At 31.8% G+C, this 115343-nt stretch carries 92 protein-coding genes and 4 pseudogenes; 80 read left to right on the top strand and 16 right to left on the bottom strand.

Annotated features, from left to right (window positions below):
* Positions 1–381 precede the first annotated feature (381 nt).
* Entirely contained in the window at positions 382–1974 is a 1593-nt protein-coding gene (locus Q5Y73_RS18955; RefSeq protein WP_305993490.1) for a fibronectin type III domain-containing protein, read from the top strand.
* A gap of 102 nt (positions 1975–2076) precedes the next feature.
* On the opposite strand, the gene Q5Y73_RS18950 is transcribed toward Q5Y73_RS18955, so the two are convergent.
* Positions 2077–3219 carry a hypothetical protein gene (locus tag Q5Y73_RS18950; protein ID WP_305993489.1) on the bottom strand — a complete coding sequence of 381 codons (1143 nt, stop codon included), beginning with the start codon at positions 3217–3219 and terminating at the stop codon, positions 2077–2079.
* A 74-nt stretch (positions 3220–3293) separates the two neighbouring features.
* Between Q5Y73_RS18950 and Q5Y73_RS18945 the strand changes: the two genes are divergently transcribed.
* The 10 genes from Q5Y73_RS18945 (at position 3294) to Q5Y73_RS18900 (ending at position 14922) form a co-directional block, all read left to right on the top strand.
* Positions 3294–3455 carry a hypothetical protein gene (locus tag Q5Y73_RS18945; protein ID WP_305993488.1) on the top strand — a complete coding sequence of 54 codons (162 nt, stop codon included), beginning with the start codon at positions 3294–3296 and terminating at the stop codon, positions 3453–3455.
* 1025 nt (positions 3456–4480) lie between these two features.
* Positions 4481–4690 carry a hypothetical protein gene (locus tag Q5Y73_RS18940; protein ID WP_305993487.1) on the top strand — a complete coding sequence of 70 codons (210 nt, stop codon included), beginning with the start codon at positions 4481–4483 and terminating at the stop codon, positions 4688–4690.
* A gap of 712 nt (positions 4691–5402) precedes the next feature.
* Positions 5403–6407, top strand: coding sequence for a hypothetical protein (locus Q5Y73_RS18935; protein ID WP_305993486.1), 1005 nt, complete (start codon positions 5403–5405; stop codon positions 6405–6407).
* 444 nt (positions 6408–6851) lie between these two features.
* Entirely contained in the window at positions 6852–7289 is a 438-nt protein-coding gene (locus tag Q5Y73_RS18930) for a DUF4258 domain-containing protein (RefSeq protein ID WP_305993485.1), read from the top strand.
* A gap of 61 nt (positions 7290–7350) precedes the next feature.
* Positions 7351–7800 (top strand): hypothetical protein, encoded by a 450-nt coding sequence (locus tag Q5Y73_RS18925; RefSeq protein WP_305993484.1) that lies wholly within the window; start codon positions 7351–7353, stop codon positions 7798–7800.
* A 235-nt stretch (positions 7801–8035) separates the two neighbouring features.
* Positions 8036–9424, top strand: coding sequence for an MrcB family domain-containing protein (locus Q5Y73_RS18920; RefSeq protein WP_305993483.1), 1389 nt, complete (start codon positions 8036–8038; stop codon positions 9422–9424).
* Positions 9425–9576: 152 nt separating this feature from the next.
* Positions 9577–10335 carry a methylamine utilization protein MauJ gene (locus tag Q5Y73_RS18915; protein WP_305993482.1) on the top strand — a complete coding sequence of 253 codons (759 nt, stop codon included), beginning with the start codon at positions 9577–9579 and terminating at the stop codon, positions 10333–10335.
* Between the two features lie 365 nt (positions 10336–10700).
* Positions 10701–11687 carry a hypothetical protein gene (locus Q5Y73_RS18910; protein WP_305993481.1) on the top strand — a complete coding sequence of 329 codons (987 nt, stop codon included), beginning with the start codon at positions 10701–10703 and terminating at the stop codon, positions 11685–11687.
* Positions 11688–12083: 396 nt separating this feature from the next.
* A complete protein-coding gene (locus Q5Y73_RS18905) occupies positions 12084–12596 on the top strand; it encodes a hypothetical protein (RefSeq protein WP_305993480.1) in 513 nt (170 codons plus the stop codon).
* Between the two features lie 379 nt (positions 12597–12975).
* Positions 12976–14922 (top strand): phospholipase D-like domain-containing protein, encoded by a 1947-nt coding sequence (locus tag Q5Y73_RS18900; protein ID WP_305993479.1) that lies wholly within the window; start codon positions 12976–12978, stop codon positions 14920–14922.
* Between the two features lie 159 nt (positions 14923–15081).
* On the opposite strand, the pseudogene Q5Y73_RS24920 reads toward Q5Y73_RS18900, so the two are convergent.
* A pseudogene (locus Q5Y73_RS24920) lies at positions 15082–15315 on the bottom strand (Ig-like domain-containing protein); the annotation flags it as partial.
* 349 nt (positions 15316–15664) lie between these two features.
* Between Q5Y73_RS24920 and Q5Y73_RS18895 the strand changes: the two are divergent.
* From Q5Y73_RS18895 to Q5Y73_RS18875, 5 genes are all read left to right on the top strand, one after another.
* Entirely contained in the window at positions 15665–17857 is a 2193-nt protein-coding gene (locus Q5Y73_RS18895; RefSeq protein WP_305993478.1) for an S-layer homology domain-containing protein, read from the top strand.
* A gap of 49 nt (positions 17858–17906) precedes the next feature.
* Complete coding sequence (locus Q5Y73_RS18890; RefSeq protein WP_305993477.1) at positions 17907–18674, top strand: hypothetical protein; 768 nt, start codon at positions 17907–17909, stop codon at positions 18672–18674.
* A 369-nt stretch (positions 18675–19043) separates the two neighbouring features.
* Complete coding sequence (locus Q5Y73_RS18885; protein WP_305993476.1) at positions 19044–19373, top strand: nucleotide pyrophosphohydrolase; 330 nt, start codon at positions 19044–19046, stop codon at positions 19371–19373.
* Between the two features lie 80 nt (positions 19374–19453).
* Positions 19454–21136: a DUF2075 domain-containing protein gene (locus Q5Y73_RS18880; protein ID WP_305993475.1), complete on the top strand. Its 1683-nt coding sequence runs from the start codon at positions 19454–19456 to the stop codon at positions 21134–21136.
* A 1209-nt stretch (positions 21137–22345) separates the two neighbouring features.
* Entirely contained in the window at positions 22346–24121 is a 1776-nt protein-coding gene (locus tag Q5Y73_RS18875) for a hypothetical protein (RefSeq protein WP_305993474.1), read from the top strand.
* 671 nt (positions 24122–24792) lie between these two features.
* On the opposite strand, the gene Q5Y73_RS18870 is transcribed toward Q5Y73_RS18875, so the two are convergent.
* Positions 24793–24996 (bottom strand): tyrosine-type recombinase/integrase, encoded by a 204-nt coding sequence (locus Q5Y73_RS18870; protein WP_305993473.1) that lies wholly within the window; start codon positions 24994–24996, stop codon positions 24793–24795.
* A 413-nt stretch (positions 24997–25409) separates the two neighbouring features.
* Positions 25410–25517: pseudogene (locus tag Q5Y73_RS18865) on the bottom strand (recombinase family protein); the annotation flags it as partial.
* Positions 25518–25802: 285 nt separating this feature from the next.
* Between Q5Y73_RS18865 and Q5Y73_RS24915 the strand changes: the two are divergent.
* Positions 25803–26051, top strand: coding sequence for a recombinase family protein (locus tag Q5Y73_RS24915; protein ID WP_371320238.1), 249 nt, complete (start codon positions 25803–25805; stop codon positions 26049–26051).
* A gap of 109 nt (positions 26052–26160) precedes the next feature.
* Here Q5Y73_RS24915 and Q5Y73_RS18855 read toward each other — a convergent pair whose 3' ends face one another.
* The 3 genes and pseudogenes from Q5Y73_RS18855 to Q5Y73_RS18845 all read right to left on the bottom strand — a co-directional run bounded on the left by Q5Y73_RS18855 (position 26161) and on the right by Q5Y73_RS18845 (position 28789).
* Positions 26161–26970: an AAA family ATPase gene (locus Q5Y73_RS18855; RefSeq protein ID WP_305993472.1), complete on the bottom strand. Its 810-nt coding sequence runs from the start codon at positions 26968–26970 to the stop codon at positions 26161–26163.
* Positions 26963–28215 (bottom strand): annotated as a pseudogene (locus Q5Y73_RS18850) (TnsB C-terminal domain-containing protein). Before Q5Y73_RS18850 ends, Q5Y73_RS18855 begins: the two are co-directional and overlap by 8 nt.
* A 22-nt stretch (positions 28216–28237) precedes the next feature.
* Positions 28238–28789: a recombinase family protein gene (locus tag Q5Y73_RS18845; RefSeq protein WP_305993471.1), complete on the bottom strand. Its 552-nt coding sequence runs from the start codon at positions 28787–28789 to the stop codon at positions 28238–28240.
* Between the two features lie 396 nt (positions 28790–29185).
* On the opposite strand from Q5Y73_RS18845, the gene Q5Y73_RS18840 reads away from it, so the two are divergent.
* The 7 genes from Q5Y73_RS18840 (at position 29186) to Q5Y73_RS18810 (ending at position 39978) form a co-directional block, all read left to right on the top strand.
* Entirely contained in the window at positions 29186–29791 is a 606-nt protein-coding gene (locus Q5Y73_RS18840) for a hypothetical protein (RefSeq protein ID WP_305993470.1), read from the top strand.
* A gap of 60 nt (positions 29792–29851) precedes the next feature.
* A complete protein-coding gene (locus Q5Y73_RS18835; protein ID WP_305993469.1) occupies positions 29852–30193 on the top strand; it encodes a hypothetical protein in 342 nt (113 codons plus the stop codon).
* Between the two features lie 123 nt (positions 30194–30316).
* Positions 30317–30853, top strand: coding sequence for a hypothetical protein (locus Q5Y73_RS18830; RefSeq protein WP_305993468.1), 537 nt, complete (start codon positions 30317–30319; stop codon positions 30851–30853).
* Positions 30854–30999: 146 nt separating this feature from the next.
* Positions 31000–31503 carry a kinase gene (locus Q5Y73_RS18825; RefSeq protein ID WP_305993467.1) on the top strand — a complete coding sequence of 168 codons (504 nt, stop codon included), beginning with the start codon at positions 31000–31002 and terminating at the stop codon, positions 31501–31503.
* Between the two features lie 566 nt (positions 31504–32069).
* On the top strand, positions 32070–34283 hold the full coding sequence (locus Q5Y73_RS24910; RefSeq protein WP_371320237.1) for a hypothetical protein: 2214 nt from the start codon (positions 32070–32072) through the stop codon (positions 34281–34283).
* Between the two features lie 11 nt (positions 34284–34294).
* On the top strand, positions 34295–39013 hold the full coding sequence (locus Q5Y73_RS18815) for an RHS repeat-associated core domain-containing protein (RefSeq protein ID WP_305993466.1): 4719 nt from the start codon (positions 34295–34297) through the stop codon (positions 39011–39013).
* A 722-nt stretch (positions 39014–39735) separates the two neighbouring features.
* Positions 39736–39978, top strand: coding sequence for a hypothetical protein (locus Q5Y73_RS18810; protein ID WP_305993465.1), 243 nt, complete (start codon positions 39736–39738; stop codon positions 39976–39978).
* Positions 39979–40442: 464 nt separating this feature from the next.
* Here Q5Y73_RS18810 and Q5Y73_RS18805 read toward each other — a convergent pair whose 3' ends face one another.
* Positions 40443–41612 carry a tyrosine-type recombinase/integrase gene (locus Q5Y73_RS18805; protein ID WP_305993464.1) on the bottom strand — a complete coding sequence of 390 codons (1170 nt, stop codon included), beginning with the start codon at positions 41610–41612 and terminating at the stop codon, positions 40443–40445.
* 413 nt (positions 41613–42025) lie between these two features.
* On the opposite strand from Q5Y73_RS18805, the gene Q5Y73_RS18800 reads away from it, so the two are divergent.
* Together Q5Y73_RS18800 and Q5Y73_RS18795 are read left to right on the top strand one after the other, a co-directional pair.
* Positions 42026–43018, top strand: coding sequence for a helix-turn-helix domain-containing protein (locus Q5Y73_RS18800; protein ID WP_305993463.1), 993 nt, complete (start codon positions 42026–42028; stop codon positions 43016–43018).
* 46 nt (positions 43019–43064) lie between these two features.
* Positions 43065–43649 carry a hypothetical protein gene (locus Q5Y73_RS18795; RefSeq protein ID WP_305993462.1) on the top strand — a complete coding sequence of 195 codons (585 nt, stop codon included), beginning with the start codon at positions 43065–43067 and terminating at the stop codon, positions 43647–43649.
* 127 nt (positions 43650–43776) lie between these two features.
* Here the strand turns inward: Q5Y73_RS18795 and Q5Y73_RS18790 are convergent, their stop codons facing one another.
* Positions 43777–44346 carry a hypothetical protein gene (locus tag Q5Y73_RS18790; RefSeq protein WP_305993461.1) on the bottom strand — a complete coding sequence of 190 codons (570 nt, stop codon included), beginning with the start codon at positions 44344–44346 and terminating at the stop codon, positions 43777–43779.
* A 643-nt stretch (positions 44347–44989) separates the two neighbouring features.
* Here Q5Y73_RS18790 and Q5Y73_RS18785 point away from each other — a divergent pair.
* From Q5Y73_RS18785 to Q5Y73_RS18775, 3 genes are all read left to right on the top strand, one after another.
* Positions 44990–47209: a DUF4073 domain-containing protein gene (locus Q5Y73_RS18785; protein ID WP_305993460.1), complete on the top strand. Its 2220-nt coding sequence runs from the start codon at positions 44990–44992 to the stop codon at positions 47207–47209.
* 126 nt (positions 47210–47335) lie between these two features.
* On the top strand, positions 47336–52117 hold the full coding sequence (locus tag Q5Y73_RS18780) for a VWA domain-containing protein (protein WP_305993459.1): 4782 nt from the start codon (positions 47336–47338) through the stop codon (positions 52115–52117).
* The gene (locus Q5Y73_RS18775; RefSeq protein WP_305993458.1) at positions 52095–52700 is read left to right on the top strand and encodes an imm11 family protein; all 606 of its coding nucleotides are present in this window, start codon (positions 52095–52097) and stop codon (positions 52698–52700) included. The genes Q5Y73_RS18780 and Q5Y73_RS18775 overlap by 23 nt, the downstream gene beginning before the upstream one ends.
* A gap of 1005 nt (positions 52701–53705) precedes the next feature.
* Here the strand turns inward: Q5Y73_RS18775 and Q5Y73_RS18770 are convergent.
* Positions 53706–54083, bottom strand: coding sequence for a winged helix DNA-binding protein (locus Q5Y73_RS18770; protein WP_305993457.1), 378 nt, complete (start codon positions 54081–54083; stop codon positions 53706–53708).
* Between the two features lie 874 nt (positions 54084–54957).
* On the opposite strand from Q5Y73_RS18770, the gene Q5Y73_RS18765 reads away from it, so the two are divergent.
* The 43 genes from Q5Y73_RS18765 (at position 54958) to Q5Y73_RS18555 (ending at position 100165) form a co-directional block, all read left to right on the top strand.
* Positions 54958–55806, top strand: coding sequence for a stalk domain-containing protein (locus Q5Y73_RS18765; RefSeq protein ID WP_305993456.1), 849 nt, complete (start codon positions 54958–54960; stop codon positions 55804–55806).
* A gap of 568 nt (positions 55807–56374) precedes the next feature.
* Positions 56375–57097, top strand: a complete 723-nt coding sequence (locus Q5Y73_RS18760) for a restriction endonuclease (RefSeq protein ID WP_305993455.1) — start codon at positions 56375–56377, stop codon at positions 57095–57097.
* A 604-nt stretch (positions 57098–57701) separates the two neighbouring features.
* Complete coding sequence (locus Q5Y73_RS18755) at positions 57702–57908, top strand: helix-turn-helix domain-containing protein (protein WP_305993454.1); 207 nt, start codon at positions 57702–57704, stop codon at positions 57906–57908.
* A 4-nt stretch (positions 57909–57912) separates the two neighbouring features.
* Positions 57913–58515, top strand: coding sequence for a hypothetical protein (locus tag Q5Y73_RS18750; protein WP_305993453.1), 603 nt, complete (start codon positions 57913–57915; stop codon positions 58513–58515).
* Between the two features lie 353 nt (positions 58516–58868).
* Entirely contained in the window at positions 58869–59291 is a 423-nt protein-coding gene (locus tag Q5Y73_RS18745) for a transcription termination/antitermination NusG family protein (protein ID WP_305993452.1), read from the top strand.
* 1104 nt (positions 59292–60395) lie between these two features.
* Positions 60396–60854, top strand: a complete 459-nt coding sequence (locus Q5Y73_RS18740) for a metal-dependent hydrolase (protein ID WP_305993451.1) — start codon at positions 60396–60398, stop codon at positions 60852–60854.
* A 16-nt stretch (positions 60855–60870) separates the two neighbouring features.
* A complete protein-coding gene (locus Q5Y73_RS18735) occupies positions 60871–61275 on the top strand; it encodes a hypothetical protein (RefSeq protein ID WP_305993450.1) in 405 nt (134 codons plus the stop codon).
* Positions 61275–61604, top strand: coding sequence for a hypothetical protein (locus Q5Y73_RS18730; protein WP_305993449.1), 330 nt, complete (start codon positions 61275–61277; stop codon positions 61602–61604). The genes Q5Y73_RS18735 and Q5Y73_RS18730 overlap by 1 nt, the downstream gene beginning before the upstream one ends.
* A gap of 4 nt (positions 61605–61608) precedes the next feature.
* Positions 61609–62433 carry a hypothetical protein gene (locus Q5Y73_RS18725; protein WP_305993448.1) on the top strand — a complete coding sequence of 275 codons (825 nt, stop codon included), beginning with the start codon at positions 61609–61611 and terminating at the stop codon, positions 62431–62433.
* A 3-nt stretch (positions 62434–62436) separates the two neighbouring features.
* Complete coding sequence (locus Q5Y73_RS18720; RefSeq protein WP_305993447.1) at positions 62437–64443, top strand: VirB4 family type IV secretion system protein; 2007 nt, start codon at positions 62437–62439, stop codon at positions 64441–64443.
* A gap of 6 nt (positions 64444–64449) precedes the next feature.
* Positions 64450–66936: a hypothetical protein gene (locus Q5Y73_RS18715; RefSeq protein WP_305993446.1), complete on the top strand. Its 2487-nt coding sequence runs from the start codon at positions 64450–64452 to the stop codon at positions 66934–66936.
* A gap of 101 nt (positions 66937–67037) precedes the next feature.
* Positions 67038–68348 (top strand): M23 family metallopeptidase, encoded by a 1311-nt coding sequence (locus Q5Y73_RS18710; protein ID WP_305993445.1) that lies wholly within the window; start codon positions 67038–67040, stop codon positions 68346–68348.
* A gap of 11 nt (positions 68349–68359) precedes the next feature.
* Entirely contained in the window at positions 68360–68962 is a 603-nt protein-coding gene (locus tag Q5Y73_RS18705; protein ID WP_305993444.1) for an EAL domain-containing protein, read from the top strand.
* Between the two features lie 500 nt (positions 68963–69462).
* Complete coding sequence (locus Q5Y73_RS18700; RefSeq protein WP_305993443.1) at positions 69463–69693, top strand: hypothetical protein; 231 nt, start codon at positions 69463–69465, stop codon at positions 69691–69693.
* Positions 69694–69814: 121 nt separating this feature from the next.
* Positions 69815–70879, top strand: a complete 1065-nt coding sequence (locus tag Q5Y73_RS18695) for a hypothetical protein (protein ID WP_305993442.1) — start codon at positions 69815–69817, stop codon at positions 70877–70879.
* Between the two features lie 434 nt (positions 70880–71313).
* Positions 71314–71751: a hypothetical protein gene (locus tag Q5Y73_RS18690; RefSeq protein WP_305993441.1), complete on the top strand. Its 438-nt coding sequence runs from the start codon at positions 71314–71316 to the stop codon at positions 71749–71751.
* A 20-nt stretch (positions 71752–71771) separates the two neighbouring features.
* Positions 71772–73256, top strand: a complete 1485-nt coding sequence (locus Q5Y73_RS18685) for a CpaE/TadZ family protein (RefSeq protein ID WP_305993440.1) — start codon at positions 71772–71774, stop codon at positions 73254–73256.
* Between the two features lie 18 nt (positions 73257–73274).
* Positions 73275–74342: a CpaE/TadZ family protein gene (locus Q5Y73_RS18680; RefSeq protein ID WP_305993439.1), complete on the top strand. Its 1068-nt coding sequence runs from the start codon at positions 73275–73277 to the stop codon at positions 74340–74342.
* A 20-nt stretch (positions 74343–74362) separates the two neighbouring features.
* Positions 74363–75136, top strand: a complete 774-nt coding sequence (gene cpaB, locus Q5Y73_RS18675; protein ID WP_305993438.1) for a Flp pilus assembly protein CpaB — start codon at positions 74363–74365, stop codon at positions 75134–75136.
* Positions 75133–76419, top strand: coding sequence for a CpaE/TadZ family protein (locus Q5Y73_RS18670; protein ID WP_305993437.1), 1287 nt, complete (start codon positions 75133–75135; stop codon positions 76417–76419). The genes cpaB and Q5Y73_RS18670 overlap by 4 nt, the downstream gene beginning before the upstream one ends.
* Positions 76420–76569: 150 nt before the next feature.
* The gene (locus tag Q5Y73_RS18665) at positions 76570–77247 is read left to right on the top strand and encodes a type II secretion system F family protein (RefSeq protein WP_305993436.1); all 678 of its coding nucleotides are present in this window, start codon (positions 76570–76572) and stop codon (positions 77245–77247) included.
* Between the two features lie 38 nt (positions 77248–77285).
* Entirely contained in the window at positions 77286–78140 is an 855-nt protein-coding gene (locus Q5Y73_RS18660) for a type II secretion system F family protein (RefSeq protein WP_305993435.1), read from the top strand.
* Positions 78141–78208: 68 nt separating this feature from the next.
* Positions 78209–78424 carry a Flp family type IVb pilin gene (locus Q5Y73_RS18655; RefSeq protein ID WP_305993434.1) on the top strand — a complete coding sequence of 72 codons (216 nt, stop codon included), beginning with the start codon at positions 78209–78211 and terminating at the stop codon, positions 78422–78424.
* An 81-nt stretch (positions 78425–78505) separates the two neighbouring features.
* Entirely contained in the window at positions 78506–79771 is a 1266-nt protein-coding gene (locus Q5Y73_RS18650) for a TadA family conjugal transfer-associated ATPase (RefSeq protein ID WP_305993433.1), read from the top strand.
* A gap of 144 nt (positions 79772–79915) precedes the next feature.
* Complete coding sequence (locus Q5Y73_RS18645) at positions 79916–80275, top strand: hypothetical protein (protein WP_305993432.1); 360 nt, start codon at positions 79916–79918, stop codon at positions 80273–80275.
* Between the two features lie 14 nt (positions 80276–80289).
* On the top strand, positions 80290–81117 hold the full coding sequence (locus Q5Y73_RS18640) for a hypothetical protein (RefSeq protein ID WP_305993431.1): 828 nt from the start codon (positions 80290–80292) through the stop codon (positions 81115–81117).
* Between the two features lie 908 nt (positions 81118–82025).
* Positions 82026–83561, top strand: a complete 1536-nt coding sequence (locus Q5Y73_RS18635; RefSeq protein ID WP_305993430.1) for an S-layer homology domain-containing protein — start codon at positions 82026–82028, stop codon at positions 83559–83561.
* 77 nt (positions 83562–83638) lie between these two features.
* Positions 83639–86248: a hypothetical protein gene (locus tag Q5Y73_RS18630; RefSeq protein WP_305993429.1), complete on the top strand. Its 2610-nt coding sequence runs from the start codon at positions 83639–83641 to the stop codon at positions 86246–86248.
* Between the two features lie 11 nt (positions 86249–86259).
* Positions 86260–87585: a hypothetical protein gene (locus tag Q5Y73_RS18625; RefSeq protein ID WP_305993428.1), complete on the top strand. Its 1326-nt coding sequence runs from the start codon at positions 86260–86262 to the stop codon at positions 87583–87585.
* Positions 87586–87709: 124 nt separating this feature from the next.
* Positions 87710–88297, top strand: a complete 588-nt coding sequence (locus Q5Y73_RS18620) for a pilus assembly protein TadG-related protein (protein WP_305993427.1) — start codon at positions 87710–87712, stop codon at positions 88295–88297.
* A gap of 12 nt (positions 88298–88309) precedes the next feature.
* Entirely contained in the window at positions 88310–88732 is a 423-nt protein-coding gene (locus tag Q5Y73_RS18615) for a TadE/TadG family type IV pilus assembly protein (protein WP_305993426.1), read from the top strand.
* A gap of 14 nt (positions 88733–88746) precedes the next feature.
* Positions 88747–89148, top strand: a complete 402-nt coding sequence (locus Q5Y73_RS18610) for a prepilin peptidase (protein ID WP_305993425.1) — start codon at positions 88747–88749, stop codon at positions 89146–89148.
* On the top strand, positions 89129–89686 hold the full coding sequence (locus tag Q5Y73_RS18605; protein ID WP_305993424.1) for a TadE/TadG family type IV pilus assembly protein: 558 nt from the start codon (positions 89129–89131) through the stop codon (positions 89684–89686). Before Q5Y73_RS18610 ends, Q5Y73_RS18605 begins: the two co-directional genes overlap by 20 nt.
* A 19-nt stretch (positions 89687–89705) precedes the next feature.
* Positions 89706–92186 carry a glycine-rich protein gene (locus Q5Y73_RS18600; protein WP_305993423.1) on the top strand — a complete coding sequence of 827 codons (2481 nt, stop codon included), beginning with the start codon at positions 89706–89708 and terminating at the stop codon, positions 92184–92186.
* Positions 92187–92358: 172 nt separating this feature from the next.
* The gene (locus Q5Y73_RS18595) at positions 92359–93564 is read left to right on the top strand and encodes a ParM/StbA family protein (RefSeq protein ID WP_305993422.1); all 1206 of its coding nucleotides are present in this window, start codon (positions 92359–92361) and stop codon (positions 93562–93564) included.
* Between the two features lie 19 nt (positions 93565–93583).
* The gene (locus tag Q5Y73_RS18590; protein ID WP_305993421.1) at positions 93584–94111 is read left to right on the top strand and encodes a hypothetical protein; all 528 of its coding nucleotides are present in this window, start codon (positions 93584–93586) and stop codon (positions 94109–94111) included.
* 65 nt (positions 94112–94176) lie between these two features.
* Positions 94177–94563, top strand: coding sequence for a hypothetical protein (locus Q5Y73_RS18585; protein ID WP_305993420.1), 387 nt, complete (start codon positions 94177–94179; stop codon positions 94561–94563).
* A gap of 332 nt (positions 94564–94895) precedes the next feature.
* Complete coding sequence (locus Q5Y73_RS18580; protein ID WP_305993419.1) at positions 94896–95843, top strand: replication-relaxation family protein; 948 nt, start codon at positions 94896–94898, stop codon at positions 95841–95843.
* Between the two features lie 218 nt (positions 95844–96061).
* The gene (locus Q5Y73_RS18575; protein WP_305993418.1) at positions 96062–96598 is read left to right on the top strand and encodes a hypothetical protein; all 537 of its coding nucleotides are present in this window, start codon (positions 96062–96064) and stop codon (positions 96596–96598) included.
* The gene (locus tag Q5Y73_RS18570; protein ID WP_305993417.1) at positions 96591–98246 is read left to right on the top strand and encodes a type IV secretory system conjugative DNA transfer family protein; all 1656 of its coding nucleotides are present in this window, start codon (positions 96591–96593) and stop codon (positions 98244–98246) included. The genes Q5Y73_RS18575 and Q5Y73_RS18570 overlap by 8 nt, the downstream gene beginning before the upstream one ends.
* Positions 98247–98313: 67 nt before the next feature.
* Positions 98314–99162: a S1 RNA-binding domain-containing protein gene (locus tag Q5Y73_RS18565; protein WP_305993416.1), complete on the top strand. Its 849-nt coding sequence runs from the start codon at positions 98314–98316 to the stop codon at positions 99160–99162.
* A 133-nt stretch (positions 99163–99295) separates the two neighbouring features.
* The gene (locus Q5Y73_RS18560) at positions 99296–99928 is read left to right on the top strand and encodes a hypothetical protein (RefSeq protein ID WP_305993415.1); all 633 of its coding nucleotides are present in this window, start codon (positions 99296–99298) and stop codon (positions 99926–99928) included.
* A 15-nt stretch (positions 99929–99943) separates the two neighbouring features.
* Positions 99944–100165: a DUF5683 domain-containing protein gene (locus Q5Y73_RS18555; protein WP_305993414.1), complete on the top strand. Its 222-nt coding sequence runs from the start codon at positions 99944–99946 to the stop codon at positions 100163–100165.
* Between the two features lie 526 nt (positions 100166–100691).
* Here the strand turns inward: Q5Y73_RS18555 and Q5Y73_RS18550 are convergent.
* Complete coding sequence (locus Q5Y73_RS18550) at positions 100692–100844, bottom strand: hypothetical protein (protein ID WP_305993413.1); 153 nt, start codon at positions 100842–100844, stop codon at positions 100692–100694.
* A 111-nt stretch (positions 100845–100955) separates the two neighbouring features.
* On the opposite strand from Q5Y73_RS18550, the gene Q5Y73_RS18545 reads away from it, so the two are divergent.
* The 3 genes from Q5Y73_RS18545 (at position 100956) to Q5Y73_RS18535 (ending at position 102485) form a co-directional block, all read left to right on the top strand.
* Positions 100956–101450, top strand: coding sequence for a hypothetical protein (locus tag Q5Y73_RS18545; protein ID WP_305993412.1), 495 nt, complete (start codon positions 100956–100958; stop codon positions 101448–101450).
* Positions 101419–102024, top strand: coding sequence for a hypothetical protein (locus Q5Y73_RS18540; RefSeq protein WP_305993411.1), 606 nt, complete (start codon positions 101419–101421; stop codon positions 102022–102024). Before Q5Y73_RS18545 ends, Q5Y73_RS18540 begins: the two co-directional genes overlap by 32 nt.
* A gap of 98 nt (positions 102025–102122) precedes the next feature.
* The gene (locus Q5Y73_RS18535) at positions 102123–102485 is read left to right on the top strand and encodes a helix-turn-helix transcriptional regulator (RefSeq protein ID WP_305993410.1); all 363 of its coding nucleotides are present in this window, start codon (positions 102123–102125) and stop codon (positions 102483–102485) included.
* A 1151-nt stretch (positions 102486–103636) separates the two neighbouring features.
* Here the strand turns inward: Q5Y73_RS18535 and Q5Y73_RS18530 are convergent.
* The 4 genes and pseudogenes from Q5Y73_RS18530 to Q5Y73_RS24905 all read right to left on the bottom strand — a co-directional run bounded on the left by Q5Y73_RS18530 (position 103637) and on the right by Q5Y73_RS24905 (position 107659).
* On the bottom strand, positions 103637–103936 hold the full coding sequence (locus Q5Y73_RS18530) for a hypothetical protein (protein ID WP_305993409.1): 300 nt from the start codon (positions 103934–103936) through the stop codon (positions 103637–103639).
* Between the two features lie 713 nt (positions 103937–104649).
* On the bottom strand, positions 104650–105051 hold the full coding sequence (locus Q5Y73_RS18525; RefSeq protein ID WP_305993408.1) for a hypothetical protein: 402 nt from the start codon (positions 105049–105051) through the stop codon (positions 104650–104652).
* Positions 105041–105805 (bottom strand): ParA family protein, encoded by a 765-nt coding sequence (locus tag Q5Y73_RS18520; protein WP_305993407.1) that lies wholly within the window; start codon positions 105803–105805, stop codon positions 105041–105043. Before Q5Y73_RS18520 ends, Q5Y73_RS18525 begins: the two co-directional genes overlap by 11 nt.
* A gap of 656 nt (positions 105806–106461) precedes the next feature.
* A pseudogene (locus Q5Y73_RS24905) lies at positions 106462–107659 on the bottom strand (IS110 family RNA-guided transposase).
* 482 nt (positions 107660–108141) lie between these two features.
* Here Q5Y73_RS24905 and Q5Y73_RS18505 point away from each other — a divergent pair.
* Entirely contained in the window at positions 108142–108360 is a 219-nt protein-coding gene (locus Q5Y73_RS18505) for a hypothetical protein (RefSeq protein WP_305993406.1), read from the top strand.
* A 104-nt stretch (positions 108361–108464) separates the two neighbouring features.
* Complete coding sequence (locus tag Q5Y73_RS18500; protein ID WP_305993405.1) at positions 108465–108713, top strand: DUF1871 family protein; 249 nt, start codon at positions 108465–108467, stop codon at positions 108711–108713.
* 317 nt (positions 108714–109030) lie between these two features.
* On the opposite strand, the gene Q5Y73_RS18495 is transcribed toward Q5Y73_RS18500, so the two are convergent.
* Positions 109031–109513: a hypothetical protein gene (locus Q5Y73_RS18495; protein ID WP_305993404.1), complete on the bottom strand. Its 483-nt coding sequence runs from the start codon at positions 109511–109513 to the stop codon at positions 109031–109033.
* 269 nt (positions 109514–109782) lie between these two features.
* Between Q5Y73_RS18495 and Q5Y73_RS18490 the strand changes: the two genes are divergently transcribed.
* The 3 genes from Q5Y73_RS18490 (at position 109783) to Q5Y73_RS18480 (ending at position 114431) form a co-directional block, all read left to right on the top strand.
* Entirely contained in the window at positions 109783–110286 is a 504-nt protein-coding gene (locus tag Q5Y73_RS18490) for a hypothetical protein (protein WP_305993403.1), read from the top strand.
* Between the two features lie 238 nt (positions 110287–110524).
* On the top strand, positions 110525–111973 hold the full coding sequence (locus Q5Y73_RS18485) for a hypothetical protein (protein ID WP_305993402.1): 1449 nt from the start codon (positions 110525–110527) through the stop codon (positions 111971–111973).
* A gap of 910 nt (positions 111974–112883) precedes the next feature.
* Positions 112884–114431 (top strand): hypothetical protein, encoded by a 1548-nt coding sequence (locus tag Q5Y73_RS18480; RefSeq protein WP_305993401.1) that lies wholly within the window; start codon positions 112884–112886, stop codon positions 114429–114431.
* Positions 114432–115343 lie beyond the last annotated feature (912 nt).

Genomic DNA, 115343 nt, shown 5'->3' with positions numbered 1-115343 from the left:
TTCTTTTAGTTATTGTATTGCTTTCGAAAGAGGATATATATACAGAAAATTAGAAAATATTTTGATACAAAGTAGTAGTGGTGTTGGTTTGAATAAGAATATGTTTAAAGAATACTATTAAGATAATGTATTGACAGTGACTAAAACCTTAACTACAGCAATATTAAAATATTGCTGACAAAAAAATAAAAGATTTTAAATCTAACAGCCTATTCCTTGTGAGATAGGCTGTTTTTTTACTGAAGTGAGTTAAAGAAAAAAGGCAATATTGCATAGAGTAACATGATTAGACATATTATGCATTAATTTCATGGACATTACAGTTATACTATATTATTCTATCAAAGGTTATTACATAATTTACTATAAGGTGGTAGAAAGATGAAGAAGTCATTTAAGGTTTTATTGTCAGTTGTTTTAGCTATGGTGATGTTGTTATCTGCTGTTCCTGTTTTTGCAGCAGAAGAAGGAGTTTGGATAGAGGTTGCTAGTATGAATCATGCGAGAACAGAGCATCAAACAGAGGTCTTAGATAGTAAAATATATGCAATAGGTGGTCGGGGTGATGAAATATTATCAAGTGTTGAGGTGTTTGATCCCCAAACAAACGTATGGACAGAAGTATCTAGTATGAGAATGGGAAGACAATATCATCAAACTGAAGTCTTAGATGGTAAAATATACGCAATAGGTGGACGGGATGATATTACTGGTAATCGTCTTTCAAGTGTAGAGGTGTACGATCCCCAAACAAACATTTGGACTGAATTGGCTAATATGAATCAAACAAGAGAAATTTTTCAAACGATAGTCTTGAATGGTAAAATATACTCAATAGGCGGGAATGATAATGCTGGTAATCGTCTTTCAAGTGTAGAGGTGTACGATCCCCAAACAAACATTTGGACTGAATTAGCTAATATGAATCAAACAAGAAAAAATCATCAAACACAGGTTATAGATGGTAAAATATATGCAATAGGTGGTTCAAGTTCAAGTGTAGAGGTGTACGATCCCCAAACAAACATTTGGACTGAATTGGCTAATATGAATCAAACAAGACAAAGTTATCTTCAAACAGAAGTAATTAATGGTAAAATTTATGCTATAGGTGGACGGGATGATGCTGAATTATTTCTTTCAAATGTAGAGGTGTACGATCCCCAAACAAACATTTGGATTGAATTGGCTAATATGAATCAAGTAAGGGGTATTCATCAAACAGAAGTAATTAATGGTGAAATTTATGCAATAGGTGGGCGAGATGATGCTGGTGTTCGTTTTTCAAGTGTAGAAGTATATGATTCACAAATAAATACATGGACAGAAGTTGCAAGTATGAATCAAACCATAAACGGTCATCAAACAGAAGTGGTCAATGGTAGTATTTATTCAGTAGGTGGATCTGATGGTGTTACCCGTTTACCAATTGTAGAAGTTTACATTCCTATATCTACTCCGATACCTAACGTTCCTCTAAACCTAACAGCTACAGCAGGAGATTCACAAGTAACACTTTTATGGGATGAGGTAGAAGTAGCAGAATATTATATTTTAAAAAGATCAACCACACCTGGAGGACCATATGAGGTGATAGATAACGAGATCTATGGTTCTTCGCTTGTAGATTCAAGAGTAGAAAATGGAACAACTTATTACTATGTACTATCAGCAGTTAACTCAGAAGGTGAAAGTGAAAACTCAAACGAAGCATCGGCAACACCAAAAGCATCAGTAGTCGTGAATAATAATAGAGCAATTTTAGTGATTGTACTAGAAAATGGACAAGAAAAAGAATATGATTTAACAATGACTGATGTTGAGAGCTTTGTTAACTGGTATCAAGGAAGCTTAAGCGTAGTATATGCCATTGAAAAGACAGGTAATGTTGGGCCATTTTTAAATAGAACAGATTTTATCATTCATGATAATATATTAACGTTTGAAGTGAATGAATACGAAGTAACTCAATAATAGAAATTTACTTAAGGGAGTCCCGAAAGGGGCTCTCTTTTTTATACGTTTGCCACTATATAGTGAGATAGAAAAAGGGCTACAAATAGTAGCCCATTATACTTAATCTTCATTATTAATTTGATTGTAGAGAGTTTTCCAAAACATCACTTTAAGTTTAAGTTCTTTTTCGTCATCATCGACATCTAATTCATGTAGTCTACCAAAGAATTGTAATAAATTATAGGTGTTGTTCCTAGCTATTTCAAGATACTGTTTTTCGAATTTTTTAAATTTGGTTTTCCCGACAATATTGGTTATTTCTTGACTGAGCGTATAAGCTAATTTGTCAGTAACTTTCTCTGTTTTTGCTACTTCTATAGTACTGATAACAGTTCTTAGGTGTTCATTTAAATTTTCGACTTCTTCTAATTTTTCAATAATTGGTTCTATAGATGTCCCTCTATGATAAATAGATATCGGTTTATCCAAAATTAATGTTGTGTGAGATGCGTCGTCGTTAGTTAATTCAAATGTTGGATGGAAACCAACAGCTTTCTCTTTGGTTTCACTATTAAATACAGTAAATCCATAAGTAAGTATACCAACATTAGGAATAGATATTTTATCTTCTGAGAGAATATTAAGTTTCATTTCAGAATGCTTTAGTGAGAAACTTTGAAGATTGAATTGTAAATCAAGTTTATTTAATGCGTGACAGGTAATATAAAGTAAAGCATGATTGTCAATCGGTCTATATTTAGTAGATGCGAAACATCGTGCTATATACTTTCCTTCTTCTTGTACAGTACGAATTAATAATTCACGTTCAGCATCATGGATTCTAAACCAGTATTCAAAATTATGTAAAATATGTTCGAAGTGATCAGTTGTATCATCTAGTAAGTATGCAATGTATTTATTTAACTTCATAGGGTCAAATAATTGAGAGATAGCATCAGATGTTGTTTCATATGTTTGAGGAATATCATCTAATTCAATCAATAATTGTTTCTTATCATCCTTATCTTTGGTTATACCAACAATGGAAATTTGAGAGCGAGTTCTAGTGAAGTCCTCTTTAGTCCAGTAGGTTTTTGGAATCAACAATTCAAATGGTTTCTCTAAACCAGTTATATTTAATGGAGTGTCATCAAAAGCAAACTCTTCTCCATCAAATGAATCAAATACCAACTGATCGAATTCTAGCCCTCGATCAAGCAACTGAATTAACTTTTTTTTGGTTATAAAATTGTCTTTATCCATAAAATAAAAAAAATCCTCCTTTGTATAGAAAGTTGGTGAAAATTATGAAAATTCAAAAAGGTGACTTTATTGAAATGCAAAATCAAAAATCATATGAAGTATTAGAGGGTGATTCTTGTTGTGGTTCAGAAGGTGAGTTAATCTTAGTGGAAGTTGATGATGATAACAGACACGTTGGTGAAGCTTTTGATTATAACCTAACAGATTGTTCACCAATTTTCGATGTAATAAGATAATTATTTATAAATTCTACATAAAATTGTAATTACCTTTAAATTATATTATTAAAGTAAGGTATTTTCTTTATTGAAAGGACGCACACAGCGTTCTTTTTTGTGGGGAAAAACAATCATCCGTTTTAATGATTGATCAAACGTATTTTGCAAGGCTCTTTGGGTGCGTAGCTAAGGATGATAAAAATTTGATGAACGATGGTAATGCCCCTTTAAAAACTTTGGCATTAATTAAAATTCTAAGATTAAAATATAGAAAGATATGTTACTATTAAAAAACAAGATTGAAATATTAAATGAAATAATATACAATTTAGTTATAATATTCATTTCATTCTCTTCCTTTATTTGGAGTGAGTGAGAAGTGTACGTACAACATATATGGAAACTATTATTTGAAAAGTGAACCCAAGTGTCAAGTTGATAACGGGTCCAGTTTAAAATAGAAATATTTTAGACTAAGCTACGTTTCTCGAGTATCAAGTTAAGATGATACTAGCTGATAAAATAAGAGAAATAAAAATTATACTTGTCAGATTCTGATAAACAGAGATCTGATCAAAAAGAAACAAAGTGTGTATGAAATCTAAGCATGCTTTTTTTGTGTTTTAATACTATGGTTGATTGATCCCAATCTAGAATAAATATTAAAAATCTAGGTAAAGGTTAAGACAAAAAGATCGTGTAAACTCGGTAGAGTTTTTGCGGTCTTTTTTTATTTTTTAAGTTAAGAAGTAGAAATAAATAGAGGTGGGTTTTACAATGCCTTAAACCAATTCTAAATGCTGTATAAGGGCTTAGTTAGGAATTGATAGTAAAGGACAGGAGAAGCACATTATCACAGTAATGAGGGATAGGAAGATTAGAAAATCTATCAAGTTCTATATTATATCGCTCTATGAATTGTGGGATCTAAACCAAGGGACTAATAACTAAATTTATGTCGAGTACGTTATCTGCACAGTGACAAATTAAAATCAACAGAGCATTACACATAAATCAAATTCTTAAATAAGAGGAGAAATAGTATGTTATTAGAATCAATGACCCCGAATAATGAAATCATAGTTACAATTAGTAATGTAGGCTGTTTTAAAGGAAAAGTAGTTGAAGTAACAGAAGAAACATTCTCCCTCGCGAATGATACAGTGGTTTTAGCCTCGCATCTTCCTAATATTAAGGAAGGTAGATTTACATTTAATAAGAAGGAAATATATTTGTATAGAATGATCAGTTGAAATGTGATCTTTTAAAATCTTGATTAAATGAGAGGTAGTGAATGGTTTTGTGTGCTTAAGCATACTGGATCTTAGAGATAGTAGACTTTATAAAACAAATTTATATAGCAGGACGAGGTGATGATGATGTATATGGTTTTCTAATAAAAGGAATCGTTATAAAAAAATTGATTATTCAAATATATATACCCAATATATTTTGTTTTTCAATTAAAAAGGAAGAAAGGACTTTATCGAATGGGGCCCCCCCCAAACAAGTCCTTTCCTCCATGCCTGCACTTCCCCAAGTGCAGCATTGCCCATAAACATATTTACCAAAAGGTAAACACAAGACTATAAACCACAGAAATTTAAAAGGAGTAAAAGACTGTGGATACTATCTATTCTATAACACAGATGTAATAAAATCTAGATTTATATCATAAATTTAATTTTTGTCCATACAACTCTGATAAATATTTTGCACTATTTTTTTATGAAAATAGAACTATTTTACTTGAATTATAATACATAAATTACATTTAGTAAGTATATTTTGGGTTAATTTGGATGAGTTTGATGAGTGGAATATAATAATATTATTAAAACTACTAAATACAATTAAAGGTATAATTTGGATTGACCTACTTATATAACGCTGTCATAATAAGGTGATTAATTTTAACTATTTTGGTGGACTTTGATTTTAATCATTTTTATAAGGGGGATTTTGTTGAAAGGTCAATTTTGGGAGTATTACCTCGTAAGATATCTAGCAGGTACAATTTTTGGTGTGCTAATACTATTCTATTTGGTTCAAAATTTTAATCATGATATTGAGAATATTTATTTTAAAAACAAATTTGATGAATCTAATGTGAAATATGATATAGAATATCAAATAATCAATTTCTTATTTTACTCAAAGTATGAATTTGAAGGAATAAAACCAGAGAAGTTACAACTTGATCATAACACATATGTAAATATAGAAAAGCAATTGTCAGATTACGAAACTGTTCAGATTAAAAAAAATGAAGTAACAGTGTTATCTATGATAATAATTACAGTAGCTGGATTTTTATACATGTATGTTTCAAGTATGGTTATATTGACATTACATACGTTTAGATATTTATGGTTTGATATATCTAAACAGGAAAAAAGAATTAAGCTATATAACTTCTATCATGTATTAAGTAATATAAGAGCAAGTGGTAGGATTAAAGAAGATGAAAAAAAAGATACTATAGTTAATCAATTCAAAAAAAGAAGAATTACTCAAACAGAAAAAAGCAAGTTAACTCAAACAGAGAATGCTTGGATTGCTGATTATGTTGAGTCCTATCGTCATCTAAGAGAACATGGCAATGCGTTTGGTATTCTTATTTCGGAAATAATCTTTGCTGGATATCTTATAATAACTAAATTTTCAGTATTATTTTTAGTACTATGGTTGTTACTCGGTTTCTTTTCATGGTTAACTGCAACCTCTTTAGAAGTTGTACTAAAAAATAAATATAAGTACCTCTATGAAAAGGAAGAAGTGAATAAAGAGAAAAAAGAGAAATGGACTCTTTTCAGAAAAATTAAGGATATATTGATTTATAATAAAAACAATGTGATTTATGGAAATAACAAAGTCATTAAGGGGGAGAGAAGAATTATAAGGACTAGAAAAACAGCACACAAGAAAATTTTGAGAGGAAAGAAAAGTTTGAAAAATAAAAGATTGTAAAGACATTGATTAAAAAAATTAAAATTAGCTGGCTAAAAACTCAAAGCTACTTGTAAAGTTTATTTTCAAAGTCTATAATACTTAATATATTTTAATTATTATCATCGTCATCTGTTTAAGAATAATAGTTAAAATTCAACTTATCTAACGTAGATAAGTAACCCAAGTACTTATATAGTAACGGGTATAGCATATGTGGGATAACCATTTATGATAGGCGGTACTCTTAAGGTTTCAGAGCAGGCTGAAATTCGCTGATAAAATCATAAGAGTAAAAATATGAACTTCATCAAAATTCTAAAATAATAGAGATTTTGATATTAAAAAGTACACACTTTATTTTGTGCTACATATTCAAAGACGAAAAGACCAAATCTACTTTTTTGAGAGTAGTTATTTAGGTCTTTTTTTGTTGTCTAAAAACTCAATTTTGGAGGGGAAATGATGGTTTGTAAGAATCCAGATCAATGTTTACAAATAACGAAAAAAAGATATGATGCAATGGAAAAAGGTATGGATCTAGTCGAAGATAAAATAGTCCAGTTCAGAGAGAAGTATAAAAATGGCGAAGGAGATATCTCTTTTGCTAGACACGCAGCTGTACGAGGGTTAGAACGTAGCTTTAATAATAAACATATTCTTGAAGCCCTGTTGAATGGTTTTGTGATGGAATATTATTATGAAGCCAAGAGCAAGCAATATCAGTGTTTGATATGTTACTTTTTAAAACTATCACCTGGCGTTTATCGTCCAGTTCATATTGCTGTTCAAATGCAAAGTAATGATCATCTCTTTGTTAAGACAGTCTATGATCCTCGTTCAAACCCTTGGAAGTGGAATGAAAATTTCACTAATAGGATTTGTGTTTGCAAAACCAATTAATTTTTGTAGGTGCAAAAATTAAAAAAGATGGGTATAATGAAATAAAAGGAGTTGATACGGAATGTCCAAAGTTGGCCGTCCAAAATCAAGCAATCCTCGTGAATTTCATTTGCCCGATATTAGATTGACGAGGGAGGAAAAAAGAATGATTGAATTAAAAGCAATCTTGCACGAAAAAGGGAACGTATCACAGTACATTAGAAGTTTAGTTGAAAATGATCGAAGAGAGGTAACTCCTTTAAAAAGTTGTAGCTGTGGGAGTACTGATTTAAAAGTCGTGTATAAAGACGATATAAAACATGTGGATATTGGTGGATCATCATTTGAAATACCACTTAAATCAGTCCCATATAACGAGTGTAATGAGTGTGGTGAGGAACTGGGAGACTTAAGACTTCATGCCAAAATTGATGAGATTGTTGATGAAGAAGTCACTCATCGGTTAAATCATAAACTTCCTGTACCGTTCACCTTGAATTTATTTGATGTAATCAGCCCTTCTCAAATTTAAATTGAGAGGGGTTGTTTTATTTGTTCAAAAGAATTATTCATCAGCTTTTATTTAGAAATAATACGTCCACAATTCACAATAGGTTTATAGATTAATAAACTTTGAGATTTTAAGGAACAAATATCAGTTTTGTTTCTAAAATTGAAACAGTGATTTTTTTTTGTTTCTAAAAATGAAAATATATTGTTATTATTTTATTGATATAGTAAGATGATATCAATTAAAAATAAATGAGGTGATTGCTTTGGAACATAGTTATAACAAGGTTGTTGGTGGGAATATTAGATCGTTGAGAGAATCGAAAGGAATTAGTTTGCGGAGATTATCCTATGAGTTATTTATTTCTTATCCAACTCTATCAAGAATGGAGAATGGAGATCAAAAGATTGATATGGATTTTTTGGTTAAAATTGCAGATTATTTTGGTGTAACTGTAAATCATTTGATCAGTAGAGAGGATATCGAGGGATCTGCAACCAATCAGTTTGGAAGTACAGAGAAAGTTGAAGATTTGTCAGCATTCGAAAAATTAAAGTATATCCTCGACAATTATTTACAAGCTAAACAAGAAGTCTTTAAGGGTCATTTCATGGGAGATCATGTTCGTAATATAACCACCAGCACCATAATTAATGAAGTTGGATTAAATGAAAAATATTTTGTAGTGGGCTCCATCGGACAAGGTCAGTGGGCTGAAGTTCCTTGGATATCTGTGTTCTTAAAGTCAATCACCACAACAGCAACCAAAGGGTATTACATTGTATATTTGTTTAAATCTGATATGAGTGGGTTTTATGTGAGTTTAAATCAAGGATATACCTATTTCAAGGATAAGTACGGTACGAAGGTAGGTCGAGAAAAAATCCTTAGAACGGCATCTTTAATCCGAGATCAGTTGAATACTGTACCTGATTATCTTATGGAAACAGATATTGACCTTGTGAGTAGAGGAGATTTAGGAAGAGGATATGAAAACGGGCATATTTATGGTCGATACTACGACCTTCAATCTTTTATTAGTTCACAAGAAATTATTCGTGATTTAAGATCACTTTTAATAGCATACAATGAAATTGAAAGTTTAATAGGGAAACGTTCTATTAGCCAGTTTAATGATTATTTACTTTTAGAAGATGACGGACAATATTTAGATGATAGTAAACAGGAGATACAATATCAAGAGAAAGTAAATGATCTTGCCAAAGGAAATACGAAAGTATTTGAAGAAGAAGACGGACCGAGTAAACGACCTGATCCAACGGTTGATAAAAGTGAAAAGAAAAGATGGTCACGAAATGCAAATGTAGCAGCAGAAGCTTTGCGTCTAGCAGATTACAAGTGTGCTTATGATGAAAACCATACAACATTTATTTCTAAAAAAACGGGCAAACCTTTCATGGAATCTCACCATTTAGTATTGATGAATCTTCAGTCTGAATTTGAAAATGACTTGGATCGTATTGCTAATTTACTCAGTTTGTGCCCTACTTGTCATAGAGCAATTCATCATGGTGTTGATAAGCTAAAGGAAGAGATGCTTAAAAAATTATTTTATGAAAGACGAGATAAATTAGAATCAGTTGGTATTGAGATAACATTCAGTGACTTGTTTAAGTCGTATTAAAGTTAGTAAAATAATCTCAGTATAAATTTTTATATATTTCATCCTAAAATAATACAAATGAAATTTGATAATGATCATCTGAACACAACACTGACAATTATTGTACAAGTGTAGATACTATAAATGTCGATCATAACAAAGGGGGAAGTAAATTGGAGAGAAAAATATGGGAAATTGATTTTGATGTGATTGGTCCTATAACTATCGAAAAGAATATAAGTTTCAGACAAGAAAAAGGATTTGATCATCATCAATTTTATAGTAATATACAACTATCAAAAAGCCATTATGGTATTAAAGCAACTATTACTGCTTATGCAGACACGATAGATATCGCTGAAACTGTTGCTTATGTTTATTTTGGAAGAATGAGGGATATTTTAACATTAAATAATGAGGTACCTATTCAATTACATAAAAATGAAGGTAGGTATAATTCACCAAGAAGCTTCCCTGGCAGAAGGGTATTAACAGAAACCAATATCAAGACTGCTTTTAAAATGTCCAGAATATTTGAGTCTGAACAATCAAAACTATTAAGAGCTATTGGTTGGTATTCTAAGGGGAAATTATCACATAATACATTCGATCAATTTTTAGCTTTTTGGAATGTTATAGAAATTCTAGGAAAGAAATACCATACTCCTATAAATCGAACAAAAGAAGGAGTTAAAAATCAAATTTATCAGTGCTTTATAGATTATTTTGGAGAAATAACTAGTTGGGATTTACCAGAAAGATGGATAGATTCCATGTATGATAAAAGAAATGGGATTGTACATGGTGGGGAAAATACGACTCTTGAGGCTATAAAGGAAACTTCCAAAGTGATTCCTTTACTAGATAAAACATCAAAAATGTTAATCGATAAAATAATTGATAATATTTATGATAGGTCTGTATTTATATAATTTAGACTAATGATCAGGTAAGTATCTATCTTTGATTTTGATAGATACTTACTCATTACCCTCATGTAAATTGCAAAGGTATAGTCAACTTTGAAGAAAATTTATTAATTTAATTAAACTTAGCTATAAAAATAAGTAATTATTTCACCACTAAGATCAACTTCTAATCAAATGTTTCTTCTATACATTAGGATCAACAAAGGTTATCAAAACTATCACTTTTATTGGATAACCTTCAAAGGGTTATTATTAGTGAACGTAATATGAGAGGTAAAAAAGGGGAAGGTGATTTAAAGGTCCACATATGGGTTTGGAATGGGAAAAATATAAATCTAATTAGTAGAATAGAAAGGCAGAGATAATGTATGGATTTACCTGAAAAAGTAGTAAAAGAAAAAAACATAATGAATATATGGATCTGTCTTTCAGAAAGAGAACTATCAACGATTTGGAATATTGGTAGTTTTGAATTTCTTAATGAAAAAAGAAAATATCGTAATAAACTGAAGGATGTCCATGCTCACTGTAATATTAATAAAAAGCAAGAAGAGGGAAGTGTTTTTAGGTTAGGATTTGGTTTATTAGATAGTATACAAGACAAAAAAAATGGTATTTACTACACTATGGAAATTAACGAAAACATTGAAAATAAACATGTGCACGGTACAATCAAATATATTATTCAAACGGTAGAAATTGATGGTAAACATTACTCAATCAAAAATGGATATAAAACAGCAGCTGGAAAGGAAATAATTTCTACTATTGTTGAAGATTATAAAGGAAAAAAACAAAAAGACTCTACACTGTTTAGGTTTCTAAGGAAAATTATTACACATGGATTGTTTCAATTCGGAAAAGTTGGTGAGCATTTAGAATTAGTTACTGATACCAAAAGGAATTCCAATAAACCATCAGATTTTAATGTGAAGAGTAGTGAATGGAGTATATTTGACAAAAAATCACTGGTTAAATATAGACCAGAACAAGGAGAATTAAGAGATAGGTTATTACACCAAAGAGAAGTTGCTTTATGTCAAATGTGTGGTCATGAATTTCCTGAAAGCATGTTGTGGGCAGCTCATATAAAAAAAAGATGTGAATGCGATGATACAGAAATGAAAGACCTAGATAATATAGCATTACTTATGTGTAAGTTTGGTTGTGATGATTTGTTTGAGAAAGGGTATATAGCTGTAAATAAAAAAGGAATTATTGAAGTAACCCAGATGTATGATTTTCCAGTTTTTCGAGAAAGACTAAATTTATTAAAAGGTCAGCACTGTCCTGGATATACAGAGAAGAATAAAGAATACTTCGAGTGGCATTATGAAAATATATTTATAAAATAAATTTCTAGTTTATACTCAACTTAAAATAATTATAAGTGATTTTAAATGTTTATTTATCATTAAAAAATCTGTTCTGTTTAATTAAAAATATAGAACAGAATCATATTCTTTTTAAAATAATCACTTAACTATGATAAGGAGAATAATATGTTGCCCAAACTTTTTGAAAAAAGGGAAATAAATCAAATTAAAAAAAGAGAATATAAGAATTTATTATATGCATTTAGCAGGTATGATATTTCCTACAAAGAAATAGATTTTTGGAATAAACCCGAATATAAAAAAGCTTAAATTTTTGATGATTATAAAGAATATGCTATGTTTATAAATCTAAAGCCTTATTCAAGATCGTATATTAAAGAATCTAGACGAATTCTTCATACAGTATGTTCAATATTGTATGAAGAATTAAATAAAGACCCAAATAATATAGGCTTATGTGAATCTACTTCTTTGATGATATCTAGTATTTTGGAAAAGGAAGGAATATGGAACTATCAGGTATTTGGTAGGGTACGAATTGGCTTTTCTGCAGATTTAAAGTTACGTTCTATTCTACCTAGTTCCCCTCCTTTTGATGACGGACATGTTTGGGTAGTTGCCCCACCTTTTGGGGTGATAGATTTAACAATTAAACACCAACATTACAAAGATCGTATACAAGACTATCTACCTGATAAAATTATGTATGAAACTCCACATTTTTATGCTTTTGATAGTGATATTAAACGTCTTCACTTTCCTACATATAATGTATTGCATAATAAGAATGTTGAAGTAACCTATTTAATAGATACTATAATAAAAAATATTAATAGTTTAACATCCTCTAGCAAAGGTATGTATAACCTAAATGGAAAAGATCTTTTAGAAATTTATAATGATTTAATTTATCCAAAATTACATTAAACAATTTTATTAAATGATTCAAATAGAGAATGCGAAAAGGCATATTATTTTTTGTTTAATGATTTCCTTTGCTAATTGTAACGACAAAACCTATTAAGTAAGGGGAATTTTTTGAATAAAAATAGCATTAAGACTATTACACTATCAACTTCAAATTTAAGGGCACAAAGTATTCTCAACAAAAATTGTTACGTATTATTTTATCTAGAAATGAAAATAAAAAACTTCAGATAGTATGTTGTGTTACCTGAGTTAAACTCTAAATAAGGAGAAAGATTATAAAAAAATATAGATATAAAAATAATAGACAACCATGATATCATAACTATATATGTAATCGGTTTCTTAACATCATATCAACCAAAGGAGTTGTTGATTTATGAGAAAGTTTATATTATTTCCGTTAGTCCTCTCTTTATTATTTTCTATGTATTTCCCTCAAATTACCACAATTAATGCTGCTGAAGGGAAAGTAGTAATTAACGAAATAGCGTGGATGGGTACAAATGTGAGTAGTAATGATGAATGGATAGAACTATACAACAATACAAATTCATCCATAACATTAGAAGGATGGGTTTTAGTTTCTACTGATGGTACACCTAACATTCAATTAAGTGGTACGATTCCTGCAAATGACTACTTTCTATTAGAGCGAACGGATGATAGCACAGTATCGAATATAGCTGCGGACATGATTTACACTGGTGCATTAAGTAATACAAGCGAAAATTTAGAATTAAGAGATGAAAATAATAACTTGGTAGATACAGTTAACAGCTGGTATGCAGGAGATAATTCAACGAAAGCTACTATGGAAAGAATTGATTCAAATGCGGGTTCGGTTGCATCTAACTGGAGTACATCGAATGTCGTTTATAATGGAGGGTTTGGTACTCCTAAACAAATAAATTCGAACTTGGATGTAAATAGCTGCAGCACTACAGAAGAGCAAATAAATAATATCTCTAATGAACCTGGAGCTATCAATCTTTATTTCAATAAATGTGCTTTAGAAGAATATGCTAGTTTTCAAAATCAAGCAAATTATAACGTGAATCTAGAAGATCGTTTAATCGAACGCTTAAATGAAGCTACAACGAGTATAGATATGGCTGCATATGAAATTAATCTACCTAGAGTCGTAGATACTTTAATCATGAAAGCAAGCGAAGGTATAGATATTCGATTTATAGCGGACTCTAAAGATGCTGATGATCCCAGCTATATTGAACGATTTGAAATTATGAGATTATACGTAGAAAAAATGGTCAGAGGTTTAGATGGCATCATTGGTACATCAGATGATATACAAGTGTTCTCAGACTCTCCTATATTTGTTGTTGAAGATGCGACAAAAAGAATAGAGTATGGTTTACCTTCTGATTACAGTGATATTCCTTTAGTCACAGTTCAAGTGGGTAGTTCAAATCAATCAGGTCATATATTTGTGTATGCTGAACAAAAAGGGATTGATGCTTACTATTCACCAAATACTCAGATGCATAATAAATTTGTCATTATTGATGATCAATGGATGTTTACAGGTAGTTGGAACTTTACCGTGACGGGTCTTTACGGTACTGATGAAAACATGGCAAATGGCATTTTAGATGGGAATCAGCAGCACGTTGTTGAAGTGAATAATTCAGAACTAGCTAGTATATATGAAACTGAATTTAATGAAATGTGGGGTAGCAATACACTAACACCTAACCAAGAAAATTCTAACTTTAATACAAGAAAGTCGGATAATACTCCCCATAGTGTGAATATTAACGGGACAGTCATTGAAGTATATTTTTCTTCGGGTGACAATGCATTAGGTCGAGTTAAAGATATTATTCAAAATGAATCTAATTACAGTACTTATTTCACTATTTTTGCATGGAGTGATCAATCTATTTTAGATGAATTGAAATTTAAATGGGAAGGTTCCTATTCAGATTTACAAGGTACGTTAACAGGGTTTGATGTGAAAGGTGTTTTTGATTCTAGTTACTGGAATCTGTGGTGGTCGGCTAGCGTAGATATGACTGGAAGAACAGCATCACAGTCAAGTGAAGGCAATCCAAATATTCGTTGGGCAAATCCAGCTCCAGTTTATAAGGATAATGAAACTAGAAAGCTACACAGTAAGACCATGTTAATTGATGCTGATACTACAAGTGATCCTACTGTAATTATTGGTTCAACGAATTGGAGTGAGAATGGAAATAATGTGAATGATGAAAATATGCTGATTATTCATAATGCTGAGATTACGAATCAGTTTCTACAAGAGTTTAATGCTAGATATCAAAGTGCAGGCGGAGATATAAATTAAATAAAATGAGGCTGGGACAAAACCCAGCAAAAATGAATAAACCGCATGAAATCAAATTTATAAACCTTGATTTCATGCGGTTTTAATTATGCTTATTGTACAAAAACCAGCTAGATTTCAACTTATGTCCCAGCCTCATTTTTATATTTAAATATCATTTTATTGTGGAGTGAATGAAGTAGTAGTACTGGTAGTGAAGTCGTTAAATATTACATCTACATCAATATTTACTGTAAAATCTAAAGATGCTCTTCCAATTTGAAAATCAATAGATGCGACGCCATTTTCATCTGTAGTACCGCTATATTCGCTGTCTTTAGATTTATAATGTAATGTTAAATTAACGTCAGCACCACTAACAGGATTTCCATTTGCATCTTGAACAGTTGCAGTTACCGTTACTGTTTAATTTTGGGATGGATTAGGATTATCTACAGTCGCAGTGATGGAGAGATATGATGAAATAGCTTCGATTGAAGTGTTATTTCCTGTTGATATTGTGATCGGAAATGTCAAAGTGAAATATATGGAATTAATTTATACTTTTTAAGTTTATAATACAAAAATCTACTATATTTCTTTATGCATTTCGGTTTTTATTCCTCTTTTCTGACACATAATATTTTTTTATACAAATTAATATAAATAACAACAATTTTTTCTTGTTATTTCTATTAAAATCCGTATATAGTGTTAATGTAGACTTTAACTTTATCATTATTATATTAAAGGAGATAGACAATTGAACTTTAATAAATACATTACACTATTTATATTTTTACTCGTATTAATTAGCGGCATTTTTATTACTAGTATAGCTGAAGCAGAAACAGAGTTTATTGATGTAAGTAACAATCACTGGGCAAAGAATGAAATTGAATTTCTAGTAGAAAAGAAGTTTATTGGAGGTTTCGATGATGGAACCTTTAAACCAGATGATTATATAACACGTGCGCAAGCTTTTGTCATTATTTCAAAGATATTGGAACTAAACGTAGAAAATAGATCTAATATTATTTTAAATGAAGTTGATTCAAATCATTGGGCATATAACGAAATATTATTTATTTTAGATGAAGAATTATATAAACCAGATGGGACTTTTAAGCCAGATCAGCCCTTACAAAGGGATGAGTTAGCAATGTTACTTGTTATTGCATTTTCTTTAGAAGGAGAATCATCTATAGAATATAGTGATATAGAAAGGGATTATTGGGCTTATGATTTTATTAATAAATTAGCCGCAAATCGAATTAGTTATGGTTTTGATAATAATTTTAAACCAAAAGAATTTGTAACTCGTGCTCAGTTCTCAACTTTTTTAGCTCGTATATTAAATGATTATTTTAAGTTGAGTATAAGTTTCATAGAAACCACTCATGATGATAACATTAGTAATTTAAAAAACCTACAACCTAATCATCTATGGATAATAAGTTTCCCAGATACTATAACTCACGATGATTTTAACAAAAATACTGTTTATATATTAGACTCGAATGATGTTAAATTAAAGAGCTATCTTAAAATACAAGATAATAAAGGATATATTTATTCTCCAGATCTAGGATATACATTTGGGGAAGATTATTCTCTCCACATATCAAAAGATATAACAAGTGTTGAAGAAGATACTATTTTACACTTTAATATTAGAGAAAATAACAGAGATATTGATTTGGGAGAAAAGCAAGAGATAAGTAGTTTTTTAACTAATGTTTATTATGGTGGGGATGAAAACAGATGGGACGTTGAAGTAAAGTTCTATGAATATAATTTTCCTTCCCACTTAGAAGTATATGTAGATGATACAAAATTAGATTATGTATATAAACCTTGTGAAATAAATGGATGTGGTTTTTATGGAACTTATTCTTTCAAAGGCACAGTCGAAGCACCTTCCTCAGAGTATATTAAAAACAATGTGAATGTTCAGTATGTAGGAGGAGAGGATCCTAATCAATACATATCAGATTATAAAGTTATAGAAAATGATTTTAATATTATACTCAATGATGAAAATGAATATCGTGGGAACAGTATTTCTAACTCACTGGATATAGGATCTTTTACAGCAGAAAGTGAAAAATATATTTTTCATGAACAGACAGTCCATAACTTGTATCGGACTAATAAACTTACCAATTACACAGAAGAGGTTATGTCATTTAGAAAATTAGCACCTAAAGGAATGATTTCTAATTTTAACTATAAAGATGGATGGATATATGTTAATAGTATCTCGAAAGGAGATTCTAAAATAATCAAGATAAATGAAGATGGATCCAGTGTAATACATCTAGCTGACTTTAGTTTTGAGAACATGCAGATTGTTGGAGATTGGATTTATGGAGGTTTAAATGATGGAATATACAAGATGGATTTAAATGGGGACGAGCTAATAAAAATTGCAGATGTTAATGATCCTGCAAACCTTGCAGTATATAAAGGATGGATTTTTTATAATAATGATGGATTTTATGCAATTAGAACAAATGGTGAAGATAAACAGAAAATATTAAATAAAAGTATATATGATTATTTTGTCACAGATAATGGTATATATGCCGTGCTAGAATCTCCTAGTATTGCATTCAATACTGCTCACAAAAATAGTTATTTATATAAAATTGCTTTAGATGGTACAGAAATAAAAAAAATTTCTAATGACTTATTTATCCAATCAATGAATTATTATGATGGTTGGTTATATTTTAATGGATATGATTTCAATATATCAGAGAATATTGGAATATATAAGATTAAAATTCATGATAATTCTACATATGATATCATTCATATAAAAGATAATATTCACGTTAATGGTGGTTTTTATATAAATGGTGATACCATGTATTTTGAGCAATTTTTAGGAGGGATAGTGGCAGTATATAAATTAAAAATTGATGGAACAGAATATGAATATTTACCTTAAATCTATTAATTTAAATTAGCAATAAATGCAGTAAAGGGCTGACTACAAAATGAATGAATTTGTAAATGATACAGTAAGTATTTATCTTCCATTGTTAGGGATTGCTATTGTGGTCATACGAACAATTACATCTGTTATTAATAAGACTGTAGCAGAAATAATATTGACACCAATCAATAAAAGAAGTTGGGAACAATTTTTGGAGATGATATTCATATGTAGTACTTTAATCATATTTATTCACATTCCAAACTACAGTCTAGATAATCCTATTTATAAATTTATAGATAGGACTATTTCTCCAATAATTGTCTTAATAGTTTTAATAACAACGCTATTTTTAGTTATTGTATATATAGTTTCTATCTTTTCTTCTATACATTCTAAACTAAAAAAAACCACTAATATAATATTGGTATTTAATGGGCTTAGTGTTTTAGTTTTTACTATGTTAGTAAGTCCGATAACAAAAAATGATTTTTTGTTAAAGTATATTAATAATAATTTAAACACTGAAATATTTTTGTACCTATTAGTGTGGATAGTAGCTTATTATATTTTGTTAACTGTGTATAGAAATATTTTCCTTTACTTTAATAAAATAAATCCTAAAGTATATAAAATATTAAAGATTCCTGATGAAGAGACTGAGAAGATCTTGGCTGAACTGTATTTTGTCTATACTATTGATCAGGAAAGGCACATCCTTAAAGAATACCCCCATTCTAATAGAACAAAGGGCTCTTTCCCACTTTATGTTTATTATCCGAAAGAGAATAAACTAATCAAGTTTACAGATGCTGATAAGGTTATATAAATAAGATTAGTAAATTTTTATAATCTATTGTATTAAGAGAAGAGCCATAAGAGTGGAAAACTTTGATTTAGTATTTAATTACTGATAGAAAGTCCCTTATACTGCTCTTTATATGTAAATTATGATTATGAAATTTTTAGTTTAAAAAAAGAAATTGGGATTCATATTTTTGAATATAAAATATGAATCGAGTGTAAGTTAAGTAGGGTGAACATCAGTTGTAATAGCCAAATATCACCTAAAAAATTGTATAGTTATTGTAGTTAATTAAGTGTTTTTTTGATCTGTGTAAGTAATTAGAATTCAAAGAATTAGATAAATTGTATGGTACTACAATTGAGTTTAGATAGAAAGGAAGTTTTAAAAAACATGGAGGAATTAAAAAAAACTGTAATAAACTTTCGAAATGAGAGAGACTGGGGAAAATTTCATAATGCAAAGGATTTAGCAATTTCATTAAATCTAGAAGCTGGGGAATTGCTTGAAAATTTCCAATGGAAATCCAGCGAAGAAGCAACGGAAACTAAAAATCAGGAAATAAAAGAAGAAATAGCTGATGTAATGATTTATTTACTTCTTCTATGTGATAAGTTGGATATCAATTTAGAGGATGCTGTTCATTCAAAATTGAAAATGAATGCCCAAAAGTATCCCATAGATAAGTCATTCGGAAAAAATGCAAAGTACAACGAACTATAGTAGTGAATGTGTTCACTACATTTTAGAAAAATAGATACTCAGAATTAATTACTTTTACTAATGTAAGCGAGGCGTTTATCTTGGTTTTATTCCCAAAAAAATTATCTTCTTTTGAAGTATTTAAAAAAACTCGTAAGGAATTTGTAAAACTAGATCTGAAAGACTTTGATATAGATACGGTACCAGTGGTGTATATTCAACGTGACAAGAAAAATCTTTATGTGGGGAAATCTACAGATATATACGGTCGTTTTTCTGCACACTTAAAAGATGAAAGTAAAACATTTACTGAAATTATTATTATTAAAAGTGAACTCTTTAATGAAAGCTCTATTAAACATATTGAAACTCTTTTAATCGACTATTTATTGGCTGATGATAAATTTAATCTAAAGAATAAAATTAAAGGACAAAATATTCATACTTATAATGGTATTGAAGATGTGAATAATATGTTTGTGAAAATATGGGATGAGCTTATTAAAGAGGGAATTGCTAATGAACAATTAAAGGAGATTCATAACAAATTTATTTATAAATACTCTCCCTTTAAGGAACTTTCAGATAATCAAATTGAAGTCTGCCAAAACATCTTAAAAGCAATGCTTACTACTTCAAATAGCCAACATTTGGTCACTGGAGATCCAGGTACTGGTAAAACAATAGTATTGACCAATATCGTATATGCACTTATTTACGACCAAGAAACGGGTAAGGATCGCGAAGGGATAGATCGTGAACAAATAGCACTAGTTATTCCTCAAAATCACTCGTTAAGTTCGTATAAGGACTTAATTAGAAAAGTCGGTTTACATGGTATTACAGTATTGTCTCCTTCACAATTCATTAAAGAGGCAAATGTAAAAGAGGATAAATTCCGATATGTATTTGTAGATGAGGCCCATCGTCTCAAGCAATATTTCGGTAAACAAGCACGTGATTTAAAACATTTAATTACTGAGGATGGACATACTACTGAGTTAGAATTGATATCTGAATATGCTTATCATTTAACCGTTGTATATGATCCATATCAAACAATCCGTCCAGCAGATATTGATACTGCTCACTTTAAGAAGATTACAGCGGATTATAACGGACATGTTTTACATAAACAGTTTCGCTTGAAGTCTGGACAACAATATTTGGCATGGTTACGAAAGTATTTAGAGATTGCAAACAATGTGGGTGTCTATGAAAAAGGATTGCTAAAGGGTTATGATTTTAAAGTGATGGATTCTATTTCAGATTTGTACACAGCTATACAAAATTTAAATAAAAAATATGAACTATGTCGAGTTGTTGCGGGCTATTCTTGGGAATGGGCTACACAAAAAAAAGAAAATTCATATGATATAACAGATGCTGTTACAGGTGATGGATTTAAGTGGAATTCCAAAACAAAGGGCTGGATCAACCAGAAAAATAGTGTGGAGGAAATAGGGTGTATCCATACAATACAAGGTGCTGACTTGAATTATGTTGGAGTTATATTTGGAGAGGAAATTGATTGTGATTATGACGGAGAAGTCGATGGAAGCTATGATTTAACTAAAGCCAACATTATTATTAATCCGGATAAATATAAAGATAGAAATGGTCTACCAATAAAAGGTACTGACTTAAACAATGATGAACTAAAGTCTTATATCAAAAGGATATACTACGTCTTACTTTCTCGAGGAATAAACGGTTGTTATGTATATGCAACAAATTCAAGTATGCAGAGGTATCTGAAAGAAGTTGTAGAAATTAGTAAATAGAAAAATTACAACGGTGTGATATAAACACTAACCCTGCTAATGATTAATATACGTTAAGTAAATTACAGATATAAAGTGATGCAGTAACACTTTGAGGTGGGTTTATATGAGAACTAATATCTTCACAATCTTTCTAGCAAGTGTGTTTGTATTTTTATTTGGTTTAGGTTTGGTATATCTGCTATTTGGAGAATTTTCAAAAAGATAAGTAATAAGTAATATATTTTCTTGATAGTCGATTCTAGATTTATTCTTCATCCTGGAAAATCAAAAGGGTACGAATGGAGGATGAAGATAAAAGAAGATTTCGGTATTTTTTATGAACAACAAAAGGAAACAAGTTCTCAAAATGAATTGAGTATCCCATTTTCTTTAATTGATACTTCTTCTCTAAAACTAAATCCTGTAAAGATATGAATATTTCATTTGAAATGTTAGATGAAATACTAAAGTCTTATGATCTTGTTCATATACTACATACAATGGAACTGAATATAAGTTTGATAATACATATATCAATCATAGAAAATCAAATTTTGTTACAGTAGTGAATCCATTAGTTAATGGAGAAATGGGTTACTATCCTTTGAAAGACTTGAAAAATGTAGAAGAATTGAGAGAGCTAATTGAATAAGCCAATAAATGTATAATAGAAGAAATTTAGAAAATGTGAACATTGATCACCCTTCCTAATATATGGAAAAAATATATCATAAAGAGTATATGCCTAAGTGTATTAGAGAAATATTCCATAGTCAAGGTGTAGATAAAGATTATGGAGGTACTAGAACTCGGATCAATGCTCTGTTAAGGATCTTTAAAGGAAATAAAACTATTGAAGCAGTACATTATATAATCAGATAGATTAAGAGTAGATGATTCTAGAGCTGTAGAGATGGCAAAGGAAACGTTAATTCTTGTTAATAAAGGCAAAGGAAAAAGCGCTTGTTTATATCAGATAAAAAACGACACGAAAGGATTAGTGTCAATCTTTATAATTATTTAAAGCTCTATATCGAGGCTGGAGACTACATAATGGGTTGGGTTCTCAAGTAAAGCAGTGGAACCTATTGTAGTTTATTTTGAAAAAGATATATATAAGTATCCTTATTGAAACTTCTGAAGAGGCTAGAAGTTTTGCAGATTGGATAGTAGATCTAAATAAGCAATCAAAAGAAAGCTATAAAAGGATACTTGGATGATTTAATAATGAATAAAGTGAGGATTAAAATGGAGTACATAATACTGGCACTAGGATTACTAAATTTTTTATATTCAGTAGTTAGCTCTACAAAAATTAAAAAGCTTTTAGAAAACCGTAAAAAAATTGGAAAACACGGGACTGTTACACTTAATAATAGTTGGATTATTGGACAGTCATTCCTTCTTCTACTCCCAACAGTAATTCAACTTTTTGTGTGGGGTAATATAATGGTATTTATCTGGTTAATATGTTTTACTTTCTTTATACCATTTAGTTTATATAGATTTACTGAAGTGAGGCACTTATCAGATGGTCAAAGTATTTCTAGGTTTTCATATAGTTTTTTCAAAAAATATGCATGGTCAGGATTCTGGTCAACTAGCATAGCAGTAATATTAATATGTTTAATACAGATTCCTTTAAAATGGATTATATTACTTTTTGTTTGGATAGTAGTTGCAGTTTTAGCTAGTCTAGGGGATCTTGCGCAAACTCAGGGTATTAACAAAACTATGAGTGAAGGAAAGTATTTAGTTAAACAGTGGTATCGTCCGATAATTGATTGGCCTACAAATATTTTTGGATTATTAAACAATATAAAGAGGGATTCTTTTTGGAACGAGCTTACTAATGCTTTGAAAAATATAAAAAATGGTACAATTAGTCTCTTTAAAAATGAGAAATTTTCCATTTATGATAAGAAATTTATTGAATCTCTTCCAGACCATACTGAGAAATGGAAAGCTCCATATGTTGTTTATATTTCAAAAGGTTTAACAGAAAAACATAAATCAATGAAACTTTTTATAGAAGATTTTTACAATGATATTTCTGAGGATAAAAAATATGATTATTATAAAAGATTAAGAAATATAAATGATAAAATATTTCTAGCCCAGCTTAATGAATTTCTTGTTGCACAGTTTTGTACTAACTATGGACAAATAACATTTAATCCCACATTAGAAAACGGTTTAACTCCAGAACTAATTTGGAAAAAAGATGACCAAAAAGGCCTTTTAGATGTAGTAACTATATTCGAATCAAAGGATATAAGCGAAGAGGAAGAACTAATAGACAAACTTATAAATTACCTTTCAAACATTGAACATTTTTTTGATATTGGAGTATGGTATGAAAGTGTTGACAAAGATAATTATAAACCCAGTAGGATAAGAAATAAATTGATAAATTATCTTGATAATCTAGACCCAACGGATATTGATCCAGAGGAGGAACTATTAATTGATTCTGATGGAATCTCAGGCGGATTCTTTATTTCTTCAAAAACAGATATTTCTGCTAAATCAAGAGTTAATTTTGTATTGTTAAGTCCACCAAAGAAAGTTGAGCCAATAAAAGCTATTGAATCAAGAATTAAATCAAAACTTAAAAAATATAAATGGGAAGGTCCGATTTTTGTTGCGGTATGTAAAGCAGCAGATACCGGGGCTGATTGGGAGGAAGTTGCAGAAATATTGTATGGTCCATCTATCGTTCAATATAATCAAGTGAAGGGTGAGTATTCTGAGGTTTTAGGAACAGGGGGAATACTAATGCCAAAAGGTGACACTCCCCCGCGTAACACTTCCCTAACAGGAATATTATTTTGTGAGCAAAATTGGAATGAAGAACTACCAACATTAAAAGTTAAGTACCTAATAAATCCTTTTGCCAAACATAAAGTTTCCTTGGATATACCTAGTTATCCAACTATTGAGAATAGAAATATTAAATTTCAATGGATAAACACATTTGGGGAAGAACTGAATCACCATTAGTAAAATGTTATCAAAAAAAGTACTTTTAAAATCCGTTAGCAAAATGATAATATTTTGATAACGGAATCCTTTAAAAAACTATAAACTTTCCTTAAAGTGTTACAGACATAATTTTTTAGGGAAACCTTAACTCACTTTTTTAGGTTCACTAGGAATAATTAATTTACAATATACTAATTTATCATTTAGAAACGATATTTTATATTCATTTGCCATAAATTTATCTCCAAAAGGAAGTTTAGAATCAGAAGTCTCTAATGAGATAGATACAGCAGGTAAGAAGCTACTTCAGTCTATGTCCTTTTCTGACTTGCCATATATTGATTATCATTTTTTCATTTTTGAAGAAGAAATTAAATTTGCAAAAATTCATAATGTTAATCTTTAATCAAATAATATTTCTAAAGTTTCAAATACAATATATTTTGTAGGAAGTCCTAATGAAGATGAGATAAAAATGTAATTTATACTATAGGTAATGACATTCAAGTATTATCATCAAATTTGTTATGACATAATCCTCTTCAAATTCATATTTGAGGGGGATTTTTAGTGTGTCTAGTATGTATCCAATCTGTCCCGAACTATGAAGGTAGAAGCAGCATTTATCTTAACGTAAGGGTGTCATTAGTTCGTGTTTTTAACACCACCAATATTTCTTAATGAGAAGATTACTCATATTTCGACTCATCGACATAATGAGCAGCATCATTCTCTTTCTTCATTATTCCTTTCAAATAAATCTCAGTCGTTTCTGACTTTCGATGGTCTAATGTATTTTGAATATAAATCAATGGTGCTCCACTAGTATGAGTTTCTTGAGCAAAGTAATGTCGAAACCAATGGGGAGTTATATCTTTTGATTTATACTTCAAGAACTCAAATTTTGTTTGTTTAATCTATTTTTTGAATCTTCGGCTGCATATTCATTGACAAACAATGTGACAAAATTATCTACACCTGAACTCATTGCAGTTGTGATGGGGGTTAATGCAATAACTAAGAGATGTAATTCTATTGCGGAAGGTGTGACTAATACTTAGGGTTAATTTAACATTATTGACATAATGGGATGAACTAAAATAATGAGTTCTTCGTGGATAAACCTTATCATGTTGGAAAAATTTAAATGAAATTAGATTAAGACCATAGATGGAATTATTACACATGGTACAGATCGTAAAAATTTAGATTTACCTTAGTTACAAGTCTCTGATATGGAAAAATAGAGGGGTTACTTCCATCAATTAGTTAAATGATATGACAAGCGTCTCAATTCGAGACGTTTTTTTGCTCGTCTTCTTCCTTCATTTGTTCTCTCCTTTATAAGATCTCTTTCAAATTCAGCAATAGCCCCCAACATGGTGAACATTAACTTTCCTGATGGTATAGAATATCAATTTATTCCTTAATAAAAACAAGAGGAATATTCTATTGTTTTTTCAACATTGTGTGATTCCTCCTAAAAGATTCATTAAGTTTTTACTATTTTCTTTCCTATCACTTCTTAAATACTGCCACCTATTTTAACAACATTTTCTATTATATTTAAAATATTTGAAATGTGACAGGAATTTAATTAACAATAAAAGGGATAAAAACCCAAGGAAATAATAGCAAACAAAAAATCTTTTTAGTGTAGAAATAGAACGAAAAGAAACTTTCATGTTTAGAACTTCAAATGGAATCTTTAAAAAAATATGGATGTGAACGAATTTATTCAGAAAAGCAAAGTGGGGTAAAATCAGATCGAGAAGAATTAGACTATTTAAGGTCAGGAGATTCACTAGTCGTTTATAAAATGATCTTCAGTAGAAACAGGCGCATATCCAATGATTTACATCTTAGACTCCGATCTTATCTAAAAGTTAATTATATTTTGTGCTTTGATTTTAGACTAACTTTTAGATGTATTCAAGTGAAAATTTAGGGGGAATGTAACTTTTGGAGGTAATTTTCACTTATTTAAAGTGTTATTTTGCACATACAACTTTAAAAACCCAGTTATCTTCAATGAGAAGATTATCTGGGTTTCTTCATTATATACGTCCTATTACTAAACTGTTTCGTGCAGCTTCTACTACTTCAGTTGTAATTGATTTAAGATGATTAATTTCAAGAATACGTTCAATTTGAGTAAATAGCCTGTGAATGAGTCTAAAATTACCGTTAGTTACTTTCATAATGCTTGTGAGCGCCTCATAATCGGAAAAGTCCTCTTTCTTAAAGGAGATGTCTAATTCATCCCATTTATATTCTAAAATATGGTGCATCTCTTCTTTACTGAGTTTCTGAAATTCGTGTGCAAATCCAATACGGGAATAAAGTTGAGGGTAACGTACTAATCGTTTCTCAATACCTGGCATCCCGATAAATATCATGGCTAGGTCATGTTGATCATAGATATCACGAAGTTGCTCTAAATGTTGTAGTTTTAATCGATCAATTTCATCTACAATAATTAAGCGAATCCCTTCAAATTCGTTAGAAGTGTCCCATTCTTTTTCACCAAGCCGTTCTCGATAAGCCTCTTTCACCAAATTGAATCGGACTCCCATAACATGAATAGCACCGGTTAATTTAGTTGCACTAACAGGTGGAGCAGTATAAAAAAGCGTATGACAATCTAATATTTTTTCATCAGCATGAGCACCTATATTTTCAACTTTTTCATAGTTGATTTGCTTCTCGAGATAATCCCATTGTGCATACTGTCTAGCAGACAAAGTTTTCCCCACACCCGGCAGACCATAGCATATACCCATATATTGATACTTGATACAGGCATCACAAAATTCTGCGAATCGCTTGTATTCCTTTGTTTCAATAAATGTTTCTGTGTTATTCATTGAGATACCTCTTTAGTTTTGACTTGGCTGGCTCAAGTTTCTCTGAACCTTCTAATTGGCTTTGTTTAGACTGGACAATGTCTTCAATGACTGTTTTCTCCGGGGTGATTTGATTTTTTAATGTACGTTTCCGTTTATTTCTTGCAGAAACAATTTCTTTTAAATCCACTGTATATCCGGAAATTTCAGGAGAAATAGCGGTACATAAATAGTAATTTTCGTAAAAAACACGTATTTCAGCAAGGTCTCGTGGATCGTAACGAATCACGACCGTTTCACCGACGTATGCAGCAAGTGTGATATCAATATATCTTAGTCCTTGGAAATGAATCCCGTCCGAATGTACTTTTCTTTCTTTGGCAACATGTAGCAGTAATAAGTCCAAACTTTCTAAGCTTTCTGGCATATTCGGCAAAAATCCTCCATCATTCCAAGCATGGATAGGCTCTTTTTTCGTGGTTCCATGAGTACGATGATGATAATTATACACAATAAAATTTGCTAATTTTTCATCGAGATCTTTCATAGTCATAAGAGCATCCTTTGTACCGTTTCCTAGATAACCAGGTAAGTCTTGTAAAAACAATTGATTGATGCTTGAAAAGAAGCGTTCAATTTTCCCACGACCTCTTGGAACACCTACTGCTGAAAAAACAAGGTTCATTTTCAAATCAATGGCGACTTGCTCTAAATGATTCGATGTAAAATCACTTCCATGGTCGGTATAAAACTGTTCAGGAATTCCGCAAACTGGCCAATCAAGATTTCGTTTATGCCAAATGGACTGATGTAAGGCAAGTGCTGTTTGGATAGCCGATGGAGCTTGGAAAGTTAAAAAATAACCAGCAACTGCCCTGCTATAATCGTCTAAAATAATCGTTAGCCAAGGTCGTTCGGCTTGTCCTTTTTCATTGAGTACAAGAATGTCCAGTAACGTATGGTCAGCTTGCCAAATTTCATTAGGATAGCTTGCTTCTCTTCTATGAATTAAATCATATTTATTTCCGATTCTAAATGAATTTTGCCAGCATCACTTCTTATTTTTCGAATTAAACCTTTTAATCCAAATTGTTCATAGTCCCGAATCCAGTATTGGAGCGTTCTTTTTGCAATACCGGTTTCTTTCGTAATTGCTATTAATGTTTTTTCATGGAGAAGATAAGGTGCAATGACTTTATATTTTATCATTGCGGCTTGTCGTTGTTCTGCTGAATAAGCTGTTAATGGAGGTTGTTCATTTTGCATAGACATCAACCCTTCCGATTTACTATCTTTCTAAATAGCGATAAATCGTCGTGCGAGACACGCCCCACTTTTCTGCAACATCTTTAATCGGAGTACCACTTTTAATTAAAGCCTTCATCATTTCAATATCTTTTGGTCCATACTTCTCAGGGCGCCCACCTAGACGCCCACGAGCTTTTGCAGCTGCTCGTCCTGCAGCTGAACGTTCTTCAATTAAATTACGTTCAAATTCTGCAAATGCTGCGAACAAGTGAAACATTAATTGTCCCGTTGCATTACTTTTATCCATTGTTAGGTTTTCTTGTAGACTATGAAAGCCAACACCACGATCATTTAAGGTATTCACAATTTGAATCAAATCTTGCATGTTACGCCCTAGCCGGTCCAATCGCCAAACGACAATTGTATCACCTTCACGTGCATACTGAAGTACTTCCTCTAAACCGGGACGTTGTTTTTTTGCCCCACTCATCTTATCGTGGAAAATCTTCATACAACCATATTGTGTTAATGCATCTGTTTGTAAATTTAGATTTTGTAATCCTGTCGACACACGCGCATATCCAATTAACACCAATTATCACTCTTTCTCATTTATTTCTATTTTATTGTACCATAAGATGAAAACAGAAAGGTTAATGAACATAGAATAATGAACAGGGTTTTGTTACATTTATGTGAATAAAAAAACCCCCTTTCTAATTAAAACTAAGCGTGTCCAGAAAAGGGAGAGTTTTTGAACACATTAAGTATGAATGTAAATATTAATGTATTTTTACAGACTCTCCCAAATTAAACGATTGTGTATTTATCACACTTTTGTGATTTTAAACAAACGGGCCAGTTTGTGGAAGAGAGATCTAGCTTTTATTTGCTTAATATGATTAAATACTTGTATTCTAGATTATAAGTCTTGTACATCTATTTTGGTTATTTATTTCATATTAGAGTGTTATAGGAGCTAAATATTATGAAAAAAATCTTCTCAATACTATTTTTTGTTTGCTTAGTTTTTACATTTTTAATAGCATGTACAGATGTACAATCATATGATCCATCATTTGAGTTATTAGATGTTCAAGTTGATGTTATTAGTGATAGAAGGATAGATGCAAAATATATTACAACTGGTGAAAAAAAAGGTAGAAAAATTGTGCCAACCGCCTTATATTTCGAGTTTACATTTATAAATAAGGAAGGGAAAATCACAGATATAGGAGAACGTTTAAAAATAAAAATAGAACCTCATGACGAACTTATAAAAGTGTCTAAAAAAACTGTTGGTTTTGATATTTTCAATTTAGACGAATATTATGTTTCTGATTTAGGGCATGGGAAACATTTTAAATCATGGGATCACTTTAATCAAAAAGGAACGTATATATTATATTATGAATTAGGAGTAGATGAAGAATATTCTGAAACATATTTCTTAAAACCATCACCTGAAAGTTTAGAAATATTAAAGGATAGAGCGTTTGACGCAACTCTAGTCTTCTATTTGGATAATAAAGAAATTTCTAGAATTGATTTAAATAGTAATGAAAAGTCGTTGTACCAGGGTGAATTGGAATAAAAAATCAATGACAGTTGGAGGTCAAAAAAGTATGAGATTACAACAAATGGGGTGTTTTTCATGAAAAATGATGACATAAAAGAACTTCAAGAATACATAATTGAACATGGTATAGATGAATTTGAATTTAAAAGTTTTAATGGAGAAGATTTATTGTTAATTGGTAGTCCAAATATAACCTATTATCATAAGGTTGAGATAAACTTCATGTCAGTTGATTTTATTAATTGTCCTATAAGATATTGGTCATCTAAGCCAATTAGATTGGCTAATCTGGAAGAGAGAAAATTTTATGAACAAAAAACACAAATTGAAGACGAAGATTTAATGTTTATTTTAGAGAATGATTTCAAGGATATCTTTTTTGTTATATGTGAGAAGTTTGAGTATACGTTTATTTGAATTAATGGGTGTAATTACATAAAGTAGATATCAATATTGAACAAAATGCTGCTCTTATTCATCAAAATGGCGCATTTCTTATAATAGAAGTATCCTTCTTAAATGAATTTGGGGGCTGATATAATGGGGATTGAATCATATAATTTTATTGTATTTCCCAAAAATAACCATACTAGTTTAACCGAAGATGGGTGGGAAATTATAGGAACTAGCTTAATTTCATTTAAAAAAATAACTGAATATTTACTTTCGTTTAAAAACATAACTAATTATGAACCTGAAAACATGGCTAGTTATGCAAGTAAAGATTGTTATTATAATTATGTAGATGAAACAAGCATAATTGAATTTGAAATTAATTATGGTGATAAAGTGGATTTTATACAAGAAATATCAGCTAGATTTGCAGTCTGTAATGGAAATGGTACATACGAAAAATTTATATCTATCTGTAAGTCACTTAATAGAGACTTAAACTTAGAAACTCTTGATATGAAATTTGGAGAGATATTAGATTTTGATGATGAATTACAAATTTTAAGAAGTAAAAATACATATGAAAAGAAGAAAAAACAATTCTATAGGTTCTTCAAGTTACCTAATGATTCCATTTCAAGACCGGTCCATTGTGGTAAGGCAGTCTTTGATTTACTATTATGACAGAGAAGTATGATATTCGAAACTTGCTGTATAAAGAGATAATATTATTATTCAACACTATGGCGCGTTTAATGAACAAACTATAAATATTTACTTGACTAATCGTAAGAAATAGAAGTGAATTAGGATGCATGGGGAGGGAGAATATGGAGTCTAAGCTAATTATCATACGAGGAAACTCTGGGAGTGGTAAAACAACGACTGCAAAAAGCCTTCAGAATCATTTAGGACGTGGAACGCTTTTGGTTTCTCAGGATGTTGTTCGCCGTGAAATGTTGAAGGTTCACGATAGAGATGGGAATCTTTCAATTGATTTGATTCGCCAAATAGCAGAATACGGTAAAAATAAATGTGAATTTGTTATTGTGGAAGGAATTTTGAATAAAAAACGTTATGGTGAAATGCTGAATAATTTAATCCAGTTCTATAACGAAAAGACATATACTTATTATTTTGATTTATCCTTTGAAGAAACCGTTCTACGTCACAACTCTAGCTCGAAAAAGATGGAATTCGGAGAAAATTCTTTACTTGCCTGGTGGAATCCAAACGATTCTCTTGGTGTGGATGGGGAAACAATACTGACTAATGATATGTCACAGAACGATGTATTGAAACTGATATTAAATCAACTGAAAAGTATTATTTAGATAGGTTTGAATAGTTATTTTTTATTCAATTCGGGTGCATTGCTCAAACAACCATCTTCCGCACTATGGCGCAATTACTTAATAATAAGAATTTTTTTACTAGGTAATCCAAATAATTCTGTAAATGATTGAATGTAAATATTGAAGAAACCCAGTTAATCTTCTCATGTGAAGATAATTGGGTTTTTAAAGTTGGATATGCAAAATAACACTTAAAATAAGTGCAAACTACTTCTAAAAGTGACAGTAAAAAATTATACGTTAAATCTATCAGTCTAAAAGTTGTAAGTTATAGACTCCTAATTGACATAAATCTCTTATGTAAAATTTTAAGAATTACTTAGTGGAGTTTTTTTACTTTTTTAATAGAATCACTTAAGTAGTTCAATTTTGCTTCCTATTATTTCCTTGGATTATAATTCCTGTTTTTGTTAATTAAATTCCTGTGATATTTCAAATATTTGAAATACAATAGAAAATGTTGTTAATAAGGAGGGTAGTAGTATTTAAGAAGTGATAGGAAAGAATCGTAAGATCTTAATGAATTTTTTAGGAGGAATTACAAAATGATGAAGAAAATAATCTCAATTTTACTTATCTGTTTATTACTAATCCCAACACTAGTGCAGGCAACTGAACATGAAATGACTAGTTCTTCTTTAAATTTAACTCAAGAGGATTTTCAAAGAGCAAGTATTAGTGCAGGAACTAGTAAAACAATTGCTTTAAAAAGTAATGGTGGAGTTGTAGCCGTAGGAAGTGAAAGTAGTGCTGGTGAGATTTCAAAGGCATCCGATTGGACAGGTATTGTAGAAGTAAGTGCAGGTTGGTCTCATTTGGTAGGACTAAAAAGCTATGGATCTGTTGAGGCAGAGGGTGATAATGATAATAAGCAAGTTTCATGGCCAAGAAGTTGGAGTAATATTGTACAAGTGAGTGCAGGGAATTTTTTTACGGCGGGATTAAAAAAAGATGGGACTGTCGTGGGTAGTGATGAAGAAGATTGGGATGGTAGTTCCAACGGGGTGTCAAGTTGGACAGATATCGTACAAGTGGCAGCAGGAGGTTCTCATACGGTAGGACTAAAAAGCGATGGAACTGTTGTGGCCGTAGGTTGGAATGAATATGATCAAAGAAACGTATCAGATTGGACAGATATCGTACAAGTGGCAGCAGGAGGTAGTCATACGGTAGGTTTAAAAAGCGATGGAAGTGTCGTGGCCGTAGGTAAAGATAATTATGGTCAAGTATCAGGAGTCACAAGTTGGACAGGTATCGTACAAGTAACCGCAGGAAAAAATCATACGATAGGTTTAAAAAGCGATGGAAGTGTCGTGGCCGTAGGTTGGAATAGAGATGGTCAAACAAATGTATCGAATTGGACAGATATCGTACAAATATCCGGAGGGGGTGGACATACGGTAGGCTTAAAGAGCGATGGAACAGTCGTAGCCGTAGGTAGTGATAGTAGTGGTCAAGTATCAGGTGTAGCAAGCTGGACAGATATAAAATTACCAAAACCTAATCCACCATTACATGTCGTGGCTACTTCTGATGATTTACAAATCTCAGTAACATGGGATGAAGTTGTTGGATCAGAAAACTACATTGTTAAACGTTCTACAAGTTCAGGTGGTCCATATGACATCGTAGGAGAAACAAACTCTACTAGCTTTACAGATTTAAATGTCATGAATGGAGTAACATATTATTATGTCATAAGTGGAGTGAACAGGGATGGACTTGAAGGTTATCCTGCTAATGAAGTTTCCTCACATGTTAATTCAGCCCCTATTTCAATTGCACCAGGTTATGTAGATCGTGAAGAGCTAGTAGGAAGTTCTCTTATCGATTTAAATTGGGAAGTATTACGTCATCAAAGTGCATTTCAAGTCCAAATTTTAAATGAGTTAGAAGAAATTGTGTATGAAACGGATTGGATTCGAGGTGAAAACGAATGGTATACCATACCAGAAGGGGTATTAGAGAGCAACCAGGTTTATGCTTGGAAGGTACGTACTCAAGATGATTTTGGTGGAACCTCACCTTATTCAGAAGCAAGATTAATTAAAATAAATAGTTTACCAGAGATAACTGTAACTTCTCACAGTGATGAACAACAAATGGATCAAAATAATATTACATTTACATGGGACTATAGTGATTTAGATTTACAAGAACAAGTGGGGTATCAAGTGATCGGTTCACAAGATAATTGGGAAACATGGTCCTATCATTCAGGAGATATTTCAACAGCAAGCACAACTCACACTACTTCTTATTTAGTAGGAGGAGAATGGGATTTTGGGATCAAAGTATTTGATGGAATGGAATGGTCAGAGTGGAGGTACATCAATAATATTCAATTGCCTACGACCTATGAGCCTAATGACGATGCAGCATCAGCATTTCCAATTTCATATCAAAGCACATATAGTACGGTAATAAGCTCTGCTTTGGATGTGGATTTCTATTCTTTTGAATCAAATCAAACAGGAATTCATTACATTTCATTTTTAGAACCAATTGATGTCAATTATGAATTACATATCTATAACAGTAACATGGATTTAGTAGGGGAAATCGGTACATTTAATGAGGAATACTTTCTAACCGAAAGTGGACAAACCTATTATATTGAAATCATCAGTGTAGATGGTAGGTTTTCAGAAGAACCATACTCATTTACGGTATATCCATTGGAGTTAACCATCGAAACCCATTACCAATATGATGACAATGGGAATTTAACCAATAAACAAACTAGCATTCAAAACTAGGGGGGAATTAAATGAAAAAGAAGGTTTTAAAACCCATTATTATAACACTAATCTTTACCTTATTAGTAACCGGTTTTAATCTACAAGGAGTATATCCCTCCGTTTATGCAGAGAATGATAAAGCCAAAACGATTGAAGAGAAGAAGCCTTTAAAATCAGCGAAAGAAGATAAGAAGAATCTCGAAAAACGATTTGGCGTAACCCAAGAATTTATTCAAAGTGAGTTAAATAAAGGTTACACTCTAAAAGATATAGAAGAAGCGTTGAAATATCAAGAAAAAAATAATAAAACTTACGCTTATAGCATAAAGAAGGTCAAGCCAAAGTTTATTAATCCATCTAAAAGTGCTCAAAGTATAATTCGTAATGAACTTCAAGAAGTTGATGAAAATAAAAAGGATAAAGAAGATAAGGATGATAAAAAAGACAAGAATATTGAAGTGTCAATCTTAGCTGGAGATGTTCCTGATGAAGAAACCCTAAATAATGTAAATTTACAAACAAATGAAGCTCCTTATTCTATCACATTAAAGAATGAAACTGTCTCTACCTTATCTGGTGGTTTATCTATTCAAGAAACAGACTTTGTTTTACCAGGTAGAAATGGATTATCATTTGCTCTTTCTAGAACCTACAACAGTGCTTCTTCCCAATATTATAAATTATCTTCTTCCACAGGTGAAAGTACCTATGAGGATGAACATTTTCCAATCGGGAAAGGGTGGAGTTGGGATATACCCTATATTGAAATTATTGATGAAAAAATGTATTTAAATTTAGCAGGTGGAGGAAGTTATAAAATTACTGGTTCATCTGAGTATGAGATAACAGGTTATTTATTTGACGATCTTACATTTGAATCAGATAGTTCTGTTACTGTAAACAGAGTTACTTCTCAATATGTACTGAAATCCATCTCTGGTATAAAACAATTTTTTGATAGTAAAGGACGATTAATTCAAATACAAGATGCATATTCAAACACTATTGATTTTACGTATACTGATTCATTATTAAGTACAGTGACAGATGCAATTGGTAACACTATTACGATAACGAGTACATCATCACAAGTGGTTATTCAATATGGTGAAAAAACAGTGACTTATAAAAAAGTACAAGAAGGTAGTGTCACACTTTTAAGTCAAGTGATCGATCCAATGGGAAGAGTAACGACGTATGATTATGATTTAAAAGCTGCTGAGTACAGCTTAACAAGTACAACACCTTCAAAAAGCAACCCTTATGCCCTACTTTCAGGAGTGACACATCCAACAGGATCCAAAAGCATCTATACGTATGGGAGTCGTGTGAAGAGGTATCTTTCGCATCGTTCTGTAAATGAAGCTTATAAAGTAAATTCAAGAGAAGAAATCATATTTTATGAGGATGGATCACAAGAAAGTAAAAATATGCAAAGTTTCACCTATGATGGAGATCTTAGTAGTTCCTATAATCAGGATATTACATTTTCTACCACGTTGAGCACGGGACCTAAATCAACGATTTTTTATTATAAGAAAGTTTACAAACTAGTAAATCGAGCTGATTACTACAACACAGAAGTCGTCACAGAAGCAGGGGATTTAAAAGAAATAACTACATATACCTATGATGAAAAGCGTCGATTATCATTTTTACCCATTGAAACTAGTAGTCAAACGATGAATATAGTAGACAATGCAACTTCAGAAATGATTACCACATCAACTCAATATGATGATTACGGAAATGTAATTAGTTCAACCAATCCACTGGGTATAACAACAACATATACTTATGATGAAACATCGAAGTTATTAAAAAACATCCATCAACCTATAAATGATTCAACAACGCTCTATACTGTGTTAGAGAGAAATACACAAAGTAGCATCACTCAGATGCAAGTCTATGAAAATGATGAGAAAGGTAAATTACTTCAACAAGTCAACTATGAAAATTATGATGAATATGGAAATGTGACTCAAACAAGAATTAAAAATGATGATAAAGATATTGTTTCTCAAATGCTATACAGTGAAGAGTATCAATTTGCATACCCAAGAATGAAATGGATGGATGTGTCAGATGTTGATGGTACCGTCTCTACCCTTTCAACTGAAGCATTTTATGATGTAACAACTGGACAAACTACACAATATACAGATGGGAATGGAAATGTAAGCTCATATGAATATGATGAGCTTGGTAGGGTGGTAAGGGCAATCCATCCTGATGGAAGTGATGTTCAAATGAACTTTGATGATTTAGATAACATCATTGTAAAAACAGATGAAGAAGGAATTCAATGGGTTACAAAATTCAACCCAATTGGTTTAGTCACAGAACTTGGACGTATTGAGCATGGTGTTTACAAATCTAAAGAAAAGTATGGTTATGATGAATTTGGGAATCAAATTTGGATCGAAGATGCTTTAGGAAATCGAACGGAATTTATTTATGGTGAATGGAATCGAAATATTGAAACGATATATGCAGATGGATATCGTTCTACCACTCATTACGAAGTTATTCAACATACCGTGACGAGTACAGATCCTGAACAAAATAGTTTTAGAACTACATTTGATATGTTAGGTAGAATAATAAAAGAAGAAGAGATAACCAATGGAGTAAAAGTATTAGCAACCTATGAACATGATCAATTGGGAAATATCATTGAGTCTTTCGATGCAAAGGGATATAAAACTACTTATGAATATGATTCTTTAAATCGTTTGACTGGTGTTATCAATGCGAAGTTAGAAACAACACAATACGATTATGATATGGTGGGTAACTTGACTACAATTGTTTATGCAGATACTAATCAATTACAAAAACAATATGATGAATTGGGAAGATTAATTAAACGTATTGACCCTGAACAAAAAGAAGACAAATTCTACTATGATGCTAATGGAAATGTAACAGAGAGAATGGATCGAAATGGAGACATTTTCACATTTGAATATAGTGATCGAAATTTTTTAATGAAAAAAATTAGCGGAGATGAAACGATTGGTTTTACTTATAATTCATCTGGTAAACGTTTATCCATGACAGATGCAACAGGAACGACTTTATATGATTATGATGAGGGTAACGGACAATTGAATCAAATGACATACCCAGACGGGAAAAATATTCAATATTACTATAATGAATCAGGGAATAGAATTCAAATGACAGATCCATTCAGACTTAATTTATATTATGATTATGATGAGAATAATCAATTAAGTTCTGTAGGGAAAACGATGCAAGATGCGGAGGCAACTTATTCATACTATACGAATGGATTATTACAAAAGATAGAGCAGGGCAATGGTGTTGAGAGTATATATACTTACGAAGGTTTGAATTTAGATACACTAACCCATCAAAAACAAGATGGTACTATTGTTAATCAATACCAATACGGTTACGATAATAACGGAAATATTACATCTAAACTAGAGAATGACGTATCAAATCAATATGATTATGATGAATTAAATCGTATGACTACTTCCGATGAGTTTGATGAGAGCTATACTTATGATGCAAGAGGTAATAGAGAAGAATTCTCCAATACTTTTATAAGTAATGAAAGAGATGTAGATTACACTTACGATGATAGAGATCGATTAATTCAAGTCATAGTGGATGGAAGTACTGTACAATATAAATATAATGGGGATAACTTGCTATACGAACGTATTGAAAATGGGGAAACAACTCGATACTATTATGATGGCAAAGTAGTCATCGCGGAAGCTACTGTTACTGATAGTGAAGTGAAGTTAAAGGCAAGATATATTCGTGGTCGTAGTTTAGTTTCTACTGAAGATGCTTATGCCAATCAGTATTATTATCTTAAAAATGGACATGGAGATGTGGTAGAGTTACGGGATAGTACAGGAGATACAAGGTTAAACCAATATGAATATGATGTTTGGGGAAATCCTGTGAAATCTATTGAAATGATTCATAATCCATTTCAGTATTCAGGAGAATTTTGGGATAATGTAACAGATCTACAATATTTACGTGCACGCTGGTATGATCCCAGTGATGGAAGGTTTATTACCGAGGATATCTATGAAGGGGAGATTAATAACCCGCTTAGTTTGAATTTGTATACGTATGTATTGAATAATCCATTAATTTATATAGACCCTACAGGAAAATATTGTGTATCTGTTGACGGTAATTGGGCACATGGAGGAGAATGTAATTCAGAGGATTCAATCCCTATGGGTGATGACTCACTTCATACAGGAGCAGAAATTATTGAGAATGGAGTTATTGTAGGGTATATAGGTATATACGGACCGTTCTTACCAGAAGAAGGAAATTTTTGGGATATACATCCTATTTATACAACCCAGGAATACTATCATCAAGGTAATGATCGTATGACCATTAGAAATACCTATTTCAAAGACAAATACGATGCGAGAGTATTAGTAGATAATTTATCAAAAAGCACTATGAATAGTCTCTTACAAGATCTTTCATTATTTGGAGCAGGGTATGTTATAGAAAAGTATACTTGGCTAAAAGATATTGGTATAAAAAGTGCAACAGGATTAGCTTCATTTACCATGATTGCACAAGACTATGGAACAGATTTTTACGTGGATAAATTAAAGGAAGAAATTCATGAAATGGAGGATGGACCAGTAAAAATCATTGAAACATGGTATAATGCCCCCGGTGTAAATACTAATTTTATTCATGTGGAAGATCCAAGAGAAAAATAAATTTAGAATGAAGGTGCACAAATAAAATATGGGGAAAAACAAAAAAGATCTAATTATTATCAATTTATTTTTTATGAGTGTAATATTAACTGCTTGCACAAGTTTGTTCAGTGACTTCAAGAGTATACTGCTTAGCATTGATACTAATAACACAATTAACGATTTAAGTCTTTCATATTTTAAAGTAACTGTTTACACTGCTAGAGAAACTTTTCATTTAGATTTATATATACCACTTATAATTTCAATTCTTGGTATTATTTACAATGTTACTTGTTATCTAATTCATTTTTTGAAGGACGAATGATCTATAGAAATATTAAAATTTTCATTCTTTGTTAAATATTATATTAATATAACTTTAACCACAAGTGAACTAATCTCACTTGTGGTTTTCTTTTTTTATTGAATAGAAAAGGTAGCATGCTAAAATTTGCTTAGCGTATGTTTAGCGCGGTTTGTTGGTAGGACCCCTGTATTGCTAACATACTGAATCTTTATAGATAGTTCAAAATTTCATTTACCTCTCGTTTATCCTTCTATTTAAGTGCAATTCTGTTAGAATGAAGAAAAGAAGAATGATTATGTTGTTTTATAGTTACTCGAATCTTGATAATAGAAATAATTTATAACTGGAATTAAAACCTAGGATTAGTACACTTATGATCAAATTTTACTTCCCATAGATACTATCCTATGAATTAGATGGGAGGATATATGTCTTGATATATTTAACTGAAGAAGAACAAAAAAAAGGTATTATGGAACATAATTTTTTCATGATGTGGAAATTAGATGAAGATTCAGAATGTTTGTGTGGAGGTTTCCGAAAACATTTATTTTTAGCTTTAGGGCATGCTACACCTGATAATATAAGAAAGCTAGCAACTGTATATCCTATAGAGGTATTTGCTTTTCTAGAATATGAAGATAGACTTGAAGAGTTTTCGATTTTTGAAGTATAGGAAAATTCCCATCATAGGAGCGTTTCTAAGCGATTAAATTTTTTTCAATGGGCTATAGATCATTTAAAATCTTTTAAAAGAGGATTATATAGGTAGATTTAATAAATTTCTCGCTATAAATGTTTTAATGGGAACAGCATTTAGGAAAACGAAGTTAAAAACTACCGAAATATATTACTCCTTATAGTAAAGAAGGTAGGGAAAACCTACCTGAGACATAATTAGCAGACATTTAACTTAACCCTGTAAATAACGTATTCAACGTAGCAGTGTCTTGATTATGAGAAGGCATTGAATATAAACCGTGTCCTATAGGACATCTGCTCACGTGTTTAGAATCCGATGCCGCGAAAGATCAAAACCAAAACGAATACGTTGTTTCATGTTCACACTGAACAATATGTGGGGGATATTAATAGAGAGTTAAGAAAATTTAGTTTATGTTAGATTATCTTATTCATAAATTAATATTTAGATTCATCAACATACTGTGCTGCATCGTTCTCTTTCTTCATAATTCCCTTTAAATAAATCTCCGTCGTCTCAGATTTTTTGTGGTCCAATGTATTTTGTATATAAAGTAATGGAGCTCCACTAGCATGTGCTTCTTGAGCAAAATAGTGTCGGAACCAGTGTGGGGTAACATCTTTAGGCTTGTATTTTAGAAACTCAAACTTCGTTTGTTTAATCATATTCTTAACGTATCTGGAGAAATCAGAAGCGTTATAAGAATTACCACGGTTTGTTGTAAAAATAGGAGACTGATCATTGGGATCTAACTCTGAAGATAACCTTTTTCTAATTCTAAGTTTTTGAAGCCTTTCAAAGACTGTTTCTTTAATTAGTGCATGTCTTTCTTTTCCACCCTTAGCAATTACTTTGAGATAGCAGTTGTTTTGCCGTGGATCATAGTATAAATCGCTCCAGGTACTCTTGGCTATTTCATCGATTCTAAGCCCGGTTGTAGCAAGTAGAGTAAGAATCGCATGATTAAAAGGGTGATATTCATAAAAATCAATCAAAGCTTTCACTTGCTCATAAGTCAGATCACGTACAGGTCTATCTTTTATTCGAATCTCATTATTTAAAAAGGCTGCATATATTGGACGTTGAATATACTCCACTTGAAACAACCATTTTAAGAAACTTTTAATGATCACTACTTTTCTGGCCATAGTTGCCATTCCATAACCTATTTTTCCGTTCTTCAGCTGCGCTTCATTTTTTAGCCACTCCTGGTATCTACGTATATGCCTTTTCTCTAGATTTCGTAGTAAAGATCCTTCCGTATAGTTCAAAACATCCTCTTTGAAAAAATCTCTACTATTATATAGTAGGGAAAAGAATTGATGTAAATCTCGTATGTATTCCTTTTTGGTATTTCCTTTTTTGTTATATTCATCTTTTATATGTGAAGGTTTATGAATAAAAGCATACATCATCATCTCGTCCGTAAATCCCTCGAAAGCATTTCTTTGATGTTTCTCATTATTATCTATTTGTACCTGCAGATCAGAAACAAAAGATGAATCAGTTAAAACTTCTTTCAACTGGTTCATTTTTTGTACTGGGGTTAATTGTTTATTATTTCGATCTATAAAAAGGGGAGAAGTGTTTTGATTATCATTACTCATTCAATATCACCTAACTTATTAATAAATAATTTTTATCCATATATTAACTATAACACAATTGATATCAAAATATATATAAGTAAGTTTATATTTTAATTACTATAATGCATAAAAACAGTCCATTATTACGCATTAGTATGATTTTTAATTATAACAATTATTTAAATGATTAATATATAAATTTATAGTAATAATAAATATATCAATCATTATAAACTATATTGATTTATACATATAATAAAAGACGATCTATATGTATTTATATTATTGAATATAAAAGTTAATTATATTAATATTATAATTAATAATAATTCGATATAAAACAGGTGATTATGTAAAATTTATTTATAAAGACTGATTAATAAAAAACAATCATTAAAGATGATTGATTTTAAAATAAAGGATGGGTTTGTATGAAAAATGATAATCATCAAGATATGACAACAAAAGAAGTAGCAGATTATTTAGGATTGCAAATGCAAACTATTCATGGATATGTTCAAAATAAAAGATTAATCCCTTGGAATTATGATACTTGGAAAATAGATGGTACTTATTTATTTGAAAGATTAGAAGTAGAAAAACTTAAGACAGAAGTTCAAAAACCAGGATTAACTACATCAGATGTACTTGAATTTCTTAAACAAAAAGATATCTTTGTTTCTGAAGCAACACTCAACACTAAAATAAGATCTAATGAAGTTCCAGCAGAAATGCTTAAATTTAGAAATAGAGATACTTACTTTATTAAAGAAGAGGATTTGGATTCTATTGTAGAAATCTTTAAAAATCATAGAAAAAGAGCTAGATTCTTTAATAAAAAACTAGGGTATTATTTATTCCAGCCAATTATAAATAAAGCTACTGGGGAAGTAGCACGGGTAATTGAATTGAATGATTCAGAAGGCTTTGCAATAACTACCACTGAAAAAAAAATAGAGATTTCAGATTTGAAAATTCAAGGATTTGAACCACAAATTAATATTAAAAATGTTAAAAACAATAAAAAGGGATATATTACATTTGAATTTCCTAGACCAAGGCAGATTCAATCTAATATTTTTAATGTGCTAGATATTTTAATTAAAGAATCCGGAATAAATAACATTAGACTAGATTCTACGGAGTTTGAAATTAAGATTGAAGTAAAACCAGTTCAAATACACTTAGATAAATCATTACATCAGGAAGAAATTGAGTTATTAAATAGTAGTTTGATTGATGGAGTAATTATTGATAGACCCAATGGAATCGTATTACATAGTAAACTAACTTCTTTTCTTGCTTATGGATCTATGCAGTTAAAAGAAGAAGTAAAGAAATATGCAAAAAAGGAAAATTTATCTTTAGAAGAGTTTGTAATAAAAAGTTTAGAGGAGGCGGTGAAGAGAAGACAAGGGGAATAAGTAAAAGTCTTATCAAAGAAAATGTAAAATAGGAGTTTGATATTTAATGAAAAAGAATGATACTATTCCTGAAGAAAAGCAATATACAGAAATTATGGAAGAAATAAAATCTTCGTTTCCTAAGGGGACTGTACAAAGAAGAAGCGATAATAACAGGAGATATATCCCCATACAGGTGTATGAACATAGAATGGAAACTGCAACTAATAGTCAGTGGAGTAAAGAAGTGATTGAACTTGAAATTAACTCTGAAATGAAATTTGTTAAGTGCATAATACGTGTTTATGTAGGTGGTTATTTTCGAGATGGTATTGGACTTTCGCCTATTACACAAAGTGTTTCAAATTCCGTTGATTTAGCATCTACTGAAGCATTGAGAAATGCATTTGATTCGTTTGAGATGGGTTGGAAAGATTTACACCAATTTACTGACTGGGGAAAGAATCCAGGCATTAATATTAGTATAAATAAATTAAGCAATAACACAGATTCATTTGAATCTAATAAAATACGAAAATGTAAAAAGTGTAAAAAGAAATTATCAGAAGAAGATATTGAAATGGTTGATGACATACCAAAACTTAATATAGATTATTGTATAGAACATATTCCTGATCAATTTATTAGATAATATTGATGTTAGCTGAAAATATATAATAAAAGAATTATGGGGTTATTTTTTAAGAAGGTTTAAGTTATGCCACAAATATTAAGAAGAAAGACGATTGAAGAGGGATTGAAGAATGTTTCAACACTCTTCAATTCCAATTAAAAATATACCTTGCATCCAATAAAGAAAGAAATTCTATAGTATCATCATCAAGAAATGAGAAGTGAGTTATATATGTTTTTTCCATGTCTTCGATATTTAGCGATTCTAAATTATTATTTCTCATTTCATAATCTAAAAAGATATTGTTATTCGAATCGAATGCATATCTAAGTTCGTAATCTAACTCATTAACATACTTGCTTCCATATAAATTCTTTATATCTTCTCTAGACATTCCTACTTGTGCTCCACGAGATGTTTGATATATGTCTTTTGATTGATAGTTTAGAAAAATGAAGGCGACTAAATCTTCTCGATATCCAACTCTTACTCCAAAATCATAATCATTATAGAAGGAATCTTCCACTAATGCAGCCCCGAGTATTTCCTCAGTATCTTCTTTACTCATACCATAGCAAACCTTTTTTGAATCTTCTATTTTAATAATACATAGATCCTCTTTTGAAAGTGTATCCGGCTCTGAATATTCCTTTCCACTACACCCTATTAAAGTTAATAAAAGTAATAATACTATTAGAAAGAAATTCACCCTCATGATGAAGCACACTCCTCTTCAATTAAATATATAACTAGGATATTAAGTAGGATATTTTATAAAACTTCATAGGATACTGGATAGGTTTTTATCATTATAATCATAATTTTAAAAGTTGTAATATTCAAATGAAATTCATTGATTATTACTAAAGGCTCTTAAAATAAGTAAATATTACCCAACATAAAATTTTATTCAAATGATCCTATATTCCCAATATAGCACTATAAAAGTAATAATTAGAAAATATGTAGAGGGAAATGTAAATTGGTGTAGAATTTTGTTGAATTGTTAGATCGCTTATTGAGAAATAGATAAATTCTCAAAACAGTGTGAAAACGATTTATTTTTTAATTTTTGATTATTAGGAGGGAGAAGTTGAAGTAATGAATTGTAGCAATAGTCTGTAGATTATTTTTAGATTTTTTCAATCCAGTTTATGCGAAACCTAATTAAAGAAGAGAATGGAGGAGTTAAGTCTTATATTATTAGACTAGTTTTTTAAAAAAGAGAATTTAGTGATACTTAACACGGAAAATATATATTTTAGATAATTAGATGAAAATACAATGATCATACACTTGTTTCCGAAGAAACAGATATGGTTAAGATTATAATCTAGCTTGAAAGGGAATGAGTGGATATGAAAAAAAGTATCGTATCGTTTTGTTTTACGATCTTAATATCATGCATGGGTTTACTAAACTTAGTTCAAGCAGAGACTATCTCTGGATGGGAAGAAGGAATATTGACATCTCAAGATCGATTTTATAAATATATAAACGAGGAGAGACGATCAGTTTACACAGTAACAGACGATGATCTGGATACTGATAATTATTTAACTAGTAGTTTGTATTTTTTGATAGATTATGAAGAAGGTGTACAACATAGCCCTTTAGATATATCAGATATGAGAATATATGCAACCAGCTTAAATATAGGTACAATACCAGATAGTTTTGCCTTAGAAATATCTTTTTTTGATGTCGATGGCAACGAGCTTAGTACGGTTATTTTTGATCATACTGACCCACGCTGGAATGGTGAAAGATTTGCGATTAATGTAGAAAATGTAAATTCTATTAGGTTTACAAATTTAGTTAGTAATTTTCATGCAGGAAATCATCTGATGTATTTAAATGAAGTACAATTTTATGGTGAAGAACATGTCACTAATTCAGCGCCAGAAGTAAGTGCAGATGATGAGAACAATACAATTGTTGGTATTGACAATCCGATGGAATATAAAGTGGATGAAGAGCAAGACTATACAGTTTATGATGGAACACTACCAGATTTAAGTGGGGATCACACTGTATATGTAAGAGTGACAGCAGTAGAGGGAATAAGTCAAGCGAGTGAAGCAACAGTGCTAGCATTTACAGTGGATGAAATCCCTGAATTGCCAATTCCATCGACCCCAGCGGTAAGTGCAGATGATGAGAACAATACAATTGTCGGTATTGACGACACGATGGAATATAAAGTGGATGAAGAGCAAGACTATACAGTTTATGATGGAACACTACCAGATTTAAGTGGAGATCACACTGTATATGTAAGAGTGACAGCAGTAGAGGGAATAAGTCAAGCGAGTGAAGCAACAGTGCTAGCATTTACAGCGGATGAAATCCCTGAATTGCCAATTCCATCAACCCCAGCAGTAAGTGCAGATGATGAGAACAATACAATTGTCGGTATTGACGACACGATGGAATATAAAGTGGATGAAGAGCAAGACTATACAGTTTATGATGGAACATTACCAAATTTAAGTGGAGATCACACTGTATATGTAAGAGTGACAGCAGTAGAGGGTGTAAGTCAAGCGAGTGAAGCAACTATTCTAACATTTACTGAAAATATCAGTGAAAGTTATGTTCCAGCGATAGAAGAAATAGAATCTCTAACATATGACATAAATTTAACACCATATTGGGTAGTGTATGAAGATGACAATGGTATAAAAACAATTATGTATTTTAGTGAACTTATAGAATTTGATAGCAGAAAAGGATATCTTTCTATAACTAAATCGGACGCATCCTTTATATATGGAGATAGATGGAAAAATGATCCTAATGATCCTGAAACAGGATGGTATCAATCTATTTCAGGATTAGGTGGTACATCAGAAGATAGTACTAAGGGGATAAAACGAAGTAGTAGTGACACATGGGAATTATCATGGGCTACAGAAGATTATGTAAATAATCAAATTAGAGCTTCGTCACATGACATAGTAAGTAATAATGGTGATGGAACGGTCTATTATGTATCTGAAAATCTGTCACTTGAAATAGTCTCAGACAAAAATGTTGTCGTTAGTTCAGAAGAATTTACAGTGGAAGTATGGTTGGAGCATGGATCAGACATATATGCAGAAGACTTTTCTTTGACTTATGATGATACCCTATTTGAGTTTGTTAGTGCTACAACAACCGAAGGTTTAAATTTATATCATCAAGAACATAATGCGGGACATCTACGCTATATTATCGCTAGTAAAGGGCGTGACTACGGAATAAATGAAAATGCAGTGTTAGTTCAACTTACGTTTAGAGCAAGGGAATTAGAAGGAAATGGCACCTTTGTGATTGACAATGGAATTGTTGCGGATAAAGATGGAAATGAGTTTACACCAGTTAGATCAGGTTCAGGAATTACTGTTTATATAGTTCGAAATGCCGATGTCAACAATGATGGGAGATATTCATTAGCAGATCTTGCGATTGCTTCATACGACATGAACGTCCCTTTTGGAGAAATTATAGACGAGGATTCAGATGTAAATCATGATGGAGAAATAAATGAATTGGATTTATCTGAGGTTGTCAGCGCGATCCTTAGTGCAGATTAATCATTTTATGAAAGATCATTATTTGAGCAAATAAAGGGGGAGACCATAGAATGGTTTCCCTACTTTATATTAAGGTATCAGATTGCGTCAATATAAATAAAAAATGTTCAATATGGAGAGTTATTCATGAATAAACGTAGATTATTAATATTACTGTTAAGTTTTTTGCTGGTTATTGAACCAATGTTAATTACAAGTACAAAGTTATTTGCGGAGACTACGACATCAGAGAACACGGAAAGCAATCTCAATGAGTTATCTGATGGATTAGCAGCAGAATGGAACTTGTCTACATCGATTGAAAATGAACACGCTTTACTTGCTTGGAATTCCATTTCAAATGCAAGCAACTATAGTATCCGGAGGGCTACTTTAAAAGAGGGTCCATATGCATCCATAGCTGAAGTAGGTGAAACATCTTATATAGATGATACGGTTGTAAGCAATGTTACATACTATTATGAAGTTGTTGCAACGAATGAAGATGGTGAGATGCAATCTTCTAATATAGTATCGTTTCATAGTGAAATAGAAAATCCATCGTTTGATTTACGAACGGATAATATTGTCGTCACTAGCTTGCAACAGTTCACAATGAATGTATGGTTGAAAAATGGAAAAGACATTTATGCTGAAGATTTTCAAATCACATATGACGATACATTGTTTGAATTTGTGAGTTCCACAATATCAGAAGGACTAGAATTCTATCATCAAGATGGAGACATTGGTATTTTACGCTATATCATAGCGAGCCAAGGTCGTGACTATGGAATTAGTGAAGACTATGAATTAGTTCAACTTACTTTTAGAGCGAAACAAGTGGGTGGAACTGGCACATTTGTAATAGACAATGGGTTAGTTGCAGATAAAAACGGAAATGAGTTAATCCCTGAATGGTCCGAAACTGAAATTACGGTTGAGAGTTGGAATACTGACATAAATAATGATGGGAATCATTCAATAGGGGATCTTGCAATTGCTTCATACGATTTAGAGGTACCCTATCAGGAGATTAGTGATGTAGATTCAGATGTGAATCGGGATGGAGAGATTAATGAATTAGATTTATCTGAAATTGTAAGTGCTATTTTGAATGAAAATGAAATCGCGAATAAAAATGCAGCAGAAGTTCATCGTGAAGAGGCCGATCAAATCATAGAAGAATTTAATATCAGTGAACTTAGTACAGAGAATTATGATGAGGAGATCTTTGAAGTTATAGATTTGTATCAAGAAGCGCTTGATTATGAAAATGAAGATATGTATAAGCAAGCCTCTGATAAATATAAGGAAGCCTCTGAAGCTCTTTCACTTTTAAAAAGTGAAGTCGACCAAGAGCTAGCTCTTATGGATTCTATTTTAAAAGACCCTTCTGGTGATTATGATCATGATGGTTTGCTAAATGGGTTTGAAACAACGTTGTTAAAGAAATCTGTAAGTCCGATAAAAATGGATTCGAATGATACTGGGGTTCGTGATGCTGATAAAGATTTTGACAAAGATGAGCTGACAAACTTAGAAGAACAAGCTTTAGGCACAGATCCACTAAATGCGGATTCAGATGGAGATGGATTGACGGATGAGAGTGAAATTAGATTAGGTACAGATCCATTGGATGCGGATTCAGATGGGAATGGTATACAAGATAATGAGGAAATTTACACCAGTACATATTTAGACGATTCAAATGAAATAAAAGTAGAAATTGCAGCACAAGGTGATATTTCTGAAGTTATGTCTATTAGAGATGTAACTGATATTACAACTTATCAAAATGAGTATTCAATTTCACCAACAATTGAAATAAATATAGCAGATCGACCTTTTGAAACAGCACAAATATCTATTCCTGTTGATATGGAGCAATTAGGAAATAGAGATCCAGAAAATATAAGGATGGCTTATTTCGACACAGAAAAAATGACCTTTATCCCCCTTGAAGAGCAAGGTTTTGACCAAGAAAATAGTTTGGTATGGGGTGAAACGGATCATTTTACGATCTTTACATTATTCTACATCCCTAATTTAAGTTCAATTTGGCAAGTTCCATACCATGCAGCTGAAAGAAGTACAGAGACAGCATTTTTAGATGTCATGTTTGTCATTGATTCTTCAGGTAGCATGGATGATAATGACCCAGATGGATATCGAAAAATTGCCGCTAAAAATTTTGTGGATGGTCTCATCCCAGGAAGCCAAGTCGGTGTAGTTGTAGGAGATCGGTCTGGAGTTGTTGATTTTGATAGTGATGCAACATTAATACAGCCATTAACAGATGATCTTGAAGCTGTAAAAGAAGCCATTGACGAAATTGACTCCTCAGGAGGTACGGATATCGGATCTGGGGTCAATTTAGCAAATGAAGAACTTATTGAAAACAGTAATGATAATAGAGTGAAAGTAGAAATTCTATTAACGGATGGTGATGGAAGTTATAGTTCAACCTATAATAATGAGGCCATTCAAAATGGGATTACTATATATACCGTAGGATTAGGGGAAGGGATCAATGATAGTCTTCTAATAGATATTGCAAGTAGTACTGGAGGGCAATACTTCCATGCATCTACAGCAGAAGATTTACCATTAGTTTATAACCGAATAAGAGATATTGTTACTGATCCTGAAGATACAGATGAAGATGGGATCCCAGATATCGTTGAGACAAAAGGAATGCGTACAGGTTTGTATTTTGACCAACTAATCTATACAGATCCAAATAACCCTGATACAGATGGGGATGGATTAGTAGATGGTGAAGAGATTGGGGAAGCCTATAATACTACGCTTTTTGACGTAGAATATACATACTATCCAATGTATAGTAATCCTACTGTAAATGATACTGATGCTGATGGTTTAACTGATTATGCAGAAATCATGATACATGGCACGAGTCCATTGTCTAAAGATACGGATTATGATGATTTGGATGACTATTTGGAAGTAAACTATGTTCCTACTGTAGACGATGTTATAGATGTGCTTCATAAGAGTGAGAAGCAAGTTTCTATTTCGAGCACTGTGAATCCATATACTTCTGATCCAAGATATAAAGATACGGATCATGATGGGTATACTGACTATGAAGAATATATGGACGAAAGGCTTGAACCCAATATACCCGATAAAATCATTGATAAAGGAAATGAATATGAACTCTCTGTAGATGAAGTTTGGGAAGGTAGAGTCCATCTTTACTCTTCTGTGACTGTTCCTAATGAATCTACACTTACAATCAGACCAAAATCGCACATTATCACTTATTTACCAGGAGCAGGTATTACAGTTAAAGGAACTTTAAATGCAGGAGATTCACTCTATGATTTGGTAGATGATAGAATATATTTTTTATATGGAATTAAAGAACCACAAGACGAACGTGAAAAATATTGGAAGGGTATCGAAGCTGCTCCAAATTCAAATGTTAATTTATTTAATGTAGCAATTACGGAAGCAGAAATTGGGATACTTGTTTATCAGCAATCCAATGTTGTGTATGAATCTGGTGTTTTTTATCTTTGTTATGCTGGATTATATGTGCCAGTTCTAGGTCCGTATACTGGTTTAGGAGATGATATTCCTAACCTTACTATCGTTGATAATCATTTATTTGATTCTGGAGGATTTAAACTTCATTACAAAGTAAATGCAGAGATCAGAAATAGTCGTTTATACAGTGGATCTTTAAATATTCAGGGAACTCCTGATTCTACTTTTTTATTAAACAATGTAGATATTAATTATGTGAATGATAAGCATAAAAGTGGAAGTATAGGGATTGAAGTTAGTCAATTTAATAGTAAAAATGGTGGACCCATTGTAGAAATTAAAGATAGTAAAATCCAATATGCTGAAACAGGTATTTATGCTAAAAATTTAGGTACAAAAGTATTTGTTACAAACAGTGAAATCAGCAATAATATCATTGGTGTTGAATCATCTAAATCAGCCTTAGTAAGTCTTTTGACTGATAATAATTTATACGATAATGAGACAGATATCATATCTAATGAATCTGATGAATTTTGGACTTCTTTAGGATTAAATTTTGTTCCTGGTGTGGGTGATGCAAAAGGGTTTGTTGAGGCATTTTATGGAAAAGACCTCGTAACTGATGAAGAATTATCTTTAATTGACAGGGCAGCTAGTCTCATCTTTTTAGCTGAATTTAGAAATTTGAAAAAAGGTAAAGAAGCCATTGATGGCTATGAAAAAGTCAAGAATCTTAAAGATGAAGCTAAAGCATTATATGAGAGAACAGGGGATATCGCACTTCCTATAATAGAAAAATACGGTGATGATCTAGTACAATACTATGATAAATTCGGACATAAACTCGTTTATGCCATTCAAAGATATGGTGATGAAGGAGCCGAATTGGTAACAAAATCAGGGAAATCAGCGATTGAACTCATTTACGTATATGGTGATAAAGCTGTAGAAGGCTTAAAGGTAGCAAATTCAAGAGTGAAGACATTAGATGTCAATAATATTCAAAAATTTATTGAAGAAGGGGAGGAATTGAAGAGTACTTTATCGAAAAATAGTAGTCCCCTTACTTTTACAGCAGGTAACTATAGAGAGAATTTAAAAAGGCTTTTTGGTTGGAAACCAGATGGAAAAATACCAGCAGGTAAATTTAACGCTCATCATATTTTCCCACAGCATGTATTTGATCCAAGTAAAAATCCAGAGAATTTTAAAATTATTGATGATGTGGGTTTAAATATAAATGATCCTAGATTAATGGATTTCTGGGTAGGGGATCATCAAAAGTTTGCAGGAGCTTATAATGATGCATGGGAAGAATTTTTGGAAGATCCTCACAACAGGAATGTAGAAAGTATTATCCAGTTTGGAAGGGAGATTATGGAAGAGTATGGATTTGAGACGAGATTCTAATGGATTTAATTATAGTGACTTTTATATGATAAGAAATGCGATGCTAAAAGGTGCATTTGAACTCGGGAAGAAAGAAGCTATTTTTACAGAGGATATAATAAAAGGCAAGAAACCAGAAAAGCCAATTATTTTCCAATATTACAAAGGGAGCAGAAAAAAGGATATTATTAATGGTGGATTATCTGTCTACCTTATATCAAATGAGTTTATTAAAGTGTTGGAAGAAAATCAATTTATAGGTTGGGATACTTTCCCAATGGAAGCTTATGATAAAGAAGGAAAAACAATCGAAGGCTATTACGGGTTATTTATTACAGGTCAGTGTGGGAAAATTGATACTTCATTAAGTAAAATTGAAAATCGACCTAGTCCCATTGGGAGAATGAGACCTGTCTATGTAGGCTATTGTTTTGATCCTGATTCTTGGGACGGAAGCGATATCTTTACTGCAGAAGGATATAATGGAATCATTATTTCTAAAAAAGTAAAGGAAGCATTAGAGAAATCTGATTTAAAAATAAACAACGTTGAATTTAAAAGCCTTATGGATTTTGAAAAACGTGTTCCAAAAGACAAGATGTAAATAAAGAAATTCGCCACAGCTTCTTATGCTGTGGCTTTTCAGTGCGTTTAGGATTCTTCGTGGGATTTTTATGATGAAAATATTTTGTATCTTAAGGATGATGCTATTTAGAATTATAAAAAAGATTCATCATCACTTATAATGAAGGTAGGTTTGAGAGGCAAACAAGAAGTGTTATTGACCCAATTTAAAACAATGTTACAAAATGCAAAAGTACGAGAATTCGTTTTAAGTGAATTTTTAATTTAATGGTTTGTTGTCATATTCTGTAATGATTAATTTGAGAAGATATGGAATATGGTGACAAATAGCACTTTTCATAAGTAACTATATACATTACTCATTTTGAAAGCATCTCCTAAATATTAATATTTAGGAGATGTGATTTTATTCAAAATTGAGTATTAGAAACTTGAATTGCACCCCAATTGTTAGGCACAAACTAACAATTGCGATCTTTTTTATGGCTAAATTTACTGTTTAAGATAAGATATATGCAGTTAATCAGTAATTAAGTGGAGTGAAAGTCTTTGCTCTATTGGTAACCTGATCATAAGTCCATTCAAAAATGGGTGAAACAATATGAGAATTTGGAGAGATGTTGAAAATTGCTTAGCGTATTTTTTCCGCGTTTTGTTGGTAGGACCCCCTATTTCGCTTGGAAATAAAGTAAAATGCTCATCAAGTTCTTTTTTGCTCCAATTTCTCTTCAATGGTTTTCCCTCTACTCTCTACATCAATTTATAAATATTATAAATTTCGAAATAGAGGACATCAATAACTCTTCAAAAAAAGATCTTTACTTTTATTGGTATCATCCTGCGGACTAGAACAGCGACCCTGTCACTAGGCCAGTAAAGCTGCGTAGTCTTTTTTTAAAATGTCCTTTACAAAGGGTACACTTTAATTCTGAGAGGTCTTTTATTGTGCGATGGCCAGTCTTATCAAATAAACGTTTTAAATAGGTCATTAGATTTATTCCTTTCTGTAACTTGCAAATTTTATTTAAAAATCGGTTAAATATTTTTGAAATGTACTATAAATAAACAAAGCCTTTGAAATTGAATCAGGAAGTTCATCTGATAGTTTCTTAAAATATACTTTCCCATCTTCAGTAATGATCAAATGAACAATTAATCGATTCTTTCGATCTGGTTTCTTTTCTATGTGACCCCCTTCAACTAACTTAGTAATACGCTGTGAAAGGTATCCAGTATTTACTCCAAAACCATCAAAAATCTTTACAATCTGTTCACTTAAATTCACAAGGTTTTGTGATGATTTTTGTAATTCCGCTAAAATAATAAAATCTAGCATAGGTTGTATTTTTATTATATTTCCCAGTGTATCTTTTTTAGGTTCACGTTCTTTCTTAGGATTCATATAATACCTCCTTTTAAATACTTAAATCTATTTTCCCTTAATCTCTTACCATTACTTACTTCATGTGTCTAGGTAATTAAATGTCACTGATCTCAGTTACCAATATTATACTATATACCATACGACTAATACATAACCAAATATTTTGCTTCCATAATACTTCCTTCCGATAGTCCCACATTTCACTTCATCCCTTTATCCTTCCACATAAGTCTAATTAACAACTATCGATCCAAACTCGAATCTAGTAGCAGACTACAACTCTTCAACTAAATACGCATCTAGAATCTAGATAGGTACCTTGAAGCAGACACCAATAAAGACACTATATCCGAATCTAGTTGCAGATATTGTTTGATCGGGGGGGCGGGGGTCGCGCGCTGCGCGGTTGATATAGGGAATTTGATTGGATGAATATGGTAAATAGAAGATGGGAAGTATCAGTTTGAGAGGATAAAAACAAGATAAAGGGGTTTTTCAAACAGGCAAACGATAAGATAGGAACTTTAGAGGAAAACAGTAGAAGAGAACAGATGATGGAGGAAAGTGGGGAGAAGCGTGTTTAACTATTATGTTAGCAAAGTATTTGCTAGTAGTTTTGATGGTGACTTACGTGTTGAAATTATAGTTGAATTCTATATTTTATGTATATATTCTTAAATGATGAACACATTAAACACTGAGAAACGTACCCCTTAAATTATTTGGAAAACCTTTCTGCAGAGCGTATTAATCTTTAATTGTAGGAATATAAATTATATTGATAAAGCTATTTGTTAAATAATATTCTTGTATAAGAAGGTGAGTAACTATTAAAAAAAGAATAGTCTGTTTTATTTTGATTGTTTCTATAGTTTTACTTTGTGGTAATCCCGTGTTCGCTGAGGAAGAACCAATAATTGTATTTGTTGATGGAGAAATGGTGAGCTTTGATATTGATCCGATTCAGAAGAATGGTATAACTTTAGTGCAATTCAAACCTGTATTTGATAAACTAGGCCTATCAATCGAGTGGGATCAAGAAACTCAATCTATAATAGGTTCAAAACAAAATTTAGAGATAAAGCTAACTTTAAATAGTACAGAAGCTATGATAAATGGCGAAATAGAAATACTCCAAATCGCACCAACTTTAATTGAAAATAATACATTTGTACCTTTAAGATTTGTTGGAGAAGCCAGTTGGAAACTAATCACTTGGGACAGTGCTACAAAAACAGTTCAAATAGGTAAACAATTTGACATTCAATATGTATGGCTTCTTGAAAGGACTCTTTGGAAAAGCAGTAACGGTGAAGAACGTTATTTACCGACGTTAGCAAAAGTTCGTTTAATTAACAAAACTATTGAATCTGATTATCATAATTTAGTAATAGAATATGAAGGCCAAATCTACTCAAGAAAAGCTGAATACAGAAAAAATAGTATTTATGATAAATATCAAAATAAATTTTATCTAACTTCCAGCGATCTTTGGCTATATAACGTAGATGATTTTACTGATAAAGCATTGGAACTAATATCAAAAGCAGAAATTGATTATGGTATGACTGAAGATATGGTCATTTTGTCCTGGGGTTATCCTAATTACAAATATGTTTCGGATAATTACACTCAGTATAAATACATAACAAAAGATTTAATTATGACTAAGACAGAATATTTATGGTTTTATGATGGAGTCCTCACTAAATATGAGTATTCATTACAAAATAACCGGTAACTCTAAAATAAAAATCTTTCTATTATAACTAAATTTAAATTAATATCATAAACCAAGCAAAAAGGCACCTTTATTTTCCTTTTTAGGAGAAAAGGTGCCTTTTTATTTATAATAAGAGGAGATACATTGTACATATTAAGGCAATATCTTTATCTCTTTGAACGATTACTTCTGATATATAAAAATAACCAGTCATAATCCCACTCATAAAGGAACAATCCAGGAACACTTACGGTGATTAATAATCACTTACAAAAAGAAAAAGTCCCTATTAGGATTACCCTTAATAAGGACTTACAAACAACTTGCTTTTATATTATTCCAATAAGCAGAAGAAATATGTTTTGGAATTGTTATGTAATATAAGAATGTATTTGCTAGTCATTTCATTACAAATTTGTTAAGCTAGATTAAATCTGTAATTGTATATATTTATATAATTACAGATTTATATGGTTATGTAGATTGAGTTTTACCAAACATGAAGGTTTATAACTTATCATATATATCATAGTCATTTTTCAACAAAAAACTACTTTAAAAATTAGCATAGGAGTGTGGATAGTTTATGGCTAGAAGGAAAAGTAAAGCAAAACAGCGGGAGGAGTTAATCCAGTCATTACTTGGTTTTGTAGCTGCAAGTGCTTTTTTTGGAACATTCTACTTCACAAAATCATTAATAATTTCATTAATGGTAGCTGCCATTGGAGTAGCAGTTATTATTTCAATTTTGGTAATAAAACATAAGAAAAAGGTTGATCGCTTAAAAAGATCAGGGATTCATGATATGGACAAAATGGATGGTCACCAATTTGAACATTATTTATCTCATTTGTTTAAGTCACAAGGATATTCTGTGCAAGTAACAAGCGCATCTGGAGATTATGGTGCTGACCTTGTATTAAAAAAAGATAATAGGAAAATTGTAGTACAAGCCAAAAGATACTCTAAAAACATAGGGATTGAAGCAATTCAACAAGTACATAGTTCCATGAAATATTACCAAGCAGATGAAGCATGGGTAATTTCAAATCGATTTTATACTAAACCAGCAATGAACCTGGCTAAAGCCAATCAGGTACAGCTATTCACTAGACAAGAATTGATTGATATGATTCTAAAAATAAATCCAGATGCCATTCCAAGGCCTTCTCAAATATTGGAACAGGTACAGTATGAAGAAAAAAAGTGCAATAAATGTGGTCATAATATGATTATTAGAAAGGGACCTAGAGGAGAGTTTTACGGATGCAGTACCTTTCCTAAATGTAGAAATGTAGTTTCTATATAAGTAAATTCTATTGCATTTTTAATGACAATAACAGATTCACTATAAAAAATTACAAATAAAAAAACAAAAGTTGATTATATTTTATAATTATACTTTTGTTTTTTTGATAACTATGCATGTTTAAACTAGAAAACTAAAATGTTCATAAAGTTTTAACAAAATATGAATGAAGCTTATTTTCTTATTTTCCTTTTATTAGTTTTTAGCATCTGGGTTGATAGGAAATTTTTCGACAAAAGAAAAGAACAAAAATATACTCTATTAAATATAACATTTTATCGAAATTACAAAGGAAACATAAAGAACTATTGGAAATATAAGAACTGATATTATATCACTTAAAATAGTAAATAGAGATTCGTTACTTTCTAATAGATATAATAATCGACATAATCATCTATAATTCGACATATGACTCTCCTTACTAAGAACAACAAAAATACAATAAATAGTAAATATATCCTATAAACAAAGCCAAATATAGTAAAAATAACCCATGAAACATCGTAAGAAAGTCCCGAAAAAAGTATTATTTTGTAAAAAAATATCTTGACGACTAGTACATTTTGTAATAGAGTGGAAAACAAAGGAAAGGAAGTGACTCATGTTAGGTCAACGTATAGCTGATCTAAGACAAAAAATTCAGCTGTCTCAAGAAGATTTAGCAGAAAAAGTAGGTTTAACTCAATCTTTAATAAGTCGAATAGAAAGAGACAGTAGAAAGATATCCGCAACCGAATTGCCCAAATTTGCAACAGCTCTTGAAGTGTCCATTGAAGATATTTTGATCGGTGTTGATGATGGAGAGTGATAATTTGAGTGAATTGTTTAACATTGTAGTCGATGCAGAAGCTACTAAGAAGCAATTTAGCTCTCGAAAAAGAGAACTTGAAAAAATCAGAAAATTGGCAAAAGATACAGAAGATGTTGAATTACTTGATGAAACTGAAATGGATTTAAAAGCACATAATAGATTCATAAACAATCTTTCTGCTCAAATAGAATTAGTAAACTTATCACACAGGGTTCAAATAATACCTGAAGAATTTATATCAGCAGCAAAATTAACAGAATTACAGCAACGTGTGATACATAAAAGATCTCGGGAGCAAAAAAAATATAAGCAGATTGAACTAGAAATAGCTATTGAGTTTAATCAAGGTGATCATCGAATGAATGCTAGAGATTGCTTTGCAAAAGCATTTAAGAAAATAATGAAGGTTGCAAAAGGATATCAAGAAGCGATTAGTCTTGGCCTTTTAGAAGAAGATGCACTTATCTATGCTACAATGACAAAAAACACTAGAATTATTTGGCTAAAGTATATTCGCGGAAGAAAAGTGTCAGATATAGCCATAGACTTAGATAAAAGTACCGCTTACATTAGCAAAGTATTAAGACCTTACAAAAAGAGATAAAAAACCAGCTTTGTTCATAAACTTGTTTATCAATTTTATCTTTTTTCCCTCATATAGATTTATTTATTAATAATTAGTGAACGAATCTATATAGTTATAAGTTACTAATAATCTTATCAAAACATATTGTAACGCCCTTTGTTCTTTATATGATCTACCCAATCATATAATTAGCAACTAGTTTACCCAAACTAGAACATAAACATCACACAAGAAATGTTCATATTACTTAAGTCTAGTTTCTACCCAAAACTAGACTTAAGCTTGATGGATTGCGTGAACTACCCATTCATGCAGTTTTTGAACCAGACTATAAACCTAGACAATAGAATATTTAAAAGGAGGACTTTGACATGTGGTATGTGGTACACGTGTGGAAGAACGAGGAAAGAAGTGTAGCTAGACTCGTGACCCCATATGTTCAAGAAGTCATGAAATTAACAAAGATTGATTGGGTTCCTACGGCTAGAGGGCTCAAAAGACAATCAGTTGCGATGATGCCAGGTTATATTCTAATAAAAGAAAGGAATATGAGTATAGAGTTATGTTCTTCTATACGTAAACTGCCATGTGTCGTTTCTATTCTTTCAGATTCTAAACATAATCCTATAGCTATTCCGAATGAGGCTATCCAATCGTTTGTAGAAAAGTTGAAAAATGAAAAAACACCTATTTCAATATCAGACCTTATTATTGAAACAGAGAATCAAAGAGATCCAGAAAGTACAACTTCTACTCGAAATGATCAATATACAATTCTAAAAGAAGTAAACTAGTTAAAAGCTTTACAAAATGAACAAAATTGTATATCATATGAATGTAACAAAAATTGCGACAAATAAATAACTCTATAAGTCTGTCTTTTTTTAACAAAAAATATTAAATCCAAGACTCTCCATTAAATGGGGAGTTTTTTTATGCCCTTTTATACAACTATTTTCAGATTCTAATCCTCTAATCTATAAAGAGGGAGGGATTATTATATGTCACCACTTCAACAATTTTTATCAATTTATATGCCTTTGACTATTGGATTTATTGTGATATTTTGGACTTTAACTAATGATATTTTTTAAGTAATAGGAGGTGTAAGAAATAGTCGAAGAGATCAGTTTTATACAAAAGAATAGTAACTATGACTTAGAGCAACTTTCTTATTCCCTTAGAGAAATAAAAGGTGATATTAAAGAAATGCAGATTCTAATCAAACAACTAGTTGAAAGAAATAATGAACTATACAAATCTTTAAAACACAACTATAGTCCACCCAACCTATAGTGCATTGTCCCGTATTTACCAGAAGGTAAAGAGCTTCGCTTACTGAGCGAAGCTTTTTTATTTCTATTCTTGAAGGGAAGTATTGATCCTATGAAATCTATACCACAGCTATAGATTCATCGTTATTTAGAGTCCACTATAAGACTATTTCCATTAGAAAAAAGGAGTATAGGATAAAAAAATATTTTCTATGGTTTCACCCAAACTATAGATTTCTCCCTTCACATTAAAAGTTTCGCTACCACCCATAGCGAAGCTTTTTTTAATCATGAAAGGAGGTTTTCTAAATAAATCTTTAGTTACCCAACTATAAGATGGATAGTGAAAAAAAGGAAGGAGGTTTACTTGAGGTAATAAAAGGATAATAGATTTGTAATCTACCCAATTATATTTATTATCAATTTCATAATTGCCTAATAAAGACTATTAATTACATTAACTAAATTAAGAGGAAACTGGAATCGTACGGATAAAAGTTGTTATCTATCGTTCTACCCAAACTTTGGATATATCTAAACCTTATTTTACAAACTATAGCCTACCCAGCTATATGAAATTGCTCGACATAATTATTATAAGATAAGCATGAGGAGGAGCTACAAATGACCGGACCTACTCACCTGCTAGTTTCGACTACCTCTGCTATTTATTTAGGATATAGCTCAGTAACAGAGCTATTAGTGGTTGGAATTGCATCACTAATATGTGATATAGACAGGAAAAATAGTCTATTAGGAAGACTGATTCCTGTACTTCCATCATTTATTGAAGGTTTACTAGGAAAGAGAACTTTAACACACTCCATTCCGTTTTTATTATTGCTTGCAATGGTTGTACAAACAATAAACTCAAATTGGATACCTTTATTACTAATTGGTTTTATTTCTCATGTTATTCTCGATCTCTTTACTGGATCTGTTGCGTTGTTATATCCATATTCTAAGAAGTTTTCTATTCGTTTATTAGTACCACCTGTCTTCATTGAGACAGCAGTGTTAATAGGACTAGGAGTGTTCTATGCTTTTAATTGGTTAGATTTATATTCACGGATTCAACTTTAGAAATGAGGTTATATACATGAAAAAATTAATTGTACTTATGATATTATTTAGTGTTTTATTCGGCAGTTCCATCGCATTTGCTAATGGCGATGATGATGACGATAAAGCAAACAGTAATCCTGGAACCATTATTGACACAATAGAAGGTAACAGTTTGCAGAAGCTTGAAACCGAAGTAGATAAGGGCAGTAAAAGTGCAATAGGGACTATACGTAGAGTAGGTCTAACTGTATTTATGATTATGCTAGTGATAGCTGCATATGGTTTCATGACAGGAGGGAGAAATCCTCAATCTTTAGCAGAAAATAAAGGGAAGATTTTATGGATGTTTGCTGGATTAGGTGTAGCATTTGGAGCAGAACTTATTGTTGGTGCTTTCTTTGCTCTTACTGGTCTAGATCCAACTGGCGGTTATGAATAATGTGGGGTGAGTATCATCCAATTCCTTATCAAAGTAAGTTAAAAGAAAAATTTCTTGGACCGCTGAGCTTCGGACAAACGATTTGGTTAGGAATTGGTGCAGTTCTATCTTATCAAATGTCGAAATTCATCCCACCGATTGGCTCAGATATCATATTTTCTCGAATTCATTACTTTATCCCTCTAGCAATAACTTGGTATTTAGCCTATGGAAAACATCCCACAGGATTTACTGTAGGAAAATATCTTATTATGATGATTTTGATACGTTTTCGAAATAGAAAGTTTTTATATCGTAAAGTCAATGTGCAAAAAGGAGGAGATCATTAATTTTATGTTATATCAAATGATTGGACTGGTTGTCACTGTTGTGGCAGCCATTTTTGTATTTGTATTTTTGAAAAAAACAGGTGATAAGCAAGAAATAACAACCCAAGATGTTATAGGGAAAAGTGTTGAGATCAGTGAAGAGGGAATTGCTAAGAGAGGAAATATGTATAGAGCTGTTATTGAAGTTAAGCCCATTAATACGATTACTTCTTCAAATCAAGAAAAAGATTCAATATGGATTAAACATAGAAGTTTTATTAATATGTTGGCGATACCACATACCTTTATTGTTCAATCGCAATATCTGGATATGAAGGATTATACGAGTTGGTACCAGGAAGAATCACGAAAAAATGAATATTTAACACCTGAATTACTTGAATCAGCGAATGAAGTCGCAGAGTATTATCAAAAGTTTGATGAGAAAAAGAAAAGCAGAGATTTTACAGGATACATTGTCATCCATTTCAATCCAATATCAGATAGCATAGATTCAGGTGTTGAAACTGGAAATGCTTTTTTTGATGGAATATTTGAAAAGTTAAAAGTAAATACGAAAAAAATCAGTGAAGAAGAGAAAGAAGATTTATCACACCAAGTTATTGAAGAAGCTGTAACTCATGTCATGGGTGCATGTCAAAACCTTGGAATGCAGTACAGAAAACTTGATAAGGCAGGAATATACAATATGATCTATACAACATTACAAAGAGAGCTATCTTATCAAGTGCGTTTAAATGACGCAATACAAGCACAAAGCTTTACTGCACAAGTAGATTCAATTACATCTCGACTTCTTGCTTATGAATATAATGAGAAAGGAGCTTAATGGATGGGATTTGTAAGAAGTAAAAATAAGAATAAAAATAAACTAACATCATTAAAATCCTTTAAAAAACAACCCTCTTTTAATGATGCAAAGCCTGAAGGGATTGACTTTGCAGCACCATCGATAATTAAAGAAACGTTACCTAAAGAAATAAACGATGAAGGTATTAAGCTGTCAGATTATGCAGTTGAAATTGGAGGAACTGCTGTACCTGTTCGCTATTTCCGCTCATTTTTTGCGGAAATTATGTCTGGAAATACGTGGGCAGGCATGTTAGATTCCCTTGTATTAGGAGAGTTTGGTGAAGGTGATGTTGATATTGCTGTTCATGTTAGACCTGCCTCAAACAATAAAGAATTAGATGAAATTGGTAGAAGGATTGCAGGACTTTTATCAGATAGAGCTGAAGAAAAAAATGTTTCAAAACTGGATGCTATGGAGGATGAAATTAGAGACTTAAAACTAAGACAACAAAGAATTCGAATGAATATCGAGAGATCTTATAGAGTTTCCATTCAAGCTGTAGCTAGTGGTAACGATTGGAGTAGTTTAAAAAAATATTGTAATGCTTTAGTAAACCTTTTTGGAGGAAAATCAATTGTTTTAAGATCTGCTGATGGTTATCAACTTGATGCGCTAAAGTCTATTTTACCAACTACCAAAGAAGACTTAGTTCACAAAGAACATTTCTTCAGTCTTGAAACATCAAATGTAGCTGATTTATTTCTGTTTGGATTAGGTGGAATTTCACATCGTACTGGCATAATTATAGGGAAAGATTTAATAGGCAGACCTACCTGGTTAGATGGATGGCATCCTTCACTTATGAATCAACATATGGTAATTATGGGCAGATCAGGAGCAGGTAAAACATACTCAATTTTCACCATAATTCATAGATCAGTACACATTGGAATACATCATTGTATCATAGATTGGAAAGGTGAGTACGGAGACTTCTTAATATTAATGGGATGTCCATATATTGAATTTAGCGAAACTTCTAAAGATAGAATTAACCCCTACGATGTTGATATAACAGAAGAAAAAAATGGAGATCGATATGTAGATATTGAAGAAGCTGTTAATAACGTACAAGCAATTGTTTTTAAAATGATAACTACTTATGAACGTTCAGATCTAACAGGGGAAGTTAAAGTTTTTATTAATCACGCTATAAGAGAACAGTACAAAGAATTAGAAATAACAAGAGATCCTACTAGTATTTATAGCTCCGGAGGATTTAACAATAAAGACAGGTTTTCTACCAGAAAATTAAAAAAGATGCCTGAATTAAGTGGTTTGTATAAAAAAATGAAAGAAAGCAATATTGAGGATGTTGTTAAAGTAAGTAAAATCTTAAAAATGTTTACGAAACAAGGTGGTGCACCTTCGTATTCTATTTTTGATGGACAATCTACAGTGAAATTAAAAAGATCTCCTTTATTTGGGTTTGCAATAAATAAATTAGATCCTGAAATTATGCGTCCATTAGGACTTGCAGTTATAACAAGATGGACAACTGAAAAATGGGCAAAAAAGTATCCTGAACTTAAAAAACGTCTTGTAATAGAAGAGTGTCAGAACATCTTTAATGATGAAGATATTGGTGAGGTATGGGCTGAGAGTGCATATCGTGAACATAGATCCACGAATACTTCAATTTGTGCCATATCCCAAGGTTTAGAAGTATATACACGTTCCAAAGCAGGTGTTGCAGCAGTAAAAAATTCGCCTATTAAACTAATAGGAATCCAAGAACCTATCGATATCGAATCCGTACGTGGGAAATTAGATTTAAGTGAGGGAGAAGCTAATTATCTTATTAATGAAGCTGGTAAAGGAGATTTAATTGTTAAATTGGACCATGAATCGACTGCTGTTCATGTTGATACTACAGACTATGAACATTTACTCTTTACTTCAGATCCAAATGACCCTAAGTACTGGGAGAGAAAAGAATTAGTAAAGAATAAATTAAAACAGCAGGAATTACAAGGAATGAGGTGATTGAGAATGAGAAAGAAAATATCACTCATAATCCTACTCTTCTTTCTACTTAATGTATTTTCTAGTGTAATTCTCGCAGCACCTATTGAAGTAGAAGATGAATCTAACGTAGTCATTAAACATGATTTAAAAGATAATTTAAATAACATTACAATGGTAAAAGAAATAATAGATACTCTTGACTTATTAAATGATAAAAAACCCAAATGTTTTGGACATGGATCAAAACCGCGTGGAAACAAGGACATATTTGAGGAAGCAAAAGGTGTACTTAAACAATATGGAATCTTGTTAATGTATCCGGATAAAACATGCGAATATGATCCAAGTTTGCATACCTCATTTCCATATGAATTAAACTATGAAAGTTTTATGTTTATTAATAACGGCCTTGATATATTAGATGACGTGTATAATAAGTTAGATAACAAGGGAGGAACGAAGCATAAACCAAATCTATATAGAAGTGTTGATTCACTGGTAGAAGAATTACTTACCTACGGGATTATATTTACTTTAGTTGATTATGACGATTATCAAAGAGATAAAAAAGAGGAATACGTAGTATATGATTTTAAAGCCGTTTTATTTGAAATAAATCAAAATGGTGAGGAAAAAATAGATGAAGGTATCCTAAATAATATCATGAAAGGATATTATGACGATGAGAACAATAAGCCAGGATATGGGGAACGCTTTACAGCTGGAATTATAATAAGTTTTTCAAATTGGGCTTTAAAAGCACTCGGTATGAGAGATGTAACTTTGCTTGTTTTCAATAAAAACCCTAGGAAAGATGAAACTGATCCCTTTTTAAAAGGGGACTGGGAAGAAGGCTCATATATTATGGGGATTTTCCCTGAAGGTTTGTACTCAGGAATTACTTATTTTTATGAACTATTTCAAAGGTTTTTACCTATTCCTATCGTTTTAATACTTACCATTATTGGATTTACTTTTGCTTTATCTGGGAAAAACTCAGAAAAAAAGAGTCAGGCAAAAGACTACACATACGGTTTTATTATTGCATTACTCTCCTTAAGGTTTGGGGGGTATCTTTGGTATTTTATTTTTACAATTAACAATTATATCATAGATATAATCTGGTACGGTTTAGAAGAATATGGAGTGAAAATGAATTTATTTTTAGATATGATCTGGGGGACCGGTTCTGCTGGATATGATTCTTTTGCAAATACAGTTAATAGTCTTGGTATTGCATTTATCGTATTCATGGCTGCTATTATGACAGCTGTACTAAATTATCAATATTCGCTTCGAATCATCATATTGTCTGTTCTCATCTTTGTGTTTCCTGCTGTATGTGTCATATCTATACATCCAAAGTTTCGTCATTCCATGCAAATATGGTATCAAGAATTTATTGCTAGTGTATTTCTTCCAGTTGCTCATGCTGTTGCATTAGCCCTATTCTTTATTACCTTAAAAGCATTTAATTATGGAGGGGTAAGTTTTTGGATCGTTATAGCTTACTTCTTTGGTCTACCTATTATAGTAAATTTATTTAGGAAGCTCATGAACTTAGAAAGTGGCAGTGGAGTATCGGGAAGTATGGGATCTATGATGGGGTTGATGGCTGTAGGAAATATGGCTAGAATTTTTAAATCAAACTCCAAAGGCGGGTTAGAAAAAGGTAATGGTAGTAACAATAATTCAGCTATCGAAAACCCACTTTCCCAAACGAATAACACATCTATGCAAGGAAAAAATCCCTTAACCCAAGGAATAGGAAGACAAGGTACACTAGGGTCTGTTTTTAACTCAAGCAGGAGAGCTCTTGGATCCAGTTGGGTTAAAGCTCCTGTTGCCATGACAAGTGCTGCTCTTGGTGCAACCGTATCTACTATGGCTACAGGTAATCCTTCAATGGGAATGATGGTCGGTATAGGTGCTGCCAAAACTGCAAATAATGCACTTGGTAAAGTTGGTGATACAATCCAAAGTGGAATAGATTCGGTTGATCAGTATAGAAATAGAGATGTATCCGTTACACCTGGTTTAAAGCAACATATGGAATCAAGTTATATGAGCGGTCAAGGCGGGAAAATAAATAACGCTGCGGTTAAAATGGGTTGGGGTGCCCAAAAATTATTGAATAAAGGTACTGGAAGACAAAAATTCGATTATATGAAAAAAAATCAAAAGCAGTTTCAAAATTCCTCTCAGCAAATGCAAAAAATACTCCCAGAATTAAATATTGCAAAAGATAAACTAACTGCTATGGAATCAAAGTATGGTCCTGGATCAAAATATTATAATTTTAATAAAGACCATCACACAGGGAAATTTTTAAAACCAGAACCTCTTGTTAAAGCTGAAGAAAATTACCATGACCTCCATGCTAAATATACTAATCACAAAGTAAATGCATCACAAGCACAGATTAACATGACAAATTATCAAAACATGTGTAAAGAAGTAAAACCCTTTCAAAATTTAGAATTCAGCTCTAAGAGTAGGGGGGGATCTTAATAAATCCTTATGAAGATAATACTACGGGTTCAATAGCTAAAAATATAGCCAATACAACAGGCCAATTCGCAACTAACTTAGCTGTTAAATTAGGTAAATTTATGGCTAAAAAATTATTGAAAATCATATTATCTATCTTAGCTAAGACAGCTGTGATTTGGCTTCCTATCTTAGTGATTATCATCATTTGCTATATAGCATTTTTAGTAATATTTGCTATACCAAGACAAGCTGCTGAAGACATAACTATCGATGCAAAAGATAGAGTCGCAGCTTTTTTTGGCTTCTCTAAAGATGAAGAGTTTTATGAAGATAATAAAGAACTGTTTGAAGATTATAAGGAAATTGCTTCAGAATGGAGTGATGGACTAAGTGATGATCAGATCCAACAAGCTAAGGTCCATGAGTTTTCATGGGCTATTTTAGCTTCTGTAGATCGTCTTATACACGATCCCCTTATGAATGATGCAATGGATGAAATAGATATTGATCCAGAAAATGTTTTTGATGATCTAAAACCTAATTTTGAATTCAAGGATTCTGTTATATATGTTGAAGAAGAAATATGGAAACAAGAAGAAAGGACAATTGAAGTTGAAGTCACCACTACAGATGAAAATGGAAATGAAGTTATGGAAATACAAGAAAAAATAATTAAAGAGTGGGTATTAGAAATAGATAAGAAGACAGAAGATGTAGAGTTAATCACCAAAGCTGAAACCATTGAAGGTACATTTATTTATGAATATAAGCAAACAGAAGAAGTCATGCACATTCCTAGTCCGAATCCAAATGTTGAAACTCAAAAGAAAATTATAAAGAAAGAAATTCTTACCAAAGTCCAATATCCAGCTGAATACTACGAACCTTTTATATTGTATTTGAATGAACAAGGCATCACACATCCATCAGATATTGAATTAGTGTTAGAACTAGCAACCGCATATGATACTAACTATGATTTGAATTTAACTTATCTTAGAAATTTTGATTATAGTAGTTACCCTAGATTTGTTGGTGAAAATGAATGGTTATGGGTTACACCTTCAACAAGAGTTACCTCTCCTTACGGTCCAAGAGATGATGAATTTCATCTTGCTCTCGATATAGGTGCTGTTAATCAAGGTATAGCTGGAGATCCAATCTGGGCAATGGAAGATGGAACTGTAACTCGAGCTGAAGAATCATCTGGTAGTTATGGAACGATTATATATATTAAACATTATAACGATCAAATTGAAACTAGATATGCACATTTAGATACTTTAGCCGTCAGTAAAGGGGATAAAGTCAAAAAAGGAGATTTAATTGGTACGATGGGCAACACTGGTAGATCTACTGCTGCTCATTTACATTTTGAAATACGTCAAGATGGAAAAGCATTAAATCCAGCATATTTCTTTCCATTCTAGTTTTAAGAAATATGAATATAAAAAGAAAGGGGGAGTATGAAATTATTGATTTAATTTCACAAAAAATAATTGATGTAGAAACAGAAAAACCGATGATCAATGAACTATTATGTCGACCAAAGAATATGAGTGTTGCTGAATATTTCAGTGTAAATGACACAATTGAGCTTTGGCACCGTGAAGAGATTATTTTTCAAAAAGCTACTAAATTTGAAAGTGAAGTTCCAATCAATGTGAACATTACCATATCATCATTGCCATTTTTTATGAATATGAATTATTCATGGAATGGAGGGATAGAACTTGTTGAGTGGTCACAAGATTCAGAGTATGTACAAGATATTAGAGAATATATTCATCAGCTAAAGAAACGAGATTTTAAAGTTTGGTTAGATGATCTTACTGAAGATACATGGGAAGCATGGAGAAATATAGATGTTACAGGATTCAAAGTTAGATATAAAGATATTCAAAACAATTTAGCATTTTTAAATGAATTAAAAAAATGTAACAAACCAATTATTGTGGAGCAAATTGAGAAATTAAGTGAAAAAGAAAATGTTCAACGTCTTGGTCTACAACTAGTCCAGGGCTTCCTTTTTGATCGATTTTAAAATCCAAAAATTTAAGGAGTTTATTATTTTATACACCCTAATTCCTCTAAAGGGAAAGGGCATTTTTTACATTGTTTTCTCAGTCTGTTTTTTGTCAGTTTTAATAAATATAATATTATCAATAGTAAACGAAACCAGAGCAATAACGAAAAAAATAGACATCATTAGTGCTTTGTTGCTCCAGGATGTTACTTCCATTAACGTAAAAACAAAGTACCAGAAAAGAACAAAAACACTAGCCATTACATAGAGGACTTTGTCTGTACTTGTTTTTTTTCCATACTTTTCTTTTGTTTTGAAATATGTTCTTGCCGCTAGTAAGAGAAATAGAAAACCTATATAAATTTGTATACTATTCACTCCTTATTTATAAAGGTGGTTGAATCTATTTTATATAAAAACCCCTTTGTTTTAAAGGGGTTTTTACGAAATTATTTAATAATTTTTTAAAAAAACCATCTATTACCACAAAAAACAAGAGATGGAGGTTAGAGTTCATAATGTCTGAACAAGTAAAAAACATTAATGATAGATTTACTGTAATAGATAACAAGGATATCGAAACTTTGTCACGCACTCATCCAACAATACAGGAGGAATTTAATCGATTAATTAAAACAATCCATACTGTAAACCTAATCAATAAAAAGAATAATAGTTATTTAGTGATTAATAAGAATGAAAGATGTGCAGATGAAGTAGTTTCAATTATGAAAAAGTATGGTCTTTAGGTACTACTATAACAAATAAAAATAAACAAAAGACCTAAATAATAACGTATATGGGACGTTCTATTATAGTTATAATTACTATACGATTAGGATTGTTTATTATTAAAGGAGGAGAAATTATTTGAAAAGAAAATTATTATCAATCGCATTTACTCTACTGATTATTCTTACATTGGTTCTAAGTGGATGTGGCCAAAAACCAGGACCAAAGCAAATGTTAAATACAGCCTATGATAAATCCTTTGAGTTGGAATCCTATTCTTTTGACGGAAACATAGATTTCAGTATGAACGTACCGGCAGAAGCGATTGCAGCTGAACCAGAGATGGCCATGATAGCAGGTATGCTCCAAGATATTAATATGAATATTTCTGGAGTATATCAACTAAACCCAGTGAAAATAGAAATGATCTTAGATTTAGAAATACCTGGGGATATGAGTTTTAATGTGAATTTACCAATGATTATTGAAGAAGAAAGAACTTTAGTCAAAGTACCTAATATTCCTTTTATACCTTTACCTGAAGAAGTAAAAGGAAAATTTATGGAATTTAATTATGATGAGTTATCAGAAACTGAAGAAGAATTTGATTTCGAAATTTTACAGAAACAAAATGAATTAATAAAGGAAATGTCTAGAATTATTTTTAATCATTATAATGAGGAAGAATATTTCACGTTACTGGAAGAATCTCAGTTTCCAGATGGAGCAGATGTAACTGAAGTTGTTGAAATTAAAATTACTGATGAAAATTTTGAGAAGGTAGTTTTAACTTTTGTTGACCAAGTTTTTCCTGAATTAGTAGATTTACTATCTAGTCCCAATTGGTCTGAATACAAATATATGGAACCAGGAGAACCAGAAAAGCTTAAAGAGGATATGATAAATAGTAGAAGTGACATCATCTCATTTTTACAAGATGAAAACAACTCTTTAAGAGTAAATGATTTCACAATTCTAAACGGAATTAACAAGGACAACTATATTTCTTATCAATCTATGAAACTTGATATCGATGCTATTGTAGAAGGGATTGTTGGGAATTTTATAATTAATCTTTCTTTATCAACGAATGATATTAATCAAGATCCGAATTTCACAGTCGATGTTCCCACTGAAAATATAATCAATGTAATAGAATATGAGGAAATTATGAATTCAACATATGGAGGTTTTGGTTCATAATGAACGTATCCCCTTAACTTTAATCATTTGAAGTGGGGGATTTTTTTGTTCTGTTATAATCGGGATAGTTGTTTATGTTATGTATCTAAATGCAACTAAAGTATATAGACCTGCTCCAGGTACGGTGTTGATGGAGTCTACAGGTAAAGTTTGATCAAACTTTATTTTAAAAATACATCTAGTAAATAAAAATAGAGATTTACAGAAAATAATATGTATGATAGTATATTTGTAATATTACATTTAGAAATGCGTAACCAAAAAGGTGACATTTTCTAAATGTTATCGTCATGTTTTCTTTTATATATATAAATCTAAACTCAAAGCCCCTTTTAAAAGGGGCTTTTTTTATGCTCTTTTTTATAAATTTTATAAAGAGGTAATAGTAGTAATCTTATAATATGAACAACATTATAAGATCAAGGAGGGTCATTATGATAAAGAGATTAACTATTTTTATTTTTATATTTCTATTCACTACTCCTATGTCTACCATATTTGCAGAAGGAGAAATAAATACGGAAAACAAAGAGTTAGAAACTCAGGACTATAAAGCAATTAATAGTCCAGCATCTAATAGTAGTATCGTAGACAACATTGAACCCGTCAGTATTGAAAGAATTTCAACTGCAATTGAGAACAAAGGTCAGGAATTATATAACTTATTACAGTCCTTTAGCACGCCTCTTTTTGTTGTAGGTTTAGGTTCTGCTCTGTTCATTCTATTTTTAGGGATATTCTTTAAAAAATTAAGAACCGCGGGAATCGTTGCTATAGTCATCACATTTATTTGTTATCTCACCATTCTTTATGCACCAGAGATAAAAAATTTATTTATCAATGAAATTGAAAACTTTAAGGATTCGATCTAATACAGATAGGAGGACCGAAATTGAAGATACACTTAGTCTATGACAGCGAATATGAAGGGTTAAAAGATGCTCTGGAGGAAGATGGATACGAAGTTATTGAACGAGATTATTCGCTGGAACAATTTAAAGATTACTCCATGGGGGGTAGAACTAAATCAGATGTCGCACTCATTAACGGTTATAATGGCTCATTAGATAAACATGGAATTTATGAAACTCTAAAACAAATTCGAGTTAATCTACCTAAACTACGTTTAATTGTTCAATTTCCAGAAAGCTTTAACGAGGATCGAAAATGGGTCCTAGATATTATTGGACTAGGAATATATGATATTCACTTTATAGATGAATTTGATCTTCACGATGTGGAAAACTGGTTACATAACGAAATGACCATTGCAAGTCACAGTGGCAGTGCAACTGAAGAAAACACAATGAATCAAAGTCCAATTCAAAAACCTATTAAAAAGCAAGAAGAGGAACAGATCAACAATAAGAACAGAAATGAAATATCAGATTTAGAAATACAACAACCTAGTATCACACAGTCTCATTCCGTACAGCAAGAACAAGCTTCTACTGATATTGATGAGACTCCAGCAATAAAAAAAGTGACTAGATGGAAAAACTTTTTAAATATATTCAAAATCAAAAAGATGAGATTGAAGAGTAGAACAAAAGTCCCTAGAAAAACAAAAAAGAACAAAAAAGTTGTAAACAGTAAATCAGGGAATGATCAAGAGGTACAAAAATCATTAGATGAAATTTTCGAATTAACTCCCGTGCCAAACCCTAAAGTTCAAATAGTAAATACTAGTGTAGCAGAGGAATTTACAGAAAACTCAAATGTGAATAAAAAGAATAAGAAGCCACAAAGCAAAGCTAAAATAGTCGGATTTTTCTCCGGTACAAAGGGGTCAGTTGGTAAAACAACATTATCAAGCAATACAGCTGCTTATCTACAATTTCAAGGATTTAAAGTAGCGCTCATAGATGCGGATGAACATTCTAGAGGGGCTACAATGATGAGTTTTCAAGATGATGTTTCATTACCTAAAAAGTCTGCTATTTTAGGCGGAGTTACTATTTACTCTTTATCATCTATACAAATTGAAGATATACAATCTAAATTTGATTTTATCATTATCGATTTTGGTAACCTGATATCTTTTTCTACGATGAACGTATTACGTCAATGTAATACGTTATTTTTAATTGCAATTCCTGAATCCCTTTCAGTTTCAATAATAAGAAGATTTTTAGATAAGGAAGGAAAAGAGTTATTAGATCGAATACATTTGCTCATTAATAGATATGAAGCCGGTAGAGGAATTGAACCATGGGATGTTGCAAAGAGAATGGGACTTGAGTGTTCTTTTATTATTCCAGATGATATTCAAAATATTGAATTAGCATCCAGTAAGAAAACAGCTGCTATTTTTGTAAAAAAGAATTTGATCAAAGAACCAATTGATAAAGGATTAAAGAAATTAAATATTATTTAATAGTGGAGGTATTTGTGAATGAAACTATACATACAAGCAGATGAAATGGTAAAAAGGATGTTTGATTCAAGATACGAAATGACTGACAGCATACATGATACCGATGTAAAAATTATTGTAGTTGTTCGATCTAATGAGCAAGATCCTCAAACGATAAACTATCTGATTCGAGAAACAGAAGGCATGGTTCCATTTGTTGTTTTGACGGGGGAAGAAGATGACATAGGCGTAAGATATTTAGAGGTTTCTAAATTAGCTGGTGTACCTGAAGATTTTATTTTAACAGGAACCGAATGGAGAATGTCCAAAATTAAAGAAGTGATAGAAAAACTTCTAAAAGATCCTGCTTTACCAGACCCAAAAGTATTTATGGACTACGTACAACCTATAAATCAAACATCAACAAACGAAGCATATCGAGAAATTGCTATTACAACAGAACAGGTCGAACCTATACAAACCGAATTAAATGTGGTGACAGAAAATCAAATTATATCCGTGTTAGGGTTCAATGGAGGGGTTGGGTTATCTACTGTATCAGCATCTCTTTCTGCTTTTTATCACGCCCGAGGTTTAAACAGTCGATTAATCGATTTATCCAAACATGGTGAATCATCTATTCATTTCGACACAGAAAAGAGTGAAGGAATTCACTCTTCAGAATATGGAGATATTGCTATAACGAAACAAAATGCAGAGGTCATAAATGAAGCTCTAAATACACCTGCTAACGTCATTGTTGTAGACCTGCCAAATCAGAATCAACACTTCAAGCAAATGATTGAATTATCATCCAAAGTTATAGTGGTGTTAAATCCATCTGAATCAGATTACAACAAATTAAAAGAACATGTTGATTTGTTAGATATGTCAAAAGTGGTCATCGTAATGAATAAGGCAGATGCAACGAAACCTTTAAGACATTCTTTTATCACCCTAGTAGAACAAGATTTTAATAACCCTATCATCGTGATTGAAGATTCAGATGAAGTAGCTTCCTCCTACGCTGAGAGAAAACCTGCTCATCTAAGATATCCTTTTGATGTCAGTATCGCAGAATTAGCATCTCAACTTGAAATCGATTAAAAGAAAGGAGTACATACATCTTGAAAAAACGAGTAACTCTCATTATTTTTGGACTTGTACTAGGGTTGATAGCTTTTGCAGCAAGCTATGTATTTGTGTTTCAACAAAACGAAACAGTAGAAACATACGTATTTAAAGAAAACGTAAATACAAACGTTGCTCTTAACCCGGATATGTTCGAGAAAAAAGAAATGCCCAAAGCAGCTGTTCCTTCAGACGTAATAACAGACCTAAAAGCCATTGAAGGAAAAATACTAAAGGGTTTCACATTAAAGGGTTCCATTCTCAGACTTCCAATGTTAGTAGAAGCATCAGAAACAAAGATGTCAGGAAAATTGTTGAAATTTGAAGATGCGAACTCAAGAGCAATAGCCATTCCTCTTTCTACAAACAGTACAGTAGGTGGAACTGTCCAAACAGGGGATTTAATTGATTTGTATATCATTGATAATGATATTAAAACAGGGATTTTATTTGCAGAAAGAGTGGAAGTATTAGAAGGTTCACCAAAAAATGATGAGAACAGTTTAAAAAACAAATCCATAAAAGTTGAACTATCTAATGATCTAGTAGAAGAGTATGTTAATTATATGGCCGGTGGAGCTAATTCGTTTGTCAGTTTAATTCCGCTTGGTCTTGAATCTGAAGAAAAAGAAGAAACATTAGATTCTTTCTTTGACTCCTTTTTTAATAGTCAATCAAGTGAAACAAAAGAGATTGAAATATTCGATACCACAGAAGCAGTTATTGAAACAACGATAATTGAAGAAACTGAAGAAGGTGATAACCAGTGAACATACTATTATGTGGGGAATCGGTATTTGTAGAAGAACTGACATCAATTATTACTGAAAACAATCATAATGTAGTGGCTATAGCAACTTCTGTAGCTCAATCTGCGGATTTCCTTAAAACATCAGGATATGACGCTGTTTTGATTGGATTTAATGAAGAAGAATCTTACGCTCTTCTTCAAGATTTCAAACCAGATAATCATATAAGAGTCTGGGTTTCAATTATAGACTTTAACCTTAATATATGGAAAAAGTTTGCCACTTTAGGAGCCATAGCAATTTCTAGAGGGACAGAAAGTGAAAGTATTAGTAAATATAAACCAAGTGAATTGAACACTGTAAGTTCAAAGACATCAATAAATCCAGACCCTGAAATGGAACAAATTAAAAAAACAGACCGAAAAGTTAGACAAGAAAGACTCGAAGCAAAGACAGCAAAAGTAGGTGTTTTAAAAAATAGAGTTTTTTCAGTTTACTCACCTAAAGGCGGTGCAGGTAAAACAACTGTTACTACATATCTTGCAAACATCATAGGAAAACACTCAGGACTCAAGGTTTGTATCATTGATCTTGATCATACAAGAGAAGGTAGCGATATAGCTAGAAAATTTGGTTACTTCTTAGTAAATGATAGTCCACCAAACAATGTCATTACAAACTGGGCAACATTCCCTGAACGAGACTATCGTTCTTGGGATAAAGTATCTCAATATGTAACAGAAACATCATTAAATAACCTATACTTTTTATCATCTCCTTGGAATGTTGAAGATGTTGAATTTATGACAGGAGATTTAATAGAAAAAGTAACTCATATCTTAAAACAGCATTTTGACATTATTATCTTTGATATGTCGGATGATTTAAGAGATAACAATACCAAAGCTTTAGAAATAAGTGACAATATCTTATTTGTAACAGGAGCTGACCTTGATCAGATAGATATTTCATCTGGATTTACACAAAGAACCGTAAGAAAACTGAATCTTCCTATTGAAAAGTTTAGACTAGTGTTTAATAAGGTGCCTAATAAAATACCCTACACTCTTGAAGAATCAGCACAAAAAATAGGTTTACCTCAATTTGCTAGTATTCCATATGATCCCGAAGTTGAAAAATACAGAACTACGAAACTAGGGATAAATGAAGATCTATCAAAAACACCATTTGGATTTGCTGTATATAGATTAGCTCAAGAAATTCTACCTGAAGGAGCAATAACTAAGAAACATAATAAACGTCCATGGTTTCTACGACTATTCAAAAGAAAAGGGGTGGTCTAAATTAATATTGCCATTCCATTATTGTTTTTTCTTTCTGTGTTTTTTATAACGATTAGTTTTGTTCCTGGATCTAAGCTTAAAGCATTCAATAAAGAAAAAGAAAAAAAGAAACTGACTTTTGAAGATATTCCACCCTGGGGTATTGATTTAATGGGTGCACTTATTACATTTCTAATATTTAACTTAGTACTTTCTTTTAAAATGGGATTGATGGCTGCTCCATTTGGTCTTCTACTAGCAAAAAAAATCCCTGTTTTAGTAAAGAAATGGAGGTTTTACTTTTTAAGAAAGAAAGTGCTGGAGGAATTAGAGGGGGCTTGTATGGTGATTTCTTCCACCGTTCGTGGAGGATTAACATTACTAGATGCATACAAATCAACCATTAACTATGTAAGTTCTCCATTAAAAGAAGAGTTTGAAACTATTGTCAATCAAGTCCAGTACGGAGGAAGAACTTTAGCTGAAGCAGTAAAAGGATTTTCAAAAAAATATGAATCACCAGAAATTGAAATGTTGTATCATGCTACCTATTTGGCTACAACGGTGGGAGGAAAAGAAGTTCCATCCATTATGAAAAATTTATCTAATAGCATTAGAGAAAGGAAACAGATTGATAAAAAGATCAAAGCAAAAACTACTTATCAAAGAATCAGTGCTGTAACAATCAGTCTGATTCCAATCATGATCCTATTTACATTTAAATTTATGGCTCCTGAACTTTACCAATCCCTGCTATTTGATGCAAGGATTTTTTTAGTGATTGGAATTTTATTAACAGTCGTTGCCTGGTACTTTATTTTTAAAATTATGAATTTTGAAGATGTGTAACACAACAAATCATTCAAATTAATAGAAAGGAGTACAACATGATTTATTCAATCATGATAGGAGTTTCCGTATTCATTATCATGGCAGCCCTTATTCCTGAAGCAATTTTAGATAAGAGTTTTTCAACAACTACTAATAAAAAGAATAAAAAAAATACCTTAATCAAACAAATTGTTCTTCAATTTGGTGAGATAGGTGCATTATTCTATATAAATGTGTTATCAAAAAATAGTTTCTTTAAGAAAAAACATGACACTATTGAAAAATTGCTAGTTAAAAATTGGTATCCTAAAGAAAAAGCAAGTGATATTGTTGGTTCACAGTGGCTATTAGCAATCTGTTCATTACTTTTAGGTATGATCACTTTTCAACCCTTAATCATGTTATTGGGATTAATTTTAATTTTTATTGTACAGTCACAACTAGAATCAAAATGGAAAAAAAGAAAAGCGATTATGGGTAGATATGTTCTTTCTCTTGCTGAATTAACAGCAGTTGGAGTATCTGCAGGTTTACCTCCAATCGAAGCGCTACAAATGGCCATAAAAGACCGTGATAACTTCCTTTTTGATGAAATACAAGATGCAATAAACAAAGTTAGATTAGGTGTTGCCGCTAATAAAGCATTTATGGATTGTTCAAAAAAAGTGGATTTACAAGAAATGTTTGCTTTTATGGATCAACTTATACAAGCAATAGATACAGGTTCTAGTGGTTTCTCTGAATCAGTCGTTGAAATCGTCAAACACCTACGAGAATTAAGACAAGCAAAAATAGAAGAAATAGCAGGAAAAACGGAAGCCAAACTATTACTTCCTTTGATGATGATATTTGGTTCCGTTATTTCTTTTTTACTTGGTCCACTGACACTCACATTTAGAGATGTTTTCTAAGTCGTTCTTTCCCTTGAAAGAACGACTTTTTCTATTTATGAAAACAAAATTTTAGGAGGGCTATATTCATGAAAGAATTTTCAATTAAAACTTATGTTAAGGTAAAACACATTTTTGGAGGAAAGAGAGGAGATTTTGTACAGCAAGGATTGCTTTGGACATTAATTGCTATTGCAGGAATTACTGCTCTAACAGCGATGGGTGGAGCAATTACTGATAAGTTTGATACGCTAAAACAAACATTCTTAGATACAGATCCAGATGATGTTGAAGGTACTACTTAAAATAAAATGACTAATAAATGAAGCTACCATTTCCCATTTTGGTAGCTTCGAATTTAGGGGTATAAGGAGTGTGAAGATTACATGCCTACATCATCATCCATTTTTAAAAATGTACAGCGATCCAACGATAGACAAATTATAAACCAATCTATCGTGATTGAAACTAGAGATTATTTATCTGAACAAATTCGTCAAAAAAAGGTAGACTTCTCACAAGAAGAAATTATTTTACGAAAACTACAAGACTTTTTACAGCACAAAGGATGTAACTATCAACAAGCTTCTGAAATCATAGAAGAAATTATAGTAGATATTAGAGGGTATGGTGTTATTGACTCACTAGCGAAAGATCCAGATGTATCAGATATTATCATTCACAAGCATGATGATATTACCTATGAAAAAGGTGGAGAAAAGTACAATTTTCAAGGGAAATTTAAAGATCAGAATCAATTAATGATGTTTATAGAAAAGTTAGCTTTGTTATCTCGTTCTCGTATTGATATATCTAATCCACTAGCCACATTTACGCTACCTGAAGGTTGGCGCACAGCTGTATCAATACCCCCTGTTTCACTACATCCTAGTGTAGCGATCAGAAAATTTGCAAGTGTACCTACGGTACAAGATTTAATCAATAATGGATATTTTTCTCCACAATCAGGAGCATTTTTCAAAGCTTTAATTGAAAGTAAACGAAATATTTTATTTATTGGAGGAATGGGAACTGGAAAAACAACAATGATCGCCATAGCAAGCAGTATGTTTAAAAATGATGAACATCCATTGTTGATTGAAGAAGTTATGGAGTGTCCTATCGATGTTCCACATTTAAGAAGATTAGTCGCTAGACCACCTTCTGTAGAGGGCACAGGGGCAATTCCTTTAGGACTTTTATTAAAACAAGGACTAATGATGAAGCCAACTCGTGTAATCGTTTCTGAGGTGCGTGATGGAGCTATATTCTATATGCTTCAAGCTATGCTAGTTGGTCATGAAGGATCAATGTCTACCATTCATGCAAGTTCAGCTCAAGAAGCGCTACACAAAAGAATTCCTTCGATGTTGTCCATGAGTCAAGAAGCTTCTTTATTGTCACAAGAAGAGAAAATTGGTTATGCTGCATCTGCATTACACTTTATTGTTCATTTAGAACAAGATCCGAAAACAGGAAGAAGATATTGTAAATCGATTAGTGAAATTGTAGAAGATCCAAAACCAAAAGCAATTGATGTATTCGTACAAGAGGGAGATACAATGAAAGCAACTGGACATATTCCACATCGCGCGATAAAAGGAGCAGCACATTATAACTATGATTATGATTTAAATTGGTTTAAAAATTGACCTCTGTTAGGAGGTGGGCAGTATATGATCGAGATTTTACGTCTTTTCCTAGAATTTGTTGTGATATCTACACTTATTTTTTTATTAGCTTTTTATATTATATTGTCAATATTTAAGCTATAGGGAATAAAAGGAGTTACAGGAATGAAAAAATATATCCTTATTTTTTTATGTATTTTAATTACAATAGGAGGTTTATTTTTAATAACAATATACAACAAAGATGAACAAATAAAGGAAATAAATGTTGAACAAATAATTGGTAAAACATCTTCACCAGAAGAAATGATTGAACATACTTACTCTGGAAATATAGTTGAAATAAATGATAAAAAAATCGTTATTACAAATGGTGAAGAGGAAGAATCTTATCGTATTACAGATAATACTAAAGTTCAAAATGGTGTATCTTATGCTAGTTTGGACTTAATTAAACCTGGTTTAAAAGCAAATATATTAAGCTATAACGGAGTAGCTAAAATCATTCATGTGAAAGTTAATTAATGGGGGACTTTTCAGTGAAAAAAATATTGATATCACTAGTAGTCATTATGGCTCTAGCTGGATGTAGCAGTGAATCAAAAGAAGAAAACCATTCAGGAACAACAGAAGAAAAGAATGAAGATATAGAACTGGTTCAAGAGGAAGAACCAGAAACAATCAAACAATATGAAGAACCAGCTCAGTTTGTTCATGAACTATTAAAGTCAGGTCAGTTTACCGTAGACTATTTAGAGGAACAAGTAGCTCCTCCACAAGATAGTAGTTTATCACAAGAAGAGATGGATAAACTTGCTGACACTATGCTCACTAATCTAGCAGATAACATGGATTGGTATCAGAGCGAAATGGAGAAACTAGAGCTTAGTGATCAAGACAAATTACCATATGATCCGAAATTTGGAATTACTGAAGAAGAGTATAACTTATTATCAAATGTATGGGATCAAATAGAATTAGTGAAAACAAGAGAAGGGCAATTAAAAATTCAGAAAGTAGATGGAAAGATTGGTATAGCTGGTAAAAGCACAGGAAATGTACTTACGAAAGTAGGAATAGATCTTGAAAACAATAAAATACTAACTGAATTTGGAATTGCTACATATGACAGAAAAATTGAAGCAAATGAAAATCAAATCTTAACAGGTATTTGGAATGGATACTGTTGGAAAATAGCAGAATCCACACATGATTTTGAATTTCTTTTCACCGACCTAAATATTTGCATTGGTCAACTCGTAGAAAGTGGAGAAACTATTATATACAACAATGCAGGTCTAATTGATAATTTCGGAGTAGTTATGGAAGTCAGTGAATTAATTAAATTTCAAGGTAACAAGCCTTAAAAGATTATCTTATACAAGTTTTTTTAGAAGAATTGACAGGAACGAAGAGATCATTCATAATATATGATTTTCAAAATGCATGGCATTACTTTTGGATTCAAAGACAGAATAGATCGCAACTAATTACGATCTATTCTAACCAAAGTGTTATTGGTTGTATTGAAGATTGGCGGCTCTTTAATATTATATGAAACTTTTAACCATATTATTCACACACAAATATAAAAAGAGCTTATATAACTAGAGAAGTATAATAGTTATAAGAGGGGTGATAGACACATACTCCTGTAACAAAAAGGATTAGCCTATTATAATTTAAGAGCCATTTGATCATGATATTTATTCTGGAAAAACAAACTAATATGTTGTAAAATAGTATCATACTCATTTTTCCTTATCAATTTAGGATCTAATGATAGAAAAAGTCTATCTTTATAAGATAGTTAACCCAAATCAATGAATATGATGGGTCTGGCTCACTATGGATAACATATGGGATAAGCGAAATTCCTCATGTTTCAACAAAGAAATTCGCTGATAAAATTCGAGGAACTAAAATTTTATTACTCAAATTCTGCAATTGACAGAGATTTGATGACAGAAAGCGTATTCTAATTTTAGAATAGACTACACATCTATTACATATTAGTTTATGAATTTTAAGGCGTGCAATTTTGTAGGTCTATTTTTTATTTCTCAAATTCAAAGCAAACTTCTTTCTGAAACACATTCAGAAGAAAGGTTTTTGCTTTTATATATAGATATGGAATTAGAAAGGAGGAAGCTCCTCATCAACAAATGTTGGGGAGCTTTTCTCCTAGCATGTGTGATGAAGGATAAATAACTATTATTAATGTTGTTATTTAAAACTAGATAAATAAAAACTCAACTAAAAGGAGAGATTTATAATGAAAAAACTCAGTTTATACTTATTGATTCTTACATTAGTATTTTCAGTCTTATCAACAAGTGTTATTGCGGATACTACAAGTTTTACAGATACAAAAGGACACTGGGCTGAATCTTCTATAGAAAGAATGGCTGGAGAAGGTCATATTGGGGGTTATCCAGATGGTTCTTTCAAACCAGAGGGGCAGATTACTAGAGCTGAGTTTACCGCCATCTTAACTAGAATTGTAGGAATTGATGAAGTTGAGAATCCATTTAAAGATGCAAACGATGCAAAGTGGGCTGATGGGATTATCGGTGGCGCAGAAGATGTTGGAATCATAGAGAAATCTGAATATGGAAGCTACTTTCAACCAAATACACCTATAACAAGATTAGAAATGTCAAAAATGATTACTAGAGCTTTTATTTTAGAAGATGAATATGAAGATAAGTTTGATACATATGGTTCATATGATCAAGGGGGTTTAATCTTTAAAGATGCAAAAGAGATTAGTAATGACGATGCACCTTATGTAGCATTCGCTACAGATTTAGGCATTATCGGAGGTTATCCAGATAAAACATTTAAACCTTTTAATCAAGCTACAAGAGCTGAAGCAGTCGTCATGTTACTTAGATTTATAGACAATGATATTGAAGACATAGATAATTCAACAGGCGGCAGTGGGGATGTGAATCCGAATCCAGATGATAATGTAAACGAAAATCCTGCATATGATCCAGATATGCCAAACGTTTATAAATGGGTGAATGAAACTCGAATTAGTCCTAACTATATTAGTTTCTTAAATAAACAAACTCAAAAAATTGAAAATGGAACTGCTTCAGAAATTGATTTACACAAAGCTAGATTCCACGCTGATGAATTGCTTTGGAGCTATTATAAAGGTTCAATTCCAGTAAGTGAATATGAAGAAGAAACTCTAGATCGTATTGCTAATAGAAAAGGTAAAGCAGATTGGGATGATCTTTCGGAATTCGATAAAGCTTTGTATAGTACTTATGGAGGAAGCATTGAAGAAGCAATTCTATTAAGTTATAGCTTTGATAAAGATGAACATCTTGAATGGGTAGTCGTTAGACCAGCTGGGATGAGACATGCTTTTAAACTCTCAGTGGATGATCCATCAGGAAGCGTGGTATTAAACCGAGGTTGGGCAGGGGTGAATGATGCTAAATTTGACGCTGTATATGCCGAAATTGCCACTCCACAGTTATTAAATCAGATTATTGATTTAGGTGTACCAATTAGTGTACGGCTCAACTCTCATAATGGAGATGAATTTGATGAATCAGGATTTCCTTCTACACAAATAGAATTGGGCATTAGAGCAAGAGAGATTAAACGTGCAAATTCCAATAACGTCGTAAAAATCTTATATGGTGGGGACTTTGCAATCAAAATTGGGGGGATTAGTAATCTGACCAATGCAGATATTGTAGAAGGAAGTACGATTATTCCAGCTGAATTTTTAGAAATTAAACCATATACTAAAGGACAAGAAAAATACATTGTAACAGATCTTTACTAAAAGAAAAGATCAATAAGTCGACTATTAATTTAGTCGGCTTTTTTTATTCCTATTTATTGAAAGGAGTTGTTATATAGATGAAGATGAAACGATGGAAATCCTTCATGATGATGGGATTATCTTTACTATTAGTCCTAATGGTTATTCAACCCTTCATTTTTGCAAATGAGCCGTTTGATATCAATCTAACAGCAAATTATAGTGTTCTATACGAACAAAAGCCTTCTCTTGATTTCAAGGACAAAGTAGGAAGAATTATTTATGCCATTACGATCCCAGATATTTTAGCTACAACGGTGACTACGTCTGAAGGATCTAAAATCATGTTAAATTACGAACAAATTCAAACGAATGACGAACAAATTAATGCTTCTTGGGATGCAACTGGCAGTTTCATTACACCAAATGTCAAACAGGCATCAGAACTACAGAGCAACATGCTGACATCATGGAAATGGTGGGTAGATAATGTCTCTAACATTGAGAAAAAAGTAATTCAATTTGAAGAATACGTTTTATACGAAGATTTACAACAATACGTCGGACAAGTTGCAGCACCAGATACATTCTACTTTCAGGGCATTACCTATATAGCTGATGGAATGGTCATTGGTGCTTTCCAAGGGCAGAAAGCAACCATAGAGGTAGATCAATATTTAAGGGATGGTTCAGGGGATAATTCAGAGCGCATATTCAAAGTGGATTTACGTATCACTGTTACAGCAGAATATGATCAATTAGCCCCAGTAAAAGAGTATAAAACCTATTGGTTTAATCATTTTACGGAAGTGTCACTAAAACAATTTGCTTTTTCTGCCACCAAAACAGCATTAGATGGTACACCTAAAAGCAGTTCTGATGTAGCAGGAGATTTAGATGTATTAGTTGTAGACGATACCTTAAACATGACGTTGTTAAGTACGTTTAATGGAGCATCAACAACAGATAACTATAATGATGATAAATGGGTCAAAGAACGGAAAAATCCAGGCGCACATGGTCCGATGTATGTACCAACTTATTTGATGTCTATTTATCTAGACTATGATCCTGAAACAAATCAAATAAGTTTATATCCTGAAGCCAAAGCTGATGTAAGCAAATTATGGTCCACTTTAGAATCTTCACAAGCTCCGAAGATAAGTACAAATATACTTCGAAATCACGGAGATTATGTGATGGTCGTCCCAATTTTAAATGTCTTCAGATTTTACGATGATATTGGGAATCCAGACAATAAAACCAATGTGGGTGCAGTACAATGGAGTGAAGTCACTCAAAAGCTAGAGGCAGAATTCATCAAAATCCTAAAAGGAGAAACACCAAATAGTGGTTTCCAAAAAATTATAAACGATATTAAAGAGAAATATAATCAGAATCTTGATGTGGAAACAACAGCAGAAAATATAGCGAATCAAGCACTTGATCTAATAATGGCTAAATTGAAATTAGGATATGATTCGATTGAACTATCAGACTATCATGATGTACCTTATGGCGATATAAGAGTTCAATCTTTAATGCATGATCGGTTACTTCCTGCAACAGCTCAAGGAAGAGAAGATATTATCTCTTTTGTAAAAGATTACTTAGTCCAGGACGATCCTACAATACAGTCTGAAAATGATCAAAAATTAAAAGAATTGTATGAGGATCACTATACAGCACAAGATATTGTGGATGCGTGGTTTTCAGATACCCAAGAACTCATGACACGAAACATTCTTGCGTTCCCGTTCAAAGTCAAAGAATTTGATGATTTAGAGATTGTCATTACGGATACAGGGATTACACCAAAAGTAGCCAACCTAAGTGCAGCACAAGGATTAGATGAATATGAGAATCAAGCACAGTTTAGTCAGGAAGCGAATCAATCCAGTTATGGTGTCCCTGGAAAGCAGTATACGGCCACACTGACTATTACAAACAATGCAGATTACCCTGTAACCAATGTTGTACTTAGAAACTATGTGGTGAGTTCTCAACCAGGGGCAGGCAATACACCAAAAATCTATAACACGACAGATGAACAAAACATTGGGATGTTTTTTGGAACGCAATATACATTTAAGGGAAATGACGGTCTAGATAAACTCGTTCCAAACTTCCCTGCGAATGCACAAATTGATCCATCACTTTCTAATGTACAACACTTTCAAACGACAGGTGTGAATCCAGGCTTTTTAGATCCAGGGGAAACCTTTGAAACGACCTTCCAGTGGAGAATGCCAACGGAAACACAAAATCCGAACAAAGATCCAATTTACTTATATGTCACCGTTGCAGAAGAAATAGAAAAGAATAGTGCTATGATCCAAACAGGAGCAAATGGAAATGTGAACTGGGAACCGGCTTTTTCAAATACATTACTCCAATACATTCCTGGGGAAGAGAAAGCTACACTAATCTCATTTACACCGAATCAAATTGTACCAAGTAATGAAAGTGAAGAAATTCCAGATCGAGACAATCATACTGTGGCTATTCAATTAGATGTGGCTGATCCTAACTCTGATCCAGATATTATTCCAAAGCAAGATCTAAGAGATGAAATGGACTTCCTACGTTTTGCAGAAATTACAACAGAAACAGAAAGAGAAGTCGAAGTATGGGTGGATGATGGCTATTGGGCCAATCTTGGAAGTGGAACGGTCAACTATAAAAGAACACAATGGATTGTAGAATAGGGGTGGAGCATATGAAAAAAACAACCATTCTTTTCATCGTTCTATTTTGTCTAGTCACAACAACCATTGGCTATGCAGGCACTTACGTAACAGAGGAATTAATAGATGAACATGGAAACACATGGGTGGTCAATGGATTGTGGGAAGAAGTAGATGGACAACGTGTTTTTTATCCATCCCCACCGACTGGACAAGTTTGGGTAGATACATCAAGATTCGAAACCCAAACCCAAATCATCGAAAAAACAGAATACATTACAGTAAGAGATACGATATATACACCAACAGCAACACTAAGACAAGCAGCTGTTGGAAATCATGAAATTATAATGACACTAAACAACCCGAACTACTTTAACATTAAAGTGAATGTATATATTAAAAGTTTAAGTCCAGATTCTGAAGTAAGAAATGAGTATCTGGAACAAGAAGTGAATGATTTAGTGTTAAGTCCTGGTACAAAGGAATTAACATTCGATAGTGTCAAAAGGCATGAAGGTTTTACAAACTATGAAATTATTGTACGAGTGACTGAGAATCTACATCCTGATGTGCATCCAGATTATGAACAAATTCGTGAACTCGGCTCATGGTATCCTGATGTGCCACTGTATATTGAATTTTTATATCCTGAAGTGACACTCAATACAAATAACGCAAGCTCTGAAGGATCATTTGGAACGGACTGGACATTCCGGAATCCAAATACAATCGATTTTGAATATAAGTTAGAAATTGATGATGCGAGAGGAAGAAAAACACTAGAAACAGGAACGATTTCTCCTGGGCAAACGATAAGAGGGTCAGAGATTGCTATTCCAACAAAGGATCGCACGAATACGCAAACGTTTATAGGTACCTTTGATTATTCAAGATCTGCACCTTCTATTAAAGAAAGCCAAGATTCATTTACGTTTAATATTGCATCGGCAGGAATTTCGTTATCTAGTAGTAAATCAGATGTTGCGATGCAAACAGATGTGAAATCAGAATCCACAGGCTGTAGATATGGACCAGATAAACATGATGTTACATACACATGGTTTGGTGCAAGCTATACGGTTTCATCTAGTGTTTCTAACAATAGTAATATCCCAATATCAGTTACCGTAAATGTCGGTCCAAGTAGTGCAAGTTACAATCTAGCACCAAATGGTTCAACATCAGGACCTTCTACAAGTGATACAACAGAAAATGATGTAACGATTGATGGAGATACAAAATGGCATACACACACAGATAGTGATAGTGAAAGTATATCTGTTACGGGGTGGAAGAAAACTGCAGAAGAAAGTTATTCATGTAATCCACCTCCACCAGATCCAGATGACAATTAAGAAATATGAAGGGATGCCAAATGAGCATCCCTTTTTTTATGTTCTATAGATGAAAACAACTTTATGTAAAAAGGGTTGATGTAAATTGAAAAAGATATTAGGAAATAAAAGAGGCTTCATACTCATGGCAGCTTATATGGTGCCTGTTTTAATTGGTTTAGCTGCGCTAGTCTTGGAATTTAATCAACTAAGAGTGATACATAATGAATTGCAAGCAGCTGTAGATGCTGCATCGATGGCTGGAGTATTAAGAGCAGAAATTGATACAGAAATCATTTATGAAAATGAGTATGACAGTAATGGAAATCTAATTAATATCACTCCTACGGTAGAGAATTACACCATAATTAATAGCCAACAAGAAGCTTTTAACTACGCTTATAAGGCGTTTAAAAAGAATATGGATGCACTTGGTTGGGATGATGATGGAAGCACTAGAATCACCGTTTACTCCAGTGATTTATATGGAGAGATTCTAGCTAGTGGAATGACAGATGCTATAACAGGAAATGGGGTATCTGATGATCGAAGAGACTTTAGTGATGTAGATCAATACTATTTCAAAGCAGAAATTCACGTTAAAACAGCTTTAATCGCTCCTGCTGTTCGAGTGTTGGCATATATAGCTGGTGAAGAAGCACCAGTAGATGATTTTGGGGAAATTATCATGGAAGCCGATGCGGTGTCTAGAACTAAAATACAGATTGAATAGGAGGGATAAACGATGAAAATATTTAAATGTAAAAAAGGATCATTAATGGATGCTGCACTTGTCCTACCACTACTAGTCTTAATTATTGCCTTTGTTTTTGATATGGGCATACGAATGATTGTCTTACAAGGAACATCTGCTGCAAGTCGTGAAGCAGCTAGAGATTACGCAAGGTTTCAAGACGAAACACAGGCTATACAAATTGCGAATGGATCTTTTAATAGTTTAGCTAGTTCACTAGCAGATGTGAGAGGTGTAGATATAGATGTTTCATTTGATGGCGTGAATGACTACGCAACCGTAACGGTAACTACAGAATTAACAGCAGATGCATTTTCTTTTGTGTGGTCCATGATGGGGTCAGATATAGAAAACGAAATGGAAAGAAGCATCGTTTATCCTATCGAAATTAAAGATGGTTCACAAGACTTCTAAAGGAGAGAGGCAATATGATGATTATGCTAAACATTATATTTTGGTCGGTGTTTCTATTTGTAGCCATATATGATGCAAAATATAAAATCATTCCGGATACAGTACCCATTGTTTTAGGAATAACAGGATTCTTTTTATTAGGTCAGCCAATGAATTCACTCTGGGGAGCTCTAGCAGGTGGTGGCATTCTTCTTCTAATAGCTTTATTGAATCAAAACTGGGTCGGTGGTGGAGATGTGAAAATCATGATTGGTTTAGGTATCGCATTTGGTTTAAGTGTAATGTGGATTTTATGGATAGCTTGTTTCTTAGCGCTTTTAAGTACTTTATTTATGAATAAAAAGTCGATGGCTTTTGCTCCATTTTTATTTATATCTTCACTGGGGGTGCAAATGAGTGTTGTATACATTCTTTAAAAAGCGATTATCAAATAAACGAGGAGATTTCATTCAGTATGCTCTAGCCTTACCTCTTATTCTCGGATTAGTTTACGGCGGGATCATTCTTTTTGGTGTAGTTAATGCAAAACAGACAGTTGGTGAAGCAGCATGGGCAGCTGTAAGAGAATATGCCGTCTCTCAAAGTAGTGGTAAAACCAAACAAGTTGCTGCAGAAATTGTGGAAGCACACTTACCCGTAGATAGTGTAAGTTCCGTCGGTCAAGATTCTAATTTACCCGATGGTTTTGTACAAGGGATTTTATTTAAAGAAGGAGACTACTATCGTTTAAACTCATTAGGAATACTTGAGCTCTATGTGTTAGATAGCACATTAGAAGAACAGTTAGATGATTACATAAATAAGAATGTAGCGCTGCAAGTGAAAGAAGTCACCATTGATACAGAACTAGATCACGATGCTACTACAGAAGGAACAATACAAGAATCAGATGCTGATGGTTCAAATACAGGAGAGGTTGAAATGGTCAGTGGTGTAATTTTAGATAATCAATAGACAAGGAAAGGAGAAAAACATGTTTAAAAAAATCGGAGTCTATTTCTTAATATTCATTTTCACAATCTTTCCACTTACCATAAGCATAGCCGAAACTGTAGGAACGAATGCTGAAGGTCAAACAACTTATACATTTAGTAATACATCCACAGGTCGAACAGGAAGCATTCAATCCTGGACAGTACCGCAAACGGCTGAATATCAAATTGAAACGTGGGGAGCTGAAGGTGGACGTTACGGGGGACAAGGAGCATATGTATCTGGTACATTTGAACTCACCGAAGGTGATACGTTGAAAATTCTCGTAGGACAAGAAGGGAGTTATTCCAGCAGTGCCCCTAGTGGTGGCGGTGGGACTTTTGTAGTTACAAATTCCAATACTCCATTAATTGTAGCAGGTGGTGGTGGCGGTTCATGTTATAGCACTGATTCAAGTGATGGAAAGGGATCGTACACCACTTCAACTAGTGGAGGAAATAAAGGTAGTGATGGTGCACCTGGCGGGGGTGGTTTTAATGGAAATGGTGATGATGGAGATTCCACAGAAGGAGGATTTAGTTTTTTAAATGGTGGAAAAGGTGGAATAGGTGATGATGGTGGTGCTTCCGGTGGTTTTGGCGGTGGCGGTGGTGGTGATGACGATGATGAGAGTTGTTCTGGTCCTGGTGGCGGTGGTGGATACAAAGGTGGAAATGGTGGTGGAAATGGTTCATATGCAACAGGAGGATACTCTTATAATGCTGGTGAAAATCAATCAAGCAATTCAGGTATTAATTACGGACATGGCCAAGTCGTAATTACACAGATCTCTGAAATTGATTTAAAGGTGCTTTGGGACAATAGTATTGAAGTTGCAAATAATGAGGATGTATATCAGTCATTTAATGGAGGTTTCTTCTCTACATGGACAGTACCGTCTACAGGAAATTATAGAATAAAAGCTTACGGAGCTGAGGGCGGTTATAGAGGTGGCGGTGGTGCTTACGTCGCTGGAACATTTTACTTAACCGAAGGTGAAGAATTAGTCATTATGGTAGGTAGAGATGGTGAAAAAGGAGATGATGCCCCAAGTGGGGGAGGTGGTACTTTTGTCACTAAAAAAACCACCAGCACTCGATATCATCAACAAACGTATGGTTATGTAGAACCTCTCATTGTAGCTGGTGGGGGTGGTGGTTCTTGTGAGGAAGATCCATACAGTAACGGTAGTGCAACGCATAGTACCAGTACTAGTGGTGGGAAAGCTACTTCTGGAGATTCCGGTGGTGGCGGTGGCTTTGCTGGTGATGGTGAGGACGCTACTGCAGATGGAGGACACAGCTTCTTAAACGGTGGAAGTGGTGGAGATGATGCTCAAGATGGTGGCCGTGGTGGCTTCGGTGGCGGCGGTGGTGGTGACCATGATAGTGGTAGTTGTCAAAATGCAGCTGGTGGCGGTGGCTATCACGGTGGGGATGCAGCAGGTAACAATAAAGATGCTGCTCAAGGCGGATTTTCTTACAATGTTGGATCTGATAAAGAAGGCATCGATGGTTATCAAAGTGGGGATGGAAAAGTCATCATTGAAAAGAATGCACCAGATATACCATTAGAAGAAAATGTTTTCCCTACCCCAACAACTGTAGGAGAACCAATTGGACTTCAAATTCATCTATCTCATCCAGAAGATAGTAGAACTTGGGATAGTGTAAGAATCCAGGTTCGTTTTGTTAACAACGATACGGGTCAATCACTAAATTTTTATTCAAGTAATTTTGATGGAACCCCAAATGAAAGCTATGAAAAGAATTTTAATATATCGACCAATACAATGCCACATGGTGTGTATACGGTGTATTACCGCCTTATAGATCAAGAAAATGAATATGCCGATAAAATGCAACGTTTTTCAAATATTATGATCATAAAACCAGGTATTCAGGTTGATTTTAGTGATGAAAATGAATTTCCTAGTGAATGGGAAGTATCTGAAAGAAGAGAAGTAGAGTTTGCTTTCAAAAATGAAGATAATAAAACCTTTGATAAAAATGAGACAACATTTGAAATTCAATGGCTTAATAATGCAGGAACCGTGAAACATGAACAAACTTTAGATATGACAGCGAACCTAGGTACAGGGAGTACGATGAGATTTACTGCACGTATTACATCTCCTTCAACTAATGACACTTATACAGTCATTTATCGTGTTATAAATAATGGAATAGAAAGCAATACACAACAAGAATTTTATAATATAAAAGTATTCGATTCAAATACTGAATGGAGAATATTTGACTTTTCCTTAGTGGATGAGAATTTACTCTATTGGACAGGAAGAAGATTTGATTCCGACTATGATATCACAATTGATTCATCTGGCAACCCAGTAAAAGTAACTGTAGAGTATAGAGTACCACTCATATTCCCAATCCCAAACTTATTTAATGGGGGATCATGGGAACCAGTAGTTGCAGTTAGTTCAACGGCTGAAATGAAAATCGAAGAGTCAGAGTTTTAACATGTATTTAACTATATTGTAATGTCATACAAAGTCTGATAAAAAAATGTAATTGAATCTAAAATAATATATTACAATGGAAAGTACTATTTTATAATATAAAATAATAGAATTACACACAAAAATATGATAAACTTTCCTTAGCAAAATTTACTAAGGAGTGAAATTCTAAATGAATACAACATATAAATTTTTTGTAGCGAATGATAATGGAAATAGTGAACACGATATAATCATCAATAAAAAAATGATACAGCAACCAAATGTGTTGGTGAAACATGCCGAACTAACTTACAATTCTGATGTAGATGAATCAAGCTTTGTAAAAAACATACATAATGAACTGATTGTTACGGTTAATTCACCAAGTGCTGATCCTGGAATGTATAAAATCGGCAACTATGCTTTAAAAAGTGCTGGTGACGAAATTGATAACATTAATGTAGATCACGATAGAAAATATGAAATTGATCTACCTATTGTCAATACATTAGCAAGAATTGCTGCTTGCGGAATTGAACAAGCATTTGAGGAAAATGGTTTAGTGCCAGTGGATATTGAAATTACGGTAGATATGAGTACAGCTCTACCGATTAAACAACATAATGAGGAAACAGCTGCTAAATTTGAAAACAAGTTTACAAAGGACAAGCACTTAGTTACCGTGCACATGGGGCAAAGAAGAGTCAACACAACAATAAAGTTTGAATTTGTGAAATGTGTCCCAGAAGGTTTTACAGTCCCATTTGCTCTACAAGCTGATTTTGAAACTGGTAAATGGAGAACAGGTGAAATATTTAAAGAATTTGCTGAAGAATATAAGTTAGAAAGTATAGATGGTCAATATTTCAAGGATAAGACTATATTAGGAACAGACATTGGAGATGGGACAACTGAGTATCCTGTAACGCGCGGAAATAGACCTGATCGTGATTTTAAACATGGGAGTAATCATGGAATTGGTAGAGCGATTGAAAAGGCGCTAGATTCATTTAACGATGCTATCAATATCCCTGACAGCCCAAGACAATACTTTGCAGAGGTACTTAAAAACCCTAAACACAAGTTTCATATCTTGGCTAAGAAAAAATTACAAATACATGTAGATAAACAAGCTGAAAGAATTTTAGACAACATAAAATCACAGCTAATAAAGTTAAGATATGAAGTAGACTTCATCTGTGTTTATGGTGGGGGTAGTATTCTCATGAAAGAGTATTTGCACCCTAAATTAAAAGAACTTTGTGAAGATTATCAAATCAAACTATTTTACGTTCCTTCAGAGTATGCAATCACACTCAATGCTGAGGGGCTAGACATTTTCGTTAATGGAAACATATTCAAAGCATTAAAAGAGAAAGCAAAAACCACGGTCTAGTCACTAAGGAGTGTGCAGAATGAATAGAAAAACTAAAGAGAAAACACAAGGAAGTAGTATCTCGGGTAGATTTACTAATAATGAGTCACAATTAATCTTAGATTGGTGGAACACTCAATCTAAAGCTTTTGAGAGTGTTAAGTATTTAATAGAAAAGGAAATTCTTCAAAATGGAATTAATAATCTAAATCAAATCATACCATTAGATCGTGATTTGGATCGACTTATTGCTTTAAAAGAAAACGAACATCCAGAAGCTTTAAGACTAATTGAACAAATTTACGGTATCACTAACAAACAAATTTCTGTAAGTAGCTTAAGTCAGGAAGAAGTCATTACAGGTACGATCGGACAAACTAAAATCAATAAACCGATAACACCAATTAAGGAAAGTGTGGAGATACAAACAAATAATATTCATGTTACTCCATCTACTGAAAAAGAAATAGTGAAAAAGGAATTAAAAACTACTGCTAAATCTAAAAAAGAGTATTCAAATGAAGAAGCTGATTTAGGAATGTCAGCTGCTGATGCAGAAGACTGGTAAATATAATAGATTATGCTATAAAATAACACAATAATAAAGTAATCCAATAGTTATGGAGGGGTTGTATGATACAATTTACAACACCTTATTTTCCACCACCAGTTGATAGAAAAGATGGGGAATTAAAACATAGATATAAAATGAAATGGTTTAATTCCATACGTGAACAGTTGAAAGATCATCATCAATCATATGAAGCAATTAATGTTGAAATCACATATTTTTTTGATACTCTTTCCTCACAGGATCTTGATAATATAGAGTTTAAATACATTATAGATGCATTTAGACAACTCAAAATTATACCTGATGATACATGGAGAAGAGTGTCCATTAGGTTAGAAGGGGAATATGATCCCTATAATCCTAGAACAGTAATTAAAGTAGTTCCAAGAGAAATAAAATCATATAAAAAACTAAAATATAGAAACACTGATGAAGAAGAATGGTGAATTTACCATTCTTTTTTTATATTATGAAAAGTCATTTATATCCAATCAGAAAGAGTATATCAATAGATTTAAATATCCAAACAGAAACGAAAGTTTTATGCCAGATTGGATAATAGAGAATAAGTGTAATTACATAAGTATATACCCTTCAATCCCTTTTCATTAATGCAATTTGTAATATGAGATCCTCTAATTGTATATTAACCAAATTGGTTCAAGGTAGGATGTTGGTAAAACAGACTGCCTTGTTTGTAGGTTCCTTTTTTTAGGTATCAAGTAGATTGTTGTCATCTTATAAGATGACAACAATAAATGAATAGGAGGTGCTCTTAGTGGGTTTAGCAAGGCCAAATGAACAAGACTTTAGAATTCTAATAGACATCTACACGTACAGAGTTTTAAGTGTGCAACAGTTAAAACAGATTCATTTTCCTAATACTTCAGATTATCATTATCGGAAATTAAGAAATCTTTATCAAGATGGCTTATTAATCAAAGACAGGATGACAGATCCTAAAAGTGGTAGAAAAACTGGGACATGCTACTATATTTCTCACAAAGGAATTGAATTTTTAATCAAACACGGTTTATTGAATCAAAAAGATCAACCATTTAATGCTGCGCGTTCTCACAATACTAAAATGCAACGTCACGTTCTCACGTTAAATGAACTGAAAGTTCAATTAACCAACTGGGAATGGATTGATGGACGAGTTATCAAAAGAGAACTTCCAATGGAAAACAATACTAAGATTGGAGGTGCTCTAAAAAGAGACAACGATACAAGATATGTGTACTTAGTTGGGGAAATATTTAATCGAAAAAATCCATTAAAAGTTGAACAAATGCTAGCTGCACATGAAAAAAGAATCTCTTTAATCGATAAGGAAATTGAAAAATACCAACTCAAAAAGGTAATCATTTTTGTACGAACTGAAGAACTTTATAGTTATTTTTATCACAATTATTCCGGATTTGCTTCTGAGTGTTGGTTACTCCCTTATCGGTGGGGCATATATCTTCTTAAAAATCCTGATTCACCCATTGAACAATATGCTTCAAGAAAAGAAGGTCTTTTTTATAAAATCAAAGACAGAAATTACATTGATATGTACCAAGGAGATATACAAATATTAAAGACAGCACAAGCACAGGATAAACCATTCTCTATTTTTACAAATAGTTTACTGGAAAAAACAATTAAAAAGCTTGTTGGACCGAATGTAGATATACATTCGGTCCAATTTCAAAAAGATAAAATACCTTTAACGATCCAATAAAACCTAAAAGGATTGATTGTTATGAGATTAACACCTAAGTTAACTTTGATCATTATCATCATGATCTTCGCAATATTTAATAAGAGCTTACTAGATTCCATTCAATTACCCCATATTACTATTTTAATAATATGGATATTATTTGTTTTTAAGAAAAGAAAGAAAAAGAAAGTCACTAATACAATGCCAATAAACTTATCCAGAAAGGAGTAACTTGGATGATAACTGGCTTTATTTTACTCATCATTAGTCTATTTCTTATCATATATAGCACTTTGAACGTGCCAGATGTTTTTATATTGCCACATATCATGATTTTAATGATCTGTGGCATTACCATTGTTTTAATGATCTTGAACCGTAAAGGGTATAGAATACTCCTTTACACAACGTCTCTACTCTTTTTTATAGGAACATATGCCATTCAGCAATCTCAGAAACTATACCCTTATCTACCTGAAACGTTAGGTGTCTTCACATTAAAAGTATTAGCTTTTGTTATTATTGGAATGATGCTAATAATCCAATTAACTCTATATCGAAATTATGATGCTTTTATTAGGTCTAAACCTTATATAAACAAGAATAAAGCAACTAAAGAAAAACTGGCTCACGTTTTACATGGAATCCCTATTTTAAAAGATAAGAAATGGTACAACAAGCTATTACAAAAGATGGGGCTTCGAAAAAGCACGCTCGATTACGTTGAATTTATTATTGGAGAAGAAGTGGGGGTGGAACAAGGAATTGATTAATTCATCCGTTAAAATAGGTGGCTTGGATGCATTTTTACATACTCTAGTCATTGGTCCAACTGGTTGTGGGAAAACTTCCAGAGTCTTAAAACCTAAAGTAGCAGCAATTTTAAAGGCGATTAAACAAGGAAAAAAAGTAGGCTTAACGTTATTGGAACCAAAAGGGGATTTAGCCGCGGATATCGCACATTGGTGTAAATTATTAAATATTCCCTGTACTTACATTGACCCATTAAATCCAAATACACATAAATTTAATCCACTTCAAGGCGATCCATTAACAGCTGCCGAAGTAACGAGGAGTGTGCTGAAAAGTCTTTTTGGAAAACAAGAAGCTTTCTTTGCTCTCATACAGGAAACGGCAAGTCGAAATACCGTTTTACTACTAAAAATATTAGAACAACACGGAATGTTAAATAACACAGGAAAACCACTTGATCTGATGGATATTGTAAAAACACTAAGAAGTCTAGATCATATTAAGAAACACGTAGACCAATTAAAACAATTAAACAACCCTGAATATGATGACCTTATCGATTTTTTTCAAATTGAAATTTTAGGTGCACTAAAAGATAAATATCAACAATTTGCCATGGGATTAAGAGCGCAGTTAGAAGATATTGCTGGAAACATACATCTTAAATATATCTTGAGTGGGAAAAGCGATATCGATTTAGATCACCACCTAGATCAAGGAGGTGTGTTTTTAATCAATAGTGAATTAAAACTAGGCGCCATAGGTGATAGTTTTGGTAAATTCATTGTACAACATATGATGAGTGCAGTATTTCGTCGACCTGGTACAGAATGGACGAGAACTCCCCACTACTTCATTATGGACGAGTTTTCAAGATATTGTGATCCGGATGTAGAAAGATTACTAGCAATTGGACGTTCATTTCGATGTGCTACTACGTTAGCACTCCAAGATTTAGCGCAATTAGATAAAGAATATCAAGGATTTAGTAAAATTGTGCTTACCAATACAAGAAATCGAGTTGTTTTCGGAGGATTATCTTCAGATAATGCGATGTTATTTGCGAAAGAAGCTGGGAAGTCAGAAACATTTTTAAGACAGAGCACGTACAAACACAAAGTATTTATTCCATCTATCTTTCCTTCCACTTATCGTGATACGAAAACAGACGAAGAACGAATTACGTATACAAAGATAATGGAAATTAAAAAGTTCCATTACATGCATATTCTCATGAAAAATGATCAAAGACAAAAACCAGGTATTGCTAAGGGGATATTGGTAAGCGAGAAAGATCTACTGAAAACACGGGATGGAAGAAAGAAAGAAAACATAAAACCAGAAAAGATTGAAGTTGAAACCGAATCAATCAAACAAAAAGTACAATATCATGAAGTTGATTTGAAAACAGTTCAAAAACCTAAGTTTAAGAGTTCTAAGAAAGACACTTCTTCTAATAATGTATCCATGAAAAAACAAGTAAAAGAATCAAATGAGGACAACACTGAAGAAGCTCTCCGTTTAAATAAAGAGAGTGAAATGAAAACACAGCAAGAAAAGAAACATGCTGAACAAAAAGATAAAGCATCACATCAACATAAAGTGAAGCATGAAAATCAAAAGAAAAAGAAAACATCCACTAAAGAAGAATCGATATCTGGATGGTAGAGAAGAAAAATAACATGACATGATATGAAATGAAATAGTAAAATGTATATAATTGGAGGAATTAATTATGAGTAACGATAATGTATTACAATTTGCACACCCTGAAGGTTATACTGGCATTAAAAAAGAGTTTGTTCATGATCCATGGCAAGATCTATACGCTGCTAGACAAAATAGAACCATATTACAAGGAATTCCTACACAAATTGAAGAACATACATTGAGTGAAAACAAAATTCTTACAGTAGTGATCATGATGCATGGGGTTAAACTGCTCCTTCCATTTAGTGAAACATGTTTAAAAGATACCAAGCTCAATGAAAATCGAAATAGACTACGAAAATTGATTGGTAGAAATATTGCATACATCGTCATTGGTATTGATCGTGAAAGTAATCTTGCCATCATCTCCAGAAAAGCTGCGAAAGAAAAAATGGCGAAAACATTTTGGAAAAATGCCAAACTAAATAAAATTGTTCCAGCTGTTGCTCAAGAAGTTCACTTCAACAACGTTTTAGTAGATTTAGGTGGCGTCGAAGTGATGATTCCTGCTGCAGAAATTAGTCATGGCTGGGTGCATGATGCAAGACAAATCATTAAAATTGGAGATGCGTTTGATGTAAAAATCACGTATATAAATAAAGACAAGGAAGATATCCAAGTCAGTATTAAAGAGCTCCTACCCAGCCCCTATCCTGATTGTTTGAAACGATATAACAAAGGAAATGAATATTTAGGAACTGTAAGTGGGATTGCTGATTTTGGCATTTTCATTAATTTAGAACCAGGCGTCGATGCCATTATTCCTCATTTATCAAAGAGGAAAGTTAAATTAGGAGATAATATACTCATTAAAATAAGAGACATCAAAGCCAATGAAAAGAAAATATATGGTACTGGTATAAGAGTCATCTAAACCTCTTTCTTTTAATACAGTCCTCGTTTTTGCGGGGACTATTACTAATCAATTCAAGGATTAATAGAACCAACAGATAAGATCGATATAGAGAAAATTAGAAAACAACATAGAAGCAAAGGAAGGAAATATTATGATCATGAAGGATGCTGAAACGCCTGTTCTTATTAGCAAGCGAGAAGGAACAGCTCTTCTATATTTAAGCTTTTGTGGTGTGATGCAATTTAGACAACTGAGTCGTTTTTTTAAGCCATTTGAAGCCAAAAAGAAGATCAACACCATGATAGAAAAAGGAATCATTCAAAAGAATACGATATTTAAAAATAAGACAGGAGTAAAACCAAAGGTCATTTATCAATTGACAGTGGATGGAATGAAAATAATCAAAATCGTACCTAACAGAATACGATCACATGAGTATGTGGGCCTACTCTCTATCGCCGAATTAATTACAAAGTTATATGAAAACGTTCCAATTCAACTCAAACGTTTTAGAATGCCTTACAGAGTAATAGAAATCGCAAATGTCGAGCTTTATATTGCATACATGCGAGAAGATTTAAGGTTACTCAAAAATCAAAAGCATATCATCATTGGGCCTTCGTTGTATGATTTTAAACCTTTGACTGATTCTAAGTCATTTGTCAGGTTCGCTTTACAAAATGAAGTCTTTTTAGAGCCTTCCGACCGATTATTTTACAAATATGAAAATGATGAGTGGATCAAGGAAATCAATGCAATGTTTGCACCACAAAAAAACGAATAAAAGGTGTTGAACGATTTGAAACCATATACTGCAGCTGGATTAATGAGTTTCATCTTTCCAGGAATCGGACAATTGTATAACAAACAATACATAAAAGCGATTTTATTCTTTGTCATTCACTATATTAATTTTCAATTAATATTTACGAACAAACTTGGTTTTGGGTTTTATCTCATCGCTATCGTTTGGTCTGTATATGATGCCTATCATGTTTCAAAGCAAAAATTTGAAAAGTGAGGTGATCTTATGAAGCAATTATGGAAATTAAATCAGTTACCTATCATAATATCAGTAATATTATCCGTATATTCTTTTATACTCTTTCAATATGTATTTGCAACTAATCTAAATTCAATAATAGGCTTTATTCTTTCAGTATTTATTTACATTCCATACTTACTAGCCTATCTTATAAATCAACAAGATAATTTAATGGTTTTGGTTCTCTTTATTTTTTCGTTTTATTTTATTTTTAGTCATCTAATCTTCTTTATTCTGAGATTCGTAAAAATTAAAAAGACAGTCCTAACACTGATATTGCTTGCATATGTCATAACCTCTACTATTCTTATGTTTGCAGCATGGTCATGGGCATTAAGTGGGTAAAAAAATTAAATTTATGTATTCGTAATGGTACTTTCAACACATTTAGCATTTGAATATAATACAAATGAATATAAAATATTAGATTATGTTAAATTATAATATATTATATTACATTGTAATGTTGAGACAATTGTTTTATACAAGGTCATAATTTGATTCACTTGATTGGTTTTTTATTATTGATCAGACCATTTTTTTTAGCTAATTTTTTTGCGATCTTTGCAATTTGTTTCGCTTCACTTTTCGTTAAAACAGACATGATTATTTCGTCTCCTTTCTTATTTTTAAAAAAAGTATATTTTCTAGGCATGTCCACCTCCTCTCTCTCATACAATCTATTAAAGTGGAATTTTGGAATTCTGGAATTCTGACTCTAGGATAAACGCGAAAATAGATTTAAATGTAAAAGGAGAGACGTGTTTTGAGTGATATTATATTGCCTATTATAAGTAATAACCAAAATAATAGAAAAATAGACATACCTAATCAACAAAAAAGCAAAACAAAAAGCAAAGTTAAAATAAGAAAACCAAGAAGTGATAAGTTATTCCCTAGAAAGTTTCCTGTCACTGAAGAAACCAGGAAAGAAATTAGAAAACGGTTCATCATTCATAAAAGAGCATTTAGAAATGAATCTCTGACCATTACTGAATTTAATACCATGTTATTACGATTTGGTTTAAGAAACTTAAATATATTAACAGATGAATTTCAATATGTTGATACTCGAGATTATAAGACAGTTAAACCCAATGATCTTGAAAAATCCTTTATTTCTGGTATTGATGGATTAGTGGATGAATGGGGAGTATCTGAGCGAAAAGCAATTCATCATATCATTTGCTCAGTCCTAGAATATCTTAAAAGTAATGAGGTGATGGCATATGAAGAAGTTCAGCCGTTTAAACTTTCTTAATAAAGCTATCATAGGGGATTCAGGAGAGGTCTTAAATGGGTTATTTAGCAGTAAGTATGCAAAGCTAGATATAAAACTCCCAGAATATGATTTTAAGCGCGGAAAAGTGCTGGTAGGCGATATTAATAGATGGTTAGACACTGAGGATGAAAAGTTAACAATCACGGAGTTAATCAATTTACTGTATGAAAATCTACTCAAAGATATTATTACAAATAAGGAACATCATTTTATAGAAAATATTGCTTACACCTACATGGAGAAAAAAAGAAATTATCCTATTTTTAAAAAGAAGGAAGTATTGTGGCCGGATCAAAATCATCCATATCCACCTTCAAAACCACTAAACAGTAATGATCGTATCATCGTGATCCCCATTAAAATTCTAAAAGAATCAACTTTAAGAGGCGAAGTATTTCTACATGACATGTATGAAGCGTATTCAGAATTTAATGTCACCTTGGAGGAAATCATTACGATACATTATATCGATGTAATGTCCGAAATAAAAAAAGGGAATAATACCATCGTTAGAAGTATTCTCAAAAATTTAACTCAACCAGATAGAGTTTAAGTATCTTTATATTCCAAAAGGCGAAAGCCTTTTTTTTTGCATTTTATAAGAAAAAAAGTAAGATCATTAAACTTAAATAATTCAAAGGACGTGAGTATATGAATACACAATCAATCGAATTAACAGCAAATAAACTACAGGAAGAATATCATTTAACACAAAGAGAAAAGCAAGTTCTCATTTTACTTATTAAAAAGGGATATAACAATCAAAGAATAGGTGAAAAACTCTACATTAGTGAGAAAACCGTAAAAAACCATTTTCGAAGTATCTATTTAAAGATGAGTATTCATTCTGCTAGAGAGCTGTACACCATTTTTATATCTAATATTTGTTATGTTTTAAACCTTACAAATGAGGAAAAAACCGTAAAGGATAAAATTGATGTTATCGATATTATTACTGAACTAAAAGAAAAGTTGTCAGAAGTGGAAAGTAGTGTCGTAAAAATGAATGCGTAAGTCTTGCATAATGAATTTTCATAACACTAGATTTATATGATATAAGTGGACGCTGATTAACTAATTCCAGCTGAATGATGTAAAACACTTCTTTGAAGAGTATGTGGACATAAATAACAATTATTTAATAATATCAACTTAAAATAAATATAGACTTACTTAGACCGCAGGTATTAATTTTGATTTTTCAGGAGGAATAAGAGATACACTAGATTTACTTTTAAAATCCCCTACACACCCTTCCCTTCTATCAGATTTTCTTTGACTAATAAAGTTATCGTCCTCCCCTGTTTTCTTTGCATTTGGCTACATTAAAATGCAAATAGAAACATTTGTGTTTACGTAAACGTAAATGAATGTGTAAATATAATCATTTACATCATTTGTTTTACTGTTCAGTCCTTGTATTTAAAACTGTCTTTGAGAAATTTCTGTTCGGATGTAATTTGAATTCAACTTTATTTTACATCAATGGCTGTTATACTGATTATATCATTCCACATTCATTTGACAGCGGTGGCTTTGAAACTTCTCTAGAAAGGAGATTGTTTATGTTTTGGTTTAAAACATTACTATGGCTTATATTATCTATTTGCTCCACTATTGGTCTCATTTGGTATTCACTTAATACATCTAGTGGAGATGATATGCTAGGAGTTATCATCATACTCTCAGCAATTGTTAATGTTTCTGTGAATGTATTTTTGTATTACAAAAGAAGTAAAAATATTGGAAAGTCTATGCCCTATCTTATATATTGTTTCATAATGACTTTGTTATACTTTTCTATACTATTTGTATTTTATTTAGGATTAACCGGATTATCCCATTAACCTCTGAACACTGTATATTTCTATAATAATCAAACATGGATCCTTAAATTATTTATATTACATTTATGTTTACGTAAACGTAAATGTATTTGTAACCAAATTGATCTTTTTCATATATTCTTCTCCTATAAAACAAATAAAAAATTAGAGCGCTATTTGCAACGTTTTAATGTTTTATTCAACCCTTCAGTATATATAAGTTTCATTTTTAGATACTGCTTCCCTCTTTCTTCTTTTTTGAATATCATTTAATATCCTTGATTTTTCTTTTTTGTATATGCGAGCTCTGATTAGGTTTTAATTTTTAATTATTTCTATCTAAAACTTCATGCGGTTTAAATCCCAAACATCCTCATCAGTATTTGATAGGACTGATATGTTCAACTTTTGCCCCACTGCATATTGTTCTATATTATCCACTGGAATTTCATAAGTATTAGCTTTTCTGCCTTCATCTTCTCCAACATGTTCTTTCATGACGAGCATTTCTTGTTCATTAAGTATTTCTTGTATAGTCCCTGTAAACACAAAATCAACGTGATAGCTCCTTGAACATCCTGCGATAATTGTAAAGACCAGATAAACTAAAAACAAACTAGTAATCTTACTAATTTTCATTATGCTCCTCCTACAATTTGGAATTCATTATATTCAATTTAAACCTCACTTATCGCTTGATACAAAAAGACAATCTAACCAATTAAATCTTCTTTATAGAAAACGAAATCACTTCTATTCAACAAGAAATACACTGTAAGTTTTCATTGATGATGATTCACACCTAAATTATTACTGGTATTTAATTAATGATCTATGCAAAGTGCAAAAACCGTTCCATTGCATATATATTGAATTAACAATTGGATTAATCAATCTTCATGTTTTAAGTATGGACTTTGTTTCATGTTTTCAATTACGTTTACGTAAACGTATTTAAAATCGTTTTTATTTAAATTTCTTTTTTATAAAAATAAAATGTCAAGAACCCTATTTGTTTCATAAATCATAAGCTTCATACAGAACTCACTAAAATATAATAATGGTAATCATCTCATGTAAACCATACATTCTATTTGTATTGAACTTTTAGTTAATTAAAACTTAAACTCAATGCTATTTGGAAATTACTAAAAAGATGGATTTTACCATTACAACCCATCTTTTTTCCAAACTATCTTAAATAAACTCAACCATTAGTACTACTATGTACGATTCGAACTATCATTAAAATAATTAAAAAAACCGTTACAATAACTGAAAACAACTTGTACATTGATTAAAATCTCCTATTACTTCTTTAACTTTCTTGATATCTTTAGCAATATATTGCATTAATCTACTAATCGTTGAATATATTGTTTAATGGCCTCATTTATCATTCGAGTTTTTTCCCCATGACCTGCCACTTTATTGAATGCTTTTAATACATCTTTTTCAATCCAATAAGTTGCTCTACTGTATTGATCTTCAAACTTGCTTTTCTTTGCTTTATTTTTCGCTATATTATTCGCAATTTCAACAATATTTGAATCATTGTTTACGTCACTATTTACGTTTACGTTTACATTTTTGTTTTCATCAACAGTTTCGTTTACATTTTTTAATTGGCTTCCTTGTTTAATTATTTCATCGGGTTGTTGTTTATTAAGTAAAGCATCATGTGCTTCCGTATTATTTGAGTGGTTTGTTTTTTTATTTAAAATCCCTGCGAATTTATCTTTTTTACTGGACACGTTTCTTCAGCTCCTCTGTAAATGCTACATATTGAGTTAATGCTTCCTTATCAGCTTTTGTTTGATTCATAATACCTGTGATTGTAAACTCTTTAATTCGAGATCTCCGTCTAATCGTAGAATCAAAAACAATATCTTCATATTCTCTTCTGGATTGCTCTAATATAGAAGCGTCTAGCGTTGTTCTACCATCTAACATCGAAGTCAGAATGCCAGCTAATACTAGATCCGGGTTTGTGTTGGACTTAATACTCTGTAGAAATTGCAAATATCTTTCTAATGCATCATAACAAAACGGTTCTGATTGTAATAAAACAACTGCAAAATCAGAAGCACTTAATCCATTTATAGTGTGATCTCCTAAATTCGGTGGTAAATCTATTAAAATATAATCATATTGATCGTCCACAACATCTAAAGTCTCTTTTAATAGAGTAGTAGGATTCCCATTATATGTTCTATAAATATATTGAGGCAGCGTTGATAAGAAGTCCTCTGCCGGTAAGATATGTAACGTATCAGTAATCTGATGGATATAAGGTCTTGGATCTTTTTCTTTCACTGCTTCTAAGACCGTTTTTTCGGTGAAATCATATATATTTTGTTGTGTTAGAAACGATGTCAAATTTCCTTGTGAATCAAAATCAACTGCTAATACCTTTGATTCTTGTGACAATAAATAACTTGTTATCCCTGTCGACGTTGTTTTTCCAACTCCACCCTTTTGAATACCAAAACTGATTGTAATAGCCATCAATAGCACCTCCTATTATATTCAATTCGTTAAAATAACTGTTATCCCTTTATTATCAAGTACATTTACAAAAATGTAAATACATACGATGAACAAACATATACTTTTACGTTTACGTATATGTTTACGTATCTTATACACAAACGTTTTTATGTCTACTATTATTTATACTTAGTAATAATACGTTCTTAATCAATTAAATTATTTTAAATAATAATTATGTACATCCTTCTAGATCGAATATCAATAGATACGCCTTGTTATTTAATACATATTGAATGAAATACAAACGTATACGTGAACTTTACAATTTCAATTACAAAAACGTTTACGTATGTGTTTACGTGTAATGACAATAACACAGCTCGTTCCAATTGTTTAATATGAAATACACACCTGATATTCAAGACGAAGTGATGAACAACGTCATTGATGAAAACAAATGTCAAACGAGTATTCCTAATGGGTTTTGTCAGGGTTACTGATTTAAGACTGATTTTTGATAGCGATCTTCCGCAATACCAGCTAATAGGAAGTCAAGAATAAACTCTAAAAAAAATTATTTTAGTTGTGTTAAGATAAAAATTAACATACCAAATAATCTTCCTCTAGAGTAATTGGAAGAATATTTTTTAAAATGATTATTATGGTATAAGTTATATTGTAAATGTCTCTTTTCGTTTTAGTAGAGCATAAATCCAATGAATGAGCTTGTTAGCACAAGCAATGATTGCTACTTTATGCGGCTTACCTTCTTCTCGTTTTCTGTCATAGAATTCTTTTAGTCTAGGATTACGAGTGTTTATCAAGCCACATTGTACAGGTGTATATATAAAACTTGTCTGAGCCTACTAGAGCCTCTTTTCGTAATACGATTTATACTCGCTTTAAATTTGCCTGACTCATGCACACTAGGATCAATTCCGGCAAAGGCAACGAGTTTCTTAGGATTATTAAATCGATCAATTTCACCAATTTCGGAAATGATTGTTGCCGCAATCTTACCTCCAATCCCAGGGATAGATCGAATAATATGATATGCCTCAAACTCTTGAGCCATGGCATCTATCTCCTCTTCTAATTTGGATAGGTGCTTTTGGTATTGTAAAAGCATTTCAATATACATCCTTAAACTAATAAGATGACTGTAGTATAGCGTTTGTTTATATGGATTATTTCTTGCGGCAGATTTCAGTTCCTCTGCCTTTTTCATGGACCAGGACTCTGAACGACGCTTACAGAAATGATGAATTTCAGTTGCAATTTCACATAGACTCCGGTCTTCAACTTCTTTAGGAGTTGGAAAAGCGAGAAGGGTATATAGAGAAACCTTTGAAAATAAGTCTCCAAATACGCCTTTATATTCAGGGAAGACCTGATCTAAAATAGTATGAAATTGCAACTTGGTTTGTACGTAGGTTCCAGTGAGAGAATCATGTTGTCTACTGAGATTACGAAGGTTTAGGGTTTGAACACTTTTTTTTTGAATGCTATTAGGTCTTCTTTGTAATAGAGCTCACAGAGATGATAGGCATCCATGGCATCTGTTTTAACTTTTCGTAGACTCATTTTTTTGGCCTCATATGAAATGACAGGATTAACTAAATAATAGGTCACACCATGATCCTCTAAAAATTGCAAGACAGGCTCGTGATAGTGTCCTGTTGATTCAAATATAACCCTCGGAGATAATCCGCTTTTTTGCTCTACCTCCTGATAAAACAAGTAAAAATCATGTAAGCCCATTCGGTCGTGTTTAAACTTAAAACTCTTTTTGTAAGTTTTTTTCTTTTCTAGAAACGCTTGAACTTGGCTTTCTCCTTTTGCAACATCCAGACCAATGACTGGATCCATGTCGTATCACTTCTCTTAATAGATTTGCCGGAAGCCCATAATCTAACTTGTAGTTTCATAACTTCGCTTGTTATACGGGATCAATGTCCCAACCAGCCTCAAACATGTTTCTACAAGTAGGGGGTGAACAGTATTGCGGACGGGGTCGAGTCCCAATGGCGCCAACGTTCTACCTCGGCTACTTAAAGAATAACCTATAAAAAATAGACCAACCAGATTATTAACTGATTGACCTTATAATACGATATGGCGCAATTATAGAAGAAAATAGACAATAGAATAAATAGCTATCTCAAATTTAGAATCCATTTTGATTAATTTTTTTCAAACTAGATTCTCTTGTTTGCCACATAATATAAGGTTTTATGAAATTGTTAATCAAACTTTTATTCAGTACCAACAAGTACTCTGGATTAGGTAGAATTAAAGGAAAAATATCTCTTTTTGTCGAAAGTATTTTCGTAAAAGAGGAGAGATAAATTATGGATATAGAAATTAACTTAGGTATGTTTTGGGAGTATGCGGGACCAATTATAATCATGATCATTTCGATGATAATTACCGCAATTGGATGTTTAATTTTGCTCAGTTTTATGCCAAGAGGAATTATGCGAGATATAAGCAGGGGTTTAAGTATGTTTATTGTTGCAATGGTCGGAGTAATCTCCGTTTATATAGCTTCTAGTGTGTGGGCTTATTAGGTGGTGTTTAAATGAGTAAAACTGACGAACGCGAGTTTTTACGTAAACATATACGTATATGTTTACGTTTCTGCGTTATGCGAGTGGAAATGAGGTGAGTTTTTATGGATAAAAAACTAAACATTTTAACTGAAATAATCAATGAATGGGATCCTGCTAATCTATTTCCTGACGCACCAGAAAATGAATATGGATCTGAAATATCTTCAATCATTGAGATTTTATATAATGTTAATACTCCTACAGAATTAGCAAGAGAAATACAAAGTATATTTAATAAAGCTTTTTCATGGGATTTTAACGAAGATCACTTTATCATTATTTCTAATAAAATATGGTCACAAATGAAATAGACGATTCTTTTTCATATAGGAATTACCTCTTGATTGGTCAGCAGATAAAAATACTGAATTTCTAAAAAACCCTCATCAACTAGGAAGCTATTCAAAAAATGGTACATGAATTACCATATAGGCATTCTCAAAGTTGGAAACCATTTTAATTAATCTTTTTTCAAAATGATTTCTTTTTCTTTGCCATTGATAATTTTGATAAAAACAAACCACTGACCTAAAAATCAGTGGTTTGTGAGATGAAATATAGAATTTATATGTTATGTTTGTTAGGTATCTATTATCTGTTCAAGCTCAGTCTTTTTAGCTCTTCCTGTTCACGGACCGTCTGGTTCAGTTATCCCTGTAGATCTTTGAGTTATTGAGAGATTATAATCAAACTCCCAAGCTGAATCATCAGGACGTCCACATGGTTCAACGCAATCAAACCAAGTATATAAAACAAATCTATATTCTTCATCAGCATTTAAATTCAAATATTGAGTTTCTGATAATGTATTATGAAGTTCAGCATCAGCCCATTCAACCTGATTTCCTTCACTATCTTCGATGACCCAATTTAGGGAAGAGGTAACACCAACTTCATTTAATGGGGTTAACGTGATATCAATTTTTACTTGTTGATCATTATGTGGAGTGAAATAATATTCTCCCATATCGGATAAATCAGCCATACTCCCACTAATCTCTAGTGATAATTGTTCATCAGTTCCATCATGCTCTGCAAATGCACTCACCCCAGGAATCATTAAACTAACAATTACAAATAAAAAAGACAGCTTACCAATAAACTTTTTCATTAAAACTTTCCTCCTAAAATAGAAAGGGGTATTCATTTGTATGTAATTTCTTATTTTCTATCAAATTAATCTTATTAATAACTAGTATAAATGTAAAATAAATACTTTTTATTAATTTCATCACTTTAATACATTAAAGTGATGAAATTAATAAGTTAAAGTTAAAAATTGTAATTAATCGTTACTTGTATGTTTTTCTTGATGGTTATAATTACTAGTTTCAATTATGAAAAGATATTATATATTTATAAAGAAAGGGGGGGGAGAAGGTGAAAAAATTTATACTTATATTAATCTTATTAATAATAACTAATAGTGTTACTTATATTATCTCAAGCTCAAGCTCAAACTCAGTTTCATTAAAAGAAGATTATATCAGATATCTTCATATGCGAAGTTTAATTCCAGCAACAGAAGAAGAAGTGATGACTTTATTTGAAAGTGTGAGTGATGAAAAGCATCAAGATGACGATATATTATATACTACTTTAAGTGAACAAATCCTTCCAAAGTATACTTTATACAATCAAGATGTAAATATTATGTCTCAGTCAGTGAATTTTAAAACAGAAGAAGTTAAGGCGTTGCAGGATGTATACCATCGAGCCGTCCAAAGTAGACTTGGTGGATTTCAACGGTTAAAAGCATCAATTGAAAAACAAGATGAAGAGCTTAAAAAACAAGCAATAGAAAGTTTTGAAACATCAGATGAGTACATGGAAAAATTCCATAAATTAAAAAATGAATTGCACTATAAATACGGTCCAGGATAAATAAATATTTCTACCAGCTTAAACCTACAAACGATAGACTGTAGGTTTTTTTAAATTAAAATCCCTGTAATTATTATTACGTTTACGTATTTGTTTACGTGTACTATACGCAAACGTTTATGTTTATAAAAATGTTTTTTTCATCTTTCCATAATTTAATGAATAATTAAAGATAGACACTTGGACAAAGCAGATTTAAAATAGAAATAAGATTCAAATGGATCGGGGGGTAGAACATATGAGTGTTAATATTCAGGAAATACCAAGATTTGTCTTCGATGAATTGTACAAACTGATTGGTGAGAAAACGAAAGATAAATTAATTAAGTTTGTACTTACAGAGAGTAATACTGAGCATAAACTTGCTTTCGATAATTACATACAAGACATCATCAACAATATATTCTTTAGTAATGATGATGTAGTAGATTTACTAGAGATAAAAACAAATTATCATAGACGCAGACAAATGACTAAAAAAAATTGGCTTAAACAATTAAAAAAAGAAGTAGACAAAAATGGATACACACCTATTCACGCAGAAAGAGATGTCTTAATTGAATTTTTAGAAAGCAGACCAGCAGACGATGAAATAAAAACTGCATTTGAAAATATTAAAGAACCTCAAGAATTTATACAGTCTAGGTTACTCGAAATTGAAGAGTGGGCGAAAGAACGTAATGAACGGTTAACAGATTTCCCTTATCTGGAAAAGAAACAAAAATATCAAATTGAAAAAGCATTTGAAAACGATATTGTCTGTATTATTTGTGACTTTTTAAAAAACTCCCCAAAAAATTGGATAACACACAGATTCAAAGATTTAATTGAAAATCCAGTGTTTGCTGATGGCAAGGCAAAGTTAAAAGGAAATATTTTATTTGATGAAGAGCAGCAATCAACAATTGTATATGACGAATATAAAATGAGTGATAACCGCGCTGTTCGTTCCTTTATCGCTGTAGAAGATGGGGAAGAAGTAAAGCTAGATAAAATGTTTTTACTAGATGATATGGACTCTGAAATTATTGAACACGTGATGGAAAATAGGGATGAACGGTTTTATACTGAAAAAAGTATCGTTTTTGATTTACGACCTCTATTAATAAGAGTCTATGGAAACACTAGCAAAAAAGCATATGACCTTGCAACTAAACGACTGACTAAAATTGGACGTTTCAGTATCGAAGGAAGAACAACGGGAGCTAACAAAGATACAAAAACAACCTTCCTATATAATCTGTTTCAAGAAGTGAAAGTGACAAAAGAAGAAGCTACAGGTCGTATATATGCTGAGATTAAATTCTCAGATACTTTGCACCAACAATTCATTACAAAGCAAACAGTTCAAATATACAGTCATCTTATTCATCGATTAGAAAACAGATTATCTAAAATCTTAATTTACGCTTTTCAAAAAGAGCGTTTAGATGCATATCTTCAGAAGTGCGATATGAAAAATCACTTTGAATATACCTTCTTTTCTGACCGAATTCGATTCCGTTCCAAAAGAATTGAGAGTAATTTAAAATTAATAGAATCTTCTCTCCAGGAATTTAAAGAAGCAAAAATTCTAGTTGAGGATTACAGGCGAATAGGAAATGGATTTGAGATCATTTTAACACCACTTACAGAATCAGAAAAAGTAGATTTCTTTATATCTCCTTCTACATCTCTCATTCAATGATAGATCTCTTTTTACGAATCTCACGTACTTTATTATGTAAAAAGTGTGGTTTTTCACTCTATAGAGTTGAAAATACCTCACTTTTTTTGATTTCCTCTATACCTTTTTACGATTTACACGTACTTTAAAACATCTTTTTACGATTTACGCGTACTCTACTAATAGTTTTTACGTATTTCGCGTACTTCAATCTATTAATTTAGCTTAGACCATGTATACAAAGGATTTGTATAAGATGAATTTGATAAAATAACACTGAAATCAACACTTCTTTTTACAGTTTCCACGTACTTTATATATGTTTTTACGAATTTAGCGTACTTTATTTTAGCTTTTTACATTTATCGCGTACTAAATGGACTAAAATTTTTTTTGTTTTTTTTAAAACATGAAACAATCCCTTAATGAAAAGGCTTACTGAGGTTTTTACAAAATTAGCGTACCCAACATATAGCTTGTAAATATAGGCTTTTTACAAAATCCGCGTACTTTGATTACCCTTACACAATTTTGGTAATCTTGCTATAATGTTCACAGGACAAATGTCGAATACTAAGAGTTGGTGTAGAAAAATTAACTAGATACATACTCTTAGATAACAAAAAAGCTTCCATTGGTAGTGGAAGCCGTCCATTGATAGGATGTTCATATCATTCTGTACAATTGAATTGGTAGATTATCCCTAGACCCATTGGTGCGGTAACCAACGGATCATATGTCCCTAGTTGTTGGTAGCAGCAAGGAACACAATTAAAACCTTTGTTTTCAAAAAAATTGATAAACTAAGGCTATTTTTCTTATTGTCAAAATTAAGATTACGCCTATCTCTATTATTATACAAAGGTATAAAGGTATATTCAACATTATATGATGAAATAAAATTTTAATTTTATAAAGGAGGTGAATAGAGATGATCTTAAAAAATAAAATGGGTCTTAAAGGACAGGAGACTAAACCCGTGGCATTAGTGCGTTCTTTTCTAAACTCCATTTTTGATATCGAGAAAAGTTATGGATGTAAAGAAACTTATACGATTATAGAAAATGGAAAGCCAAAAGAACATTTACTTCATCATGTTACAAATGCAGATCTGCAACTGGCTACAATTCTATTAAAATTCAGTAATACCAAAGGGGAGATCTATCAAACAAAACCCCATAGCATTTACTCAATGCTTATTGAGTATTATGAAAAACCAATCAGTTTGTCACAGTTTTACTCAAGTATGAAGAAATTTAAGCTGCACGCCATAATTGAAGAAATCAAGAACGAACATACAGGTTTATATAACTACAAACTAAATCACTTTTTAAATACAGAGAAAAATAAAATCGACTTCTATGTTCCACTTTCACCAATTGTATTTACAAAAGCGTTTTATGAACTTTCTTTACCTAAGAAAAAATTATTTTACTCCGTATATTTACAACAAGGCGGGGAAAAGGGGAAAGAAATTCAAAGAAATTTGTACTCAAATAAAGATTCTGTTCAATTTTCAGGCTTATGCAATTTTCTTCACCGCAAAGATCCTTATTTAATTCGAAAATTGCTAGAAGAGATGAGTGAACCAGTATATAACGGGATTCCTATATTTGAAAAAGCAAAACTCGTTAAAGAAGGTAAAGCATATCATAAAGCAATCATCTCTATTCACCCTGATTTACTTGTTCAAAAATCAGAAGATACAGAATACAATGACAGGATTCCAGTACCGGTAGTATATCGCAGAAAAGCCAACTTCATAAAGAAACTACTTGAAGGTTGGGGGATCAGTGAATTCGTATCATTACATGATGGTTATGATTTTGCTAACCTTGTACGCATACTCAAAAATTACGGATATAAAGTCATACGATATGCTGTTTATCAGCTTAAGAAATTTGTTGATGATCATGTGCGATTTCCAGGCAACGTTGTTGAGTTTATATTAAAAGAGGTCCGGAACAAAACTCAAGCTGTTATTGTTGATATCGCAGTTAAAACAAAAGTAGCTGATTACATAAACCCAGAACTAAATAAAACAAAACGGAAGTACCGTGAATGGGAGTTTTCCTCTAATCTTTCATACTATGGGGTAAAAGCTATCGAAAGTTCTTGTAAAGCAGCACTTCCACTGTTAAAAGAAAAGTTTGGAAAACCTGCTAAAGCACATCTAAAGGTTAATGATTATACTTTCGATATTAGACTAAACGATAAAGATATTTATGGATTTGAACTTGTTCGTCAAACGGCTCATCGTTACTTGAAGGACTTAAGAACATACTCGGAACTTGAATACGAGGCAGCTGAAAGGTATATTGAACAAAAAAATAGAGGTGGTTTTAAACAGAAGACCTTTATTAAAGAAATGTTAGAACAGGTTCACAAATTACCATCTATTGAAATCGTTCCAGTCATTCCAGAAGATTTCAAACTTGAAGACTTCCTTGTACAAAACTTCATAGCAAAAACCCAATAGCTCTCTACAACCACCAATCAGAGGGTTATTTGTGTTGCTATTTATGTAAGATGATTCAAATTCTTATTATTTTTCCTTTACAATAAGCCATTTCAAGTGAGTTATTTATATACATATATAAACACTATTACAAATATTTTTAGATGATCCACAATCTTAAACTTATAAAATCAAAAATATAATTGTGATTAATGTGAGTATTGGGAATATCATAGAATAATATAATCATTCTTTTGAGATCATTATTTCAATTTCAAAAATTATCTCCTTAATAAATCATAAATAAATATGTGAAATAAGTTAGTATCGTGTATATCTTATATTTTTAGTGGATAAATTTTATAGTGAATATAAATAATGATATTCGTATTAATATTCATTTGATTTTATATGGACTTATAGAATAATCAATTTGATTTTATATGTCTATATACTTCTAGATGAGTTCTTCGTTTTGATTTTATAGTAATATATAGCTTTAAACACTTGATACTATAAGAATGGAGCTTTCTATAAAAGAGTACTTATCTTTTTATATAAGAATACTAATTTATATTAGTATATTTAATTAATAATATTATTATTAAAATTCATTTTCAAATAATTAAATTCATCAAAAAAAACTTTTATAACGATGATACAAATAAAAATTAATTACTGTTCTCTTCAAATATATTTATGATATGTTCACAATAACAATTGGGATAATGTTGTTTTTAGAAAGGAAATTATTTACTATTATTAAAAAAATAAATTAGAGAAGTTATTAAAAGGAAACATAGTTAAACAAACAAAAAAGCAACTTAAAGATGATTTAAAGACTTATTACGGCATAGATAGTTCTAACCATTGATTATCAAAAATCTGAGAATATACACAAAAATGATAGAATATCCTAATAGCAGCAATGAA

The organism is Chengkuizengella axinellae (assembly GCF_030730905.1).
GTDB classification, from domain to species: Bacteria; Bacillota; Bacilli; order Paenibacillales; family KCTC-33759; genus Chengkuizengella; species Chengkuizengella axinellae.
Note: the sequence above shows the minus strand (reverse complement) of the source record. Positions and strands in the feature narration are given on the sequence as shown.

Excerpts from the sequence above, each read along its gene's own strand:
- Q5Y73_RS18955 (WP_305993490.1), top strand. The coding sequence starts at position 382 with ATGAAGAAGTCATTTAAGGTTTTATTGTCAGTTGTTTTAGCTATGGTG.
- Q5Y73_RS18950 (WP_305993489.1), bottom strand. The coding sequence starts at position 3,219 with ATGGATAAAGACAATTTTATAACCAAAAAAAAGTTAATTCAGTTGCTT.
- Q5Y73_RS18945 (WP_305993488.1), top strand. The coding sequence starts at position 3,294 with ATGCAAAATCAAAAATCATATGAAGTATTAGAGGGTGATTCTTGTTGT.
- Q5Y73_RS18940 (WP_305993487.1), top strand. The coding sequence starts at position 4,481 with ATGTTATTAGAATCAATGACCCCGAATAATGAAATCATAGTTACAATT.
- Q5Y73_RS18930 (WP_305993485.1), top strand. The coding sequence starts at position 6,852 with ATGGTTTGTAAGAATCCAGATCAATGTTTACAAATAACGAAAAAAAGA.
- Q5Y73_RS18925 (WP_305993484.1), top strand. The coding sequence starts at position 7,351 with ATGTCCAAAGTTGGCCGTCCAAAATCAAGCAATCCTCGTGAATTTCAT.
- Q5Y73_RS18910 (WP_305993481.1), top strand. The coding sequence starts at position 10,701 with ATGGATTTACCTGAAAAAGTAGTAAAAGAAAAAAACATAATGAATATA.
- Q5Y73_RS18900 (WP_305993479.1), top strand. The coding sequence starts at position 12,976 with ATGAGAAAGTTTATATTATTTCCGTTAGTCCTCTCTTTATTATTTTCT.
- Q5Y73_RS18890 (WP_305993477.1), top strand. The coding sequence starts at position 17,907 with ATGAATGAATTTGTAAATGATACAGTAAGTATTTATCTTCCATTGTTA.
- Q5Y73_RS18885 (WP_305993476.1), top strand. The coding sequence starts at position 19,044 with ATGGAGGAATTAAAAAAAACTGTAATAAACTTTCGAAATGAGAGAGAC.
- Q5Y73_RS18875 (WP_305993474.1), top strand. The coding sequence starts at position 22,346 with ATGAATAAAGTGAGGATTAAAATGGAGTACATAATACTGGCACTAGGA.
- Q5Y73_RS24915 (WP_371320238.1), top strand. The coding sequence starts at position 25,803 with ATGGAATCTTTAAAAAAATATGGATGTGAACGAATTTATTCAGAAAAG.
- Q5Y73_RS18855 (WP_305993472.1), bottom strand. The coding sequence starts at position 26,970 with ATGAATAACACAGAAACATTTATTGAAACAAAGGAATACAAGCGATTC.
- Q5Y73_RS18840 (WP_305993470.1), top strand. The coding sequence starts at position 29,186 with ATGAAAAAAATCTTCTCAATACTATTTTTTGTTTGCTTAGTTTTTACA.
- Q5Y73_RS18835 (WP_305993469.1), top strand. The coding sequence starts at position 29,852 with ATGAAAAATGATGACATAAAAGAACTTCAAGAATACATAATTGAACAT.
- Q5Y73_RS18830 (WP_305993468.1), top strand. The coding sequence starts at position 30,317 with ATGGGGATTGAATCATATAATTTTATTGTATTTCCCAAAAATAACCAT.
- Q5Y73_RS18825 (WP_305993467.1), top strand. The coding sequence starts at position 31,000 with ATGGAGTCTAAGCTAATTATCATACGAGGAAACTCTGGGAGTGGTAAA.
- Q5Y73_RS24910 (WP_371320237.1), top strand. The coding sequence starts at position 32,070 with ATGATGAAGAAAATAATCTCAATTTTACTTATCTGTTTATTACTAATC.
- Q5Y73_RS18815 (WP_305993466.1), top strand. The coding sequence starts at position 34,295 with ATGAAAAAGAAGGTTTTAAAACCCATTATTATAACACTAATCTTTACC.
- Q5Y73_RS18805 (WP_305993464.1), bottom strand. The coding sequence starts at position 41,612 with ATGAGTAATGATAATCAAAACACTTCTCCCCTTTTTATAGATCGAAAT.
- Q5Y73_RS18800 (WP_305993463.1), top strand. The coding sequence starts at position 42,026 with ATGAAAAATGATAATCATCAAGATATGACAACAAAAGAAGTAGCAGAT.
- Q5Y73_RS18795 (WP_305993462.1), top strand. The coding sequence starts at position 43,065 with ATGAAAAAGAATGATACTATTCCTGAAGAAAAGCAATATACAGAAATT.
- Q5Y73_RS18790 (WP_305993461.1), bottom strand. The coding sequence starts at position 44,346 with ATGAGGGTGAATTTCTTTCTAATAGTATTATTACTTTTATTAACTTTA.
- Q5Y73_RS18785 (WP_305993460.1), top strand. The coding sequence starts at position 44,990 with ATGAAAAAAAGTATCGTATCGTTTTGTTTTACGATCTTAATATCATGC.
- Q5Y73_RS18780 (WP_305993459.1), top strand. The coding sequence starts at position 47,336 with ATGAATAAACGTAGATTATTAATATTACTGTTAAGTTTTTTGCTGGTT.
- Q5Y73_RS18775 (WP_305993458.1), top strand. The coding sequence starts at position 52,095 with ATGGATTTGAGACGAGATTCTAATGGATTTAATTATAGTGACTTTTAT.
- Q5Y73_RS18770 (WP_305993457.1), bottom strand. The coding sequence starts at position 54,083 with ATGAATCCTAAGAAAGAACGTGAACCTAAAAAAGATACACTGGGAAAT.
- Q5Y73_RS18760 (WP_305993455.1), top strand. The coding sequence starts at position 56,375 with ATGGCTAGAAGGAAAAGTAAAGCAAAACAGCGGGAGGAGTTAATCCAG.
- Q5Y73_RS18755 (WP_305993454.1), top strand. The coding sequence starts at position 57,702 with ATGTTAGGTCAACGTATAGCTGATCTAAGACAAAAAATTCAGCTGTCT.
- Q5Y73_RS18745 (WP_305993452.1), top strand. The coding sequence starts at position 58,869 with ATGTGGTATGTGGTACACGTGTGGAAGAACGAGGAAAGAAGTGTAGCT.
- Q5Y73_RS18740 (WP_305993451.1), top strand. The coding sequence starts at position 60,396 with ATGACCGGACCTACTCACCTGCTAGTTTCGACTACCTCTGCTATTTAT.
- Q5Y73_RS18735 (WP_305993450.1), top strand. The coding sequence starts at position 60,871 with ATGAAAAAATTAATTGTACTTATGATATTATTTAGTGTTTTATTCGGC.
- Q5Y73_RS18730 (WP_305993449.1), top strand. The coding sequence starts at position 61,275 with ATGTGGGGTGAGTATCATCCAATTCCTTATCAAAGTAAGTTAAAAGAA.
- Q5Y73_RS18725 (WP_305993448.1), top strand. The coding sequence starts at position 61,609 with ATGTTATATCAAATGATTGGACTGGTTGTCACTGTTGTGGCAGCCATT.
- Q5Y73_RS18720 (WP_305993447.1), top strand. The coding sequence starts at position 62,437 with ATGGGATTTGTAAGAAGTAAAAATAAGAATAAAAATAAACTAACATCA.
- Q5Y73_RS18715 (WP_305993446.1), top strand. The coding sequence starts at position 64,450 with ATGAGAAAGAAAATATCACTCATAATCCTACTCTTCTTTCTACTTAAT.
- Q5Y73_RS18710 (WP_305993445.1), top strand. The coding sequence starts at position 67,038 with ATGGCTAAAAAATTATTGAAAATCATATTATCTATCTTAGCTAAGACA.
- Q5Y73_RS18705 (WP_305993444.1), top strand. The coding sequence starts at position 68,360 with ATGAATATAAAAAGAAAGGGGGAGTATGAAATTATTGATTTAATTTCA.
- Q5Y73_RS18700 (WP_305993443.1), top strand. The coding sequence starts at position 69,463 with ATGTCTGAACAAGTAAAAAACATTAATGATAGATTTACTGTAATAGAT.
- Q5Y73_RS18690 (WP_305993441.1), top strand. The coding sequence starts at position 71,314 with ATGATAAAGAGATTAACTATTTTTATTTTTATATTTCTATTCACTACT.
- Q5Y73_RS18680 (WP_305993439.1), top strand. The coding sequence starts at position 73,275 with ATGAAACTATACATACAAGCAGATGAAATGGTAAAAAGGATGTTTGAT.
- Q5Y73_RS18665 (WP_305993436.1), top strand. The coding sequence starts at position 76,570 with ATGGGTGCACTTATTACATTTCTAATATTTAACTTAGTACTTTCTTTT.
- Q5Y73_RS18660 (WP_305993435.1), top strand. The coding sequence starts at position 77,286 with ATGATTTATTCAATCATGATAGGAGTTTCCGTATTCATTATCATGGCA.
- Q5Y73_RS18655 (WP_305993434.1), top strand. The coding sequence starts at position 78,209 with ATGAAAGAATTTTCAATTAAAACTTATGTTAAGGTAAAACACATTTTT.
- Q5Y73_RS18650 (WP_305993433.1), top strand. The coding sequence starts at position 78,506 with ATGCCTACATCATCATCCATTTTTAAAAATGTACAGCGATCCAACGAT.
- Q5Y73_RS18645 (WP_305993432.1), top strand. The coding sequence starts at position 79,916 with ATGAAAAAATATATCCTTATTTTTTTATGTATTTTAATTACAATAGGA.
- Q5Y73_RS18635 (WP_305993430.1), top strand. The coding sequence starts at position 82,026 with ATGAAAAAACTCAGTTTATACTTATTGATTCTTACATTAGTATTTTCA.
- Q5Y73_RS18630 (WP_305993429.1), top strand. The coding sequence starts at position 83,639 with ATGAAGATGAAACGATGGAAATCCTTCATGATGATGGGATTATCTTTA.
- Q5Y73_RS18625 (WP_305993428.1), top strand. The coding sequence starts at position 86,260 with ATGAAAAAAACAACCATTCTTTTCATCGTTCTATTTTGTCTAGTCACA.
- Q5Y73_RS18620 (WP_305993427.1), top strand. The coding sequence starts at position 87,710 with ATGGCAGCTTATATGGTGCCTGTTTTAATTGGTTTAGCTGCGCTAGTC.
- Q5Y73_RS18615 (WP_305993426.1), top strand. The coding sequence starts at position 88,310 with ATGAAAATATTTAAATGTAAAAAAGGATCATTAATGGATGCTGCACTT.
- Q5Y73_RS18610 (WP_305993425.1), top strand. The coding sequence starts at position 88,747 with ATGATGATTATGCTAAACATTATATTTTGGTCGGTGTTTCTATTTGTA.
- Q5Y73_RS18600 (WP_305993423.1), top strand. The coding sequence starts at position 89,706 with ATGTTTAAAAAAATCGGAGTCTATTTCTTAATATTCATTTTCACAATC.
- Q5Y73_RS18595 (WP_305993422.1), top strand. The coding sequence starts at position 92,359 with ATGAATACAACATATAAATTTTTTGTAGCGAATGATAATGGAAATAGT.
- Q5Y73_RS18590 (WP_305993421.1), top strand. The coding sequence starts at position 93,584 with ATGAATAGAAAAACTAAAGAGAAAACACAAGGAAGTAGTATCTCGGGT.
- Q5Y73_RS18585 (WP_305993420.1), top strand. The coding sequence starts at position 94,177 with ATGATACAATTTACAACACCTTATTTTCCACCACCAGTTGATAGAAAA.
- Q5Y73_RS18575 (WP_305993418.1), top strand. The coding sequence starts at position 96,062 with ATGATAACTGGCTTTATTTTACTCATCATTAGTCTATTTCTTATCATA.
- Q5Y73_RS18565 (WP_305993416.1), top strand. The coding sequence starts at position 98,314 with ATGAGTAACGATAATGTATTACAATTTGCACACCCTGAAGGTTATACT.
- Q5Y73_RS18560 (WP_305993415.1), top strand. The coding sequence starts at position 99,296 with ATGATCATGAAGGATGCTGAAACGCCTGTTCTTATTAGCAAGCGAGAA.
- Q5Y73_RS18550 (WP_305993413.1), bottom strand. The coding sequence starts at position 100,844 with ATGCCTAGAAAATATACTTTTTTTAAAAATAAGAAAGGAGACGAAATA.
- Q5Y73_RS18540 (WP_305993411.1), top strand. The coding sequence starts at position 101,419 with ATGAAGAAGTTCAGCCGTTTAAACTTTCTTAATAAAGCTATCATAGGG.
- Q5Y73_RS18535 (WP_305993410.1), top strand. The coding sequence starts at position 102,123 with ATGAATACACAATCAATCGAATTAACAGCAAATAAACTACAGGAAGAA.
- Q5Y73_RS18530 (WP_305993409.1), bottom strand. The coding sequence starts at position 103,936 with ATGAAAATTAGTAAGATTACTAGTTTGTTTTTAGTTTATCTGGTCTTT.
- Q5Y73_RS18520 (WP_305993407.1), bottom strand. The coding sequence starts at position 105,805 with ATGGCTATTACAATCAGTTTTGGTATTCAAAAGGGTGGAGTTGGAAAA.
- Q5Y73_RS18505 (WP_305993406.1), top strand. The coding sequence starts at position 108,142 with ATGGATATAGAAATTAACTTAGGTATGTTTTGGGAGTATGCGGGACCA.
- Q5Y73_RS18500 (WP_305993405.1), top strand. The coding sequence starts at position 108,465 with ATGGATAAAAAACTAAACATTTTAACTGAAATAATCAATGAATGGGAT.
- Q5Y73_RS18495 (WP_305993404.1), bottom strand. The coding sequence starts at position 109,513 with ATGAAAAAGTTTATTGGTAAGCTGTCTTTTTTATTTGTAATTGTTAGT.
- Q5Y73_RS18485 (WP_305993402.1), top strand. The coding sequence starts at position 110,525 with ATGAGTGTTAATATTCAGGAAATACCAAGATTTGTCTTCGATGAATTG.
- Q5Y73_RS18480 (WP_305993401.1), top strand. The coding sequence starts at position 112,884 with ATGATCTTAAAAAATAAAATGGGTCTTAAAGGACAGGAGACTAAACCC.